This is a genomic window from Lysobacter capsici (assembly GCF_018732085.1).
GTDB lineage: Bacteria > Pseudomonadota > Gammaproteobacteria > Xanthomonadales > Xanthomonadaceae > Lysobacter > Lysobacter capsici_A.
Genome location: NZ_CP076103.1, coordinates 1,724,545 through 1,838,083, shown reverse-complemented (window position 1 = coordinate 1,838,083; position 113,539 = coordinate 1,724,545). Strand labels below are relative to the sequence as shown.

Below are 113,539 nucleotides of genomic sequence, written 5' to 3'. Positions count from 1 at the left end.
CTGCTTGGACTAACGGTTTCCTCGGCTACAACTTCATTTCTCCTTGGCAGTCCGATGGATGGACGCCTACCGGCGTAGCGCTTCGGCACCTTGGCTACGTCGAGATGTTTACGCCCGAAGGTGACCACTTCCGCATCCCGCACAAAAACCCATTTGAGGCCTAAGCCATGATCAAGTTGCAGATTCTTTCCGCTCAAGTCGAAGAGCGCGGCGGCACCATCCAGCGCGGTGAGCGCAAGGGCGAGCCGTACCACATCAAGAATCAGGAAGGCTACGTCCACAACGGCCATGCGTTCCCGGAGCGCTTCAAAATCAGCTTGGGCGAGCTCCCTCCGCTGCAGCCGGCGATGTACTACCTCGACCCGGCCAGCATCGAAATCGGTGAGTACGGCGATCTGCGCATTGCGCGTTCGCTCAAGCTGCTGACCGAAGACGAAGCCATCGCGTACCTGCGCGAACAGCTGCCCGTCTCGATGCTCGCCAAGCTTGCTGCCGACCCTTCGCCGCTTAACGCAAGCAAGCCTTCCAAGCCCGCGCAGGCGGCCTAACCCATGCGCGCCTGTCTGGAATGCCAAGAGGAGATGGACACCGATTTCTGCCCCGACTGCGGCGAGGAGACGGATGAGCTGATCGACTGCCCGCAATGCGGATACATGCAGGCAGATCTGCACACCAACTGCCTCGAATGCGACGCAGAGCTGTGAGAGCTTAAACCATGTCTGAGTGCGTAGTCCTCAACGCAGACGGCACCCTTTCGCCCACTGGGCAACCGGTGTCCGAATGCGCGGGTTACGTACTCGTGGACGCAACACAACACGCGCAGATGTCTTTCCTCGCCGATCTCTTTAAGTGGCCTGATGCAGACATAGCTGCGAGCTGGATCGTCGGTGCCTTCGGTTTTGTCCTCGTGTGCAACGTCGCGGGGTCGATGGTGGGTTCCGTCGTAAAGGCCGTTTCCTCTGATCGCGACTAGCGGCCGGTCGCCCTTCCCCATGAAAAAAGGAGCAACACAATGGATTTCTCCGCTGTTCTCACCGGTCTCGCTTCCGCCACCGTCGTCGCCGCGATCATCGCGGCTGGTGCCATCAAGGCCGCTCCGGGCTTCGCCGCCTGGGCCACCAACAAGCTGGCGAACTTCTTCCGCGGCTAATTGAGCGGAAGCGTGGGGCCGGGATTTCCCGGCCCTTTTTCGTTAAAGGAGGCGTGACATGCTCGTCTGTCTGTTCTTCGGATTTCTCGGCGCGCTGGGTGCTGCGGCTGCGTCGCTCGGGTTTGCGGAGGGTCGCGCATGAACTGGCTCGCTCGCATCTTCGTTAGCGCGGTCGTTCGGCGCATTGCGTTCGTCCTGGTTGCGTTTCTCTTATCCATCGCCGGCATCAGTGCCTCACGCGCTCAAGGCACCGACAGCACTTGTTCGCGTAGTGGTGATGTTGACCCCAGCATCGGGTGCAAGGACCAAGGTATGGCGTCTGCTGCTGCACTTGCGTCGCTTGCCGATAGCATCAAACGTAGCCCCAGTCCGAGCTACCCGGACATGGTTCCTTGCGGTTTTGATCCCGACAACACGATTTCTAGTGCTGTCCGCGTTATTGCGTGTATCTCGCCTACTAACTCTTACCCCGTTCGCTCTCGCACTCGGTACTACGATAAGCCGTGCAGTGAGCGGCAGTCCCTTCCTGTTTCAAAGCCTATCGATATCACTTTCGGCGATGTGGTTTGCGGTGGTGGTTGCGAATACAAGATGCAGCCGCTTGAAAGGAAAACTTTCGAGACCGTTGGGCGCGACGACATAATTACCGCGAAGGGTAACCACGTCCCTACGGGCAAGGCGTGCTTAAGTCCTCCTACTCCGCCAAAAAAACCGCCCCCGGACAAGGTGTGTAGCGAGACACTGGGTGGTCATCTTTTCTGCACAAAGGACAATGGTGATATTTGCGTTACCAGCGCCAATACCGGGCGCACTTATTGCGGCCCGCCTACTGACGGCACGAATGCCACCAATCCTGAGCGGACTGAAAACGTAACCATCGGGCCAGCATCCCCTACGCCTACGCCGCCGGCGCCGCCGACTCCTCGACCTGGAGAGGATTGGAAACCCGGCGAGCGCGCTTCGATTACGAATAACACCAGCAATAACAGCAATAGCATCACGATCAATAACAACGCTGGCACTCCGAATACAGGCTCGGGGAACGGCAATCCTGGCGATGGATCTGGCAACCCTGGAACGCCTGGGAGTGGCACCGGCACAGGGCAGGGCGACAGTGAGCCATCCGGTAGCGCTGGCTCTGGCGTTGGCACTCTTTATAGCCAAGAGCCAATGACCGCTTCTGAGGCGTTGGGTGCGTATGCGACTGCTGCGCTCAATTCGCCTATTGCGCAAACGGCCCGCGATTTTTTCGGTAACTGCGCATACAGCGGCTCGTGTCCGGTCTGGTCATACGACGGCGGGCCGATGCTCGGTGTGCTTACCTTTGATGGCTTCTGCAGTCCTGCGTTGAACGAATTGCTTACGTGGGCGGGTTACATCGTCATGGCGACCGCGGCATTCGCTGCGTTCCGCATTGCCTTTTACTAGGGGATTACCATGGGCTGGCTTAGCAAACTCACAGACTGGTTTCGCGAACAGTTCATTGCGTTGTTCGCTGCGCTTCAACACCTGCTTGAAGCGATTTTTATGTTCTGGCTGCATCAGTCGGCCACGGCTTGGCTGTTCCTTATCCAGCTTATTCCTGCGCCCGATTTCCTCGCGCCATATTCGCTTTGCTCGTTGTTGTCTCAGGCGGGTCCCACCGTTGGTTGGGCACTCAACACGTTTCGTATCGGCGAGGGTCTTGGTTTGATCGGCGCGGCCTACGGATTTCGCTTTACCCGCAAGCTCCTAACGTTTTTCCAGTGGTGATCATATGATCGTTTGCCAGGAAGGCTTGCCTCGGTCGGGCAAGAGTTACGACACGATACTCACGCACGTTTTGCCGGCGCTTGCCGCAGGTCGGCACGTGTATGCGCGCATCAACGGCTTGCATTACGAAAACATCGCGAAGCACCTGTCGCTGCCAGTCGAGCGTATACGCCAGCTGCTTATCTCGGTCGCACCCGATGAGGTTAAGGCGCTATTCGTTGCGCATGGTGACGATCCGCCGTCGTTCAAGATCGAGCCGAATTCGCTTGTGGTCATCGATGAGTGCCACGACTTTTACGTTTCGTCACGGAACCCGCTGCCTACCGAGCAAGAGAAGTTTTTTGCTATGCATGGACATCTCGGCATCGATATCGTTCTCATGACGCAAGCGTTTAAGCGTGTCCATACCGCGCTGGTGCTCCGGGTCGAGCGCAAGTGTGTTTTTACAAAGCTCACTGCAATAGGCCAGGAAGGTCGCTATGTCGTGCGCTTTTACGGAGTGACGGTTCCCGGCAGGTTTGAAAAGATCAGCTCACAAACCCTCGCTTACAACCCGGCTATTTTCCCGTTGTATAAGGGCTTCCAGCCCAGTGCGACTAATACCGGTGCATACACAGCCGGATCGAAAACCGTTTGGCAGGCTGTCCGTGTTCCGGTGTTTATCGCGGTGGTGGTGTTGGCAATCGCGGTCGGCCTGCTCTATTCCTTTTTCAGCGGCGGCATGTCGATTGTTGATACACCCGCTGCCGCGCAGACGAACGAGTACCCGCTCGTTGGCGAGCCTGCGCCTCGTCCTGCTCCGGTCGCCCCTGCGCCTCTGGCTACGGCCGCAAAGCCTCCTGGTCCGCCGCCGCCCAAGGTCGATGAGCTGGCGAAATACCCCGCGATCGCTCGCCACCTACTGGAAATGACCAAAGCCGGTCGACCGCGCCTGTCTGGCGATATTGGTGGCCGCTACCTCTTGGAGTGGCGCACGCCGCAAGGGAACGCGATAGAGCGGCTCACAAGCGATCAGATCGAGGCCATGGGCTGGCGGGTCGTTCACGAGTCTTACGGCGTGGTAGCTACCTTTGCGGATCGCACGATCCTGTTTACTTCTTGGCCGGTAGACCCGCTCTATTCGCAGTCCAGCAACACCGCGCAGCGCATCCGCGAGGGCTACCCCGTCCAGGCCTCAGGTTCACCTCCAACGGCGTATGCAGCCCCATCTAGCGCGTTTGCCGGTGGCGCTACCATCCAGGCCCAGCAGCTCACTGGGTACGGCGGTATTGGCTACGGCGGCACGTCCTCGTCTGCAGATGCCGCGCCTGCAGCTGCTCCTGCTGCCAGTCGCGATTAGCTCCACGTAGTCCAGGCCATTACCCTGCAGGGCATTCCAGCCAAACGCCTTACCCGCGCCTGCGCCTGGTCCGAACAGGTACTAGGCCAGGTCTCCTGGCAGAGGTCGACCGACTGGGCCGCCCCTCTCCCGCTGACCCGTTTTTTAGATACGCCGTCAGCCGAGTGCCGGCGTTATGCTGCGCGCAACAGGAAGCGCAGGGGGCGCTATGTTGCTAAGGACAGTTGTCGCAGCCATTTCCATTCTGGGTGCCACCCAGACTGCCGCGCAGGACGTATACAAGTGCGTGGCAGGCAAGGAAGTCAGTTACCAATCTGAGCCGTGTGCCGGTAATCAGCAGCTCAAACAGGTCTGGACAACCTGGGAAAGCACAGCCGAAGCCAATCGCCGGCCGCCGCCTAGAAATCCGTCCACCGTCGACCCCGGCTATTTGGCACGCCAAGCGCAGCGTGCTCGTGGTGGTGCCGGGCCCGGCACCGTTATTGGGCCTAACACCGGCTACAGCGCCTGTGCGGATATGAAGCGGGCGAGGGATGAGTATTTGGAAAGCGAGCATGGCCGCCATACCAGCTATGACGGCCGTCGAGCCTGGAACGATCGCGTATTCGACGCCTGCAGATAAAAAAGGCCCCCAGGTTGGGGCCTTTTTTATTTCCGTACTTGGTGGATCTTAATCGGTATGGTCGGCCGACGCCTGACTTGCGCCTCACTTGCGCAACCCTTCCCCCTTGGCCAATTTTTGAAAGCCCGATAACGCAACTGATAGTTGCGCTCTTTCGTTCTGAATCGCTATTGTTTTTCGACCGGGGGGCATCACCGCAAGGAGCAGTAATGCATACATGGGATGAGGCTGCGTCACGCTGGCTCGATGAGACTCGCGATAAGGCAGACCACGCACGCGACGTACAGAAGTTGTCCTGGGTCTCTCGATACCTATCGGGAAAATTATTGTCAGAAATCACTGGTGATCACATTGCACAAATCGCAAGCGCGAAACGGCTTGAGAGTGCTACCGCCACAGTGAATCGGTATCTCGCCGTTGTGCGTGCCGTCCTCCGCCGAGCTCAGCTTGTTTGGCAGTGGGTCGACCGAATACCTAAGGTGCAGCTACAGCGAGAGCTGCACCGACGTATTCGATGGCTCACCGCTCCGCAAGCACAACGTTTGCTCTCCGAACTGCCCGAGCATCAACGCGATGCGGCACTCCTCGCGCTATCGACTGGCCTGCGCCACGGTAATGTCGTTGGACTTGAATGGTCACAGATCGACTTGCCGACTCGGCGGCTTTGGATTCACCCCGATCAGTCGAAGTCACGCAAGCCGATTACTGTTCCGCTCAACGATGCTGCTGCGGTAGTGCTTGAGCGATGGCGAGGCAGACACGCGCTATACGTCTTCGTTTACAGGGGAAAACGCATAGGCCGGCTCAACACGGCGGCATGGAAGAAAGCGCAGCGACGCGCAGGCATTGAGAACTTTCGCTGGCACGACTTGCGGCATACGTGGGCAAGCTGGCATGCCCAGATGGGCACGCCGCTGTATGCGCTGCAAGATTTAGGAGGCTGGAACTCGGAGGCTATGGTGCGCCGATACGCCCATCTAGCCCCAAGCCAATTCGCGGCGTATGCGCAATGCCTGCTGCCGCTTCTGCCACCACAAGGCTAGACGCCTGAAAATGGTGGCCGGGGAGGGAATTGAACCCCCGACACGGGGATTTTCAATCCCCTGCTCTACCAACTGAGCTACCCGGCCATTTCACGGCAACCCGTGAGAGAGGCGGCATGATACGGACGGCAGGCGGGGATGGCAAGCCTCATGCGCGCTGAACGATGCTCGGCCGCATCGACGCCGCCTTTCGCGGGCGGGCGCATCATGCCTGCGAACGCCCGCAACGGCGGCTGCGCCGCCCGGAGAATCGATCATGAAACGGCTTATTTCGCTGGCTCCCGCGCTGCTTTCGGCCGTGCTCGCCGCGCTGGCGCTGGCCGGCTGCGCGACTGGCCCGAAGATGGACGACAACCAGCGCCTGGCCCTGTACCGCGCGCACGCCGGCGCGCCGGTCGACAGCTTCCAGTACTTCGGCAGCATCAACGGCTGGACGCCGCTGGGCGACAGCGCGCTCGCGCTGTGGACCAAGCCCAACCAGGCCTATCTGCTCGAACTCAACGGCCGCTGCCCGGACCTGGACTTTGCCCAGGCGATCACGGTCAGCAACCAGATGGGGCGCGTGCATCAACGCTTCGACAAGGTCCTGGTGCTCGGCCGGCAGTCGATCAAGATGCCGTGCTTCATCAGCCGCATCCTTCCGCTCGACGTCAAGGCGATCAAGCAGGCGCAGCAGGACATGCGCGCCGCCGGGACGATGCCGGAAGACGCCAAGCCCTGAGGTTCGGGATTCGCGGGTTCGAAGCGAACCGAGCGTCGGGTCAGCGAAGTGCGTCGAGTGCGGGCCCGGCGTGCGCTGCGACGATGCGATCGCCGCCGCCACGCTTCGGCGCGATGCTCGGCGCGGCGCATCACGCCAGGCCGCATTGACGGGCCGGCGTATTTATTCGGACCCACGCCGTAACCGGGGGTCAGAAAATTCCTACACACCGCCGCGCCGTCGGCCTACTGCTTTCGCGGCGGGTGCGGCTCAATCTACGCGGGCCCCGGCAGCACGGTCGATGCGATGACACGGATGCCGCTCAGCAATGGAGAACAGGCCGTCACCCTTGAGCAGGTGAGCCAGCGGAGCCGGGGTTACTGATTGCAGAGGTTGGAGTAGTGGTATGCACGGCAAAAAGGAACTTGCGCCGACGGCCAGGATGGCCGCTCGGTTTGTCTCGCTGGGACGATGCGGGACGCGTGCATGAAGGCAGCGAATTGGGTCCAGGATTCGGTCCGCGCGCTGCCCCGCTACCTCCTCGTACTGGCCGCTGTCTCGGCGCTGGCGCTGTTGGCCCGAGCAGCGGCTCCTTCTGCTTCGGCCCGTTCTGCTTCGGCGCTTCCTGCTTCGGCCCTTTCTGCTTCACCCCTTTTTGCCTCACCTGCGCCTGTTTGGCCCGAGTTTGCTTCGGGCATTTGCGTTGCGCCCGCGTACGTTTCGGGTGCGGCCGTCTCGACACTGCACGCTGTGTCTGGACCTGCAGACGCCGCCTTCGCCGGACGCCTCGCCGCTCGCACACCGGCCGTCTCGCGCGCAGCCGCCTATTCCCACGAGCACGACGCGCTGGTCGCGGCGCTGTCGCAGCGCGCGTCGTCGCTACCTGGCGGCCTGGGCGTTTTGCGTCGTGACGAAGTGTCACCGTCCGCGGCGGCGCGGTTCAACATCGCGCCGGGCGATCCTCGCGCTCCTGCAGCGGCGCGCTGACGGATTGCGGACGCGGGACTTGCCGGCGTCGTTAGCTGACTCGTGAGTCTCGTGCGCGACATCCCGGCACTCATTCGTCGCGTCGCCTTGCTACCGCGCCGCGTCGAACCGAATCATCCGATTCATCACGCCGACCCGAAGTCTCTGCGCAAGGGGCTATCGCCCCGACGCCCTTCGATCAGGTCGTAACTAGAGATTCGAAGCGATCGGAACGAGGAGCGTCAGGGCTGAAGCCCCTCCCACAAAAGATTTCCAGGCGACACGGCAAGCCAATACAGGCGCGCCGTATCGCACTCATCCGAACCATTCGTCTCACCACGCCGATCCGAAGTCCCTGTGGGAGGGGCTTCAGCCCCGACGCCTTTCGATCAGGTCGTAACTGGAGACTCGGAGCGATCGGAACCAGGAGCGTCGGGGCTGAAGCCCCTCCCACAAAAGATTTCCGGGCAACGCGGCAAGCCAATACAGGCGCGCCGTATCGCACTCATCCGAACCATTCGTCTCACCACGCCGATCCGAAGTCTCTGTGGGAGGGGCTTCAGCCCCGACGCCTTTCGATCAGGTCGTAACTAGAGATTCGGCGCGATCGGAACCAGGAGCGTCGGGGCTGAAGCCCCTCCCACAAAAGATTTCCGGGCGATGCGGCGAGCGAGCGCAGGCGCGCCGTATTGCACTCATGTGAACCCGTCGTGTCACGACGCCGACTTGAAGTCTCTGCGAGAAAGGCTCTCTCCGACGCATTCCGATCAGGTCGCCCCAACGTTCCAAGCGCCTCGCTGCGCCAGTCGAAGCCAACCAATCGCAACCTATCGCAGCCGGCGACCGCCCGCCGCGCGACTCGGCTCCTGCCCCCGCAACCGCAAGCACAAAAAAACGGGTATCCGCACCCAACCGGATACCCGTTCATGACAACAGTTGCCGCGTTCGGAGAGACGCCCGCGGCATCGGGCACGCGAGGCCGCGGACGGGGTGCGGACCGGTACGACCAGAGCGGCCGGTCCAGACTCGGTGGATCAGTAGGCGTTCGCGACCCCGACCGCCTCGTAGGCGTCGACGTGGCCGCTGCCGACTTCGAAACGCTGCCGGCCCGCCATCGGGTTGGCGGTCTGGCTGAGGATCTGCTTGACCTCCAGCGGCTTGAGCGAGGGCTTGGCCTCGAACAGCAGCGCGACGATGCCGGCCACGTGCGGGGTCGCCATCGAGGTGCCGCTCATGTGGGTGTAGAACGGCAGCCGCGCGCCGAGCGAGGCGTCCTGCTGGATCGCCAGCAGCGGCAACGCGCCGGTCAGGGCGCGGGTCGAGACGATGTCGACGCCGGTCGCGACCAGGGTCGGTTCGTTGACATAGGTCCAGCGCTGGCCGTCGGGCATGGTGAAGCTGCCGGTCTCGCCCGGATTGCCGCGCGAGGAGAAGTCGGCCAGGGTGCCGTCCTTGTTGCCGGCGCCGACCGAAATCACCCACGGCGCCTGCGCGTAGGGATTGTGGGTATTGGCGCCGGGGCCGTCGTTGCCGGCGGCGAACACGCTGACGATGCCGTTCTTGTAAGCCTCGTAGGTCGCCAGGCTGACCGGATCGGTCGGGTCGAAGGTGCCCGAGGAACCCCAGGAATTGGAGATCACCTTGATCGGCGAGGCGAAGCTGTTCTTGTGCGAGATCGCGTAGTCGAAACCGCCGACCGCATCGAGGATCGAGATCACCGCGCCCGAGCCGTAACCGACCAGATCCGCGCCGGTGGCGACGCCGCGGTACAGCCCGGCGGACTGCGCGCCGCTGCCGCCGACGGTGCCGGCGCAATGGGTGCCGTGACCGGAGCTGATGTCGGTGTTGAGCTGGTTTTCCAGCACCGTCACCGGCAGGAAGTCGACGACCGAATGCAGATTGGTCAGCGCCTGCACGTTCTGGACCACGCGCTGGCCGTACTTGAGATCGGCGTGGGTGGCGTCGATGCCCGAGTCGTTGATCATCACCGCCACGCCCTTGCCGGTGAACGGCGTGGTGCGGCCGAAGTCGCCCGGATTGGCCTGCACGCGGTTGACCCCGGACAGCTCGCGCGCTTCCTGGTTGTAATAGGTCAGCGGCTTGTTGAGATGGATCGACAGCACGTCGCCGCGCTGGGCCAGGGCGCGGATCTGCGCCGGGGTGGCCAGGGCGCCGGCGATCGGCAGCGCGCGCATGCTCACGCCGGTGTCGATGCCCAACAGCTTGAGCGCCTGCAGTTGGCTCGCGCGCAGCGGGCCGTTCTGGTTGTAGGAGACGATCACTTCCAGCGGCTTGGCGGCCTGCGCGGTGCTCAGCGCGGTTTCCAGCGCGGCGCCGAGGCGGGCTTCGGCGAAGCTCATGCCGCTGGCCATCATGCCGACGGCCAGAGCGGAGAATTTGAGGAGGGTGCGGCGGCTGAGTTGCATGTTCGGCGAAACTCCCTGGTAGGCCCCCACAGCTGGGGTGACCTACCTTGGCGCGCATGGCGGTTGCGGCGACATCCGGGAGACCGCCCAGCCGGCATAGGGAAAAACCCCTACAGACCGGCCGGGAAACCCGCAGTAGGCTGTGCAAACCCGGACCGGCAGCGCAGGATCGCTGCGACGGGGAACCCGGATTGCGACCAAACCGGGCTTGGCAGTCACGCCGGCGCGCAAGCCCGGTACGCAACAGGGGGTAAGGACCATGAGACACACGTTCGCGCCGTCGCCGGCTCCGCGCCGGGGCGCCGCCTGGCTCGCCTGGACACTCACCGCCCTGTGGCTGTTCGCCGCCAGCGCACAGGCGCAGACCCTGCCGATCAGCGTCAGCGCCAGCGGCAACCACGCCGAGGCGAGCATCACCCTGCCCGGCCTGCCCGGTTCGCCGCTGGCCGAAGTGCTGCTCGATTTCGAGGACGCCAGCGGGCTGAGCGCCTACAGCCTGGGGATCAGCGCGCGCGCGGTCAGCCTCAGCGAGGCCGACCTGCTCGCGCGCCTGCCCGATGCCGACACCACCTTGCAATCGGCGCTGCCGGTGATGGTCACCATCGAACCGCCGCGCTACGGCGGCCTGCGCTTCAACGGCACCGGCCGGGTCGAGTTGCACACCCACCTGCTGCCCTACGCCGCCGGCAGCCGGCTGCGCCTGTTCAAGGCGCCGGTCGGCGGCGCGTTCCGCGACATCACCGACGAAATCGCCGCCGGCAGCGTGCGCGCGCGCGGCACCTACGGCGGCTTCTCGCAGTTCCTGATCCTGGCCGACCTGCGCCCGACCGGCACGGTCATCGCCAACAAGATCCAGCGCCTGCGCAACCGGGTCGACCTGCTGCCGCTGGCCGAACGCGCGGCCTTCGACGACCTGCTCGACGATGTCGAAAGCGCCCTGGCGGTGTCCGACTACGCCGCCGCCCTGGCCGCGACCGACGACGTCCGCGGCCGCGCGCAGACCCGCGCCGGCGCGTACATCGCCAACACCTGGCGCGCGACCCGCACCCACCGCAACCATGCCGGCGAGCTCGCCGCCGGCGCCGCGACCCTGCGCTTCAGCATCGCCTTCCTGCGCGACTACGGCCCGTAGTACGGCCGCCGATACGGCCGACCGAAACGCGACGGCGAGCAGGCGCGGGACGTCGCGGCCGCGCGCTAAGATGCGGCCATGCCGGCTCGCCTGATCGCTTACCCGCCCGAAGCCGCCGCCATCAGCCGATGGATACCCGACGGCTCGCGCGTGCAGATCGGCCGCGACAGCGACTGCGGGCTGCGCATCGACCACCCGACCGTGTCGCGCAGCCACGCCGAATTGCTGCACGACGAAAACGGCTGGCAGTTGCTCGACCTGGGCAGCAAGAACGGCTCGCACGTCGACGGCATCGAGATCAGCCGCGCGCGGCTCGACCCGGGCGAGTGCTGGCTGCGGTTCGGCGATGTGCTGTGCGAATTTTCGGTGATCGACGAAGTGCGCGCGCACGATCAGCAACAACGCCAGCGCGCGCAGCGCGACCTGTCGGCGGCGTGGACGCGCCGGATCGAGGTCGAACGGCTCGGCATCGGCGCGACCGCGATCGCGGTGGCCGAAACCCGTCCCGAAGCCGCCGCGCCCGCGCCCGTCAATGCCGCGCCCGCACACCCCGAACCCGACCGCCGCGATCCCGGCGCCAGCCTCGCCGACGACATCCTGCGCGGCGTGGTCGAACTGGCCGGCTGCAGCCGCGGCTTCCTGCTGCTGGCGCAGGACGGCGACTTCATCGTCCGCGCCAGCCTGATGCTCGATCGCGACGCGCTGCAGCAGCGCGCGTTCTCCGGCAGCGTCGGCGCGGTCCAGCGCTGTCTGGCCGAACGCCGGCCGATCGTGGTCAACTGGATCGCCGACGAACTGTGGCTGGCGCGCCGCGCCTCGGTCCTCGCCGGCGGCCTCAAGAGCCTGGTCTGCCTGCCGCTGCTGCACGCCGGGCGGGTGCTCGGCGCGGTCTATGCCGACCGCCGCGGCGCCGGCGAGGCGATCAGCGAATTCGACCTGGAACTGCTGTGCGCCTTCGCCGACAGCGCCGCACTGTGGCTGCTCGCGCAGCGCGCGTTCGACGCACTGGCGCCCGATCCGGCCGGGTCGGCGCAACGCTGGGGCCGGATCGTCGACGCGCAGGTCACCACGCCGTGAGCGAACCGACCGCGACCGGCATCTACACCCAGCACAGCCTCAAGCCTGGCGCGATGCTGGCCGGCCGCTTCCGCATCGAAGCGCTGCTCGGCGTCGGCGGCATGGGCGTGGTCTACCGCGCCCGCGACACCGCGCTCGACGTCGAGGTGGCGCTGAAACTGCTGCGTCCGGAGCTGGCCGCGCGCGGCGACGCGTTCGAACGTTTCCGCCAGGAACTGCTGACCGCGCGTCAGGTGTCCAGCCCGCGGGTGGTGCGCATCCACGACCTGATCCGGCACGAGCAGCAGTGGCTGATCGGCATGGACCTGATCGACGGCGAGGCCCTGGACAAGCGCCTGGACCGCGACGGCGCACTGCCGCTCGACGATGCGATCGCGATCGCGCGGCAGATCGCCGAGGGCCTGGCGGCGGCGCATGCGCGCGGGGTGATCCATCGCGATCTCAAACCGGCCAACGTCCTGATCGACCGCGCCGGCGACGCCTACATCAGCGATTTCGGCGTGGCCCGCTCGCTGGCCGGCAGCGGCCTGACCCAGACCGGCGCGATCGTCGGCACGCCCGACTACCTCTCGCCCGAACAGGCGCGCGGCGAACCCAGCGACGGGCGCAGCGATCTATACGCCCTCGGCCTGATCCTGCACGAAATGCTGACCGGCAAGATGCCGTTCGACGGCGGCACGATCAGCGAAATCCTGGCCCAGCGCATGCTGCGCACACCGCCGCCGGTCAGCCGCCTGCGCGCCGACACGCCGGTGTGGCTGGTGCGTTTGGTCGACCGGCTGCTGCGTTCGCAACCCGCGCATCGGCTGCAAAGCGCGCAGGCAGTGATGCAGGCGATCGATACCCGCCACGTCGCGCGCGACTGGCGGCCGGATAAGAAGTTATGGATCGCCGCGGTGAGCGCTGCGTTGCTTGCTGCGTTGGCTGCGGGCATGTGGCTGTGGCGCTCTCCATCGCCTACGACGGCATCGGCCGTATCGGCGACACCGGTGGCGGCGACGCTGCATCGGATCGTGGTGTCGCCGTTGCAGGCGCCGGCCGGCGCGGTCGACGCCGCACAGGCGCGCGCCTTCACCGCTTTACTGCGAGAAGCGCTCGCCACCCTGCCCGGCCTGGCCGTGGTCGACGACGAACGCAGCCAGCAGGCGATCCGTCAGCTCGATCCCAGCGGCGCCGCGCCGCCGAGCGCCGCCGACCTGGCCCGGATCGCGCGCGCCGATCGCATCGTGTCGCTGCAACTGAGCCGGCACGAAGGACAGTGGCGAATGCAGGCGCAGTTGCACGACGGCGCCGCCGCGCCGCGCATCGTCGCGACCGGCGACGGCGCCACCGCGTTGCGCGCGTTCAACGAGTTGATCGCCTCGCAGCGCTTGACCGATCTGCCCGGCGTGCGGGCTTCGCCGCCGCCGTTGCCGCTGCCTTCGTCCGATGCGGCCTTGCGGGCTTACGGTGCGGGCCTGATCGCGCGCCAGAACAGCGACATCGCCGCGGCGATCGCGGGTTTCTCCGAGGCCACCGCGCAGGCACCGAACTTCGTTTCGGCATGGCTGGCGCTGGCCGATGCGAACCAGGCCGCCGGCGATCTCGACGCCGCCTATGCCGCGCTGGAAAACAGCCCGCAGCCCGGCCAGGGCAACGCGCCGATGCAGGCCTACGTGTCGGCGCAACGCGCGCAACTCGATGGCGACGCGCAGGCCGCGACGAACTACTGGCGCCAGCGTGTGCGCACGACGCCCGACGACACCTACGCCGCGCTCGGCCTGGCGCGCGCGCTCGGCGCAGGCGGCGACCCAGCCGGCGCGATCGCGCAGTCGCGCACGCTCAGCGAACGCGATCCCGACGACCCGCGCGCCTGGTTCGAACGCGGCAAGTTCTCGATCCTGCACGGCCAGGCGCAGCAGGCGGTCGACGACTATCTGGTGCGCGCGCTGGTGCTGTACAAGCGCAGCGGCAATCGCTACGGCGAAGGCGAAACCGTCAACGCGCTCGGCATCGGCTATGCGCGGCTGGGCCAGAACGATCACGCCCAAGCGCAGTACCGGCAGGCGGTGGAACTGCGCCGCGCGGTCGGCAACCGGCGCGGGCTGGCGACCAGCCTGCGCAATCTCGGCAATGTGCTGGTGCTGACCGGCCAGTTCGACGAAGCCCAGCGCAGCCTGCAGCAAGCGCGCGAACTGCACGCCGCGCTCGACGATCGCCACGGCCTGGCCGCGGTCGAAAACGAACTGGGCCTGCTCGCCGAGGAACGCGGCGACTACCCCGGCGCGCTGGCCGCGTTCCGGCGCGCCCTGTCGGCGTGGCAACAGGCCGGCGATGCCGGCGGCACCGCGCAGGCGCTCAACGACATCGGCTTCGCCCACTACCAACTCGGCGCCTACGACGACGCCGAAGCCTATCTGCAGCAATCGCAGGCGGCCTACGCCAAGCTCGATGACGAAACCGGGCGCATCCGCACCGCGCAGAACCTCGGCCAGCTCGCCACCGCGCGCGGGCAATGGCCGCTCGCGCGCGAACGCCTGCACTCCTCGCTGCGCGATGCGCTGGCCAAGCAGATGATGGAAGAGGCCGCGGTGAGCCGGCGCAATCTGGCCGAACTGGAACTGATGCAGGGCCATCTCGGCGCGGCGCTGGAGCAGGCCGCGCAGGCCGACGCCTTGTTCCGCCAGCGCAGCGATGCGCGCGGCCAGGTCGATGTCGGTCTGCTGCGCACGCAAGCGCTGCTACGCGCCGATGCCGACCATCAGGCGCGCAAGCGCCTGGCCGAACTGACTGCGCAGATCGCCGCGGCTTCGTCCGAGCAGCGCGGCATCGCCGCGCTGTTGCAGGCCGAACTGGCGCGGCGCGCGAACGATCGCGACGGCGCGCGGCGCGCGCTGGCCGAGGCGCAGCGCGACGCGCAGGCCTCGGGCGTGCGTCTGCTGCAATTGCAGGTGGCGTTGCAGGCGGCCGGCGATGCTCGCCTGCCCGCGGCCGTGGACGCGCAGATCGCCGCGCTCGGCCACGCCGGCCTGCGCCTGCAATGGACCCAGGCGCGCATGCGCGACGCGCTGGCGCGACACGACCCAACCGCCGCGCTGCGCATCTATCGCGACATCCAACCCGTGCTGCGCCGTGGCGACAACCTCGAAGCCGCCGCACTGCACACGCTGGCCGCGGGCGCCGCGCGCGCGGCCGGCGACAAGACGCTCGCAGCGACCGCCGAGAACGACGCCGCGACCGCGCGGCAACGCCTGCGCGAACAATTGCCGCCGGCCTTGCGCGCCGGCGCGGAGCGCGCGGCGCTGGCGCAAACTCCGCCCCACGCACCGCCGCAAGCCGAACCCGACATCGCAACACCACGCCCATGAACGACGCCGCCGAACTGCGCGAGTTGTACCAGCAACTGCTCGAGCGCCTGGAGCGCAACGAGCGCGAGTTCCGCCGGCTCGGCCGCGCGGTGTGGAAAGTGCAGGAGGACGAACGTCGCCGGATCGCGCGCGACCTGCACGACGGGGTCGGCCAGAACCTCACCGTGCTCAAGCATCGCCTGCACGAACTCGACGCGGCCTTGCCGACGCAGCCGGCCGGCTTGCGCGACACCGTCGCCGCCGCGCTGGCGCTGTGCGGCGACACCCTGGAAGACACGCGCGAACTGTCGCGCCTGCTGCGGCCGCCGATCCTCGACGACCTCGGCCTGGAAGCGGCATTGCGCTGGCTGGTGCGCAGCCAGAGCCAGGCCAGCGGCGCGCGGGTCGACCTGCAGATCGATGCCCTGCCCGAGCTCGACGGCGAACTGCAGACCCTGCTGTTCCGCGTCACCCAGGAAGCGCTGACCAATGCCGCCAAGCACGCCGCCGCGAGCCACGTGCAGGTGCGTCTGCAACGCCAGGGCGCGGCGCTGTCGCTGGAGATCGAAGACGACGGCCGCGGCTGCGATCCCGCGCTCGCGCTCGGCAGCGGCGGCACCGGCCTGGGCGGCATGCGCGAACGCCTGCGCCTGTACGGCGGTCGCCTGCACATGCGCGGCGCGCCCGGCGCGGGCTTGCGCGTGAGCGCGCAGGTGCCGCTGGATTACACATGAAATGCACTTGATCGACACGTCCGTTTCGCCTGCACCGATGGTCGCGCTTGACGCCCGCCGCGACCCTGCTCACCCTGCGACGATGCCGTCTGTGCCCGTACGCGTCCTGATCGCCGACGACCACACCATGGTCCGCGAAAGCCTGGTCCAGTTGCTGCGCGGCGGCGGCATCGACGTCGTCGCCCAGGCCGCCGACGGCCTGGACACGCTCAGGCAGGCCGAGGCCACGCGCCCGGACGTGGTCGTCACCGACCTGTCGATGCCGCGCCTGAGCGGGCTGGAAGTGATCCGCCGCCTGTACGAAACCCTGCCCGACACACGCGTGCTGGTGCTGACCATGCACCAGGAGGACGAGTACATCCTGCAGGCGGTGCGGGCCGGCGCGACCGGCTACATGGTCAAGGACAGCCCGGCCGCCGAACTGCTCGCCGCCGTTCACAGCGTGCATGCCGGCAAGGGCTATTTCGGCCCGCAGGCGGCACGCGCGCTGGCCGAGCAACTGCGTCATCCCGAACGCGACCTGGGCGATCCCTACGGCCGCCTGACCGCGCGCGAACGCGAGGTGTTCCACCTGATCGCCGAGGGCCTGACCACCAAGGAGATCGCGCGCCAGCTCAGCATCAGCGTGAAGACCGCGGAGAATCATCGGGCGCGGGTGCTGGACAAGCTCGGGGCGCGCAATACCGTGGAGTTGGTGCGGTATGCGTTGCGCAAGCGGTTGCTGGACTGAGCTGGGGGCGGTGGCTTGCGGGGTGAAGCGAATCCCCCGCGCTGTTGGCTATGACCTGATCGCGGTCTGGCGCCGGGCGCTTGCCCCCTGTTCCAAAGTGGGCACCGATCCACGCGCCGCCCCAGATCGCTGCGAACCCGGCCGGAAACTTCCCCCCTTTGAAAAAGGGGGGCCAGGGGGATTTGCTCCACCCGCCGACGCACCCGCCACAAGCCGCCCACCCCGTCCCTGCCGGCCCCACCATGCGCCGTAGTATCCTCGCCTGCCAATCTGGCGATAGCGACGGAGCAGCGGCATGAAAGCAGGGGCCTGGGTGCGGATAGTCGGTCTGACGATGATGGTGGCGCTGCTGACCAGTTGCGGCACCGGGCCGGTCCGCCGCGTCTCCGAGCCGGCCGCGCGCATTCAGCAGCTGACCGTGCATGCCAACGGCAGTTGGGCGGTGGAAGTGCGGATCGAGAACTTCAGCAGCATCCCGATGCGCTTTGACCGCTTCGACCTGCAGCTCAAGCTCGGCGAGGACGCCGCCGGCCAGTTGCAGGCCCAGCCGGGCCTGTCGATCGGCCCCGAATCGGCCGACGTGATCAAGGTCGAGCTGACCCCGAGCAGCGCAGCCAAGCTCGCCATCGCCGACGCCCTGTCCGGCGGCCGCAGCCTCAACTACAGCCTCAAGGGCGACATCTTCGCCACCCCCGACGAAGCCAAGCAGCGCACCTACACCATCGAGCGCAGCAGCGCGCTGAGCCCGGCGCCTGGGTTGCCTGGGGTGATGCGGTAAGGCCGGGAATTGGGAATCGGGAGTCGGGAATCGGAAAAGCAAAAAGCCCGACGCCCCGCTCTCGTTGCGTTCCCACCCGTCCCTCGCAGCTTCGCTTTTCCGATTCCCGATTCCCCATTCCCCATTCCCGGACAACCATGAGCACCTACAAAGCCCCCCTCACCGACATGCGTTTCGTGCTGTTCGACCTGCTCGGCGCCGAAGCGCAGTTCCAGCGCCTGGGTTACGCCGACGCGACCCGCGACACGCTCGATGCCGTGCTCGAAGAAGGCGCGCGCTTCAACGAAACCGTGCTCGCGCCGCTCAACAGCATCGGCGACCAGATCGGCTGCAGCCACGACAAGGCCACCGGCGCGGTCACCACGCCGCCGGGCTTCAAGCAGGCCTACACCCAGTTCGTCGAAGGCGGCTGGTCGGGTCTCACCGCCGAAGTGAAGTTCGGCGGCCAGGGCCTGCCGCACGCGGCCGGCGTGCCGCTCAAGGAAATGATCGACGCGGCCAACCTGGCCTGGGGCAACTTCCCGCTGCTCTCGCACGGCGCCACCGAAGCGCTGCTACATCACGGCGAGGAATGGCAGCAGGACGTGTTCCTCAAGCCGCTGGTCGAAGGCCGCTGGACCGGCACCATGTGCCTCACCGAACCGCATTGCGGCACTGACCTGGGCCTGCTCAAGACCCGCGCCGAACCGCAGGCCGACGGCTCGTATTCGATCAGCGGCACGAAGATCTTCATCACCGCCGGCGAGCACGATCTCACCGACAACATCATCCATCTGGTGCTCGCGCGCCTGCCCGACGCACCGAGCGGCAGCAAGGGCATTTCCTTGTTCATCGTGCCGAAGATCAAGGTCGCGCGCGACGGCAGCGTCGGCGAGGCCAACGCGGTGCGCTGCGGCAGCCTCGAACACAAGATGGGCATCCACGGCTCGGCCACGTGCGTTATGAATTTCGACGGCGCGCAGGGCTATCTGATCGGCCAGCCGAACAAGGGCCTGATGGCCATGTTTACGATGATGAATACCGCCCGCCTCGCGGTCGGTCTGCAAGGGCTTGGCCTGTCCGATCGCGCGCTGCAGAACGCGCTGCGCTATTCGCGCGATCGCCTGCAGATGCGTTCGCTGTCGGGCACCAAGTTCCCGGACCTGCCGGCCGACCCGATCATCGTCCACCCCGACGTGCGGCGCATGCTGCTGACCTGCAAGGCGCTGGTCGAAGGCGGCCGCGCGATGGGTTACGACGCCGCGCTGCAGGTCGACATCGCCCACGCCGCGCCGGACGAAAAGGAACGCATTGAGGCCGACGCGCTGATCGGTTTCATGACCCCTATCGTCAAGGCGTGTCTGACCGAATGGGGCGTGGAGTGCACGTATCACGCGCTGCAATGCTTCGGTGGCCACGGCTACATCGCCGAGCACGGCATGGAGCAGCTCGCCCGCGACGCGCGCATCACCACCTTGTACGAAGGCACCACCGGCATCCAGGCGCTCGACCTGCTCGGCCGCAAGGTCATGCAGCTGCAGGGCGCGGGCCTGCAGGTGATGCTGGCGAAGATCGAGGCGTTCTGTGCCGAAAACGAAGGCAACGCCGCGGTCGCCGAATTCGTCGCGCCGCTGCGCAAGATCGCGGCCGAATGGATGCAACTGACCATGAGCATCGGCAAGCGCGCGGCGGCCAATGCCGACGAAGTCGGCGCGGCGGCGTACGACTACCTGTTCTATTCGGGCTACGTGTCGCTGGCCTACTGGTGGGCGCGCAGCGTCGCCGCCGCCGAGGCCTCGAAACAGTCGCAGGGATTCAAGGACAGCAAGCGCGAAACCGCGCGTTTCTACTTCAGCCGCATCCTGCCGCGCACCCAGGCGCACAAGGCCGCGATCGACAGCGGCGTCGCGCCGCTGATGGACCTGTCGGCCGAAGGCTTCGGCGACTGAGTTCGTCGAATGCGAGAGCGTCGATGCCTGGAGTCTGTTTACCGCAGGCTCTCAGGCTCGGCGCTGCTGGTCGCGCGGCGGTGCAGTTTCGATGCGATCGGAGCGAACAGCATCGGGGCTGAAGCCCCTCCCACAAGAGCCAAAGCCCTGCGCCAGAAGTCGTCGTCAGGAGCAGGTGCGGCCAGAAGCAGGCGCAAGCCACGAGGTCTTTTGTGGGAGGGGCTTCAGCCCCGATGCTTTCCGCTCAGCCACAACGCCACTCCATCGCAAGCGGCCTGAAACCCAGCGCATCGAGAGCCCCTCCTCGACCACCGCAGCACTGCGCCACGCACCTGACAACGGCCCACCGACACCCAAGCCCATCCCCAACCGCCGGTCGGTCGACCACAGGTCGCCGCCGTCTACACAAAATGTAATCCAGAGGGTATAAGCTGGATCCCCGATGGAGACCGATAGAGCGAAGATCCGCCTGGTCCGAACCGGAACCCACGCTGAAATGCTTCAGCGTGAGCCGGATGCCTCGGGTGTCCCCGATCCTTACTCGCCGTGGCTCGGCCCACGCGCGGTTCCGCGCAACGCCCTGGAACGACTCAACTCGGTGCGGCTGCTGTCGCTCGACGCGCACGGGCGGGTGCTGGACTGGATGAACTGGCAGGAAGCCAGCTGCCTGTACGCACGCGGCGCGGTCGCCTGGACCCTCGGCGAACCCTGCCTGGAAGTGCATGGCGGCATCAACCGCTTCACCGGCGAGCGCAGCGTGCTCGAACTGCATCCCATCGTCGCCGCGCGCGGCCATGCGCGCCCCGGCGCGCTCGATCCCACGCCCACCCTGACCAACGCCGCGCTGTTCGCGCGCGACGGCCATCTGTGCATGTACTGCGGCCACGACTTCCACCGCCCGCACCTGACCCGCGACCACGTCGTGCCGGTGTCCAAGGGCGGCCGCGACCTGTGGGAGAACGTGGTCGCCGCCTGCTTCGCCTGCAATTCGCGCAAGGGCAACCGCACCCCGCAGCAGGCGAGCATGCCGCTGCTGGCGGTGCCGTACCGTCCCAGCTGGGTCGAGCATCTGATCCTGTCCAACAGGAACATCCTGGCCGACCAGATGGCGTTCTTGAAAAACCAGCTGCCGAAGAAAGCGCGCCTCAACGGCTGAAGTCGTGAAGCGCGTCGCAGTATTCGCAAAACAGCCGCACCGAATGTGCCAATCAGTGCGCATATGCGACGTCAAGCGCGCGTTGACGACAATCCAGTCGTCCCGGACACTCGTCGCCATCGACTTACGGATGTAACCAAGATGCCTTTGACCCTCGGTCTGACCGGTATGGACCCGGCGACGGAGTCTGCTTTGCAGACGGCCTTCAAGGTCGCCAACGCGCAACTCGGCGGTCACTGGGATCTCGTGCCCGAGCAACAGGCCGATTTCGTCGTGGTCGACATGGACAGCATGTACGGCCCGATGAGCTGGCTGCGCCTGCACGCCTCGGGCAAGTCGGTGATCGCGCTGACCGCCGCGCAGCGCACCCAGGCCGACTATCTGCTGGCGCATCCGTTCAGTGCCGACTCGATGTCGACCCTGCTCGGCGAGATCGCGACCCTCAGCGGCCACGCGATCGCCAAGCCCGCGCCCGCCGCGGCGCCGACCGCGGTCGAGATTCCCAAGCAGCCGCGCACCGATCCGACCGCGGCGCTGCCCGACGTGGTGGTCGACCTGCTCGAAACCGACCTGGCCCAGGCCAAGGCGGCCGCGCAGCAAGCCGCGCCGGCGCCGGTGGTTACGACTCCCGCAGCACCTGCTCCCGCCGCGCCTGCGCCGGCTGCGCCCGCTCCGGTTGCTTCCGCTCCGGTCGCCGCAGCGCCTGCCGCACCCGCGCCGACGCCGATCGCAGCCGCTACCCCACCGGCAGCCGCTACGCCCGTCGCCGCGAACCCGGCCGTCCCCAGCATCACCGCGCGCGGCGATGGCCTGCTCGACTGGCTGGTCGCCGGCCGCCTGCGCGGCCTGCTGCGCGTGGGCAGCGGCGAAGAACGCCTGCTGATCGACGCCGATCAGCGCAAATACCACGGCCCGGCCGCGCTCAAGCCGCTGGCGGCGCTGTTCGACCGCGGCTTCGCCCCGTCCGAATTCGAACTGCTGCCCGCCGCGCAGTGGGACAGCGCCGCCGCCCAGCTCGGCGCGGCGATGCCGCTGGCGCGGCTGGTGTGGTTCGGCAACCTGCTGGCCGGCCACGGCCGCCTCGCCCCGGGCTACGACCCGCAGCGCCGCTACCGCATGACCAAGTGGCCGCAGACCGAGCGCGAATACCCCAAGCATTTCCGCATCGCCACGGTGATGATGAAGGCGCCGTCGACGGTGGCCGAGATCGCCGAGGCCAGTGGCGTGACCGAGGCCGAAGTCGCCGATTTCATCAACGCCAACCTCGCCACCGGCTTCGCCGAGGCCGAGGGCGATCCGACCCCGGCCGAGCCGGCCAAGTCCGGCGGCCTGTTCGGGCGCCTGCGCGGTCGCTGAGTCGGCTGCGACGAATCGTCGCGGCCGCATCACCTCCGCATCGTCGCGGCCAACGCCGCGACGGTCGCAAAACCGCGATTCCGCCCGCTTAGGCACGCTTTTGCGGTCACGCGGCTGAACATCAAACCGTCACACTTCTTGCTCGCCTCACGCGGGGGCGGGACAATGCCCGACTAGCAGAACGCCAGATGGTCGGAATGATCGATTCGCAGCGCTACCCGCGTCTTTCCCGCATCCAGGTCCCCGCCGATCTGCGCCGCTTTCCTGAAGAGGAACTGCCGGCCATCGCCGAGGAGCTGCGCGCCTATTTGATCGAACAGGTCGCGCTGGTCGGCGGCCACTTCGGCGCCGGCCTGGGCGTGATCGAACTCACCGTCGCCCTGCACTGGCTGTACGAGACTCCGGTCGATCGCCTGGTCTGGGACGTGGGCCATCAGTGCTACCCGCACAAGATCCTGACCGGCCGCCGCGACGAGATTCACACCGTCAAGCAGCAAGGCGGCGTCGCGCCGTTCCCCAAGCGCGACGAGTCGCAATACGACACCTTCGGCGTCGGCCACAGCTCGACCTCGATCTCGGCCGCGCTCGGCATGGCGATCGCCGCGCAGCGCAAGAACGACGAGCGCAAGATCGTCGCGGTGATCGGCGACGGCGCGATGACCGCCGGCATGGCGTTCGAAGCGCTCGCCCACGCCGGCGGCATGACCGATCCGGAACCGAACCTGCTGGTGATCCTCAACGACAACCAGATGTCGATTTCCGAGAACGTCGGCGGCGTCACCAAGATGCTCGGCCGGCTCACCGGCAGCCGCACGCTCAACGCCATCCGCGAAGGCGGCAAGAAGCTGCTCGGCGACAAGCGCAAGCCGGCGGCCAAGTTCGTGCGCCGCTGGGAAGAACACTGGAAGGGCATGTTCGTGCCGTCCACGTTCTTCGAGGAAGTCGGTTTCCATTACACCGGTCCGATCGACGGCCACGACCTGCCCGCCCTGCTCGGCGCGATGAAGACGCTCAAGGGCCTCAAGGGTCCGCAGCTGCTGCACATCATCACCACCAAGGGCAAAGGCTACGAACTCGCCGAAGGCGACCAGATCGGCTATCACGCGGTCGGCCCGTTCGATCCCGAGAAGGGCCTGATCAGCAAGCCCGGCGCGAAGAAGCCGACCTACACCGACATCTTCAGCGAATGGCTGTGCGACATGGCCGCCGCCGACGAACGCCTGATGGGCATCACCCCGGCGATGCGCGAAGGCTCGGGTCTGGTGCGTTTCAGCAAGGACTACCCGCAGCGCTATTTCGACGTCGCCATCGCCGAGCAGCACGCGGTGACGCTCGCGGCCGGCATGGCCTGCGAAGGTGCGAAGCCTGTCGTTGCGATCTACTCGACTTTCCTGCAGCGCGGCTACGATCAGTTGGTGCACGACGTCGCGATCCAGAACCTCGATGTGCTGTTCGCGATCGATCGCGGCGGCGTGGTCGGGCCGGACGGCGCCACGCATGCCGGCAATCTGGATCTGTCCTACCTGCGCTGCGTGCCGAACATGGTGGTGATGGCGCCGGCCGACGAAGACGAATGCCGCAAGATGCTCAGCACCGGCCATCGTTACGAAGGCCCGGCCGCGGTGCGTTATCCGCGCGGCACCGGTCCCGGCACGACGATCCAGCCCGGCCTGGACACCTTGCCGATCGGAAAGGCCGAACTGCGCCGTCAGGGCTCGCGCATCGCCCTGCTCGCCTTCGGCGCGATCGTGCCCGCGGCCGAACAGGTCGCCGCCGAGTTGGGGCTGACCGTGGTCAACATGCGCTTCGTCAAGCCGCTGGACCGTTCGCTGATTCTTGAATTGGCCAAGAGCCACGAAGGCTTCGTCACCCTGGAAGACAACGTCGTCGCCGGCGGCGCCGGCAGCGGCGTGGCCGAATTGCTGGCCGCCGAAGGCATCGTGCTGCCGGTGTTGCACCTGGGCCTGCCCGACGAATTTCAGCACCACGCCAGCCGCGAACAGCTGTTGGCCGAAGCGGGACTGGATGCGGCGTCGATTCGCGCGTCGGTGCTCAAGCGCTGGCCGCAAGTGCTGGCGGTGCCGCCGCAGACCGCGATCAGGTGAGCGAGTCGATCGGATGAGCGAACCGGCCGCATCGTCGATGGCGATGAAGCGGCTGCTCGCCCTGCTCGGATCGATCGCCGCGTACAACGACAAAGGCTGGCAGTGGTCCGGCCACGATGCCGCGCACAGCGAAGCCTTGCGCGCCGGTTGGTCGCTGGAGATACGCGATTTGCTCGACACGATCGAAACCGATGCGCTGCCGGCGCCGCTCAGGCAGGAATTGCTGACCCGCGCGCCGGTGCAGGACGGCGATGGCGTCTACGTCGAGAAATTGAAGCGCTGGATCGTTTGAGGCGCAGCGCCAGCGACGATCGCGTCGTCGCGATGGATGATCGTTTCAACCGGCCCAGAACGGAATCAGCACCACGGCGCTGAGCAGCGCGACCGCGGCGATCTTCGTGCTCGCGCGCGGCAGCATCGTCATCAGCACACTCCAGGCCAACGCCGAAATGATCAACGCGGCGGTCCAGAAGATCGGCCCCTGCGCCCAGCCCCAGCCGTAGACGAACAAGCCGAAATCCACCGCCAACAGCAGCCATCCGGCCGCGCGCAACAGGCGCGCGCGCGAGGCGTCGAAGGCGCTGGCGAACACCTGCCGATGGTGCTTTTCCAGCCCCAGGCTCAACAGGCACCACGCGGCGATTCCCAGGCACAGACCCAACCAAAGCATGCGCACGCCTCCTCAGCGATCCGCGAGCGCGGGCTGGTTGCCCGACTCGTTGCCGCGCTCGGCGCGACGCGGCTTGCGCTCGACGATCGGCTGACGCGCCTTGACGAAACTGTTGCGCGCCAGCAGCGCGAATCCCGCGCCCAGCGCGAACGCGGTCAGGTCAACCGCGGCCAGCGACCAGTCGCCGCGCGCGATCGTCGCGAGCAGGTGACTGTTCGGCGAAGTCGCCAGATTCACCAGCGGAATCAGCGCGAACGCCACCGCGTTGATCGCGAAGAACTGGCCCCAGCCGCGCTTGTGCACCGCCGGGATCGCCGCGTACAGCGTGGCCGCGATCCAGACCGCGCAGAACACGGTGATCTCGGCGTTGGCGCGTTGCGCGATCTCGGCCGGCATCAGCCGGTTGGCGATCACCATCGCCGCGCTCGCCAGCGGTAAACCGCCGACCACGCCGAGGTTGAGCGCCTGCACCAGGCCGTAACCCGATGCGCTGCCGGCCTCGGCGATCTTCTTCGCGCGCTTGCTGACCCACACCTGCATGCCGCTGGCGATCATCACGCAGCCGGCCAGGCCCATCACGAAATACAGCCAGCGCAGCGCGCTGCCGCCCCACTGCGCCATGTGCATGCCGCCGAGGAAGGTGTAGGTCTTGTAGCCGGCCTGCGGCGCGCCCGACTGATGCAGGAACTTGCCGTCGTTGGCGTCGTAGAACACCGAGTCGAAGTTCCAGGCCACGTTGCGGCTGTGATCGCCGCCGAAGGAAATCGTAGCGCTGGTGTCGTCGGGGTGATGCACGCTGACCCAGGTGATCGGCTGGCCCAGGCGCTGACGCGCATCGGCGACCAATTTGTCGACCGGATAGATCGTCTTCAGCGCCTTGCCGGTTTCCGGCCGCTCGTAACTGTCCGCGGCCTCGACGAAGAATTTCTCGACATCGCCGTTGTAGGCCGCGTTCAACCCGGCCGGCATGTAGTTGGCGACGAAGATCGCCACGCCGGTGTAGGCGATCATCAGATGGAACGGCAGACCGAGCACGCCGGTCAGGTTGTGGCCGTCCAGCCACGCGCGCTGGCCGCCGGTCTTCGGCCGGAAGGTGAAGAAGTCCTTGAAGATGCGCTTGTGGATCACGATGCCGGTCAGGATCGCGATCAGCATGAACATGCCGGCGATGCCGACGATGTACATGCCCCACAGCGGCGAATGCAGGTTGAAATGCAGAGTGAAGAAGAACTCGCCGCCGGCGGTTTCGGGAATCTTCTTGCCGGTGGCCGGGTCGAGACTGAGCAGGTCCGGATCGCCGGCGTCGTAGTACACGCCGCCTTCCAGTGACTTGCTGCGTTCGCTCGGCAAGGTCACGTAGTACGCGTGCGGATGCGGCTTGGACACGTTCTGCAACTGGACGATGGCCTGGTCCAGGTCGACGCTTTCGCCGCTGCGCTCATGGCCGTGCAGCGCCGGCTGCATCCAGTGAGTGAGTTCCTTGTCGAAGCAGGCGATCGTGCCGCCTACGAAGATCACGAACAGCAACCAGCCGATCACCAGCCCGGCCCAGGTATGCAGCCAGGCCATCGCCTGGGAGAAGGAATTCTTCATGCGCTCGCCCTCATGCTGCAGTCGTTCACGGCCGCGCCGCCGCTTCGGGGAACAGCAACGCCACCGCGTACATCGCGCCCGCCCACAGCGCCAGCACCCAGCACGCGCGCCAGGCGCTGCGCGCAGCGAAGGCGTACATCGCCGCCGCGCACCACACGAAGAAGCAGAGCAGACTCGCCGCAACCACCCGGTCATTGCGCGCGAACGGCAACACCACCGTGCCGAACGCGGTGAATCCATACGCGACCAGGTACCCGATCACGATCGCGGCGAGCGAGCGCAACGCGACTCCACCGCGATACTCCCACGACAGGGTCGGACGCGGCTTGCGCGAGGCAACGGAGGCGGAGGCCGTGGGGGCGAGCGTGTCGGTCATGCGCAGTTCGTAGGCGGACGGGGGCCGGGCCAGCTTCCTGCCGCGCGGTCGGACGCCCGCAGCGGCGGGCCAGCGATCAGTCTAATTGGCAATGGTTCTCATTTGCAAACCATTAGCGGTCGCGGATCGCACCGAACCGGTGACGCAAACCCGCCTTGTCGGACCGGTCCGGTTACATATGAGTACACAGCGGCGACCGGGGAACGGCTACGATCCGGCTTCCGCCGAGCCCTCATCCCCCGCTCAGGAGCGTTACGGATGCGTCGTGCCCTCATCGTCCTCGCCTTGCTGGCGCTGCTGCCCGGCGCCACCGCCGCGCAGACCGCGCCGACCCCGTCCGCCGCCGCCCCGCCGAGCGGCGACATCCGCGATTTCGACACCCTGGTGGTCACCGGCGAACAGCCCGGACCCGGGCTGTGGAAAGTCATGCGCGGCGGTCACGTGCTGTGGATCCTCGGCACCCTGAGCCCATTGCCGAAGGACATGACCTGGCTGTCGCGCCAGGTCGAGGCGACCATCGCCGAATCGCAGGAAGTCATCGCCCCGCCCTCGGTCAGCTTCGGCACCGAACTGGGCGTGGTGCGCACCATGATGCTGATCCCGACCGCGCTCAAGGCGCGCAAGAACCCCGACGGCAAGACCCTGCAGGAAGTGGTCCCGGCCGACCTCTACGCGCGCTGGACCACGCTCAAGGCGCGCTACATCGGCCGCGACGGCGGGGTCGAGAAATGGCGCCCGATCTTCGCCGCGCAGGAGTTGTACGAAGCGGCGATCAAACAGTCCGGAATGTCGCTCAAGGGCGTGGTGCAGCCGGTGGTCGACAAGGCCGCCAAGCAGCACGACGTGCCGATCACCGAAGCGCGCGTGACCCTGAAGATCGACGACCCCAAGGCCACCTTGAAGGAATTCTCGGCCAGCGCGCTCGACGACCGCGAATGCTTCGCCAAGACCTTGTCGCGGATCGAAAGCGACCTCGAATCGATGCGCGCGCGCGGCAACGCCTGGGCGATCGGCGACATCGCCACCCTGCGCACCCTGCCGCAGGGCGACCAATACCGCACCTGTCTGGAAGCGCTTGCCGCGACCGGCGTGGCCAAGCGCCTCAACCTCGGCGACCTGCGCCAGCGCGTCACCGCGCAATGGCTGGAGCGCGCCGAAGACGCGATCGCGAAGAACAACAGCACCTTCGCGACCTTGCCGGTGGCCGACCTGCTGGAAACCGGCGGACTGCTCGATAAGCTGCGCGCGGCGGGGTATACGGTCGAGGACCCGTAGGGCGTGATTCGTGATTCGTGATTTTCGAACGAGCATCGATTCGCGGCGTAGGCCACGCAATCTCTGTGGGAGGGGCTTGAGCCCCGACGCTTTCCGGTCCGACGACGAAATCAACCGACATCGGGTACGGGCCGTTCGAACTGTCACGCGATCCCGCATAACCAGGCCTCGTCGCGCGACATCGGCATCGGCGGTCGCGATCTACGCTGACAGAACTCTAAACCACGAAGCCCCGGCTTTCGCCAGGGGCTGCGCCTGCAACTCGATCAATGACCAGAACCGCGGATTAGAACCGACGACGCTCGGTGTTCAGACCGGAGCAACGGCGGCGACATGCGACCGACACGAAGCGAACTACGTGATGCGAACCGCCAAGAAGACGTTCACCCGCGCTGTGCAAACACCGCTTTGCGTTTACGGCCTTAGAAAACCTCGCTGATCGCCACCACGTGCCCATCACGAACCGTGATCAGCACTGTCTTGTTGCCCACGTAATACTCGAAGCGTTCGCCGTTGTTGGCGCCGAACTTGTTCTGCAGCTGCACGACGCGGTCGGGCTTGCCCGCGACTTGGTAAACCTTGCCGGCGCTGTCGCCGACGGTGACCAGTTTGCTGCCGAAGGCCACCGACTGGGCCCAGGCGGGGACTGCCAGCAGCAGCGAAAGGACGATTGCGGCCAGGTAGCGCATAGGAACTCCTTTCCACATTGGGGGAGCGCCGAGCATACCGCCGCGATTTTGGGCATGTCTTCGACCAATGGTCGGAATCGGCCAGCCCACGGAGCTTCATCTGCGCGCGATTCAGCGCCGGTGCGCGACGGCCGGCTGCGCGCCGGCGCTTCTGGCGGGAAGCCTCGCATAGCCTCGTCTCGCCGCATCGGCATCGCCGCGTGGCTGGAAGGGAGGCCGCCGATCCCCCAGAAACACGAAACCCCGGCTTTCGCCAGGGCTGCGTTTACGGCTCGATCAGTGGTCGGGACGGCCGGATTTGAACCGACGACCCTCTGCCCCCCAGGCAGATGCGCTACCAGGCTGCGCTACGCCCCGACATGATGCTGATCCGCTCTTGCGAACGGGCGGCAAGTATAGCCGCTTGTTACGGGAATCGGGAATGGAGAATCGGGAATCGTCGCAGGCGGACCGCCGATTCCCGATTCTCCATTCCCGATTCCCGGCCTTTCAGCGCCGCAACAACTGCAGCACTTCTTCCAGTTCCATCCGCACCTGCTTGACGATCTGCGAGCTCAGCGCCGATTCGTCCTTCGCCGACTCGCCTTCCAGGCGCAGGCGCGCGCCGCCGATGGTGTAGCCCTGTTCGTACAGCAGGCCGCGGATCTGCCGCACCATCAGCACTTCATGGCGCTGGTAGTAGCGGCGGTTGCCGCGGCGCTTGACCGGATTGAGGGTCGGAAATTCGGTTTCCCAGTAGCGCAGCACATGCGGTTTGACGTCGCACAGCTCGCTGACTTCACCGATGGTGAAGTAGCGCTTGGCCGGGATCGGCGGTAGTTCGCGGTTACTGCCCGGATCCAGCATGCTCGCCTCCGCTGTAAGCCTCGACGCGTTCCTTCAGCTTCTGGCCCGGACGGAAGGTGACCACCGTGCGCGCCGAGATCGGGATTTCCTCGCCGGTCTTGGGATTGCGGCCGGGCCGCTGGTTCTTGCGGCGCAGGTCGAAGTTGCCGAAGCCCGACAGCTTGACCTGCCGGCCCTGCTCCAATGCCTCGCGCAGCGCATCGAAGAACGCGTCGACGAACTCCTTGGCCTCGCGCTTGTTCAGCCCGACTTCGTCGAACAACCGCTCCGCCATTTCCGCTTTCGTTAGTGCCATGTTGTCCTCTGCTCGACGCCCGGGCTGGGTCCGTCCAGTGATGCCGGACCGGGTTCAGGCGCGCAGTTTCGCGCCGTGTTCCCGTTCCACCGCGGCGGTTACTTCAGCCACGACCGCATCCACATCCCGGTCAGTCAGGGTGCGCGATTCATCCTGCACAATCAAGCCCATAGCGAGACTCTTGAATCCGGTTTCCACGCCCTTGCCCTGGTAGCGGTCGAACAGCACCAGTTCGCGCAGGATCGGGCCGGCGGCGGCCTTCACTGTGGCCTGAATGGCCGCCCACGGCACCGAATCGGCGACGATGAACGCGCGATCGCGCCGCACCGACGGGTACTTGGACTGCGCTCCGGCCTTCGGGATGGCGCGCTCGACCAGCGGCGCGAGATCCAGCTCGAACGCGATCACGTCCTGGTCCAGGTCCAGCGCGCGCTGCAGGCGCGGATGCAGCTGGCCGATCCAGCCCAGCCGCTGCTCGCGGCCGCCGTCGATCCGGTACACGTCGGCCGAACGGCCCGGATGCGCCCAGGCCGGCTGCGACGGCCGGTACTCCAGCTGCGCGCCGGCGCTGATCGCCAGGCTGTCGAGATCGCCGCGCAGGTCGTGGAACCCGACCGGCGCCGACGCGACCGCCCACTGCTCCGCCCGCGCCGCGCCGCACACCGCCGCGGCGACGCGCTGGGTTTCAAGCGGCGCCAGGCTGTGCTCTTTCGAATCCCCAATCCCCAATCCCGAATCCCGGCCCACAAACACATTGCCCAGCTCGAACAAACGCACCCGGTCCTGCTGGCGCGAGGCATTGCGGCCCAGCGCCGCGACCAGGCCCGGCAGCAGCATCGTGCGCATGACCCCCAGTTCGGCGCTGAGCGGATTGGCCAGCGGCACCGCGCCGGCCTGCGCCTGCCACAGTTGCAGCCAGGCCGCGTCGACGAAGGCGTAGTTGATCGCTTCCAGATAGTCGCGCGCGGCCAGCTGGCGGCGCACCGTGGCGCTGTCGACGCGGGTCTCGGTCGGCGCGATCAGGCGCGCGGCGCCGCCGGGCAAGGTGGTCGGGATCGCGTCGTAGCCGTGGATGCGGGCGATTTCCTCGATCAGGTCTTCCTCGATCGCGATATCGAAACGACGGCTCGGCGGGGTCACCCGCCAGCCTTCGTCGCTGCGCTCGACCGTCAGGCCCAGCGCTTGCAGGATGCGCTCGACATCGGCGTCGGCGACGCTCAGGCCGAGCACGCGCGCCAGCCGCGCGCGGCGCAGCACGACCGGAAGCGGATGCGGCAGATGGTCGGGCAGCGCCGATTCGACCACCGGGCCGGGCGTGCCGCCGGCGATGTCGAGGATCAGACGGGTCGCGTATTCGATCGCGGTGCGCGGCAGCTCCGGATCGACGCCGCGCTCGAAGCGGTGGCCGGCGTCGGTGTGCAGGCCGAGCTTGCGGCCGCGGCCGATGATCGCGGCGGGCGCGAAATGCGCCGCTTCCAGGAACACGTTGCGGGTCGCGTCGGTCACCCGGCTGTCGAAGCCGCCCATGATCCCGCCGAGCGCGATCACCCGTTGCGCGGCGCCTTCGCCGTCGGTGATCGCGATGAACTGCTCGTCCAGGCTCGCGTCCTGGCCGTTGAGCAGCTTGGTGACCTCGCCCGCGCGCGCATGGCGCACGCCGACCGGGCCGCTCAGGGTGTCGCGGTCGAAGGCGTGCATGGGCTGGCCGAGGTCGAGCATCACGTACTGGGTGACGTCGACCAACAGCGACACCGGACGCACGCCGCTGCGGCGCAGGCGCTCGGCCATCCACACCGGGGTCGGCGCGGTCGCGTCGACGCCTTCGATCACCCGGCCGCAGTAGCGCGGCACGTCCGCGCCGGCGCTGAGTTCGACGTGCAACGCCGAGTCGGTCACCGCCGGCACCGGCGCGATATCCAGCGCGGCCACCGTGCTGCCGGTCGCCGCGGCGACATCGAAGGCGATGCCGCGCACGCTGAAGCAGTCGGCGCGATTGGGCGTGAGCTTGATCTCGATGCTGGCGTCGGGCAGGCCGAGGTATTGCGCCAGCGCGGTGCCGGCGACGGCATCGGCCGGCAGTTCCAGCAGGCCCGAAGCGTCGGCGTCGATGCCCAGTTCCTTGGCCGAGCACAGCATGCCGAACGACTCCACGCCGCGCAGCTTGGCCGCCTTGATCGCGATCCCGCCGGGCAGGTTCGCGCCGACCGTGGCGAGCGGCGCGACCAGACCGGCGCGCGCGTTCGGCGCGCCGCAGACGATCTGGACCATGCCGGCGCCGGTATCGACCTGGCAAACCTGCAGGCGATCGGCTTCCGGGTGCTTTTCGGTGCTGACGATGCGCGCGACGATCACGCCGTCGAGCGCCGCGCCGAGCGCGGTGACTTCTTCGACTTCCAATCCGATCGCGGTCAGGGTCGCGGCGAGCTGCTCGCGCGTGGCGGCGGTCGGGACGTGCTGGCGGAGCCAGTTTTCGCTGAATTTCATGGGGTCAGGCCGGGAATCGGGAATGGGGAATCGAGAATCGGAAAGCGCTGCGCGAGATCGGGAAGAGTCATCGGAGCCGTAGTGGAGGCAGAGCCGCTCCTACGATTCCCGATGCCCCATTCCCGATTCCCGTTCCTCAAGCAAATTGCCTGAGAAACCGCACATCGTTCTCGAAGAAACTGCGCAGATCGTCGACGCCGTAACGCAGCATGGTCAGTCGCTCCACGCCCATGCCGAAGGCATAGCCGGTGTAGCGCTCCGGATCGATGCCGACGTTGCGCAGCACGTTCGGATGGACCATGCCGCAGCCCAGCACTTCCAGCCAGCGGGTGCTGCCGTCGGGCTGTTGCCAGGCGATGTCGACTTCGGCGGACGGTTCGGTGAACGGGAAATAGCTCGGCCGGAAGCGCATTTCGAAATCGCGCTCGAAGAACGCGCGCACGAATTCGGCCAGGGTGCCCTTGAGGTCGGCGAAGCTGGAATGCTCGTCGATCAGCAGGCCTTCGCACTGGTGGAACATCGGCGTGTGGGTCTGGTCGCTGTCGCTGCGGTACACCTTGCCCAGCGCGATCATGCGCAGCGGCGGCTTGTGCTCGAGCATGTAGCGCACCTGCATGCCCGAGGTGTGGGTCCGCAGCAGGCGAGCGACGCCGGCGCTGTCGGGCGCGAAGTAGAAGGTGTCGTGCATCGCCCGCGCCGGATGGTGCGGCGGGAAGTTCAGCGCTTCGAAGTTGTGCCAGTCGTCTTCGATCTCCGGGCCGTCGGCCAGTTCGAAACCGAGCCGGCCGAAGATGTCGGCCATGCGCTCCATCGTACGGCTGACCGGATGCAGGCCGCCGCGCACCGCATCGACGCCGGGCAAGGTTACATCGATGGTTTCCGAGGCCAGGCGCGCGTCGAGCGCGGCATCGTCGAGCGCGCTCTTGCGTTCGGCCAGCGCCGCGGTCAGCGCGTCGCGGGTCTTGTTGATCGCCTCGCCCGCGGCCTTGCGCTCGTCGGCGGGCAAGGCGCCGAGCTGCTTGAGCTGGGCGGTGACGCTGCCGGACTTGCCGAGCAGCGAAACGCGCAGCGCTTCGATGGCATCGGGAGAGTCGGCCGCAGCGATGTCGGCCAGCGCGCGCTGCGTCAGTTGCTCGATCTCAGCCATGTCCTGGGGTTTCCTTCACTGTGCTGTGCGTTATGTGTTCCGCGATCGAACCGGACGGATTTCGTTTGCCCAGTCCCTCGCCTGTTCGCTGGCCGCCTCGACGGCCTGCCGGGTCGCTTCGTCGCAGCCCGCGGCCTGCTCCGGCGCGGCGGTCGCGACCGAAGCGTTGATGACCACCCCGAGCAGCTTCTCGCCGGACACCTGGCGCTCGAGCTTGCGGGTGATCGTGGCCACGTCGTCGGAATACTGCTTGCTGCGCGCTTCGTCCAGCACCTTGCACTGTTCGTTGCGCGCCATCCCACCCATCACCTCACCGAACCGCTTGAGCGCATCGGCTTCGCGCTGCTGGCGCGCGCTCGGTTCCTGCGCCGATACCGACATCGAGGCCAGCGCCAGACCCAGCAGCGCCAGCCGACCATGGTTCGAGAGTCCCTTCATCGCACATTCCCTGGAGTTGATGCCGTGCCGGGCAGCTTGTTTGCCTGGCCCAGAAACGACAATGGGGAAGGACTCGCGCCCTTCCCCATGCCTAAGCTCCTCATTGAAAACCCGCACACGACGGTGCGGGCTCTCGCGGAGGGATCCGCATTAAGCCGCGAGCGCGCTCTTCGCCTTTTCGGCCAGCGCCGCAAAACCCACCGCGTCATGCACGGCGATGTCCGCCAGCACCTTGCGGTCGAGGGTGATGCCGGACTTCAGCAGGCCGTTCATGAAACGGCTGTAGCTCAGACCGTTGATGCGGGCCGCCGCGTTGATACGCGTGATCCACAGCGAACGGAAATTGCGCTTCTTCTGCTTGCGGCCGATGTAGGCGTACTGCAGCGCCTTCGTGACCGCCTGCTTGGCGACGCGGAAGACCTTGCGACGGGCGTTGTAGTAGCCCTTGGCCTGCTTCAGGATTTTCTTGTGACGGGCGCGTGCCGTTACACCACGTTTAACTCGTGCCATTGTTCAGTCTCCTCACAAATACGGAAGCATGCGGTCCAGACGGCCAGCGTCCTCGGCACGAACATGGTTCGTCTGCCGCAGGTTGCGCTTCCGCTTGGTCGCTTTCTTGGTGAGGATGTGGCTCTTGTTGGCGTGGCCGCACTTGTACTTGCCGGAAGCGGTCTTCCGGAAGCGTTTGGCTGCCGCCCGATTGGTCTTGATCTTGGGCATTGCGATGTCCTTTCGGAGGTTTATGTCACTGGCCTGGGCGGTGGCACTGGTGCGCGGTGAAGCGCGGCCACTCTTTCCGTCCTGCCCTTGCCGGCTTGTAAGTCGTTGATTCGAAAAGAATCTACAACAGGTCCGTGATGCAACTAACAACAAACCCGGAGAACCGGGCCGCACATTATGCCTACCGGGCTATCCCCTTGCAAATCAGGGGCTTGATGCGCGGGTGAATCGCGCAAGGCCGGCGGTGACGGCGCCCGCCGCGCCCGGCCGTCCGGGTCGGCCGGCAGCGAAAGTGCGCGAAAGATTCGGCCGGCCGGCCGGCCGGTCGGGTCGGGTCGGGCGGTGCCGGTGCCAGTGCCGTGCGCGAGCTTGCGCGGTTGCGACGGTCGTCGGCGCAACCGGTCCGCGCGCCGGCGAGGCTGCATCGGCCGCCCACAACGAAACAGCCCCCGGGGTTGCCGGGGGCTGTCGTAGTCGAACTTCAGATCTTCTTCTTCGGCGCGATCATCATGACCATCTGCCGCCCTTCCAGGCGCGGACGCGATTCGACCACGATGTCCTCGCCGAGGTCGGCTTCGATCCGGGCCGCCATCTCGCGACCGAGTTCCTGGTGGCTCATCTCGCGGCCACGGAAACGGATGTTGACCTTGACCTTGTCGCCTTCTTCCAGGAAGCGGCGCATGTTGCGCAGCTTGATCTGGTAGTCGCCCTCGTCGGTGACCGGACGGAACTTGAGTTCCTTGATCTCGACCTGTTTCTGCTTCTTTTTGGCCTCGTTGGCCTTCTTCTGCTGCTCGAAGCGGAACTTGCCGAAGTCCATGATCTTGCAGACCGGCGGATCGGCGTTGGGCTGAATTTCGACCAGATCCAGTTCTTCCTCTTCGGCCATGCGCAGCGCTTCGTCGCGCGTGAGCACGCCGATCATTTCGCCATCGCTGCCGATCACGCGCACGCGCGGTACACGGATTTCCTGGTTCTTACGATTCGGCTTCTCGGGGGTACTGATTGTTGAATCTCCAAAGTGGTTCACGCCGTCCCGGACTGCCGCCGGGACGGGATCTTTTGCACGCTGTGCGCGGTTAGAAGGCTGACTCAGCGTTCAAACGCGAGGCGAACTCGGCGACGGTCATCGTCCCCAGGTCTTCCCCTGCCCGCGTACGCACTGCAATCATGCCATTGTCCTTCTCGCGGTCGCCGGCCACAAGCAGGTACGGCACGCGATCGAGCGTGTGCTCGCGGATCTTACGGCCGATCTTTTCGTTGCGCAAATCGGCCTCGACCCGGAACCCTTGATTTGCAAGGATTTTCCGGACATCCGCCACATAATCGGCCTGGGCGTCGGTGATATTCATGACCGTGGCCTGGACCGGGGCCAGCCAGGCCGGGAACTGGCCGGCGTGGTGCTCGATCAGGATGCCGATGAAGCGCTCCATCGAGCCGACGATGGCCCGGTGCAGCATGACCGGGGTCTGGCGCTGGCTGTTTTCGTCGACGTATTCCGCGCCCAGGCGGCCGGGCATCATGAAATCGACCTGCATCGTGCCCAACTGCCAGGTGCGGCCGATCGCGTCCTTGAGGTGGTATTCGATCTTCGGACCGTAGAACGCGCCCTCGCCCGGCAGCTCCTGCCACTCCACCCCGCAGGCCGACAGCGCGCTGCGCAGGGCGCCTTCGGCCTTGTCCCAGGTGGCATCGTCGCCCAGGCGCGAGTCCGGGCGCAGCGCGATCTTGATCTGGATCTCGTCGAAGCCGAAGTGCTGGTAGACCGCCAGCGCCTGCTGGTGGAACGCGGTCACCTCGGACTCGATCTGGTTTTCCAGGCAGAAGATGTGGCCGTCGTCCTGGGTGAAGCCGCGCACGCGCAGGATGCCGTGCAGCGCGCCGGACGGCTCGTTGCGATGGCACGAACCGAACTCGCCGTAGCGGATCGGCAGGTCGCGGTAGCTGTGCAGGCCCTGGTTGAACACCTGGATGTGGCCCGGGCAGTTCATCGGCTTGAGCGCGTAGGTGCGCTTTTCCGACTCGGTGAAGAACATGTTCTCCTTGTAGTTGTCCCAGTGGCCGGACTTCTGCCACAGCGACACGTCGAGGATCTGCGGGCAGCGCACTTCGCCGTAGCCGCTGTCGCGGTAGACCTTGCGCATGTACTGCTCGACCACCTGCCACACCGACCAGCCCTTGGGATGCCAGAAGATCAGGCCCGGGGCTTCTTCCTGCAGGTGGAACAGGTCCTGCTGCTTGGCGATCTTGCGGTGGTCGCGCTTCTCGGCTTCCTCGACCCGCTCGATGTACGCCGCGAGCTGCTTCTTGTCGGCCCAGGCGGTGCCGTAGATGCGCTGCAGCTGCTCGTTCTTGGAGTCGCCGCGCCAGTACGCGCCGGAAATGCGCGTGAGCTTGAACGCCTTGAGGAAGCGCGTGTTCGGCACGTGCGGGCCGCGGCACATGTCGACGTATTCCTCGTGGTAGTACAGGCCCATCGACTTTTCTTCGGGCATGTCCTCGACCAGGCGCAGCTTGTAGTCCTCGCCGCGCGAGGCGAACACCTCGATGACCTCGGCGCGCGGCGTGACCTTCTTGATCACGTCGTAGTCCTTGTCGATCAGCTGGGTCATGCGCGCTTCGATCGCGGCCATGTCCTCGGGCGTGAACGGGCGCTCGAACCAGATGTCGTAGTAGAAGCCTTCCTCGATGACCGGGCCGATCACCATCTTCGCGGTCGGGTACAGCTGCTTGACCGCGTGGCCGACCAGGTGGGCGCAGGAGTGGCGGATGATCTCGACGCCCTCCGGGTCCTTGGGCGTGATGATGCGCAGCTTGGCGTCGTGGTCGATGCGGTCGCTGGCGTCGACCAGCTTGCCGTCGACTTCGCCGGCGACGGTGGCCTTGGCCAGGCCGGCGCCGATCGAGGCGGCGACGTCCATCACGGACACGGGGTTTTCGAATTCGCGGCGGCTGCCGTCGGGAAGGGTAATGGCGATCATGGCGTTGAGGTCTTGATTGGGCAGGCGTGGCGATAAGGTGGCCGCATCGGCCGGCGGCGGCCTTAGACGGCTGCGCGGCGGGTGCGACGACCCGGGATCGGGCAGTCGAAACGGTGGCACGAGGATGGAGCAGGCCGTTTACGGACCGGCCGACGGATAGAGTCGGACGAAGGCTCGCAAACGAATCGGCGGACAAGAAAAAAGCGCCGCGAGGGCGCCTGCGCTTGCGGGAGCCTGCGGCGGTTCAACAATGGGCGCGGGTAGTGTCCATGTCGCACGCTCGGCCGGCGATCGGTCGCGGGCCACCTCGATTCGGGACGCGGCCGGATGCCGTGTCGCAGACGTCAATAGTTGGGGACGCCGCCGGGCAAGTCAACCGCCGGCGCGATCACGGGCAGTGTGATGCCCGTGCAGTTTCGGCCCAGGCCGGTGATACGCAGCCAATAGGCAATAACCACGCCTTCCGGTACCGTAAACCGCACAGGGAAGCCATCTGCTTGGGGTGTGATGGGACATAGGGAAGCCAGCCGCGGCGGACGCGGCCATTGCCACGACACGCGCGCGACGCCCATGCAGCCGGGCCAGGGATGAGCGCGGACGACATTCCTCCCCACTCAGCGCCGGACCCCGCAGCGCCCTCCCCGGCCCTGGCCCCGTCCGGCGGTCGCGCCGGCACGATGACGCTGATTCGCCGGCTGTGGCCGACGATCTGGTTCTACCGCGGCCGGGTCCTGCTCGGCCTGGGCCTGGTGCTGGCGACCAAGCTGGCGATCACCGGCGTGCCGCTGCTGCTCAAGCAGTTGATCGACGCGCTGGACCACAAACCCACCCCGCTGACCGTGCCGATGCTGCTGCTATGCACCTACGGCGCGCTGCGGCTGGCGTCCTCGGTGTTCCAGGAACTGCGCGGGATCGTGTTCGCGCGCGTGCTCGCGCGCACCTCGCGCGAGGTCGCGCTGCGGGTGTTCGCGCACGTCCACATGCTGAGCCTGCGCTTCCACATGGACCGGCGCACCGGCGCGGTCATCCGCGACCTCGAACGCGGCATGTCGTCGGTGTCGGAACTGCTCGACACCGCGCTGTACACCGTGGTGCCGACGCTGATCGAGATCGCGCTGGTCACCGCGATCCTGGTCGGCCGCTACGACATGAGCTTCGCCGCGATCACCCTGGGCACGCTGGCGGCCTATCTGCTGTTCACCGTGCGCATGACCGAGTGGCGCCAGCGCTACTACAAGGCCATGAACGAGGCCGACACCGAGGCCAACGCCAGCGCGGTGGATTCGCTGCTGAACTACGAAACGGTCAAGTACTTCAACAACGAAGGCTTCGAAGCCCGGCGCTTCGACCAACGCCTGCGCAACCTGGAGGACACCGGGGTCAAGAGCCTCAAGGCCGCGTCGCTGCTCGGCATCGGCCAGGCCGCGATCATCACCGTCGGCCTGACCTTGCTGCTGTGGCGCGCGACCGAAGGCGTGGTCGCCGGGCGCATGAGCCTGGGCGACCTGGTGCTGGTCAACGCGTTCCTGCTGCAACTGGCCGCGCCGCTGAGTTACCTGGGCATGATCTACCGCGAGACCAAGCAGACCCTGGCCAATCTGGAGCGGATGTTCGCCCTGCTCGACGAACCGGTCGAGGTGCGCGATCGCGACAACGCGCCGGAACTGGCCGTGTCCGGCGGCGAAGTGCGCTTCGAGCAGGTGTCGTTCAACTACGGCGAACGCGAAGTGCTGGCGGCGATCGATTTCGTCGTTCCGGCCGGCCGCACCGTGGCCGTGGTCGGCAGCACCGGCGCCGGCAAATCGACCCTGGCGCGGCTGCTGTACCGCTCCTACGACGTCGCCGGCGGCCGCATCACCGTAGACGGCCAGGACCTGCGCGAGGTCACCCAGGATTCGCTGCGACGACAGATCGGCGTGGTGCCGCAGGACACGGTGCTGTTCAACGATTCGCTGTACTACAACATCGCCTACGGACGTCCCGACGCCCGCCGCGAGGAAGTGTTCGACGCCGCCCGCGCCGCGCACATCCACGAGTTCATCCAGACCCTGCCGCAAGGCTACGACACCAACGTCGGCGAACGCGGGCTGAAACTGTCGGGCGGCGAGAAACAACGCATCGCGATCGCGCGCACCTTGCTCAAGCGGCCGGCGATCCTGATCTTCGACGAAGCGACCTCGGCGCTGGACACGCATACCGAGCACGGCATCCAGCGCGAACTCGATCAGGCCGCGCGGGGCCGCACCACCCTGGTGATCGCGCACCGGTTGTCGACCGTGGTCGGCGCCGACGAAATCCTGGTGCTCGAACGCGGCCGCATCGTCGAACGCGGCAACCACGCCTTCCTGCTGGCCGCGCAAGGCCGCTACGCCGCGTTGTGGGCGATGCAGCAACGCGGACACGACACCGCCGCGCCGTCGCAAACCAGCCCAACGGCCGCTCCCGGCGAATCCGAATCACACACCCCTGCATCCTCCACCGTTACGACACAGGACCTGTCATGACGACATTGATAGTCAGCGATCCCTGGGACATCCACGCGCGCGCCGTGGCCTGGGCACTGGAACACGAAGGCGAGAACGTCCACCTGTGGTACACCCACGATTTCCCGCAGAAACACGGCGCCAGCCTGCGCGTGGACAGCGCCGGCGCGGGCGCTGATCCGGCCCAGGTGACGCTGCATTGCGCTCGCCACCATCGCGACTTCGGCTCGCACGACATCGACACCGTGTGGCTGCGCCGCTGGTATCAGCCGCAGGCGTCGCCCGACCTGCATCCGGCCGACACCCGTTTCGCCCAGACCGAGGCCAACGAGTTCATCCGCGCGACCATCGGCCTGCTCGACGAAAGCCCGCGTTTCTGGATCAACCCGGTCGCGGCCAAGGCGCGCGCCGACCGCAAGGCGGCGCAGTTGAAAGTCGCCGCCGCCGTCGGCCTGACGGTGCCGAGCACCTTGATCTCCAACGACCCGGCCACGATCCGCGCGTTTTTCCACGAGCACGGCGGCAAGCTGATCTACAAGCCGATGACCGGCGCATCGTGGGTGTCGGACGAAAAGGCGCTGGCCACCTACACCGCGGCGATCGGCGAAGAACTGCTCGGCAACGACGCCTCGCTGTCCAATGCGCCGGGCATCTACCAGCCCTTGCTCGACAAGAGCTACGAGCTGCGGGTCACGGTCATGGGCCGCACGGTCGTCACCGCGCAGATCAAGTCGCAGAATTCAGGCGGTTACCTGGTCGACTGGCGCGCGAACGATTTCGACGAGGCCATGGGCTATGCGCGTTATGCGTTGCCCGAGGCGATCGAGCAACGCTGCCTGGCGTTGATGGAACGCATGGGCCTGGTGTTCGGCTGCATCGACTTCGTGGTCACGACCCAGGGCGAGTACATGTTCCTGGAAGTCAACGAAATGGGCCAGTTCCTGTGGCTGGAAGGGGTGAACCCCGAACTGCAGTTGCTCGACTGCTTCGTGCAGTTCAGCCAAAGCCGCGACCGGAACTTCGTCTACGACTGGCGCCGGCCGGTGTACCGCTATCGCGAGTACTGGGACTCGATGGAACAACGCGGCGATGTCGATCCGCCCGCGCATCTGCACCTCGCACTGCCGCGCACGTTCGAAATGCGCGAGTGAGCGCGCCTGAGGCGGCGTTGTTCGCGCCGCCCGCACCGCCCCGCATCGGCCGCGACCTCGCGACGGGGCGAGCGCTTCGGCGAACGCTACGCCGGATCCGGTGGCGCCTGCGGCTCCAACGATGCCGCAAGCAAATAGAGCCGGGAGGCGTGCCTCCCGGCTCTATCGTCTTGATAATCCGGGGTGCGCGGATTACGGGATCTGGTCACCGTTGTCGGTGCGATCGATCTCGTTGAACGGCTTGGTGCGGACAAACGTCGAAGCGGCGGCGAAGGAAACTTCGTTACCAGCGTCTTCGGACATCGAAACCTCGATGGCGACCATGCGGCCGATCAAGCGGGTCTGTTCGTTCTGCGACATTGCCTACTCCTTAGCTATGCGCGGCGGGATGGCCGCACCTTGAGCATAGAAAGCACAGCCACGGCTTAACAAGACATCGCGTGCGGTTTCGGCACCTGATCTGTGTGACCGCACTCAAAAAACTCACAAACAATCCGTGTCTTAGCGAATACTTGACCACAATTTGCGCACATCGAATTCGGCAAACGAGGCCAGTTAAGCGCTGCTATCGGGTCATGGCGGGCAACGCGTCGGTCACCTCGACCAGCGGCGTCAGTGAGGGAACACAACGTTCCGCGCGATCGGCCGCGGCGTCTCAATTGCCGAGAATATGAGGGAAATCGCGCTTGCCGGCCGGTTTCGCGCCGATCCGGCATCGCCCCGTCCCGCCGATTCCACGACGCCTCGCAGCGGTCGCTCTCGCCGCCCGGCGCAAGCTCGGACGATCCACGACGGACCACGCACGAAGCGTCCGCACGCCCGCACAAGCCGAGCCGCCGCATCCTTCGACGCAGCATTGCGATGCTAGGCCCGCGGCCGCCCGGATCGCATCGACTCATCGAGCAGCGCCGCGGTTTTCTTCAGCGCATCGCTCCTTGCGCTCGAATCGGTCAGCACGTATCCGAGCAATCGCGGCGCAGCCGCCGTCGCGAGCGGCTGCAGATCCGAACCGAACGCGCCGTCGAGCGCGCGCAAATGACGGGCGAACTCGGCGGCGGCCAGCGGCGGCACGGCGTTGCCGATCTGCCGCGCGACGTCGGCGGCGCCGCCATGAAATCGATAGCGGTCCGGGAAGGTCTGGATGCGGGCGCATTCGCGACGAGTGAGAGGACGATCGGCCTGGGGATGGATCAGCTCGCGCGCGGACGCGCCGGTGATGGTCAGGCTTTGCAGGTCGCCGTGCAGCCGCTTGAGACCCGATGGCGCGCCGCCGCGCCGTTCGGTCGGGGTGCCGTCCATGACCCGGCGGAACGCGCGCCGCTTGAAGCTGGCATGCCACAGCGCTTCGGGCAGGTCCTTCATGCTCTGCCCGGCCGCGAGCAGGCGGTAGCGATCGGCGTCGGCGGCAAGCGTGGCGTCGACATGATCGGACACCGTGCCGCCGACATTGCCGCTGCGCATCGAGGCGTCGTAGTCGTTGCTCGGCTGCGCCGCGGCGTACGCCACGGCCTGCTCGCGGGTTCTCGCCGGCGCGCCCAGGCCGGCGATCGCCTGCATCAGGCTGGGCGCGAACGGCCGACCGTTGGATTTTTTCGCCTTGCCCGAGTCGTAGGAGAAACGCTCGGCGGGAAAACGAAAATCCGCGCCCATCCGATTGCCGACGATCAACACCCGCTTTCGCGTCTGCGGAACGCCGTAACCGGCGAGATTCACTTTTTCCAAGCGGACGCTGTAGCCGATGCGCAGGAATTCGCCGACCAGCGCGGTCACGTCGCGCCCTTCGCCGCAGGTCAGCAGGCCCTCGACGTTTTCGAAAACGAACCAGCGCGGCTTGAGCGCTTCGACGATGCGCAGGTAGTTGAGGACGAGGCGATTGCGCGGGTCGCCGGCGTTGCGCGGGCCGGCGGTGCTGAAACCCTGGCACGGCGGCCCGCCGATGAGCGCGAACGGTCGCGCGCCGCCGAGCAATCGGGTGAAGAAGTCCGGCGAAGCCACGCTCAGATCGAGGCGGTGGCAGGGGCTGGCGACGTTGTCTTCGTAGGTCCGGCAGGCCGCTTCGCTCAACTCCGCGCCGAACGCGGGCTTGAGCCCCACCGAGGAAAATCCGTGGGAAAACCCGCCAGCTCCCGAGAACACAGAGACCACGTGGTCGGATTGCTTGCTCATGCCGGCATCGTAGCGCGCGAGGCTCGCGCGGGTGCCGGCTCGGCGGACGCGTCGCGAGCGATCGGGGCTGGGAACCCAAACGAAAAACCGCCGCTTCTGGGCGACGGTTTTCTGGATGCTTCGTCTTGTTCCAACCTTTCCCGGCGCGAACGGCCCGGAGATCGGTTGGTGGGCGGTACAGGGTTCGAACCTGTGACCCCTACCATGTCAAGGTAGTGCTCTACCGCTGAGCTAACCGCCCGCATCGCCGTATTGCTGCAATTCCCCGGCGAAGGGGGCGCAGTTTAGCCCAGCGCGCGGCGAGCGACAAGCCTTTTTGTCGTCGCCTTCCGGGCCATGCCTGGCCGGGCCGCTCGGCTCAGGCGCTCAGTCCGGCGTCCTTGAGTTTGCGCAGTTGATCGCGCACCGCCGCGGCCTGTTCGAATTCCAGATCGCGGGCGTGCTGGTACATCTGCTGCTCCAGCGCCTTGATCCGGGCGGCGAACTGGGCCGGGCTGAGGCTCGCAACGTCGGTCGCGTCCTCGGCCGCGCGACGGCCCTTGCCGCGCGCCTTGAGCGCTTCGGGATCGACCCGGGCGCCTTCCATGATGTCGACCACCGCCTTGTCGACCGACTTGGGTGTAATGCCGTGGGCTTCGTTGTACTCGACCTGCTTCTGCCGGCGACGGTCGGTTTCCTCGATCGCGCGCTGCATCGAGTTGGTGATGCGGTCGGCGTACAGGATCGCCTTGCCGCGCAGGTTGCGCGCGGCGCGGCCGATGGTCTGGATCAACGAGCCGGTCGAACGCAGGAAGCCTTCCTTGTCGGCATCGAGGATCGCCACCAGCGACACCTCGGGCATGTCCAGGCCCTCGCGCAGCAGGTTGATGCCAACCAGCACGTCGAACTTGCCCAGGCGCAGGTCGCGGATGATCTCGACCCGTTCCACCGTCTCGATGTCCGAGTGCAGGTAGCGCACCTTGACCCCGTGTTCGCCGAGGTATTCGGTGAGGTTTTCCGACATGCGCTTAGTCAACGTCGTGATCAGCACGCGATCGCCCATCGCCACGCGCTCGCGGATTTCGCCGAGCACGTCGTCGACCTGGGTCGCGACCGGGCGGATCTCCACCACCGGATCGATCAGGCCGGTCGGGCGCACCACCAGTTCGGTGATCTGCCCTTCGGATTTCTTCAGCTCATACGGACCCGGCGTGGCCGAGACATAGATCGCACGCGGCGAACGCCCTTCCCACTCCTCGAACCGCAACGGCCGGTTGTCCAGCGCCGAGGGCATGCGGAAACCGAATTCGACCAGGGTTTCCTTGCGCGAACGGTCGCCTTTGTACATCGCGCCGATCTGCGGAATGGTGACGTGCGATTCGTCGACCACCAGCAACGCGTCGGGCGGCAGGTAGTCGAACAGGCACGGCGGCGGCTCGCCGGGCATGTGCCCGCTCAGGTGCCGCGAGTAGTTCTCGATGCCGTTGCAGTAGCCGACCTCGGCCAGCATCTCCAGGTCGAACTGGGTGCGCTGGGCCAGGCGCTGCGCCTCGACCAATTTATTGTTGGCGTACAGATACTCCAGGCGCTCGCGCAGCTCTTCCTTGATCGTCTCGATCGCGTCGAGCACGGTGCGCCGGGTGGTGACGTAGTGCGAACCGGGGTAGATGGTGAAACGCGGCACCCGCTCCAGGGTTTCGCCGGTCAGCGGATCGAACAGAGTCAGGTTCTCGATCTCGCCGTCGAACAGCTCCACGCGCAGCGCCTGCGAATCGCTTTCGGCCGGATGCACGTCGATGACTTCGCCGCGCACGCGATAGGTCGCGCGGCGCAGTTCGGTGTCGTTGCGGGTGTACTGCATCTCGGTCAGGCGGCGGATCAGCTCGCGCTGGTCGATGCGCTCGCCGCGGACCATGTGCAGGACCATGCGGAAGTATTCGTTCGGATCGCCCAGGCCGTAGATCGCCGAGACCGTGCAGACGATCAGCGCGTCGCGACGCTCGAGCAGGGCCTTGGTCGCCGACAGCCGCATCTGCTCGATGTGCTCGTTGACCGAGCTGTCCTTCTCGATGAAGGTGTCGCTCGACGGCACGTAGGCCTCGGGCTGGTAGTAGTCGTAGTAGCTGACGAAGTATTCGACCGCGTTGTGCGGGAAGAACGCCTTGAACTCGCCGTACAGCTGCGCGGCCAGGGTTTTGTTCGGCGCCATCACCAGGGTCGGCTTCTGCACCGCCTGGACCACGTTGGCGATGGTGTAGGTCTTGCCCGAACCGGTCACGCCGAGCAGGGTCTGCTGGGCCAAGCCGCCTTCGAAACCGGCGACCAGCTTGTCGATCGCCTGCGGCTGATCGCCGGCCGGCGAATACGGCGAAACCAGCTGGAAACCGGCGGACTGCTGACTGTCGTCCATCGTGCTACCCGAGCGATGCGAATCGGGCAGTTTAGCCAACTCGGTCTCAGGCGGTGAGAACGGCGGCTGTCTGGCGGCGTGGCGGACGCGCTTGCCGGGCCTTGCAAATGCAACGGCCCGCCCCAGTGAAGGAGCGGGCCGCCGCAGGCTGAATCGGTCAGGTTACTGGAGGTTCCAGCATTCGGGCATGGTCGCCCTGTCCGGCGTTTTCGCGCCGGTATTGCTCAGGGTCAAGGTGCCGCATTTGTCGCCGACCTGCCCGCCCGTCGGCTGCGCCCGCAGCACGAAGGTGCTCGCGGTCGTGGCGCCGGAGAAGGAGATCGTGTATCGCGGATCGCCGACCTTCGGTGACTGAGTCATGGCGATGTCTGCAAGATTGGCGCCGACATAAGTGTTGTTGACCGTGTAGTAGCGCTCCATCGCCTGCGCGACCTCGGCCAGATCGGCCTTGGCCTGACCGCGGCGGCTCTTGCGCACGCTGTCCTGATAGGTCGGCACCGCGATGCCGACCAGGATGCCGATGATGGCCACCACGACCATGAGTTCGATCAGGGTGAAACCCCGGATCGATCGTGCGCCCCTGTAGTGAAACTGCTTCATGTCGCTTCCTCGTTATCGGATCTGGCGCCAGGACTGGCGACCGCAGGGACGTGGCAGGTAAAGCGGTTGCGAACCGGAGGTCTGGACCATGATCGAGCACTTCGACGCCACCGCCTGCGCGATCTGCTCCTCGGTCGCGGTCGCCGGCAGGATGTCGCTCTTGGGCGTCGCCACCACGACCACGTCCTTGACCGGCGCCGAACCGCCGTTGAGCTTGGCCGCGCCGACGCCGGCGCCGAGATTGTTGCCGAGCGCCGAATTGACCTTGGCGTTGGCCAGCGCCGAACCGCCGCTGAGCGCATCCAGGCCGTACAGCCAGTTGTTGCCGTCGGTCGAACAGCCGTCGGTGCTGGTCGGGTCGTAGGTCGGGAAGAACAGGATGCCGTTCTGCAACCGCAGGTTGCCGACCGAGCGCTCGCCGGTGCTGACCGGATTGCCGGTGCGTCCGGCGTCCACGCCCAGATCGAGGTACCAGCCCTTCTTGGTCGCATCCAGGCGCTCGCCGGTGATCATGCGCACCTGCAGGCCCTGCGAGGTGGTCTGCTCGAGGATGTACTGGCGCTGCAGTTCGCTGCGACCGACCACCTGCGAACCGCGGTCCATCACGCCGTAGATGGTCTGCATGGTGCGATCGCTGGGATCGCCGGTGAACGAGAACGCGCCGGTGCCGAAGAACACCATCACGTTGTCGCCGGCCATGGTGGCTTCCAGGCCGCCGATGATGGGCTGGCGCTCGTTGAAGTTGTCCTTGTTGCGGGCGATGAACAAAGGCTTGTTGCCGTTGGCCACGGTGTTGTTGCGCAGATCGAACTTCCACACCGCGCCGTTGAGATCGGCCGCGTAGGCCGTGTCGGCGTAGCCGTCGCGGCCGACGACCGTGCCGGTGCCGTCGAAACGGTCGATCACCACCAGGTTGCCCAAACCGTTCTTGGTACGGGTCGGCAGCGGCGCATCGGTTTCCTGCGCCTGGATCCGGTCCACCGCGCCGGTGGCGATATCGACCAGGAACAGCACGGCCTTGCCGTTCACGCTCTCGTAGCCGTTGCCGAACACCGCTTTCCACTTGACCACGCCGCTGCTGAGCTTGACCGGCACGATCGCGATCTTGCCCAGCACGCTGCCGATGTCCTTGCCGCCGTTGGCGTCGGACACCTTGTCGTTGATTTCCCAAAGCACCTGCAAGTTGTTCTGGTTGGTCACGTCGAGCGCGAATACGCCGCGGCCGCCCGCGCCGACGCTGGCCGCGACGACGGTCTTCCAGGTGCTGCCGTCGTGCGCATCGGACACCGTGGCCAGGCCATCGACGTAATAGCGGTGCTGGAACACCTGGTCGTTACGATCCTCGGCGCGGTACGGGAACAGCAGATTGCCCATGTGGCCGACCGAGGTCGCCGGGATGTAGGCGAACGCTTCGCGGCCGGTGTCGCCGTTGAAGGCGTGGAACATGCCGTCGTTGGCGCCGACATAGACGAACGCGCTGCGGGTGTTCTGCTTGGTCCGCAGGTAGTTGCCGTAGTTGAGCGCGTCGGCGGTGCCCGAACTGGTGCGCAGACCGCGATAGCCGTAGTCGTCGCCCTTGGCCGAAACCAGCGGGGTCGAGTTGACGATGTCGCCGAGCAGCGTGGTGCGCTTGCGCAGCTTGCCGCCGTTGTTGCCGTCGTTGGCGCGCGAACCGCGCAGGTAACCGACCGCTTCTGCCGCGGTGACGCCACCGGGGATGCGGTTGAACTTGCCGGCGCAATTCTGCAAGGCGTCGCTGCACAAAGCGGCGAGCACGGCCGTATCGTTGCCGCCGAGCGCGGCGACGGTGAAGTCGCTCACCAGAGGCACCACGTTGCCCGACAGGGTCTTGCCGAAGTTGATCGTACGGCCGCCCGCTTCCAGGCCCGAAGACGCTTCCCACAAATTGGTGAAGGTGATCGTGCCGGTAACCGGGTTGTTGGTGGCCTTGGATGCGTTGAGGCGGCTGAACCAGTCGGTGCCGTTGTTGGCCGACTGGTACGTCGGCTCGACCGACAAGGTGTTGCTGCCGATGCGCGAACCGGTCAGGCCGATCGTGCCCGACGGCGTGTTCGCCGCGCCCACCGAAGCCAGGATCTCGCGCATCGCCGAGGTGATGTCGGCCGGCGTGGTGGCGTTGATGAACTTGCCGCGCGCGTTCATGGTCGCGTGCCAGATTTCATCGACCGTGCTCGGCGCATCGTTCTGATAGGCGCGCCACGCCGGCGCGTTACCGGCGGTGTAGGGATCGGGCGTGTTGGTGAACGGATCGTAGGTGCGGCCGTAGATGTCGCCCTTGGCGCCGAGGGTCACGCCATAGAAGTTCATGTGCGGATCGGCGCGGCAATCGAGCTTGGGATCGTTCGGCGTGGTCTTGCACTGCTCCGGTACCGGCACCTTGCCCAGACCCAGGTCGGTACGCAGCGTGTCCTTGTAGTAGAGCGCCGCGGTATCGGCCATGGTGTTCGGGAACCCGTCGGCCAACGGCGGCGGCATATCGGCGTCCTGCGAGCCGACCGCGGGACCGTCGGTATTGCTGTAGCCGTCGGTGAACAGCATGCCGGCGTTGATTTGGCAGGCGAACTTGACCGGCGCGCCGGCGTCGGTGCGCTTGAACTGGCGACCGATGTGCTGCACCGCCCAACGATTGGGCGTGCCGCCGCTGGCGCCGATCTGCAGCAACTGGTTGTTGTACAACGCCGCCTTGTCGGTGGCGACCGACATGTCGCGCATCGTCACGTTGGCGTAGTTGTAGCTGCCGCCGCCGCTGTTGATGGTGAACATGCCCACGCGCATCTTCTCGGTCTTTTCCAGCGACAGCGTCAGCGCGGCGCGCATCGCGCGCACGCGGTTGCCGTAGAAGCTGAACCAGTTGGCGAAATTCTGGATCGCCTTGTTGTACTGGTCCGAGCTGCTGAAATTGCCGGGACGGATTTCGTAGCGGTACAGATTGCAGCCGTCGCCGCAGGCGTTGGTGGCGGTGACCGGCGTGGCGGAATAGCCGAACAGGTCGGCGGCCGGCGTTCCCGCCGGCTGCACCACGGTCGCCGTCTTGAGATAGAACGTGGCCGGGTAGTAACGAATGGCCACGTTGCAATTCGCGTTCAGAGTCACCGCGTTGGCGAGCGTGCGCCAATTGTTCGAAGCGCTCAGCCCGCCGCAGTTCTGATCGGTCCAGTACACGGTGTTGCGCGGCAAGGTCGCGCCGTTGGGCACGTAGAAGCGTTCATCGCCGTTGTTGGCCGACCAGTCCGAAGCCAGGCCGATGGTGGGCGTGGCCGAATCGGGATTGACCCGGGTCGCGCCGATATCGGCTTGCGGGTAGTCGACGATCTCGTTCGCCGCGTTGGGCCGCTTCCACGGCGAGTACGTCACCAGCGGACTGAAGTAGGCCGGGTTGTAATCGGGCGAACGGGCGAAGCCGAAGTTGTCGATCGGCGCGATCGCCACGCGGCCGGTATCGATGCGGTAGCCGACCGAGGGAATGGTGTGGTGATAGTTGCGCGAATCGAAGCTGTCGGCCTGGGTGCGCAGGCGCGCATTTGCGCCGCTGCCAGTGAAGTAGCCGTTGGTCGCGCGCGCGTCGTACTCCCAGAACGCGGCGCCGTCGGCGCCCGGGAACAGGGTCTGGAAGGTCATCGAGCCCGAGTCGTCGACCGCCATGACGAAGGCCGGCGGGATGGTGACGCTCGAATTCAAAGGCGCCTGCGCCAAGGTGCCGTCGGCTTGCAGGGCGTTGGCGTTGTACAGCCAGTACCCGGCGCCGGCGGCGGCCAGCATCAGCGGGATCGCGAGATAAACGCGGGGGGATGCCATGGCGGAACCCTCAGGGTACGAAGATGGTGTCGATGACGGCGTCCGAACCGGGGTTCGTGCCGCGGTCCACGGCATAGGCCGTGACCTGGAAGATCAGATTGGTGTTCTCGCTGATCGGAACGGTGCCCATGCCGATGCCGGTGCCGCCGGAAACGCATTCGTCGATGCGGCGGGTATGGCTCAGCTTCGCCGGCAACGGATCGGAGTACTTCATCGTGTGCGCCCAGCCGCTGGGATCGAAGCCGGCCACGCAGAAAGGCTCGTCGATGTCGATCACTTCGGTGCCGCCGCTTTGCACCTGACGCTGCAGATCGGCTTCGTTGCCGCGCGCGCGGCCTTCGGCGTTCTGGAAGGCGTTGTTGGTCGAGCGATAACTCGAGGTCATGCGTTCCTGCAGACCGGTGACCTGCAGCGCGGTGATGCCGATCAGGGCCAGCAGCACCAGCATCATCAAGGCGACGTAGAGCACCGCGCCGCGCTGCCTGCGCGGCGGATTGTTGAACGCGGAACGACGGCTACGGACGATAGTCATGGCGGGCCTCAATTTCCGTACAGCCGGTTACGCAGGGCGATATTGGTTTCGTAGACGCTGCGATAGCGTCCGTCCGCGGGCAGTTGCAGCTGGGTTCCCAGCGAGCGGGTCGGCGCGGTCTTCTGGTCCGCCGCCGCGCGGTCGTTGCCGCGCACCAGCAAACCCACCTGGACGCCGCCGACGCGCTGCCAGCCGGCTTGGCTGTTGCTGTCGGGCAACAAACCGGCCGCGGTGCGGATGCCGTTGATCACGCCGGTGGGCGGCTGCGCCGGGTTGGTGACGATGTCCTGGGCGAACAACAACTGCATGTTCTCCACGCCTTCGACCACTTCCTCGGCCAGACCGGTGTCGAGCACGACGCCGGCCGAACCGGGCGGCACGTTGAATCGCGCGCGGTACAGCGAGGGTTCGCCCGCCGGGTTGAGCGCGATGTAGTAGACGAAGCTTTCGGCGCGGTACAGGCGCGCCTGGCCCGAAGCGAAGGTATCGGAACCGTCGAACGCGATCTGATTGACGCCGGTGTTGCGCGCGGTGATCTGCACCGTGCCCGACCCGACCGTGACCGCGCTGGCCTGGAACATCACCACCGAACGGCAGTCGGCGATGCCGAATATGCCCGGCGTGGGCATGGCGGCGGTCAACACCGGCCACTGCGCGGCGTTGACCGAGATGGTGGCGGGATTGCCGGTCGCAAAGCCGGTGACCTCGGCGCTTTCCGGCGACAGGAACCGCAGCATCAGGATGTCGCTGCCGCGAATCGGCGCGGGTTGCAGACGCTGGGTCCCGGTCAGGAACGCATCAGGCAACGCAGGCACCCAGTCGGCCGCGGCACCCGTGGTCGGCGTGGCGCTGATGGTCACGCTGTCGTTGGGCGCGGTGGCGCGCGCTTCGTAGCCGCGGATCGAATAATCGAAACGCAGGGCCTCGCGCGCGGCCGGGATGGTGGTGAAGTCGGCGCGGTTGGACAGGAACAGTTCGCCGAATGCGCCGTTGCCGGCGTAGAAGTGCGCCTGATCGGACACGCAACCGAAGTGGCCGCTCATGCGCACGTCGCGCTGCAGCGAATCGATCGCGAAACGCGAACTTTCCTGCGCGCGCGACAGGCCCTGCGCCATCAGGTACGAGGCGCGCGAGGCCGAGAAGATTTCGATCAACCCCAGCACCAGCACGGTGCTCAGCAGCAACGCCACCATGAGCTCGATCAAGGACAAGCCTGCTTGCAGACGACGGTTCATAGCGCGCTGTCCATTTGGAACTCGGTGACTGGCTTGGTCGGATCCCAGCGTTGGGCATCGCCCCATCGGATTCTGATGTTGACCGTCTTGTCGGCGCGCACCAGCACCGTCGCCACCCCGGTTTCACCCAATGCCTCGCGCATGCGGCAGGTGAACGCCGTCTTGCGCTGATCCGGGGTGACCGTGTTCAACATCGCGCACGAGGTATTCGCCGCGACCGACGAAGCGTTGTAGGTGCCGGTGTACTGCGCCGCGAGCAAGCGGTTGGAACGAATGTCGTCGAGCAGGTCGCTCGACAGATTGGTCGCGATCGTGCGCTGGTTCGAACTCTGCGCCAGGCGCAGATTGGTCGCCTGCAACATGGCCAGGCCGAGCAGGCCCAGGCCGAGCACGAGCACGGCCACCAGCACTTCGATCAGGCTCAAGCCGCGCATCCGGCCGGAGGTTCGCGGCGCGCGCCGCCGCACGGCCCAGGCATTCACTGGCAAGTCTCCTTGGTCACCGCGACCCGGCCGATCCGGTTGATCGCGAACGAGCGCCGGTTGAACACGCCGGGCTTGCACTCATGCGCCTGCAGCGCGAAGGAATACGTGGCCCGGTCCAGGGTGCGGCCGCGCTCGTCGAAACTGATCTGGGTCACGCCGGTCGGCGCGGTGAAATCGATGCTGTCCTGCGGGTCGATCACCCGCTTGATCTCGTTCGCGGTCAACGCGCCGTCGCCGTTCTCGTCGGTCCAGATCAACAGCCCGGCGTTCCAGTTGCTGCCGCAGCCGGTTCCGTTGTTGTTCGGGCAGATCCGCGCGCTGCTCTTGCTGCGCACCGCTTCGGAGCGGGCGAAGTTTAGCGTCGCCAGCATCTGGTTGGTCGCCGTGGAAACGCGGTTGGCGCGGATGGACTCGGTGAAGGTAGGAAGTGCCAGGGCGAGCAGGATCGCGGCAATCGCGATCGTCACCAGCAGTTCGATCAGTGTGAAGCCGGCGGACCGACGCAGAGCCATGAGCGCTTCTCTTCCCCAGAGGACGGTCTGGATGCTAACAGTCGGAATTACCTAGAAAAGGTGCCACACCGACGAGCGGTCGGGCGGAGTTGGTCAAAGGTTTTGTGCCTAGGAATAGTCCGACACCCGTCACGCCTGAGCCCCTACCCAAGACTGCGGCGGCGCCTGCTTTCGATCACAGTCTGCGCCGGCGATCCTGAAAACCCCGCAATTGCCAAGGAATGGCCATGCGAATCAAAGGCTTCGCCCTGCTCGAGTTCGTCTTCGCAATAGTCTGCACCGGCTTGTTGACGCTGGTCGCCAGCTCCGTTTTCGGCGCGCTGGCGGGCACCTCCCGCGTCGCCGCGGTGCGCAGCGGCCTGGTCAGCAGCGTCGAGCAGGCCAGCCGCTATGCCGCCGAGCACGCGAGCACGGTCTGGCTGTGCCCTTCCGGCGATGGCTTATATTGCGAAGACGGCAACGACTGGAGCCATGGCTGGCTGGGCTTCGCCGATCGCAACGGCAACGCCCGCTTCGACGAGGGCGACGAACTGCTGTACAAGTCCCCGCCCCTGCACGACGGCCTGCGCCTGTGCAGCGCCCGCCGCCAGACCCGGATCCGGTTCCGGCCTCATGACGGCCGGCCGGACTCGGCGGTCGGCTTCACCTTGTGCGACCTGCGCTGCCCGCAGGAGGCGGTCGCCCTGGCGTTGACCGACGACGGCCGGATCAGTGAGCGCTCCGCGAGCCTGCGCGCGGCGCAGGATTGCCAGCTCGAATGATGCCGCCGGGCCGCAGGCTCGGGCCGGGCGGAAATCGCTCGCGAACGATCGGCGGGAGTCGGATTTGGCGTGTCCAGCGCACTGCGCGCCAGCGGCTCGAAGCGGTCGCCGCCGCGAGCGCCGCGGCAAGGACGCAAGCAATCGACAAGCGTCGCGGCCAATAAAAAAGGCCGCGATTGCTCGCGGCCTTTCTCGTATTTGGCGCCCGAAGTTGGACTCGAACCAACGACCCCCTGATTAACAGTCAAGTGCTCTAACCGGCTGAGCTATTCGGGCGGGGCTGCATATGATGCTTACTGAGTCGGCCGACGTCAACACTCTTGTGCAAAAAAGTGAAAAACCCCGGCTTTTCAGCGGCCGCGGCTCAGGTCACCACGCGGTAGCACGGGCGGTATTCGCCGGCGATCTTCATCCGGCGCTGCTCGACGAAGGCGCGCAGCAGTTCGTCCAGCGACTGCATCATGTCCGGGTCGCCGTGGATCTCGAACGGGCCGAATTCCTCGATCCGACGCATGCCGTCTTCCTTGACGTTGCCGGCGACGATGCCCGAGAACGCGCGGCGCAGGTCGGCGGCCAGTTCGTGCGGCTTGCGGCCGTGGTGCAGGTCCAGCGCGGCCATCGCCTCGTGGGTCGGGACGAACGGGCGCTGGAAGGTCAGCGGGATGTCGATCGACCAGTTGAAGAAGAACGAATCCTTCTGCTCGATGCGGTACTCGCGCACCTTGCGGATGCCGTGGCTCATGCGCTTGGCGACCTGCTCGGGGTCGCCGACGATGATCTCGTAGCGCGAGGTCGCCGCGTCGCCCAGGGTCAGGCGGATGAACTTGTCGATCTGCTCGAAATACGGCGCCGACGCGGTCGGGCCGGTCAGGATCAGCGGGAACGGCAGGCCGGCGTTCTCTTCGCGCAGCAGGATGCCGAGCAGGTACAAGATCTCCTCGGCGGTGCCGACGCCGCCGGGGAACACGATGATGCCGTGGCCCATGCGGACGAAGGCCTCCAGGCGCTTCTCGATGTCCGGCATGATCACCAGGTGGTTGACGATCGGGTTCGGCGATTCGGCGGCGATGATGCCCGGCTCGGTGATGCCGATGTAGCGCATGTTGCGCTTGCGCTGCTTGGCGTGGGCGATGGTCGCGCCCTTCATCGGGCCCTTCATCGCGCCCGGGCCGCAGCCGGTGCAGATGTCCAGCCCGCGCAGGCCCAGCTCGTAGCCGACCTGCTTGGTGTAGATGTATTCGTCGCGCGAGATCGAGTGGCCGCCCCAGCACACCACCAGGTTCGGGTCGGCCGGATGCAGGATGCGCGCGTTGCGCAGCAGTCCGAACACCGAGTCGGTCAGGCCGTCGCTGCTGTCGAGATCGCGGCCGCCGCCCTTGCCCAGTTCGATCGCGGTATAGGCCAGGTCGCGGACCACCGCGAACAGCAGTTCGGCGACGCCGCGGATGATGTCGCCGTCGACGAAGGCCATCGCCGGCGCCTTGACCAGGTCGATGCGCATGCCGCGGTCTTGCTGATGCACTTCGATATCGAAATCGGGATACAGCTCACGCGCCGCGCGCGGGTCGTCGGAGGCGCTGCCGCTGGTCAGCACCGCCAGGGCGCAGCGACGCAGCAGGTCGTGCATGCCGGTGGACGCGTCGCGCAGGCGCGCGACCTCGTCGCGGGACAGAACGTCGAGCCCGCCCTTGGGGTAGATGCGGGCGTTGACCGTCGGCAGGACGGCCGGAATGGAAGGTGCGGTCATTGCGTTTTTCTCTGTTTTCTTCATCGATTAGTGGGAAGGACTCTAGCAGTTTGCTATGCGACTGCGGCGGCCCTGGCGCCCGCCGGACCGGTCCGCGGCCGTGCCGCCCCACCCTGTCCGGCCGCGAAACCCATGGCCCCGTAAAAAGAAAAACGGCCGGGGTTGCCCCCGGCCGTTTCTCGTTTTCAACGATAGCGCAAAATCAGAAGCGGTAGTGGAAGCTCAGCTGAGCCGCCCAGCGCGAGATGCCCTTTTCGTCGTAGATCTGCTCGGCATCCGGGGTGTTGAAGCGATAGATGTACTTGCCGGTGCCCGGATCGATACCGCCGTACTCAACCACGCCGCGCATGCCCGGGAACGGGGTTTCTTCGATCTGCCCCCAGTCCTTGTTGATCATGTTGCCGATGTTGAGGATGTCCAGCGACAGCTCGGCCTTGTGGCCTTCCATGAAGCCCGGCAGTTCCTGCGAGATATGCACGTCGAACTGGTTGACCCACTTGCCGCGCACGGCGTTGCGCTGGGCGACCTGGCCGGCATGGCTCTGCAGGTAGGCGTTGCTGTTGAAGTAAGCCCAGAACGCAGCTTCTTCGGCGGCGCTGCCGAACTTGACGTCGCCCGGACCCTTCGGGATGTACAGCAGGTCGTTCAGACGGCCGTCGCCATTGGCGTCGTTGTCGAACGCATAGCTGTACGGACGGCCCGAGCGGCCTTCGTAGAACAGCGACACGCTGGTGTTGTTGTCGCCGAAGAAGGCGTGCTTCCAGTTCACCGCGGCGGTGAAACGGTCGCGGATCTCGTAGCTGGAGCGCGCGCTGACTTCTTCGTTGGCCTGGAACACGCCGACGTTGCCGAGGTTCGAGCTCGAGGTCGAGCTGGTCAGCGGGCTGACTTCGGTGGCGTGGGTGTAGGTGTAGGCCAGATTCCAGGACCAGTCGCTGTTGTTGAACGGCTTGCTCAGCGACAGGGTCATCTGCTCGCTGCCGCCCTTGCTGGTGCTACGCGCGATGATGGCATCGTTGTAGCGGCCGTCGCGACGGAAGCGCGCGTCGTTGGTGCCGCTCAGCGTGCCCTGCTGATTCCACGCGGAACCACGCTGGCCGTTGGGACCCCAGTAAATGGAGCGGCCATCCTGACCGACCCTCTGCACCGCGCCGAGGTTGAGCTGCTGGTAGTAGATCGCGTCGTTGACCTGGGTGACCACGCCCTCGACCGCGGCAACCATGCCGTACCACGGCAACTCGGTATCGAACGCCAGGTTGGCCTTCCACACCGACGGAAGCTGCAGGTCCTTCTCGATGAAATCGATCGACTGGGTCGCGCCGGTGCCCGGGGTGAATTGGGCGAGCTGGTTGTCGGGATTCGGGCTGAAGCGGGTGATGCCGCTGTTGAACACGTAGTCGGTGTAGGACGTGCCGTTGTTCGAATACGGGTTGGCCAGCCACACCGTCGGGCTGCTGCCGCGGAACAGGCCGACGCCGCCGCGCAACTGGGTCGGACGCTCGCTGTCGAAGGTGTAGTTGAAGCCGAAGCGCGGCGCCAGCAGGTCGGTGCCGTCGATCGTGTTGTCGTTGCGGACGCCGAACGCGTTGGACGCGGTCGGGTTGTAAACCGGGTCTTCATCGACGATGGCGCGGTCGTAGCGCAGACCGAAGGTCAGGCTCAACTTGTCATTGACCGCCCAGGTGTCCTGCAGGAACACGCCCACGTTCTTCTGGGTGAAGCCCGCCGCCATGTTGTCCAGGTTGCCGCCGGCCGGGTAGAACAGCTGGTAACGGCTGGAACGGCCGGCGCGGTAATCGGCGATCGAGTTGAAGGTGTAGACGCCGTTGATACGACGGCCGAACAGGTTGTAGACCTCGTTGGACTCGTAGTCGGCGCCGAACTTGACGGTGTGATCGCCCAGGAACAGGTTGCCGGCGAAGAAGCCGTTCCAGGTCTTGGTCTCGAGGATGTTGGCCTGGGTGTTTTCTTCAGTACCGAAGTTCAGGGTGTTGTTGCCCACGCGCACGCCGATCGCCGGCAGGTCGAACTGCGGGTTGCGGACGGCCGAGTAATCGCGGTACGAGACCTTGGCTTCGGTGGAGAAGTTGTCGGTCCAGTCGCTGAACAACTGACCGGTGTAGGTCTTGAACTCGAAGTCCTGGACGTAGTGGTACGAGCTCAGCGCCAGCGAGCTGGTGCCGAAGCCCTGCAGGAACGCGGTGCTCTGCTTGCTCTGCGCGTAGCGGAAGTTGGCGCGGTGCTGGTCGTTGATGTTCCAGTCCAGCTTGATGCCGTATTCCTCGCTCTTGGTGTCGAGCGACGGCAGCGCCAGCGTGCCCGGATCAAAGCCCCAAACGTTCTTGGAGATGTCGATGATCTGGTTGATGTCGTTCTGGCTGATGTTGACGATGTTGTTGGCGCCCGAGCCCGGAGGACCGAAGCTGGAGTTGCCGGTGAACACCTCCTTGCCGGTGTACTTCTCGTAGTTCACGAAGAAGAACAGCTTGTCCTTGACCAGCGGGCCGCCGAAGGTGGCGCCGTAGGTGCTTTCGTTGTCGAACAGCTGCGGACGCACGTCGGCGGAGTTCTTGCCCGACCAGTCGTTGTCGCGGTACACGCCGTACAGCGAACCGTGGAAATCGTTGGTGCCCGACTTGGTGACCGCGTTGATCACGCCGCCGGTGCCGCCGGAGATGGTGACGTCGTAGTTGGCGACGTCGATCGAGACTTCGTCGATCACGTCCATCGAGAACGGCTGCTTCGGGGTCGGCAGGCCGTTGCCGCCCAGGCCGAAGGAGTCGTTGGTGCTGATGCCGTCGACGCGGATCACGTTGTAGCGCGGGTTCTGGCCGCCGACCGAGATCTCGTTGCGGGCCTTGTCGGTCTGGACCACGCGCGGGTCGAGGCGGACGAAGTCCTGCAGGTTGCGGTTGATCGTCGGCATCGACTCCAACTGCTCGCGGGTCACGATCGAGCCGGCGCCCATCTTGTTGGACGAGAACACTTCCGAGCCGACCGACGCGACGGCCTGCACCGCGCCCAGGGTGGTGACCTGGTTGTTGAGCGAGACGTCGACTTCGTTGACCTTGTCCAGGTTCAGGTACACGCCGTCCTGACTCGCGGTGCCTGCGCCTTCCTTATTGATCACGACGGTGTACGGACCACCGACGCGCAGACCGCGCGCGTTGTAGCGGCCGTCGGCACCGGTGCTGGCGCGGCTGACCGTGCCCGACTCGGTGTGGGTGATCGTCACTTCGGCGTTCGCGACCGGCTGGCCATCGGCGCCGACGACGCGGCCGGCGATGCCGGCGGAGGTGGACTGCGCGAAGACAGGAGCGGTGGCGAGTACGGCGAGCAGACCAAGCGTGAGCTTGGACATGCGGACGCGGTTCGGATGGGTCATTACGGTGGCCTCAGGACGTGAAATGCGTGGCGGATTATCGGCAGGCGCAGCTTTGCGCCGCGGCCTTGCACGAAGATTTGGATTGGCTAGCCCCTACCCGCGCGACCAGTGGCCCGCCGGGTTAACAGCAGTTTAACAGGCTAGGGACGCTGTGTGACAGAGACGTGACCGGCATCAAGCCTTGTCACACGGTGATGGCGGCCACAACTGAACCGGCACGCACGGCAAAGTTGTATAAGGCGGCGCCCTCGGGGTGCCTGGTTATGTGCCGGGGCGTATGGGGCGCCGCCCGGGAATCGGGAATCGGGAATCGGGAATCGGGAATCGGGAATCGGGAATCGGGAATCGGGAATCGGGAATCGTATGAAAGCCTGAGCCTTCGGCTTGGCAAATAAAACAAGGCCCACCTTGCGGCGGGCCTTCGGCTGTTGCTCTTACGATTCCCGACTCCCCATTCCCGATTCCCGGGCCGCCGCCTTACGGCGGCCCCGGCAAGAACGCCGCGAACCCGTCCAGGATCATCTGCACCGAAATCGCCACCAGCAGCATGCCCATCAGCCGCTCGATCGCGATCAGCGCGCGGCGGCCGAGCAGCTTGTACAACAAGGTCGCCGAGAACAGGATCGCCGCGGTCGCGCCCCAGGCGATCATCAGCGCCAGGCTCCAGTCGCCCAGGCGCGCGGGGTCGTTGCTGCCCATCAGCATCACCGCGGCCATGCCCGAGGGGCCGGCGACCAGCGGGATCGCCATCGGCACGATGAACGGCTCGCCGTCCGGGATCTCGCCCATCAGGCCTTCCGGCGGCGGGAAGATCATGCGGATGCCGATCAGGAACAGCACGATGCCGCCGGCGATCGAGACCGACTCCTGGCGCAGGTGCATCAGCTCCAGGGCGTACTTGCCGCCCCACAGGAACAACATCAGCACGCCCAGCGCAATCAATAGCTCGCGCGCGAGCACGATGCGCTGGCGCTTGGGCGGCAGCCCGCGCAGCAGGCTCAGGAACACCGGGATGTTCCCGAGCGGATCGAGAATGATGAACAGCAGCAGCGCCGCCGAGGCGATGGTCATGGCGGCGCAGCCATCACGGAACCGGCGACCAGACCTGGCCGCGATGCACCGCGCCGTCGGCCGACAACAGGCTCACGCAGGCCAGCGCGTACGCGGACGGGTCGCGCGCGGCGCGGTCGCTGTCTTCCACGTAGGCGCGCGCGCGCAGCGGGGTGCGCATCGGGCCCGGCCGCAGTCCGGCCACGCGGATGCTGGAATTGGCCAGTTCGGCGTGCAGCATGCCGACCAGCGCGGCAAGCCCATGCTGGGCGGCGCCATAGCCGCCCCAGTACGCTTGACCGACCCGTTGCGGGTCGTCCAGCGCGAACACCAGCGCCGCATCGGGCGCCTTCGCCAGCAACGGCAGGCAGGCCTGCGACAGCCACCACGGCGCGGTCAGGTTGACGTGGACGGCGCGCGCGAACGCGGCCGGGTCGGTCTGCGCCAGCGGCGTCAGGCCGGGAAAGTCGGCGGCGCAGTGCAGCACGCCGTCGAGCCGGCCCAGTTCGCTGTCGATGCGCGCGACCATTTCGGCGTAGTCGTCGGGCTGCGCGCCTTCCAGGTCGAGCGGGTACAGCAGCGGCTCCGGGCCGCGCTTGGCCACCGCGTCGTAGACCTTGTTCAACTTGGGCAGCTTGCGGCCGAGCAGCACCACCGTCGCGCCCGCATCCGCGCAGGCGCCGGCCGCGGCCGAGCCCAGCCCGCCGTTGGCGCCGGTGACCAGCACCACCCGCCCGGCCAGGGTCTGCGGCGCGCGCTCGTCGCCCGCGGCGTTGGCGGCGGTCGAACTCACTGCGTCTGGGTCTCGCTGATCATGCGCGCCAGTTCGCCGGACTCGAACAACTCCAGGGTGATGTCGCAACCGCCGATCAGCTCGCCGTGGATGAACAACTGCGGGAAGGTCGGCCAATTGGAGTAACGCGGCAGATTGGCGCGCACTTCGGCGTCTTCGAGCACGTTGACCGTGTGCAGCTTGGTCGCGCCAGCGGACTTGAGCGCCTGCACAGCGCGGCTGGAAAAGCCGCACATCGGGAACTGCGCGGTGCCCTTCATGAAAAGGACGATCGGATGGGCTTCGACTTCGGCCTGGATCCGTTCCATAACGGACATGGGTATTGCTCCTGACGAGGTTTGTTGCCGGCCTTGACGGTCAGGCAACGAAACGTGGGGATAGAATATGAATTGTAAGCCTTCATGGCGTCGCCGACGCGTCGGCCCCGGAACTCCATCGTCCCGGCGGCGGAACAGCGGCCGCGGCGCCCCTCCGCTAGCCAGCCCCCTCTCGAATCTAGGAGCCCGCCAATGGCCATCGAATTGCCTGCCCTGCCCTACGACCGCACTGCGCTCGAACCCACCATCTCCGGCGAGACTATCGACTACCACTACGGCAAGCACCACAAGGCCTACGTCGACAATCTCAACAAGATGATCGAAGGCACCGAGTTCGCCTCGCTGTCGCTGGAAGAGATCATCAAGAAGTCGCAGGGCGGCATGTTCAACAACGCCGCGCAGATCTGGAACCACACCTTCTACTGGAACTGCCTGTCGCCCAAGGGCGGCGGCGAGCCGACCGGCAAGCTGGCCGAGCTGATCAACAAGGCCTTCGGCGACTTCGCCAAGTTCAAGGAAGAGTTCACCAAGACCGCGGTGGGCACCTTCGGCTCGGGCTGGGGCTGGCTGGTGCAGCGCCCGGACGGCTCGCTGGCCCTGGTCAGCACCCCGAACGCGGCCACCCCGCTGACCGGCGAAGACACCGCGCTGCTGACCTGCGACGTGTGGGAACACGCTTATTACATCGACTACCGCAACGCCCGTCCGAAGTACGTCGAGGCGTTCTGGAATCTGGTCAACTGGGATTTCGTGGCTGCGAACCTGAAGTAAACGGCCCGCGTCATTGCAACACCGAAACGGCCGGGGCAACCCGGCCGTTTTTGTTTTGGGCGGCCCCACTCGGCCACATGGGCTCCCTGTAGGAGCGGCGCAAGCCGCGACCGCGAACCCTCGATAACGACGCCCGCCTCCGGCCTGCGACGCAACCGGCAGCCCCGCGGTCGCGGCTCGCGCCGCTCCTACAGGGGGCGATCGAAGATGCGTGAGCATTCGGGGGCGCTTCCATCGAAGAGGCGTGAGCGATCGGGCCGCGGGATAATGCAGGAACGCACTTGCGGCCTTGGCCCGCCGCGCTCAAGCTCGCTCGCACTTTTGGCAGCTCTAACCTCGCTCATGGCCTCCGCATTCGCTTCCACCGCTCCGTACTGGGTCCCGGCGCTGTCGGCGCTGATGGTCTACCGTCGCATCCGCCGCACCTTCGGCGTACAGCCCTGGCGACCGGTGCGCAGCGGCATCCGGCTCGGGATCCTGGCGCTGGTCGCCTGCATGCTGACCGTCCTGGCGGCGGTGCAACCGCAGCTTGCGCCGGCGATGGCCGTCGGCGCCGTGCTCGGCGTCGGGATCGGCCTGCTCGCGCTCAAGCACACCCATGTCGCCTTGCGCGACGGACGCCGCGTCTACACGCCCAATCCCTGGATCGGCGGCGCGCTGACCGTGCTGCTGCTCGGCCGCCTCGCCTGGCGCTGGACCCACGACGGCATCGCCGCCGCGCAAACGCCCAGCGCGCTGACCCTGGGGATGGCCGCGGTGCTGATCGTGTATTCGCTGGTGTATCTGATCGGCTTGATGCGGCAGATGCGCAAGCTCGCCTCAGCGCAGGCATCACAGCCGCAAGCGACGGTCGATCAGACCCGTTTTTGAGGCTCGACGACGCAAGCCTGGCGATCCACCGCTCCGGTCCCACGTCTCGGTCAGGCGCTCACGACTCCACCCTTTCGCAGGCCGGGCCGGAATCGGCGCGGCGCCAGCGAAACCCGATCCGCAACATGCCGATGCGATAACGGCACTGCATGATCTGGCCGATGCGGGCGCGCTCGTAATCCGCCGGCGCCAGCGCGACCGACAGTTCGCCGCGTCCGCCGGTATCGCGAACCGTCACGACCGACGCGCGCGAACGCCCGCCGGTGATGTGTTTGTCGATCACCGGCCCGCGATAGACCGCCCAGCCATGGTCGGCGAACGAATTGATCAGCAGCAGATACGGCGCCGATGCCAGCATCAACATCGGCCACATGACCACGGCCAGCAGCGGGCCTCTCCAACCCGGCCGGCTCGAGCGCAACCACGCCCAGTAGCGGGCGGTGAACGCCGCCACGACGAGCAGACACGGCGCCCACAGCCAAGCCAACGCCTCGTGGTAACCGGCGTTCATCGGCGTGTCGTACACGAACAACACGCCGATGCCGCCGATCAGCAGGGTCGCGAACAACGCCGCCCCGTATTTCGCCAGCCACCACGGCCTGCGCGGCGGACGGTGAAACCAACCCGCGGCCGTCATCCCAGCCGTGCGATGACCGGCGCGACCTGTTCCCGGCGATCGAGCGAATCGCCAACGCGTTGCAGCGCCTGGGCGAGTTCCACCGTCGAGTCCGCGCGCACGGTCGCATGCCCGACCTTGCGCCCTTCGCGCGGCTGCTTGCCGTAATCGTGCCAATGCCCGCCGGCCTCGCTCAGCACCGCGTTCGCCTCGGGCATCGCGCCGATCCAGTTGAGCATGCAGGCCTGACCGAGCACGCGGGTGTCGCCCAGCGGCAGGCCGAGCACGGCGCGCAAGTGGTTCTGGAACTGCGAAGTCTCGCTGCCTTCGATCGTCCAGTGGCCGGAGTTGTGCACGCGCGGCGCGAGTTCGTTGGCCAGCAGCACGCCGTCGCGGCAAAACAGTTCCAGCGCGAACACGCCGACGTAGTCCAGCGCTTCGGCGAGTTTGCTCGCGTAGCCGATCGCGGTCGCGCTGAGCGCGTCGTCGACGCGCGCCGGGGCCAGGCTCGCCGACAGCACGCCGTCGACATGCCAGTTCTCGGTGATCGGCCAGGCGCGGAATTCGCCGTCGCGGCCGCGCACGGCGACCACCGACAGTTCGCGTTCGAACGCGACGAAACCTTCCAGGATCAGCCCGACCTTGTCGGCCTGCGGGCCCAACGCGGCCCAGGCCGCGTCGGCGTCGGCCGGGGTCTTGATCCGGAACTGGCCCTTGCCGTCGTAACCCAGGCGACGGGTCTTGAGGATGCACGGCGTGCCGATCTTGAGCAGCGCGGCGTCGAGCGACTCGCGCGTGCCGATCGCGGAGAAATCCGGCACCGGGATGCCCAGGTCGAGGAACAGGGTCTTCTCGGCCAGCCGGTCCTGCGCCACCGCCAGCGCGCGCGGGCTCGGGAACACCGGCCGGCGTTCGGCCAGCCAGTGCGCGGATTCGGCCGGCACGTTTTCGAAATCGAAGGTGGCCACGTCGATGTTCGAGGCGAACTGGTCGAGCGCGGCCTGATCGGTGTAATCGCCGACCACCATCGGCGCGAACTGGCCGGCGCAGGCGTCTTGCGCGCTGTCGAGCACCAGGAAACGCAAGCCCAGCGGCGCGCCGGACAGCGCGAGCATGCGGGCCAGCTGCCCGCCTCCGAGAATGCCGACGGTGGTCATTGGCGCGGGTCGTCGTGGGCGAGCACGTCGTCGGTCTGGCGCGCGCGGAACGCGCTCAGCGCCGCGCCGATCGCGGGGTGTTCCGGCGCCAGCAGCGCCGCGGCGAACAAGGCCGCGTTGGCCGCGCCGGCATTGCCGATGGCGAAGGTCGCGACCGGGATGCCGGCCGGCATCTGCACGATCGACAGCAGCGAGTCCATGCCGTTGAGCGCCTTGGACTGCACCGGCACGCCGAGCACCGGCACCGCGGTCTTGGCCGCGAGCATGCCCGGCAGATGCGCCGCGCCGCCGGCGCCGGCGATGATCGCGCGCAGGCCGCGCGCGGCCGCCGTATCGGCGTATTCGAACAACACGTCCGGGGTGCGATGCGCCGAAACCACCCGCACTTCGTGCGGCACGCCCAGCGCCTCGAGCTTGGCCGCGGCGTGCTGCATGGTGTCCCAGTCCGAGCGCGAGCCCATGACGATGCCGACCAGCGGCGGCGGCGCGTTGGACGAAGCGTCTGACGAAGAAGCGGAAGACTGGGCTGGGGACATGGGGCGTGCCTTGGCGCAAAGACGTATTCTAACGCCCTGTCCCGTCGTACCGGCACCGCACCGTATGGATCGCAAACTGCTCGACCTGCTCGTCTGCCCCACCACCCGCCAACCGCTGTTCCCGCTGGAAAGCCGCGGTCTGCAGGCGCTCAACGCCGCGATCGCGGCCGGCGGCCTGGTCCGCGGCAGCGGCGAGGCCCAATCCGAGGCGCTGCGCGAAGCGCTGGTCACCCGCGACCGCAAGATCGTCTACATCGTCGACGACGGCATCCCGCTGCTGGATTCGGAAAACGCCATCGCCACCGCCCAAGTCAGCGACTTCCCGAGCGCATGAGCGCCCCCGCCCGCGACCTGACCCCGCCGCCTTCGGCCGAAATCGAGGCCGACGTGGCCGACGCGCTGGCCGAAGACCTCGGCGGCGGCGACGTCACCGCCGACCTGCTGCCCGATTCGCCCGACATCGCCTACCTGTTGTGCAAGGAAGACGCGGTGGTGTGCGGGCGGCCGTGGTTCGACGCCTGCCATCGCGCGCTCGATCCGAACGTGCGGATCGACTGGCGGGTCGAGGAAGGCGACCGGGTCGCCAAGGGCACGGTGCTGGCGACCCTGCAGGGGCGCTCGCGCGCCCTGGTCAGCGCCGAACGCGCCTCGCTGAATTTCCTGCAGACCCTGTCGGGCACCGCCACGACCACCGCGGCCCATGTCGCGGCCGTGGAAGGCACCGGCACCCGCATCCTCGACACCCGCAAGACCCTGCCCGGCCTGCGCCTGGCGCAGAAGTACGCGGTCCGGGTCGGCGGCGGGGTCAACCATCGCATCGGCTTGTATGACGCGGTGATGCTCAAGGAAAACCACGTGCGCGCGGCCGGCTCGCTGACCGCGGCGATCCGCGGCGCGCGCGCGAAGCATCCGCAGCTGCCGCTGATCGTCGAAGTCGAATCGCTGGATCAGCTACGCGAAGCATTGACCGAGGGCTGCGATCGCATCCTGATCGACGACTTCGATGCGCCGACCCGGCGCGAGGCGGTGCGGATCGCGCGCGCCGCGCCGTTCGACGGTCGGATTCCGCTGGAAGTCTCCGGCGGCGTGGACCTGGCCGGGCTGCGCGCCATCGCCGAAGACGGGGTCGACTGCATTTCGATCGGCGGCCTGACCAAACATGTGCGGGCGATCGATCTTTCGTTGAAACTCGGTCCACCGCCGGGCTGAAGCCCCTTGGCTTTGCCCCTCGCCGCCGCCAGACATTCGCCATGCCCAGCCTGATCTTCCTGATGATATTCGGCGCCGCCGCGTTCTCGTTCTGGAGCGCGGGCCGCGCCGCCGCCGAGCGCGCCGAAGCGGTCGGCCGCGACGCCTGCCGCGCCGCCGGGGTGCAGTGGCTCGATCAGAGCGTGCATGCGATCGGGCTGAAGGTGATCCGGCGCGAGAGCGGCTGGCTCGGGTTCGAGCGCACGTTCCGCTTCGACTATTCGATCGACGGCGAAGACCGGCATGTCGGCCGGCTGGTGTTGCGTGGGGATCGGCTGATCGCGTTCAGTGGACCGATCGCGCGGGCGCCGTCGCAGTTGCACTAGGCGCTCGCTTGCCCTCATCCGCCCTTCGGGCACCTTCTCCCGCAAAGCGGGAGAAGGGAAAGCCGGGACGATTCGCTTATTTCCCTCCTACCTCACTCCCTCTCCCGCTTGCGGCAGAGCGCTGGGGTGAGGGCGCGCGGAATCGATCAAGCAAGACAGCCCGGCTCTCGGCCGCAACGCCGCGCTCCCGCCGTCGTGGCGAAAGATCCCAGAAGCACCTTTGCGGCTCCGCGTTTCCTTCAGTCATTCGCCATAAGCGAGGGAAGGAAACCGCGCGGCCTACTTCACGATCCGCAGATGCCCGCCGCGACGCGGCGACGGCGAAGGCGGCTGCGGGCCGTCGTCGTCGCCCTCGGGCGCCGGATCGTTCGGCACCGCGCTCAACACCGGCGGCGAACCCGACTCGGCTTCGTCCTGCCCTTCGTCCAGCCCCGACTCGTCCAGGCTGCTGTCTTCCGGCAGGGCCATGCCCTGCCCGGTTTCGCGCGCATAGATCGCCAGCACCGCGCCCACCGGCACCGAGACCGCATGGCTGACGCCGCCGAAGCGGGCGCTGAAGCGGATCAGGTCGTTGCCCATTTCCAGGTGCGAGACCGCGCGCGCGGCGACGTTGAGGACGATCTTGCCGTCCTTGACCGCATGCGCCGGCACCTGCACCGCCGGGCGCGTGGCGTCGACCAGCAGGTGCGGGGTCATGCCGTTGTCGGCGATCCATTCGTACAGTGCCCGCAACAGGTAGGGGCGGTGGCTGGTCATCGGCGTGCTGCTTTCGGTCATGGACGCATTTTAAGCTAAAGCGCCGGCCGGCAGGCGGCCGCGCCTGGATTCGGGCGATGCCGCGCGTCGTTGCAAGGCCCGTGAATACCGGCAGCGCCGTCGACCCACGGCGATCTTTTGTGGGAGGGGCTTCAGCCCCGACGCTCTTCGCTCAGGCGATGACGGAACTGCACGGCGATCGGGACGAAAAGCGTCGGGGCTGAAGCCCTCCCACAAAAGAACTCGCCGCTACGACGCCGCCGTGAGCCTGCTGTGTCTTGCCTTGCGCGCTACTCGCTTCGCCAATCCCCAATCCCGGCTTCACCCCGGCAAATCGCGCAGCTTGCGCTCCTGCTCGGTCAGGCTGCGGGTGAAACCGGGGTTGCGGAAGATCCGGTTGCCGTAGTCCTCGATCGCCTTGCCGTCCTTCGGCAGCGGCACGTCCAACGACGGCAGGCGCCAGATGATCGGCGCCATGGCGCAGTCGGCCAGGCTCATTTCCGGATTCAGGAAGAACTTGCTGGCCTTGAACAGCGGCACCGACGCGGTCAGCAGTTCCTTGAGCCGCTTGCGCGCGGCCTCGGCCTGGGCCTTGTTGCCCATCTGGATGGCCTGCACCTGCGGCACCCAGTCGTGTTCGAGGCGCAGCATCGCCAGGCGCAAACGCGCGCGCGACAGCGGATCGACCGGCATCAACGGCGGATGCGGGTAGCGCTCGTCCAGGTATTCGCAGACCACGCTGGCCGCGTACAGCACCAGATCGCGCTCGACCAGGGTCGGCACCGAGTGATAGGGATTGAGGTCGACCAGGTCTTCGGGCGGATTCTGCGGGTCGACCGGGATCAGGTCGTAGGTGACGCCCTTGGCCGCCAGTACCAGCCGGACGCGATGACACAGCACGCAATCGGTGGACGAAAACAGAGTCAGTGCATTACGCATACGGGGGCTCGCCGCCATCATCGACCTCTCCAACGACCGGAATCCGCCAGTCGCAAGACGCCCCCCACCCGCTGTGGGAGGTCATCACGGCCTCGAGCCTGCATTGGACTTTGCCAAGGCTGTCGACTCGGTGGAGCCGACACCCTAGCGGAAAACCCACGCGTGTGGCGTGGGTTTTCCAGTCGAACGACGTCAGTGCTCCACGTCGCGCCAGTACTCGGTCTTCAACAGATACGCGATGAAGGTGAACAACGCCAGGAACAGGATCACCCAAACGCCGAGACTCTGGCGCTTCAGGGCGGCCGGTTCGCCGGCGTACTCGAGGAATGTGGTGATGTCGCGCGTGGCCGTCTTGAAGCCTTCGGCGTCGAGCTTGCCGGGCTGGGTCACCTTGAGCGCATGGACCGGGCGTTCGCCCGTGGCCTTGTCGACTTCGCCGTACTCCGCGTGCTGCAGGCCCTGCAGTTCCCACAGCGGGTTGGGCATCGAGGCGTTCGGGAACAGCTTGTTGTTCCAGCCCAGCGGACGGGTCTCGTCGAGATAGAACTCGTTGAGGTAGGTGTAGATCCAGTCGCTGCCGCGCACGCGCGCGATCACGCTCAGGTCCGGCGGCATCTTGCCGAACCACTGGCTGGCGTGCTCGGCGGTCATGTTGACCTGGACCTGCTCGCCGAACTTGGCGCCGGTGAAGTTGAGGTTGTTCATCACCTCGTCTTCGGTCAGCCCCAGGTCCTCGGCCATGCGCGAGTAACGCAGGTACTTGAGCGAGTGGCAGCCCGAGCAGTAGTTCATGTACAGCTGCGCGCCGCGCTGCAGCGAGGCGCGGTTGCTCAGGTCGGTCTCCGACTGCATCAGGTTGCCGCCGCCGGAAGCGAAGGCGGTGGCCGACACGAGCAGTCCGGCGACGAAGGTGGCGAGCTTCTTCACGATGCGATTCTTCTGCAGAGGCTGGCTGTTTGGAAAGTCGGCGGCGACCGCCGCGGACTCTTGCAGACGGACCTGGGTGCTGGTGTTAGTCATGCATCGTCACCCGTTCCGGCACCGGCTTGGTCTTGTCGAGCTTGGTCCACAGCGGCATGGTGATGAAGAAGGCGAAGTACAGGAAGGTCAGCACGCGACCAACGATGGTCTCGACCGGGTCGGTACCCGGGCCGGCGCCGATCTTGCCCAGCCAGATGAAGCACACCGCCAGCAGCATCAGCATGAACTTGCTGATCCAGCCGCGGTAACGCACCGACTTGACCTTGCAACGGTCCAGCCACGGTACGAAGAACAGCACCGCGATCGCCGCGAACATGACCAGCACGCCCGACAGCTTGTGCGGAATCACCCGCAACATCGCGTAGTACGGGGTGTAGTACCACACCGGCTTGATGTGCTCCGGCGTCACCAGGCGGTTGGCCTCGGTGAAGTTGTCGTGCTCGAGGAACCAGCCGCCCATCGCCGGCGCGAAGAAGATGATGAACGCGGCGATGATCAGGAAGAAGCCGACGCCGACCAGGTCCTTGACCGTGTAGTACGGGTGGAACGGAATGCCGTCGAGCGGCTTGTTCGCGTCCCAGCGGTTGCCCTTCGGGCCCTTCTTGATGTCGACGCCGTCGGGGTTGTTGGAACCCACTTCGTGCAGCGCGCCCAGGTGCAGCACCACCAGCAGCAACAGCACCAGCGGCAGCGCGATCACGTGCAGGGCGAAGAAGCGGTTGAGGGTGGCGTCGCCGGGCAGGTAGTCGCCCATGATCCACTCGGTCAGGCCGTTGCCGATCACCGGGATCGCGCCGAACAGCGAGATGATGACCTTCGCGCCCCAGAACGACATCTGGCCCCACGGCAGCACGTAGCCCATGAAGGCTTCGGCCATCAGCACCAGGTAGATCAGCATGCCCAGGATCCACACCAGCTCGCGCGGCTTCTGGTACGAGCCGTACAGCAGGCCGCGGAACATGTGCAGGTAGACGACGATGAAGAACAGCGATGCGCCGGTGGAGTGCATGTAGCGGATCAGCCAGCCCCACTCCACGTCGCGCATGATGTATTCGACCGACGAGAACGCATCGGCCGCGGACGGCTTGAAGTGCATCGTCAGGAAGATGCCGGTGACGATCTGGTTGACCAGCACCAGCAGCGCGAGCGAACCGAAGTAGTACCAGACGTTGAAGTTCTTCGGCGCGTAGTACTCGGTCATGTGCTTGCGATAGACCGGCATCATGCCGGGCGCGCGAGCGGTGACCCAATCGAAGACGTTGTTGGCGGTTCGGGTAAGGATGTTGGACATGACTTACGCCGCTCCCTTCGGATCAACGCCGATGATGATGGTGTTGTCGTCTGCGTAGTAGTGCGGAGGCACCAGCAGGTTGATCGGCGCCGGCACGCCCTGGAACACCCGGCCGGCCATGTCGAAGCGCGACTTGTGGCAGGGGCAGAAGTAGCCGCCCTTCCACTCGGGGTCGAAGGCTTCGGGCCGGATCTCGGCCTTCATTTCCGGCGAACAGCCCAGGTGGGTGCACAGGCCGACCAGCACCGAGATGCTGGGCTTGATCGAACGCAGCTCCGGATTGGCGGCGCGCACGTAGGCCGGCTGCTGATCCAGGTTTTCGGACTTCGGATCGCGCAGATGCCCGTCCAGGGTCGGCAGCGCCTTGAGGATCGCCTCGGAGCGCTTGACGATCCAGATCGGCTGGCCGCGCCATTCCAGGACCAGGCGCTGGCCTTCGGCCAGGGCGCTGATGTCCGCGGTCACCGGCGCACCGGCGAGCTTGGCGCGCGCGCTGGGGTTCCAGGACTTGATGAAGGGTACCGCCGCAAAACCGGCCCCGACCGCACCGACCACTGCCGTGGTCGCCGTCAGGAACCGACGTCGGCCCGTGTTAATAGGATCGTGGACCCCTTGGTTGGCCATCCGGCACTCCGCGAAAGCTGCAATTCGAAGTTACGCCGCACCGACCGGGCACCATGGGGAACTACTTAACCACTGGCGAAAGGCTGGCGGCACAAAAGACGGGGAAGTGTAGCGGAAGCGTTAAGGGCGCGACAATCGGCGGTATTGCAAAACCACGACGCGGTGGCTCGCGGCGGCGGCGATATCCCAGGTCGAGCCCGCAAAAGGCGGCTTATTCGCGCTTAATCGGTCAGCGACGGGGAACCGCAGCGGGCGAACGGCATCGCGCCCGGCATGGGGTGCATGGGCATCGCGCCCCCGCGGGGTGCGCGATCGGCCGTATCGCCGGGATTTCAGCGTCGAAGAGACGGCCTTGCGCTCGATCGCGACCGTATCGGCCGGAGCGCGACAGCCTGGATCAGCCGAGCCGAAACCGCATTCAGCGCGCGACCACCGCCGAACGATAGCGCTGCGCCAGTACCGCCACCCGCTGCACGTAGCGCTGGGTCTCGGCATACGGCGGCACGCCGCGGTACTTGTCGACCGCGCCCTCGCCGGCGTTGTAGCCGGCCGCGGCCAGGGTCAGGTCGCCGTTGAAGCGCTTGAGCAGCCAGGCCAGGTACTGCACCCCGCCCTGGATGTTCTGGTTGGCGTCGAAGGCATTGCCGACACCGAACCGGCGCGCGGTGGCCGGCATCAGCTGCATCAGCCCCTGCGCGCCGACCCGCGACATCGCATTGGGGTTGTAGGCCGATTCGGCGTGGATGATCGCGCGCACGATCGCTTCCTCGACCCCGTGCTGGCGCGCGGCCGCGGCGATCTCGGCCGAGAACGCCGCCGTGTTCAGGCGCAGCGTGCCGAAGTTGACCCCGGGCTGGCTGGCACAGGCGAAGCAGGTCTCGATGAAGCTGTAGCGGATGGTCCGCACCGCGCTGGCGTTGGCCAGCCCCTGCGGCCGCTTGCTGGTGTAGTGGCGCACGCCGTCCTTGATAAAGGAATAGACCTGGCCCTGGACCAGCCGGGTCGGCGCTTGCTGCGGCTTCGGGATCTGCACCGGTGCGCTGACCGGGGCGATCGCGGCGGCATTGGAAGCGGCGTCCGCGGTCGTCGGGGCCATCGCGCCGGGCCGCAGCCCGGCCGCGGCCATGGTCGCGGCCGCGCCGTTGAAGGTGGCCGGCGGATTGTTGTGCGCCGACACCGGCACCCCGCCCGTCCCCGCGCTGGCGGTGACCGCGCCCATCGCCGGCGCCGGCGGCGCGTACGACACCGGGGTCGGATTGCGCGGCCGGCTGGCGCGTTCGGTGTAGGAACTGGCGACCGTGCAGGTCGTGCCCTTGACCTTCTTGCTGACGTAGCTGCGCTCGCCGGCGGCGGTCTCGCAACGCCAAATGGTGCCCGCCCCCGCCGGCGCGAACGCCAGCAGGCAGACCAGTCCCAACAGCAGCGAGCTCCCCCTCATTCGGCGGAGTGTCCCCTGCCCGGCCGAACCTGCCAAGCCCTTGATCCGAAAACGTGACCGCCGGCGCGTCCTGGACCCACCCGCGCCGGCGAGCGGCTACACTGACGCCCCGCTGCACCCAGCCACTCCGGCGCGGATTAACCGCCGCCCTTCCCGGACCCGGACCGCCATGACCGACCTGCATCCCCTGCCCACGGCGCCCGCCGCGGGCACCGCCCGCCCTTCCGTGCCGGGCGCGAAAAAACTCTTCATCGAAACCCACGGCTGCCAGATGAACGAGTACGACTCGGCCAAGATGGCCGACGTGCTCGCCGCCAGCGACGGCCTGGAGCTCACCACCGACGCCAGCGAAGCCGACGTCATCCTGATCAACACCTGCTCGATCCGCGAGAAGGCCCAGGAAAAGGTGTTCAGCCAGCTCGGCCGCTGGAAGCAGCACAAGCAGGGCGAGCGCCAGGTCATCATCGGCGTCGGCGGCTGCGTCGCCTCGCAGGAAGGCGCGGCCATCGTCAAGCGCGCGCCGTATGTGGACCTGGTGTTCGGCCCGCAGACCCTGCACCGCCTGCCCGAGCTGATCCGCGCCAAGCGCGAAACCGGCCTGCCGCAGGTCGACATCAGCTTCCCGGAGATCGAAAAGTTCGACCGCCTGCCTGAGCCGCGCGCCGAAGGCCCGAGCGCGTTCGTCTCGATCATGGAAGGCTGCAGCAAGTACTGCTCGTTCTGCGTGGTGCCCTACACCCGCGGCGAAGAGGTCAGCCGTCCGTTCGAGGACGTGCTGGTCGAGGTCGCGCAACTGGCCGCGCAAGGCGTGCGTGAGATCAATCTGCTCGGCCAGAACGTCAATGCGTATCGCGGGCCGTACGGCGAAGACGGCGAGATCGCCGACCTGGGCTTGTTGATCCGCACCATCGCCGAAATCGACGGCGTCGACCGCATCCGTTTCACCACCTCGCATCCGCTGGAATTCAGCGACTCGCTGGTCGAGGCCTACCGCGACGTACCGCAACTGGCCAACTACCTGCATCTGCCGGTCCAGGCCGGCAGCGACCGCATCCTGTCGGCGATGAAGCGCGGCTACACCGCGCTGGAGTTCAAGCAGAAGATCCGCAAGCTGCGCGCGGTGCGCCCGGACATCTCGATCAGCTCGGATTTCATCGTCGGCTTCCCCGGCGAGACCGACGCGGATTTCGAAAAGACCATGAAGCTGATCGAGGACGTGGGCTTCGACCAATCGTTCTCCTTCATCTACTCGCGCCGCCCCGGCACCCCGGCCGCGGACCTGGAAGACAGCGTGACCGACGCCGAAAAGCACGCGCGCCTGTCGCGCCTGCAGGCGACGATCAACGCCAATTCGTTGCGCATCTCGCAAAGTATGGTCGGCAGCGTCCAGCGCGTACTGATCGAAGGCCCCTCGCGCAAGGACCCGAACGAACTCACCGGCAAGACCGAAAACATGCGTTCGGTGAATTTCCCGGCCCCGCCGCGTTTGATCGGCCAGTTCGTGGATGTGCTGATCACGCAGGCGCTGTCGAATTCGCTGCGTGGGCGGATCCAGTTGAGCGGCGATCAATCCGCGGATTGAGGCGCAGGTGGGTGCGGGCGCCGTCATTCACGGGACGGGGGCGCGCGCCCTCATTCCCGCCAACGCAGCAATCCTGCGACTTTACGCGTCTCTACACGAAGGTCCGTAAAGCCTCACCTTGTGGACCGACGCGGCACGCGAATCGTCGAGCTGAAGCCACTGGATTCCCGCATTCGCGGGAATGACGGCTTGGAGTGCAACCTGGCGCGATCCAATGCCGCAGGTGCAAGCACCTAAACCATTGGCCATTCGCCATCCGCCAAGATCTTCCGAAACCCACCTACCGTCATTCCCGCGAAGGCGGGAATCCAGTGACTTTAGCTTGCACATCCGTCTACTGCTTCAGCTAACGAAGCGAGGATGCGCAAACCTTCGTGAGAAACGTTCGAAGTCTCTGGATTCCCACCTTCGCGGGAATGCCGGCCTGGAGTCCAACCAGGAATGCGGCCGAGTGACGCGATCCACTCAAGCCATAAACCCAATATCGCGCATCGCGAAATTCTCGAGGTTCGGAAAGATCAAATCCAGATCCGCATCCGCCACCCCGAACCACTTCGCCAGCGTCGCCGCGTACTGATCCACCGCGGTGGTCGGAATGATCTGCCCCCAGCCCGCATCGTCGTCGCCGCCGTTGACCAGGGTCGGCATCGTGCCGAAGAACCGCCCCCCGCGCACCGCGCCGCCGACGGCGAAGTGATGCCCGCCCCAACCATGATCGGAGCCGTCGCCGTTCGACGACAAGGTGCGGCCGAAATCCGAAGCGGTGAACGCGGTGACCTGGTCGGCCACGCCCAGTTCGACGGTCGCGGCGTGAAACGCCGTCAGCGCCTGCGAGAGCCGCGACAGCAACGCCGGTTGCTCGCTGAGCAGCCGGTCGTGATGATCGAAGCCGCCCATCGAGACGAAGTACACCTGCCGCTTCAAGCCCAGCACCTCGCGCACCTTGATCATGCGCGCGACCAGCTTGAGCTGCTCGGCCAGATCGTTGTTCGGAAACACGGTCTGCAGGTCCGAGGAGGAATCCAGCGCCGTGCCGACCGCATCGGCGTTTTCCCGCGCGCGCCGGAACGAGTTGGCGTAACTGCGACCGAACGCATGCGGCTGCGCGTTCGGCGCCATCAGCGCCAGGAACGCGCGCCGGCTGTCGCCGTCCCATTCGAACCGGCTGAAATAGCGCGGCCCGCCGTTGCCGATCACATACTGGCTGCCGTTGCCGGCGCGTTGCAGGATGCTTTCGAAATTCAGCGACACCGACATTGGAATGAACGCATCGGGATTGGCGTCGTGGAGCAGATCGGCGATGCGACCGCCCCAACCCAGGTTGCGCCCGTCGCCGGTGCGCGACACCTGCCAGTACTGCTGCTGATCGTTGTGCGAGAACAACTGCGGCGGCAACTCGACCGCATGATTGAGGTAATCGATCTTGCGGGTCGGCCGGATCAGCGTACCGACATTGCCCAGCACCGCCGCATGGCCGCTGTTGAACAGGCCCTGCAGGCCGCTCATGCCGACCGTATCTTCGCCGCCGATCGACGCTTGCAGGCCGTAGTCGGCTCCGTCGGACGCACCACCTCCGGTTTGCGGCAGCAACGGCAGCAATTGATCCTGTTCGACCGCCAAGGTCGCGCGAGCGCTGCGGTACTGCGCGTAGTGGCTGCTGTCGCGCGGGATCACCATGTTCAACGAATCGTTGCCGCCGAACAGGAACACGCACACCAGCGCCTTGTAGTCGTCGAAGCTGGCCGGCCCGTAGGCGCGCGTCGCCGCCTCGACCAGGCGCAGATTGCCGAGCGCCGAGTACAGGCCGGCGCCGCCGAGCGAGGTCACGATCGCATTGCGCAGGAATTCACGACGTTTCATCACGATGTTCTCCAGGGACGCGTCACTTCTGCACCACGTATTCGGGCGAGTTGACGATCAGGTACAAGGCTTCCTGCACCCGCTCGCGCTTGGCCGCGGCGGTGTTGGCCGGCATGCCGTTGAGCCGCTCCAGCAGCACCTGGCGCATCGACGCGCTCATCTGCCCGGACAGAAACAAAATGTTGTAGCGATCGATCAACGCACCCGGGTTGCTTGCCAGCGCCACGTCGCGACTGAGATTGATCGCGATCTCGTCGTCGCCGATGCCGCCGGGATTGCCGACATAGGCGTCGAAGATCTTGCGCATCAAATAGCCCTCGTTCGCCGGCAGCATGTAGTCGGTGGCCAGCTGCAATTCCGGCGCGGCCAACTGCAGTTGCGAAAGCTCGCCGATCGGGCTGTAGCGCGGGCTGAAGAAATTGAACACCGAGGAGGCGTACATCGGCGATTGGCCGAGGTTGCCGTCCAGGGTCCAGAACTCGTCGAGAAAGCCCGACTTCGATTTCGCATTCAGCGCGCGCCACAGATGGGTCAGGCGCAGGATCGGCTCGCGCACCTTGCCGAAATGCTCGGGTTGCGAGGCCGGATCGCGCGCCTCCACGTCCATCAGCACCGCGGTCACTACCGCGCGCAGATCGCCGCGCACGCCCTGGCCGTTGTCGTTGAACGCGGCGGCGACACGGCCAACGTAGGCCGGGCTCGGATTGCTGGTGACCAGACGCTGGATCAACTGCCGCCCGATGAACGGCCCGACATTCGGATGCTGGAAGATATTGTCGAGCGCCGCGTCCAGATCGCTGCGCCCGCTGCCGCCGGCCGCGAGCACGCCGCCGGGCAGCGATACGCCGGTGTAGTTCAACAATTGCTTCGCCTGCGTCGAGGCGTGGTACGCGGCCTGGTTTTCCATCGGCGTGACCCAGGCCGGCGCGCTGGAGTCGTAGTAATAGCAATCGAAATACCCCTGCGCCTGGCAGCCGTTGAAGGTCCAGCCGGTGAACACGTGAGCGAAACCCTTGACCGTGTCCTGGTCGTAGGCGGGGATCGGTTGCTGATTCGCGTCCAGCAGCGGCGTGCCGTCGGCATTGAGCCGCACCAGTCCGACACTGAACAACTGCAACACTTCGCGCGCGTAGTTTTCGTCGGGGCGGATGTTGTTGACCGGGTCGGGTTTCTGGTTCTGCATCATCGACAGGTAGATGCCCATCACCGGATGCAAGGTCACGTCTTCCAGAAGGGTGCGGAAATTGCCGAAGGCGTCGCGCGACAGCGTGTCGTAGTAATGGGTCATGCCGTGCGGCGTGTTGCCGAGCAGGTCCGAGGTCGCATCCGACACCACGAAGATTTCGCTGAGCGCGAACGCCACCCGCTGACGCAATTGATCGCGATGCAGCACGGTCGGCTTGATCGGGTCCTTGCCGCCGAGCGCGTTGACGAACCACGCGTCCAGCCGCCAGTCGCGGCGCACGCTGTCGCCGGTGCCGGCGCGCTGCGCGGCGTTCTTCATGAAGGTCAGCTGCGACGACACCGGGAAACCGACCTGCTCGTTGATCCAGGCCGAATAACCGATCTGCCGCAGTCGCGCGATGTCTTCCAGGGTCGGGCCGAAGGTCGCCTGCGACAAGAAGCGCGCCGCTTCGGCGTCGCTGGCTACCGTGTCCGATACCGCGCGCGGCGCGGGCGCCACGCCGAACGCGCCTGCCGAATCGTTCGCGTTGGCTCGGTCCAATGCGCCCGGATAAGGACCGACGTAATCCGGTGTCGGCGTCACCGTGCGCAACGCGAGGACGAGGCCCAGCACCAGCAGCACGCGCGGCATGCCCATCCACGCCGAGCGCAGAAGTATCGAGTTCATTGCGGGCCCCCAAAGGCTGGCAGTTCGCGCTCGATGCTAGGCGTGCGCGCGCGGCCGAAGCTTGATAGTCGACACACTCGCTGTCATGCCGCAGCCGGTAATCCGGATCGGAAATCACGGATTCCGCTGCCGGTGACAATCGTCATCGCCGGCGAGTGATCGCTACGGCCGGCTCACAGCACTTCGCGTTTCGCGCCGGGATAGCGATCGGGATTTAGCACCACATCGCCGACACCCAGATAGTCGTTCACTTCGACCGCTTTTCCGTTGCGGATCAGTTCGATCTCGGTCTCAGCCACGCAGTAACGCCAATCCGGAAAGTACATCGGATGCGGGGTCTTGAAACAGTACAAGCCGTGGTCGCGATGGTAGATCAGCCAGTACCCATAGGAATTACCGACGGACGGTTTGAGCACGCGCCTGAACTCATCGCCGCTGAGGTGGTACTCGCGCAGCATCGACCATGCGATCAGCGCGACCACGGCCACGAATGCCAGCACCACAGGCAATGCGCGCTTCGACGCGCGCATCGGGTTCGCATTGAAACGCGAGCCCGCAACCTTGGGTGAATTCGTTTCCATCGCGCTGTCCTGTGCTTTCGATGCAATCCGTTTTAGGCCGCCGCACCGCCGCGTTCGGCGCTGCGTGAACGCGGCCTGTCCGCGCAATTAACTTCAAGTTAACAATTTATTTCGGTAGGTCTTGCTGCACCGGTCGCGGGTGATAGAACACGTCCACCCCACCCACTGCAGTTTTAAGGAAAAAACGCCATGAGCAAGAACGCACTGCTTTGCATCGGTTTGTTGTTGGCGATCGCCACCGGTCCGGCCTGGGCGAAGGAAGGCACCGCGGTTCACAACCCCGATGGCAGCTGGGGTTGCGTCGGCGAGGACGGCAAGCCGATTCCGCCGGGCGCCAACGACCGCTGGGAAGGCAAGCCGGTGGTGGGCTCGCCGTGCAAGCCGGCCTCCATGGCAGTCGCCGGCCACATCGGTGTGGATCCCGGCCGCACCTCGAGCGGCTTGCGGCCGACGCGTTCGGTGCAGGCCGGCGCCGCGACCACGGCGAAGGTTGGCGACGTTCAAGCCGCGCCGGCCAGGGCCGCCGACGTCGCGACGGCTTCGTTCGACGCCAAGGGCAGCCTCGGACTGATTGCCGAACCCGCCGGCAAGAGCATCAGAGAGAAAGGCGTCAGTTCGACCAAGTCGCGCTGAGGCGCCGGCGGCGTGAATCCTTCCGGACGCCGCATGCGCGGCGTCCGGATTAAATGCGAGGCGAATTTCCCGCGATCAATCCAGGCGCTTGCTGAAACGCGCCACCGCCGCGCTCATCATCACCGCGATGAAGGCCGCCAGATACAACACGTCCTGCCACAGTTCCCACAGACTCGCGCCGCGCAGCATCACCCCGCGGATCAAGCGCAGGAAATGGGTCATCGGCAACACCTCGGCCAACCATTGCGCGGCCACCGGCATGCCGGCGTAGGGGAACATGAAACCCGACAGCAGGATCGACGGCAGCAGGATGAACACCGTCATCTGCATCGCCTGGAACTGCGAGGCGGCCTTGGTCGAAATCATCAGGCCCAACGCAAGGTTGGCGAGGATCAACAGCACCGCGGCGAGATAGACGTCGAGCACGCTGCCCTTGATCGGCACCGCGAACAGCCAGGTGCCCAGCAACAACACCACCGTGGTCTGGATCAGGCCGATCACCGCATACGGCAGCACCTTGCCGATCATCAATTCGGTGCGGCTGACCGGGGTGGTGATCAACAGCTCCATGTTGCCGCGTTCGCGTTCGCGCACGATCGCGACCGAGGTGAACATCACCATGGTCATGGTCAATATCACTCCGATCAAGCCGGGCACGATATTGACCGGCGAACGCCGCTGCGGGTTGTAGAAGGCGACCACGCCGATCGGCGCGACTTTGCGCGGCGCGACCACCGAGCTGTCGATCGGCAGCTGCGCCAGTTGCGCGGCCGCGCTCTGCACCACCGTGTCGCTGCCGTCGACCATGACCTGGGCGACTTCGCGGCCGTCGATGCGACGGCGTTCGAAATCCGGCGGCACATGCACGCCGACGCTGATCCGGCCCTGGCGCAGCATTTCGACCAGTTGCTGCGGGGTCTGCGCCTGCGCGACCGGCTTGATCACGCCGGTGGCGACCATGTCCATGATCAGCGCGCGCGACGCGGCGGTGTTGGACTGGTCGGCGATCGCGGCATTGAGGCCGCGCGGATTGAGGTTGATCGCGTAGCCGAACAACACCAGTTGCCCGACCGGGATCATCACGATCATCGCCAGGGTGATGCGGTCGCGACGCAACTGGCGGATTTCCTTGAGCACGATCGCCCACAGACGGCGCAGTTTCATGGCGTGGCCTGCTGTGCGGTCGCTGCCGGCGGTTCGTGGCCGCGGGTGGCGGAGACGAACACGTCTTCGAGATTGGGCTTGGCCTTGTCGACCTCGGCGGGCAATCCCGCTTCGCGCAATGCCTGTTCCAGACTCTGCTCGGCGGTATGCGCATCGGCCAGCAACACGCGCAGGCTGTTGCCGACCTGGGCGACGCTGAGCACGCCGGGCAAGCCGACCAGCACCCGCTGCGCCTTGCGCGGTTGCGCGGCGCGCACTTCGATCGCGCGATCGGCGAGCGCGCCGGTCAGTTCGGCCGGGGTGCCGTCGGCGACGAGCTTGCCTTGATCGAGGATCGCCAGGCGATGGCAGCGTTCGGCTTCGTCCATGTAGTGCGTCGACACCAGCAAGGTGGTGCCGGCGTCGGCGAGTTCGAACAGCTTCTCCCAGAAATCGCGGCGCGACTCGGGATCGACCGCGCTGGTCGGCTCGTCCAGGAACAACAGTTCGGGCCCGTGGATCACCGCGCCGGCCAGGGCCAGACGCTGCTTCTGGCCGCCGCTCATGGTGCCGGCGAGCTGTTTCTGGCGATCGGCGAAATGGTATTGCTCGACCAGTTCGTCGATGCGCAGGCGCGCTTTCGCCTTCGGGATGTCCTGCACGGCGGCGAGGAATTCCAGGTTCTCGCGCACGGTGAGGTCTTCGAACAGCGAGAACTTCTGGGTCATGTAGCCGATCCGCCGGCGCAGCGCTTCGGCCTGTTCGGGAATTTTCAGGTCGAGCACTTCGATCTCGCCCGCGCTCGGCGTCAGCAGGCCGCACAGCATGCGGATCGTGGTCGACTTGCCCGAACCGTTCGGGCCGAGGAAGCCGTACACGCAGGCGCGCGGCACGGTCAGATCGACAGCGTCGACCGCGCGCAGTTCGCCGAACTGCTTGCTCATGCCGCGCGCCTTGATCGCGGGCGCTTGGTCGGCGGCTTGCGTGGTGTCGGGCGCGGCGAGCGCGGTGTCGCTCATGGCGCGAACTCGACCCGCACCGGCAATCCGGCCGGCAGATCGGCCGACTTCGCGTCGCTCAGTTCGACTTCGGCCAGATAGCTCAGGCGCGCGGCGTCTTCGCCGGTCAGCGCGTAGTACGGGGTGAAACTGGACTCGCTGCGGATCATCCGCACGCGGCCGTTCCAAGCCTGCTCGCGGCCTTCGATGTAGACCCGCGCCTGGCTGCCCACGCGCACGTCCTGGCGGATCGGCTCGGGCACGTACACCCGCGCATACGGGCGCGCGCCGACCAGCATCACCGCCAGCGGCGAACCGACCGGCGCCTGATCGCCGAGCTTGTACGGCAGGCTGTCGACCACGCCGTCGCGCGGCGCGAGCACGTCGAGTTTGCCGAACGTCACTGCCTGCACTTGCGCTTGCGCCTGTGCGGCGGCGAGCGCGGCCTGGCCTTGGGCGATGTCCTCGCGGCGGCTGCCGTGTTCGAGTTCCAGCAACGCGGCCTGCGCGGCGCGCACCTGCGCCTGCGCGTTGCCGGCGGCGGCGCGGGCGCGGTCGACGTCGGCCGCGGCGATCAACTGCCGCTGGCCGAGCGGCTGCACGCGCGCGTAGTACGCGCTGGCGTCGCGCTGCTGCGCCTGCGCGGCGGCGAGGTTGGCGCGCGCCTGGGCGATGGTTTCGCTGCGCGGGCCGGCTTCGAGTTCGGCCAGGGCATCGGCCGATTGGCGCGCCTGCGCCTGGGCCGCGTTCAATTGCGAACGAGTGCGGTCGAGTTCGAGTTGCAGCACGCGCGTGCCGGCTTTGACGCGTTGGCCTTCACGTACGTCGATGCGGACGATTTTTTCCGCGGCCGGCGCGGGCAAGGTCACGCGGTCCCATTCCAGCGTGCCTAACGCTTGCGGTTGGTGTTTGGCGCAGGCGGCGAGCAGGCTGGCGCTGAGCGAAGCGAGCAGAAAAATCTTTGTCGCTGCACTGAAGCGGGAACCCGCTCGCAGCGACTGCATCGAGAGGTCTTTTGTGGGAGGGGCTTCAGCCCCGACGCTGTTCGATCCGAAACGGCGATCTGACAGGAAAGCATCGGGGCTAAAGCCCCTCCCACAAAAGACTTCGCGCTTTTGCGGCGATCGGGTTGCAGCGAATTCAGCAGGCACGCAAGCACCGCGAACCCGACCCTCAACGCCACGCTCAGCCGCAGATTTGGTTTTCATGTGATCGCCCTCGCCTGTCATGGCATCAACCCCCGGTCGAGCAAAGCCAGCGCATGCCGGCGCTGGGTGTCCAGATCGAGATCGTCCGCGTCGAACATATGCCGCCAGATCGGCGCGCTCGCGGCCGGAAACAGGGTCAATCCGATCAGGCTGACCATCAGCAGGCGCGGGTCGAGGTCGGCATTGATCCGGCCCTCGGCCTGGGCCTGGGCGAAGCGCTTGGCCATCATCTGCGGCAGCACCGGACCGATCTGCTGGAACAGCACGCTTTCGCGCAGCGCGCCGCCCTCGCACAGCACCTCGCGCACCCACAGCGACGGCAGCCACGGATGCTGCGCGACGATGCGGCCGATCCCGGCGACGAAACCGCCGATCAGGTCGAACACGTCCTTGCCCTCGCCCATCAAGCCATCGCGCAGGCTCAGGAACACCGGCACCAGCCGCTCGCTGCTGACCGCTTCCTGTAACTGCTGTTTATCGCCGAAGTAGTAGTGCAGCAGGGCCGGGTTGACCCCGGCCTCGGTGGCGATCGCGCGCAGCGAGGTCGCGGCGATGCCGTGGCGGACATAGCAGGCGATCGCGGCATCGAGCAGGCGCGCGCGCAGGTCGGGATTGTCGGCGGCGACCGGGCGGCCGGGCGCGCGCCTGGGCGCGACGGTCTTGCGCGGGCGGCCGCGCTTGGCGGGGCTGGGAGCATCCATGCGCCATATTTAATTCAATGATTAATTAGTTCGCAAGCGGTAACCGATAAGCGGTGGGGGGGCCCGCTGTTCAATCAATCGAATGCCGGGCTGCGGCGACCTTGCCGCCCCGCGGCGACTTCAGCTGACCACGGCCTCTTGCGCCGGGACATCGTCCTCACCCGCAACCTGATCCAGCACCGCCGACGGATGCCGCTGCCGCCACGCGGCCAGGGTGTCGGCGCAATGCGAGGGAATCACCCAGGCGCCGGGGTGGCTGTCGCGGAACCGGGCAAGCCGGCGCACGGTGTCGAGGTAAGCCGCTGCGTCGTCCATCGCCAGGCGCTGGGTCAGCCACGGCAACGGCCGATCGCGGTCGAGCTGCTCGCGCCGCCAGAACGCATCGGCGGCGAGCACGACGCGCTCGCCGTCGCCGATGCGCACGGCCAGACCGATCTGGCCGCGCGCATGTCCGGGCAACGCGATCGCATGCAGACTGCCGTCGCCGAACAGGTCCCAGCCCTCGCCCAGCCCGCTCCAATCCACCGGCAGCGGACGGCGGCCGTGTTCGTCGAGCAATTGCAGGCGCGCGGCAAAATCCTCCGGCAGCAGTTCCTTCCATATCTGCGCGTGCAGCAGGCCGAACCAGCTCAGTTCGCGCAAATGATTCCAGGCGTCGGCGTGGGCGACGAAACGCGCGCGGCGGAATTGATCGAGCCCGCCGATATGGTCGGGATGGAAATGGCTGATCACCACCAGCCGCACTTGCTCGGCCTCGATGCCGCGCTGGCGCAGCAACTGCCCGGCATCGGTATGCGAGGACGAACAGGCGTGGATCGCGCGTCGGTAAATCCAGCGCAGGCCGCCGCGCATCGCGGCGCGCGCGCTCGGGCCGTAGCCGCAATCGAACAGGATCGCGCCCTGCACCGGATGTTCGATCAGCGCCCAGCCGGCGGGAAACCGCATCGCCGGCCCGGCCTCGAAACCCAGATGACGCGGGTCGGCGCAACTGTGGCCGGAGGCGGCCAGGGTGAGCGCGACCTCGCCGGTCACCGGCGTGCCTCGGCGCGCGCCAGTTCGCTCAGGGTCTTGTCGAGGGCCTCGTCCATGCTCACGCGCGGACGATAACCCAGCTCGTCGCGCGCGCGGGTGATGTCCAGGGTCATGTCGACGCTCAGCAATTCGATGCCGTAACGCAGCAGCGGCGGCTCATTATCAGGTTTGAAGCGGCGGTAGAACGCTTCGACCGTGCTGGCCAGCGCCAGCGCGACCGGCTTGGGCATGCGCTTGCGCGGACGCGGCAGCGACAGCGCATCGGCGAGCCGGTCGATCACGCTCCAGATCGCGACCGGTTCGCCGTTGCTGATGTTGTAGACGCGGCCGTTCAAGCGCCACGATGCGTCCATCGCCAGCACGATCGCATCGACCACGTTGTCGATATAGCTCAGGTCGACCTTGCAATCGTCCGCGCCGATCCGGCGCAAACGGCCGCTGCGCAATGCCTGGGCGATGCGCGGCAGGATCGCGCTGTCGCCGGGGCCGAAGATCGCGCGCGGCCGCAACGCCAGCGCCGACACGCCGCCGGCGGCGCAGCGTTCGAACAAACGGCGTTCGGCGATCAGCTTGGTCGCGGCGTAGTCGTTGACCGAACGCGCCGGCAGCGGATGGTCTTCGCCGATGCCGTGATGCGGTTGGCCGTCGTGGTAGATGCCGGGCGTGGAGATATGCACCAGGCGCCGCACTTGCCGCGCGATGCAGGCGGTGACGACATGGTCGGTGGCGTCGATGTTCGCCGCGACGAAGGCCTCGCGCCGGCCCCACGGGCTCGACAACGCGGCCGAATGCACCACGGTGTCGGCGCCGCGCAGGGCGCGATGCACGGCGCCTTCGTCGGTGAGGTCGACGGCGAGGAATTCGACGCCCTGCGCCTGCAGCGCGCGCCCGCGCACCAGGTCGCGGCCGAGGCCGACCACCTGGGTCCACGGCCGCGTGGCGAGCAGATGGCGGGCGAGCGCGCCGCCGAGGAAACCGGTCGCGCCGGTGATGACGATGCGCTGGGTGGTCATGCGCGATCGCCTGCGCTGTCGCGAGATTCCGGATTTTTTGCGGGCCGCGCTGCGAGCGCGAGCGCATGACCACGGCGACGAAGCAACACGTGGTTCGACCAGGCCTCGGTCGGGGCTAAAGTCCCTCCCGCAAAAGACTTCACGGCTGCGCGGAAGAAGTTGGGATGCCGATGCGACGCGCGACCCGAGCGGGGTCGCCGTGCGATGCCGCGAGCGCTGGCTTTCGAATCGGACGCGCATCCGGCATCGCCGCGCGAATCCACCGCCGCAGGCATCGACCGCATCGCAGCGCCGATCGTCATGGCGTCAGTACGTCATCGTCAGGCCGACGCCGGACAGGCCGGCGCCGGTACCGAGCAACACGCCGGGTTCGCCGCGGCGGATCGAGCCTTCGCGCACGCCCTGTTCCAGTGCCAGCGGAATCGACGCGGCGATGCAGTTGCCGGTGTGTTCGAGCGTATTGACCATGCGTGCGTGTTCGAAACCGATCTGCGCGATCACGTCGAGCGCGGCGCGGCTGGCCTGATGCGCGGCGACCCAGCGCACGGCGTCGCGCGCGGCGCGATCGTCCAGGCCGAGCTGGCGCATCACGTACGGCACCAGGCGGATGCCGCTGCGCAGCGCGGCCTGGCCCTGCATCGAGAACAGCGCGTCGGCCGGGGTGGTCAGCGGTCCCAACGGCGGACGCCAACTGCCGCCGCCGCGCAGAGTGGTGATCTCGACGCCCTCGCCCATCGTGCGCCAGGCGATGCGATGGATGCGACTGGAGCTGTCGTCGGGCGCGCGTTCGAGCACGGCCGCGGCGGCGCCGTCGCCGAACAAGGTGCAGACCTCGGGGCTATCGAAATCCAGGCCGACCGAAGCGATTTCGCTGCTGACGATCAACGCGCGCGCGATCCGGCCGTGATGGATCCGTTCGGCCGCCAGTTCCAGCGCGGCGACGAAACTCAGGCAGGTGGCATGCACCGACAAGGCCGGAATGCCGGAGCGGCCGAGGCCGAGTTCGCGTTGCAGCAGCGGCCCGCCGTCGGGAATCGCGCGCTCGGCCGAACCTGAAGCATTAACGATCAGATCGACCTCGCCGACTTCGATGCCGGCTTGCTCGCAGGCCATGCGCGCGGCGTGCGCGCCCATCCAACTGGCGCGTTCGCGTTCGGGCTCGGCCCAGTGGCGAAAGGCGACGCCGCTGTTCTGCAGCGCCCAGCCCGCGGGCAGGCCGACGCGCTGCTCGATTTCGGCGCTGGCGACGCGGCGCTGCGGCAGATAACGGCCCAGGCCGGCGATGCGCACGCGCCAATCCAGGTCGGGGCCTGCGCCGTGTCCTGAGCCGTGCCTGCGCTGCGCGCTGAGTCCTTGATCGGCGCGCGCGCGCGCCGTGTCCTTCGATTCGGTATCCATGTGCGCCGGCAGTATGAGCCAGTGCGCGGCATTTGCCGATATGCGGCGGGGATCCTGGGCTTTTCCGGCCGTGGAGGCGGGACTTGGCTGGACGAAGGGCTGAGAGAGACGGCGAAGCGCGGAGAGACACGGCGAGACGCGATGAGGCGTAGCGTGGCGAAGTATGGCGAAGCGAGGCCCTGAAACCCTTGGCAGCCACGAAGTCCATTGTGGGAGGGCCTTCAGGCCCGACGCCTTTCGTTCCGCTCGCGCGGAGGCTTCATCGCTGCTGAGCGAAAAGCGTCGGGCTTAAAAGCCCTCCCACAACAGCGAATGCCGCCGCCGCGAATGGGCGGCCAAGAGCGTCGCTGTCGGGCTGTGGAGGCATGACTGGCCTGAAAATCTTGACGATGCGCGACGAAGCGCGGCCCGACGCGTGGCGCGGCGAAACGCGGCGTAGCGAGACCATGAAGCCCCTGGCACCCGCGAAGTCTAGTGTGGGAGGGCCTTCAGGCCCGACGCTTTTCGTTCCGCTCGCGCCGAAGCTTCATCGCTGCTCAGCGAAAAGCGTCGGGCTTGAAAGCCCTCCCACAAAAGCGAATGCGATCGCCGCGGTTGCATGGCCTAAAGCACCGCCGCAGCGCTCGGTGGAACGGCTGCGCTGGTCGAAGCCTGCCGCGGCATGGCGAAGCGAGGCGGCGAATAGCCGGGTAGCCCGAAAGTCCATTGTGGGAGGGCCTTCAGGCCCGACGCCCTTTGTTCCGCTCGCGTCGAAGCTTCATCGTTGCTGAGAGAAGAGTGTCGGGCTTGAAAGCCCTCCCACCAAAGCAAGCTTCACAAACGACGGGATCAGCGTGCGGCAAAGCGCCAGCGACACTGGCGTCGCCCTGCCCGCATCGACCATGCTGAGCGAATCAATCGCCGCCGGACCCACCCCTGCAGATGCTCGCCGCCGATGCCCGCCCCCGCGCCGCCGCCGGCACCGATACGGTCGCGCTGTCGCGGCGTATCGCCATCGTGTTGATCGCGATGGCGATCAACACCGGGCTGTACCTGGGCATCAACGCCTATCCGCTGAGCGAGCCGCGGCTGTTGCCGTACACCGCGCTCGACCACGCACTGGGCCGGCATGCATGGACGATCTGGCCGTACTGGCTATTGCTGCTGGCCAGCCCGGCGCTGGTCCTGGCGATTCGCGAACGCCGCTATCTGCTGGCGACGCTGTACGCCTACGTCGTCGCGATCGGGCTCGACGCCGCGATCTGGCTGCTGTGGCCGACCCGCATCGTGCGTCCGCCGTTGCCGCAGGGCCTGGACCCGCTGACCGAAGCCGCCTGGCGTTGCCTGCACGCGCTCGACGGGGTCAACAATTGCTTCCCGTCGGGCCATATCACCATTCCGGTCGTGGCCGCGGCCGGGTTCGCCGCGCAGCATCCGCGGGCACGGCCGTGGGTCTGGTCGGCGCTGATCGTGCTGACCCCCAGCGTGATCACCACCGGCCAACACTACGTGTGGGACATCGCCGGCGGCCTGGCGACTGCGACGCTCGGCCTCTTGCTCGCCGGCACACCGCTGTGGCGAACTGGGCGCCCCTGAGCTTCATCCGATCCGCGCGATCGATTCGCGCCCATGGATAGCCTGATCGTGGCCCCGACAGTGGCCCCATGCCCGCCGCTCACCGAAGAATCCCTCATGCCCGACACCCCCGCCCCCTCGAATCCGCCCGGCCTGTTTTCCCGCGGCGCGATCGGCTTCTGGTTCCTCGGCCTGGGCCTGCTCGGCTTGGTGCGCTCGTGGATGCGCGCCACCCGCCACGGCCCGTTCGACGCCGATGCGATCACCCTGCTGTGGCTGATCGGCTCGCTCCTGCTGACCCTGATGGGCGCGCTGCGGGTCTGGCGGGCTTGGCGCGAAGGCCGCCCGCCTCGCGGCTGACGCGAACGCGTCGCCGCCCGGCATCGCGCCGGCCGCCGCGCGTCGCATCCGACTCGGTCCGGCCGCGACGGCCCGCGCGGCTTTGCGAAAACCTCCCGACAGGCGCAAGCTGTGACGCCCCGGCGCGCATTGCGTGCTCGAATCTGCTTACGCTTTAGTCTATGTCTGCCCGAACCGTTTCCGAATTCACTCTCGATCCCGCCGACAGCGAACGTCTGGCCAACCTCAGCGGACCGTTCGACGCGCACCTGCGCATGATCGAACTGCGCCTGGGCGTGGAAATCGCCAATCGCGGCAACATCTTCCGCATCGACGGCCCCGAGCGCGTGGTCGGCGAAGCCGAGAAGCTGCTGCGCCGGCTGTGGAAGGACGCCGCCGAGGAAACCCTCGACGAGGGCGCGATCCACCTGGCCCTGACCGAAACCGGCGCCGAGCAACTGGTGGCGCAGGACATCGAACCGCAGGAAGTCGCGATCCGGGTCAAGCGCGGCACCATCCGCGGCCGCGGGGTCAATCAGGCCAAGTACCTGCATGCGATCGCCACCCACGACATCAATTTCGGCATCGGCCCGGCCGGCACCGGCAAGACCTTTCTCGCCGTCGCCAGCGCGGTCGAAGCGCTGAACGAATCGCGGGTGCAGCGCCTGATCCTGGTGCGCCCCGCGGTCGAGGCCGGCGAAAAGCTCGGCTTCCTGCCGGGCGACCTGACCCAGAAAGTCGACCCCTACCTGCGCCCGCTGTACGACGCGCTGTACGAGATGCTCGGGGTCGAGAAGGTGGTCAAGCTGCTCGAACGCAACGTCATCGAGATCGCGCCGCTGGCCTACATGCGCGGGCGCACGCTCAACGATGCCTATGTGATCCTCGACGAAGCGCAGAACACCACCATCGAACAGATGAAGATGTTCCTGACCCGCATCGGCTACGGCAGCACCGCGGTGGTCACCGGCGACATGACCCAGGGCGACCTGCCCAAGCACATCAAGTCGGGACTGAAAGACGCCCTCGAGGTGTTGCGCAACGTCAACGGAATCAGCTTCACCTTCTTCGAAGCCAAGGATGTGGTGCGCCATCCGCTGGTCGCGCGCATCGTGAGCGCCTACGACGCGCGCGATGCGAAGGACGCGCAGAGCGGGCCGGCCGCCTGATCGGCGCGGTGCCGGCGTGCGGCGACGCAGGCCCGGACTCGTGCCGGTGTTGCGTGCCGGCGACGCGTGCCGATACTCGCGCCGGTGCGGTCCGTAGCGCCGGCGCGCGAGCGCCGCGCGGCCATCGCGGGCCGGCACCGCAACCGCGATCGGCCCGCCATGCCGTGCAATACCGATGAACCTTTAGCGTTGCGCCTCTCCCATCAGCCCGCACCGCAGTGAGTACCACGATGACCCAAGGTCCCGTCCGTCTCGATGTCGCCGTCAGTTACGCCCTGCCGCGCAAGGGCCTGCCGGCGGCGAACAGTTTCCGCAAGTGGGTCGCCGCCGCGTTGAAAGGCCGCATCCGCGAAGCCGACCTGGCGATCCGCATCGTCGGCACCAAGGAAGGCCGATCGCTCAACCGCCACTACCGCGACCGCGACTACGCCACCAACGTGCTGAGCTTCCCCGCCGACCTGCCCGAAGGCCTGCCGAAGGGAGTCAAGCTTCCGTTGCTCGGCGATCTGGTGATCTGCGCGCCGGTGGTCGTACGCGAAGCGCGCGAGCAGAAGAAACCGCTCAACGATCACTACGCGCACCTGACCGTGCATGGCACCCTGCACCTGCTCGGCTGGGATCACGAGGACGAGCGCGAAGCCGAATGCATGGAGCAACTGGAGCGGGAAATCCTGGCTTCGCTGGGGATCGCGGATCCTTATCTGGAAGAGTGATCGTCAGCTGGCGGATCGACTGGTTCTGCGAGACGGCTCGGCGAACGGATCGTGTTCTTCTCCGGCTCGCGCAGGCGGCTTCGAATCGCCGGAAGCCCCGACAGGCGAAGTCGATGACGCGATGATTCACTTAAACCATCGCCCAAAATAATTACAGCAGCGCCTGCCCCGGTCGCTCCGCCACAGGCCGAACCGCGGCTCGACAGCAAGAACACCGCGCCTTCGATGATGTCTCGCCGACGGGGCAGCATTCACAGTCGGCCGCGTCAGCCGCGGCGATCGACCACCGCAATCACAAGCAGTCGATCAGCCCGTCGTAAATGGACACCGACGTCCCCGGCAACTTCGCATACAAAGGCTGCTCGCCGGACAACGCGCCCAGCAGGGCCGATACGGTGGTCTTCGGCGCCAGCGGGCTACGGCAGCGCCAGACCTTCGGCGTCACCTGGATCTTGCCGGTGGCCGCATCGACCTCCTCGTTGCTCGCCGCGAACACCCACACGCAACGCCCGATCACGCCGCTGGACTGCTCGACCGAGCACCTGAACCGCAACGCGTAGATGTTGCTGTAATCGCCCTCGCAGAAGGTGTCGCCGCAGATTTCGTCGAAGTTTTCGCGCAGGTGGTACTGCATTTCGTACCAGGCATTGATCTGGGCGTCGTCAATCAGATAGCTGCCCACTTCTACGTATTCAGTTGCCTGCGCCACATTGCCGGCCGCAGCCACCGAAGGTGCGGCAATCGACATCGTGAGCATCATGGTTGCGTGCAAAAGAACATTTGACTTGCGCATGCGCATCCTCATCCTCATCCTTGAATGATAGTTATCGATCGTATTGGCCGACATCTATCGGCGCTTAGAAATATTAGATCCAGCTGCGCGCGGCGGAAATCGGATTTCTGCCGCACGCCTTGTAGGAATTAGCGAAGTCGTCGTCGACGGCATCCGCTCCAGCCACGCACTCACCAGCAGTCGAGCACATTCGCAGCTGTTCCGGACTTGGCCTTAACTCCCTTGTCGTTGATCGACATCGTCATGCATTTTCCGTCGCCACTGGCCTGCGCCCCTGCCGGGATCGCGGTCAAGGTGTAAGACGTCGCGGCGATGGCGCTGCCGAACGTGTAGAAGCCATTGAGCTCGGTAACGCAGCCACCGGCCGGCACCGTCGCGCCGGTGTAGGTGAATCTGGTCGTGTAATACCGCTCCATGTACTGCACCTGCCCCATCAAGCACGCCGTGGCGGTAGCGCGGCGCGACTTGATGACCTGGGCCTGATAAGACGAGTAAGCGAGTCCTGCGAGAATCGCCACTATCGCAACGACGATCATCAATTCGATGAGCGTAAAACCCGAGCATTTACGATTTGACACGGCAGCTCCCCTGGAAGACGACAACTTCATGCAGATCGATGCGGCAGGTCGCTATCCATCCCGCAGGATTTCTCGCCACGCGACTCGTTTGGCGCCCAACCCCGTGACCGGTGTCGGCACACCTTCGATCTTGTCGTCTTGATTGGAACCCTCGATCAAGTTGCCGTTCTTGCCGGGAATGATGATGACCGGGTTCAACGAGCCGTCGGTACGTTTTCCGGACGGATACCTCGATGGATCATTCCCGGTTCCCGCCACAGCGTCATTACCATCTATTTTTCCATCGCCGTTGATGTCGAAAATCCCGGAGTCGATCCGCCCACCGGTGAACGGGTCGATTTCCATCAACCAACCGTTGCCGCCGACGTTGCATGGATCGCTGTTGTTCGGAATCCGACTGATGCCCAGCAGGCGATTGCCATCGAACAGGTTGGGAACCACCATTCGCTCACCCATCGCGGTTCCCGAGGGCGTGACCAGGTCGAGTTTCCAGCCCAATTTTCCGGCCATATCGCCCTCCTTCGAAGCCGATATCACGCGGACTTCGACATCCTTGCCATCCTTACCCTTGAGCGCCCCCTCGTACTCGATCTTGCGAGTGGCGAGGTTCGCGGCGGCCACCTCGGTTCCGGTATCCCTGATTCCGTACCAGGTCTGTACCGACTTGTCGCTCAGGTCGGCGCCACCCAGAAACCGCCCGGTGCCGAAGAACACCCAGGTTTCCAGGGAGTCCGGTTTGCGACCGACCAACGGAGTGGCCGTGATTGCCTGCGCGTTCCCGCCCGAATCCACCGCGTGGAAGAGGCGAGTCACGCCGGCCGTGCCGGTGCCGATGTTGCTGAACTTCCACAGATTGCCCTTGAAGTCACCGGCGTAGGCGCTGTCGATGAAACCGTCTGCGTTGGAATCCCAGGTCCGCACACCGGACAAGCCGTTATCCGAACCAACTGCGGTATCGATCGTGCTCACTGCCCCCGTAGCCACATCCAAGCTCACCAATTGCGCCTTTCCGTCCGTGCTGTTGGGACCGTTGCCCAGCAGGACCCGCCAGACCCCATTGGCCGTCTGCGCGATCACCGGCTTGCCCAGGTTGTTGCCCAGGCTCGGGACCTGCGCGCCGTACTTTTCCCACAGGAACTTGATGTCGCCCGGATCGGTGATGTCGAGTGCGAAAACCCCCTTCCCGCCACGCCCCATGGTCCCTACGAGCACGGTCTTCCAGGCGCCGCCGAGGTAGACGTCGGCCACGGTGAGCTCACCGTCCACGAAATAGCGATGCGGATAACCGGGTGTCGCGTACCCGGCCAGACCACCCGGGATACTGAGGGCCGCAGCGGGCACGAAGGCATACGCCTCCACACCCGTGGCCGCATTGAACCCATGCAACATGCCGTCATTGCCGCCGACATACACGAGCGGCGTGCGCGCTGCCTTGGCCGCGGCGAAGTCGTTATACGCCTTGCCACCGCCGGCAAACGTCGCATAGCTGTACTGGTTCGGCGAGGGCTTGCCGACATAAACCGGCGACGAGTTGACGAAATCACCCAGCACGCCGCCGCGATTGCGCAAGGGGCCGCCATTGGAGACTTCTTTGGTTCGCACTCCTCGCAGGTAGTCCACAACGTCGGCCGCGGTCGCACCCGAGAAGTTGCCGCTCCCGAGGTTCGTCTTGTCGGTAGCCGACAACAGGTCGTACAGGAATTCGCGATAGCCGTCGCTGTTGGCGAATATCTTCCGAGCAGCCGGCGCCGGGACGACCGCGCCTGCCGTCCAGACCGGAATGTTCGCCTTGGTGACCGGATCGATCCGGTACGACGTCAAATCGCCGTGCCAGTCATTGAAGTAGGTCGGCGAATAGATCGTCGCACCCTGCTCCAATGTCGCGCCATTGGTACCGAGACCCGCAGCCGCGCCACGGCGATCGGCGCCGGCACTTTCAAAGGCCCGGGTCAGGCCGGACACCATCTGTTCGGCTTGGTAGGCCACGTAGAAATTGCGCGGGCGCTTCTCATTCACCTGATTGTCGAGCCCGACCTTGTCGCCATCTGTCCACAAAGCATCCGGGAGTGGATCGACGCGCGTATCCGGATCAAATCCCGCCGGCACATCGAAGCCGCCGTATTTAGTTGCGAGGTAGTACTGATTGTCTTCGCGTTTCACCACCACCTTAAAGGGAAGAACATCGACCCAATAAGTACTCAAGGTCTGCATTCCGGGCATGTTCGGCTGCATGTCCTTGGTATGCGAGTAATACGCGAGCCCGGCTATGAAACCAGAGTTGGCATTGCCACCAGGATTGAAAGTGACCGCGGGCGATTTACCAATACCCTCCAGCCTGAACAAATTTCCAAGCGCGGTCTCGACATTGACCATCGTATCGGCCGCCAACTTCGGCGGCATGGCCGGGGCTGAATCCTTCTTCGTCGACCCGGGCAGATTTCTATCCAGATGGGTATAGGTATCGCCGATGCCGACCGCCACGTTGCGCTGGCACTGATACTGGACCGGATTGACCCAGTCGGTGATCACCGGAAACAGGTCGGTCTGTTTGGCCGCCTGTCCGGCCGGAATAGCGGTGTATTCGGGAACATTGTCCTGCCCCCTGAAGTACCGCACCGCCGCATAGTAAAGCTCGCTGACGTTATCCGCCCCCTTGGCGTCGTTGGTGGTGGTCTGCGCGAACTTGTTGAGATAATTGATAACACCGCTATTGACTACGACGCTGGTGTTGTTGCGAGTATTGGTCGCCGTTGCGTCAACCGGATCCGGATTATTATAAGCGCCAAGCTGTATACCGGTGACGGGATCCCACTCTTTATTGGGGTTGTCCTTCGGCCCCGCCACGGGATCGTAGCTGTACGGCCCAACGTACTTCTGTCTGGCCCGAAGGACGCCGCCGTCGCGATCTGGGCTGGAGTCGTTCAAATAACCGAATATGCCGAAACGCAATTTGTCGTTATATTTCTGAATCAGGCCTTCCGGCTTCCACGCGTTACCGTATTGCTTGCAATTCGCCTCGGGCTTTACCGCGCCCGAATTGACACAGACAGCGACCCGCACGCTTACCTCATATATGGTCGTGTCGTTGGCCGAACCGGCCTTTCCGCTGAGGGTATGTGTAGCTGGGTTATAAGAAACCGCATTAGTGCCGTCGACGTTGCCAGAACCATCCCGAGTGAAGCGCATCTTGTTGCCCAGGTTACGCACCTTCATACGCAACGGCCATTGAGCGCTGGCAGGAAACACGCTCTGAATCTCGGCAGCCGGAATCCCTACATCCGGGAAGAAATCCTTGCCGTAGTCGTTATTATCATGCCTCGCCTTTTCCAACCATACCTGCGTCGCATCGTCGCGAACGCGATAGCCACCTGTCAGCGCCTTACGGAACGGATCGATGGTCTGGGTGACGGCCCAGTTCAAGAAGTTTCCGCTCCATTGCTTCTGCGCCCCGGAGCATTGGTGATTGGCTGTTACACCAATCGGCTCGAAAAAACGATCTTTCTCGTTGGCAGCAAAATTGTATTTGTAACACTTGGCGGAATCGAAATAACCCACATACGTTATGCCTGTATTGTAAACGTCCACGTCGCCGACCATGGTGAAGTTGGCCTTGGCGTTGACAGTGGGATACTCGACCGAGGGCACCAATACAAGATTGTTGGGCACATCGTTACCCAGCGCCAACGGCCTGGATTGGATCGGCACCTCCGACACTGCTGGCGTCGCGCTGAGCGCGGCCAACACGCCAATGAGGACGACCGCCAGTCGCGGCGCCAGATCGCGAACACGCCCGATGCAACGCTTACCGAAAGATCTCATGCTGTTGCTCCCGAGCGGACGCGTGTTGGTTTCAGATATTTCGCCGAGTAGTCGCAGTCTCATGTCAGTAGCTCATCAAGGTGGACTGCAGCACCACGACAGCGCGATCGGAAGCTTTGGACGGATCGTGGCTTCGCGCGGTTACGCGATAAAAGGCGGCTGTGGCCTGCGGCACGCTTCCTGGCTCGTATGGGTTGCCGTTGACATCGCCCATGTCGTCGGCACTGGTACGCCGCCCCATGAATTCGACGTAGTACTGCGGCGTACCCGCGGCGGGCACTTTGGAATCACCGACGCTGGCGTTGGCCCAGCAGCCGACTCCAGAAGCGTCCGCGCACGCGCTGCCGCCACCGGTATAGGTATCGGCCGGGACCGTGGGACAGGCCGTTGTCGGCACGGAGCAGTCTCTGCCGATCAGGCTGCCGTTTTTCACCGCGGCATCCACGGACAACTCGGCTTCACGCAATGCGCGCTCGGCCGACTCGAACGCGATGCCGCGGTCGTACATGCCGGCACTCATTCGCTCTTCAAGCATGGTGCTGCGCAATATGGCGAGCCCGAGCAGCATCATGACCAGGAGCATGATCATGATGACGGCCAAGGCCGCGCCTTTCTGACTGGAACGAACGGCGAACGAAGATCGGCGTGATGACATGGCGATGTTCCTTACAGGTTTCGATTGCGCATGGCCAGCACCGCGGTGACGCTGCGGCTGATGCTTTCGTTGCCGACACCGCTTTTGCGCTCGCTTTCGAGCGTCAACACCACGCGCGCGGCCTTGACCTTGACCCAGTCGGCGGCGGCGATCGACGCGGCCGGCTGATAATCGGTCCGACCATTCACGAGATAAGTCAGGTCCATTTGATTCACACCCTCGGCCACTTCATCCGGCGTCGATTGAATCCCCTTGGAATCGACCAACGCGCGGTACAGCGATCTGCCCCCGCTGTCGTTGTTGCCGACGAACCAGCGCACCAGATGAGGCCTGACGACGATGGCGCTGGCGCCGTATCTATGCCAGGACGCGTCGGGAATCGCGGAATCGTCCTTGCACAGCAGCGCGGTTTCGCGACTGAAGCCGGCGCTGCAGTTGCCGCCGCTCCCATGCGCGATCGCATTCGCGCCCACGCTGGTCGCCTTGAACACAGAGGCGAGGCGGAAATCGCAGACCATCAGCACGTCGTTGGCTTTGACATCCCCGGGAACGGCGCTGACGGTCAGATCGGAGTCCTTGGCCGTCATCGGCGCGGTGAGATACAAGCCGAGATCTTCGGTGGAGTGAATTTCCAGACCGTCCGTTCCGGATGCCCTGCTGCCAGCGGCGCTGCCGAATCCGAACGCGGGCGTGGCGAATGCGGTTGAACCTCCAACGCCGGTCAGACTGTTGTTCCAGTTCGTCCAGAATGCGTTGTCGCGCTCCGTTACCACGTTGCCGAGACGAATCGTGGACGCACAGTGGTTTGCGCCGGCTTCGCGCACGTCTCTGGCCATCAACTCGAAGGCGATGCGCCCGGCTTCCTGCACACGAGACAAATCTTCAGTCGTACGAAACGCGGCCCGCCCGGACAGGAAGATCGACAGCGCCCCCATGGTCAACAGCAATCCGAGCACCAGGGCGATCATCAGTTCGATCACACTGAAACCCGATGCTCGGCGCGCCGCGCTCGGGCGATACCAGGGGGCGCTCATAGCCGTACCTGCAAGGTGTAAGTCAATTTGTCCGCATTCGATTCGCCGCCGGCGGTCCCGCCACGCGTATCGTCCCAGCGCACGTTGACCGTACAGACGCCGGCGCTGTCGCAAGTCACCTGACCGCAGGTCGAATCGCGCGCGCCCAAACTCGCGGCAAGGCCCTGCATCCATGCCGCCTGGTCGGCGACGGCCAGGGTCGCGGTCGAGTCGGGCTTGGGTATCACGCCATTCGCGCAGCGCGGCGCGGCCATGTTGTAGGCGCCCTTCTTGGCCTCTGCGGCGTTGGCGCGCATCGAATCGACGATGGCATAGGCCTGCACGACGGCCTGGGTGCGCTGCATGGAACTCTGGCTGTTCCTCAACGCAAGGCTCTGCATCGCGGCCACGCCCAGTAGGCCGAAACCCAGCACCAGCACCGCGACCAGAATTTCGACCAGACCGACGCCGGCCTGCAGGCGCCGCGAGGGCTTAGCCATCGCAGGCTTCGCCGATCGGAGTTTTTTCGATTCTCGTGTATGCATGTCAACTGCACCGTCCATTGCCGTCGAGGGAATCGGTCGCGACGCGTCCGCCGGAAACCAGCCGCACGCGGCGCAGGTTCTGCGCCGGATACCTGGTCGCGATGCAAATATCGAAACTGGTGTTCAGGAAAGCGCCGCGAGGCGCATCGCTGGCACGCGCGAATCCGTCCGGCCGATAGGTGAATTTGCCGTTGCCGACTGCGCTGCGGACTTCGACCGGCGATTTCACCTGGAAGGACTGAAGCACTCGCGAATCATTGGCCGTGCCGTTACCGTCGCCGTCGGGGACGACCACGATCCAGGCGGCCCAAGGCCCGGAGCCGCTGCTGCACGTGCTTTGATCGGCGCTTCGGCAGACTTCGACGCTGGCGTTGCGCTTGATGGCCTCCAAGCGCGCGTACTGCAACGAAGCGACCAGTTCGTTGGCGGTTCCGCTGAGTCGGTTGCGGTTGATGGTGGAAACCAGGCTGGGCACCGCCATGGCCAACATGATGGCGGCCACGGTCACCGCGACTATCAACTCGAGCAGCGTGAATCCGGCGGAACGCTTCGATTTCATGGCGAGCCCCTGACTAACTTCGCGTGGAAGTTAACGACGACTCAACGCTGATCACTATCTTTCGAGGGACGAACGGTTCAAGCGTTCGGGTAAACGGCGAACGATACACAATTGATGTGATAACAATCAGCAATAAACATTTGATATCACCACATACCGCTTTTTTGATCGCCAAGCGGCATCAACGCGATGGATCTGCATCAAGTTTGTCTCTAAGTGCCAGGGAACACAGCAAGCACGTAACCGGCACGGAAAGGCACTCGAATACTGCCGAATGACGCCGCTGGCAATCGATTCATTCGCTCGCTTCTTTAGCAGCGGGCGAATTCCCAACATCGCGCGGGCGTACTCCGACACCGGTTCGAGACAATCTCCGGTTCACGCGTCCGATCCGGACTGCCAAGCTGCAGATCTCTACATGCAAAGGAATGCATATGCGGCGGATGCGAGGATTGTCTCTTGTCGAAGTGGTGGTGGCGCTGATGATCGCCACGCTGTTGCTGGGGGTCGCACTGCCCGCACTGGGCCGGATCGTCGATCGCGCCCATGTCGCCCACACGCAAACCCTGCTGGGCGAAAGTTTTCTGACCGCGACGCGCCAGGCGGTGGCCAGTGGAAGCGTCACCATCATCTGCCCTGTGAATGAGACAGGCGATTGCAAGGAAACGATGGACTGGAGCGGAGGTTGGCTGATCTTCGCCGACATCGACAACGATCGACGAGCCGGCCGCCATGACATCGTGATCCGGCGCTTCGCACCGGTCGCTGGCGGCTTGCGGCTGTACAGCACTGAAGGCCGCAAGCGCATCGTCTTTCAACCACAAGGCGACAGCGCGGGAACCAATGTCACGTTCACTCTCTGCTCGCGCCGGCCCAATGCGATCGGGTCGCTTGCACTTTCGAACGCGGGACGATTCCGTGTCGCCGAGGTCACCGCCGATAACGATCGGCTATGTATCTAGCCGAAAGGAGGCAGGCTTCGGCATCGAATTTCATCGCGTGATCCGTCGGTGCGTGGAACCGGGAACGGTGAGATCGAGCAATGGCCCGGGATCGTGAGCTCATTCAATCCGGTGGACCCATTCGCCAGATCAACATCGATCGTCACGGCGCTTATTCGCGGCGCCGGGTTTCGCGTCGGCCAGCTCAAACGCAGACGTCACGATCCAGCTGGACACGTCCGCTTCTGCTCACCACGATCCTGCGGACGATTACGGCGCCGGGAGTGCATGTCATCGGTGTGAGGGTAAAGCGGGGTGACGCCGCTCCCACGAGGCGGCCGCGCTCGTCGAATGAGAGCACGTTGCCGCGACCGGGCAGACCGGTCGCGATGATTTCGATTCGACCCGGGGCCGATACCTGACGCAGTACCTCGGCCGAGGAAGGCGTCCCATCGCCGTCGCGATCGGTCCATACGATCCAGCCGTCGCTCCAATCGTCGCTGCAACTCGTTCCGTCGACACTGGCGCAGGCATGGCCACCGTGCGAGTTACGGAACCCCACATTGCGAGCGAGGCTGACCGCGGCGACCAGTTCATTGGCCGATACGGCGACACGGTTGGAATTCCAGGCATCGCGCATGCTCGGCACCGCGAACGCGGCCAGAATTCCGATGAGCGCGACGGCAACCAACAGTTCGATCACGGTAAAGCCGCCGGTATGACGAGTGTGCATTTCCGCTTCCACGTTCTCCTGAGACATACATCTCCGCGGAGCCGGGTTAGAGGACAGCCACGCCGATAAGCGGTATATCGACGAGAGCAAGCGGAAGACCGGGCTTGTATCTGACGTAAAAACGTCACATGAAAGCACTCAAAATCAGATTTCATGTGCTGTCCTTCGAAAATGCAGGAGGACCCTGAGAACGTATGGATTCATCATTTCGTGCCATGCAGGGCGATGAACTCGATCCTCCATCCAAAACTCGATATTCGCCTCACATCCGAAACGTGACGCCGGCGATGGTGCCGGTATCGAGTGCGAACTCCATACGCTGCCCGGAAGCAGCCTGCTATCGGCCGATATAGGGATCTGCGCCCGCCCTCGCTCCAGCCTCCCCAAAACCGCGTCCACCCGCGCGGAGCGTGCTGTGATTGCCTATTCAGGATGTAGCCCCCTGCCCTGGCGGAACCATTCGTTCCACCACCTGAACCGGGTCCGGGTTAAACTGCGGCCCATACGCCCTCCCCCCGAGGGTCGCAGCCAAGAACCGAATGTCCGAGGACGACAGTAGTAGCACCCACCCGCCGGAACACCACGAGAAACGGCGCTCCTGGCTCGACCGCATCAGCTCCGCGCTGTCGGGCGAACCCAGTTCCCGCGAAGATCTGGTCGAGTTGTTGCGCGACGCGCAATCCGACGGGCTGATCGCTGCCGACACCTTGCGCATGATGGAAGGCGCGATCGCGGTGTCCGACCTCACCGTCGGCGATGTGATGATCCCGCGCTCGCAGATGATCGCGCTGCCGGCCGATGCCAAGTTCCTCGACCTGATGAAGATGGTGGTCGAGTCCGGCCATTCGCGCTTCCCGGTGCATGGCGAGGACAAGGACGAGATTCTCGGCATCCTGCTGGCCAAGGACCTGCTGCGCGGCGTGGTCGCCGACAACGGTCCGGGCAGCATCCACGAGCTGCTGCGCCCGGCGGTGCTGATTCCCGAATCCAAGCGCCTGGACGTGCTGCTGCGCGAGTTCCGCCAGTCGCGCAATCACATGGCGATCGTGATCGACGAGCACGGCGGCGTCGCCGGCCTGCTCACGATCGAGGACGTGCTGGAACAGATCGTCGGCGAGATCGACGACGAGCACGACGAAGCCGAGAACCCCGACGCCTTGATCGCGGCCCAGGCCGACGGTCAGTACGTGGTCGATGCGCTGACCCCGATCGACGATTTCAACGAACGCTTCGGCGCGCATTTCGACGACGACGAGTACGACACGATCGGCGGCCTGGTGACCGCGGCGATCGGGCATCTGCCCGAGGCCGGCGAGGAACTGACCCTGGACCGTTTCGTGTTCCGCGTGGCCAGCGCCGATGCGCGGCGGGTGCATGCGTTTCATGTCGGGGTGTTGGGCAGTCTGTGAGGCGATGCCGCGGCGCGGGTCGCGGTTATCGCGCCGGCGCGGGTGCGGCTTGAGTCCTGTGCGTTGAAATCGACGCCTTTAAGCCCGTTGAGTTGAAGCCCGATGCGTCGAAGCCGGCGCGCACTTGCATCAAGGTTGGCGGGACGGCTTGGCGGCTAGTCGCATGGCGCGCCCTCATCCGGCCCTTCGGGCCACCTTCTCCCGCTTGCGGGAGAAGGGCATGTCGAATGATCGCACCTTGGGTCTCGTTCCCGGCGTTCGCGCTGCGTGGTTGTCGGCGCCGCTGAAGCCGGCTCGCCTATGGCGACCGCAGGCCGCGCAAAGCCGTGTGGGCCTGCTCGAGTAGACGGAGTGCCGCCGGTGCGGGGTCGCCTGTACGCCACCCACGTCGTCCAGCAAGTGGAGACGAATCGACGCGATTCGTCGCGTCGGGTCGCTGCGAAGGAGCCGATGACCACGATGGCCGGCCTGTGTCGCCGGCCTTGCTCGACATGACCGCCTCACTGAGCCGACCCAGCCAGACGGGCGATGCCCAGGCCGGATAGCGCATTGCGATTCGTCGCGTCGGAGTCGCCGCGAAGAAGTCGATAGCCACCACGGCCGGCCTGTGTCGCCGACCGTGCTCGACATGAGCGCCCTACTGAGCGCCGATCCAACCAGACAGGCGATGCCCGGGCCGGATAGCGCACCTGCCTGCGGTGCAGAAGATCGTCACACGCGACGGCACTCCAAATCCCCACTCCAGCCACGGCATACCTCGGCCGGCTGTTTACAATGGCCGCCACCCGCCCAGCCGGACCCAGCCCCTCGTGACCTTCCTGCCCCGTTTCGTCCGGCTGTTCGCCCTGGCCAGTTTGCTGTCGCTGTCCGCCGCGGTCTTCGCCGCTCCCGCTGATGCGCCGCCGGATGCGCCAAGACCCGCCGAGTCAAAACCGGCCGACCCAAAGCCCGCCGACTCGAAACCCGCCGCACCCGCCCCCGCCGCACCGGCCCCGACCGGCCCGCAGCCGCCGCGCGTGGGCATGGTCACCATGCAACCGGGCCAGGAGTTCTGGTCGCGCTTCGGCCACGACGCGCTCGTGGTGCTCGACCCGAACACCGACAAGGCGATCTCCTATAACTTCGGCTACTTCGACCCGAGCGAGCCCGACTTCGTCCCGCGCTTCATCCGCAACGACATGCGCTACCGCCTGCTCGCGCTGCCGTTCGAGGCCGACATCGGCCAGTACGGGCTGGAAGGCCGCGGCGTGTCGGTACAGTGGCTCGACCTCACCCCGGCGCAGGCGCGCGAGATCGCCGAGGCGCTGCGGGTCAACGCGCTGCCGGAGAATTCCCACTACCGCTACCAGTACTTCGACGACAACTGCGCCACCCGCGTGCGCGACGCGATCGACACCGCGCTCGGCGGCGGGCTGCGGCGCCAGATCGAAGGCCGCTCGCACGGCAACACCCTGCGTAGCGAGGCGCTGCGCCTGTCCAAGCCCGAGCCGTGGATGTGGCTGGTGCTGGACGTGATGATGGGCCCGGAAGCCGACAAGCCGGTGCCGGTGTGGGCCGAGTCCTACGTGCCCGGCCGCCTCGCCGCGGCCCTGCGCGAGGTCAAGAACAACGAAGGCCGGCCGCTGGTGGCCGAGGAACGCCAGTTGCTGCCGCACCAGATTTCGCCCGACCCCGAGGCCACCCCGCTGCCGTGGTGGCCGTGGGCGCTGACCGGCCTGGTGCTGGGCGCGGCATTGGCCTGGATCGGCGACCGCAGCCCGCGCGTGCTCGCCGTCGTCGCGCTGCCGCTGTGGGGCGTGCTCGGGCTGATCGGCGCGGTCTTGGTCTATGCCTGGGTCGACACCAACCACAACTACATCTGGGCCAACCGCAACCTGCTGCTGTTCAACCCGCTGTGCCTGCTGCTGTGGTTCGGCGGGTTCCGCGCGCTGCGCGGGCGCGAGACCGGGCCGGTGTTCGTGTGGCTGACCGCGCTGGTCGCGCTGAGCAGCGTGGCGGCGTTGTTCATGTATTGGCTGCCGGTGTACCCGCAGCGCAACGCTCACTGGATCGCCCTGTGGCTGCCGATCCACACGGGCCTGTGGCTGGGCTTCCGCAACGCCGCCCGATTGCGACTGGCCTGACGGCTTGCCGCTGCCGCCGCGCGCGGGCACGATTCGGGGATGAAAGATCCCGCCCTGCCCCAATGCGTCATCAACTGCGCGGCCTACGGCCGCGACGGTACCCGCCGCGACATCACCCTGGACGCGATCAGCGACGTGCTCGCGGTCGACGACGGCAGCTTCGTCTGGGTCGGCCTGTACGAACCCGACGAAGGCATCCTGGAAAAACTGCAGGAGGAGTTCTGCCTGCACGACCTCGCGGTCGAGGACGCGCACAACGCGCATCAGCGGCCGAAGATCGAGTCCTACGGCAACTCGCTGTTCGTCGCCATCCACACCGCGCAGAAGATCGACAACCGCATCCGCTTCGGCGAGACGCATATGTTCGTCGGCCCGCGCTATCTGGTCACCGTGCGCCACGGCGCCTCGATCAGCTACAAGGCCGCGCGCGCGCGCATGGAGCGCGAGCCGGACTTGCTCGAACACGGACCGGGCGCGGCGCTGTACGCGGTGTTCGACAGCGTGGTCGACAATTTCATGCCGATCGTCGAGGGCTTCACCCAAGAGCTCAACGAGCTGGAAAAGGACATCTTCGCCGAGGATTTCAGCAAGGAGACCGTGCAGGAACTGTACGACCTCAAGCGCGAACTGACCCGGCTGCGGATGGCGGTGGCGCCGCTGCAGGACATCCTCGGCCAGCTCGCGCGTTCGCGCGGCGGGCTGATCGACGAAGAGATCCAGCTGTATTTCCGCGACGTGCTCGATCACGCCGTGCGCATCAACGAAACCACCGACACCTTGCGCGAGATGCTGACCGCCGCGGTCAGCGTGAACCTGTCGCTGGTCACCGTTCGCCAGGGCGAGACGGTCAAGCGCCTGGGCGCCTGGGCCGCGCTGCTGGCCGCGCCGACCTTGATCACCAGTTGGTACGGCATGAACTTCAAGTACATGCCCGAGCTGGAAGGCCAGTGGAGCTACGGGATTCTGGTCGGGGTGATCGCGCTGACTTGCGTGGTGCTGTATGTCGGGTTCAAGCGGGCTAAGTGGCTTTGAGTTGGGATTTGGGATTTGGGATTCGAGATTCGGAATTTGGGAATCGGGAATCGGGAATCGGCTTGAAGCTTGAGGCTTCGGTCGCTTTTTTATGCGTCAGGTTGATGCGCATCGTTGAGTAGATCGCTCCTCGACAATTTGCCCCCTTTGCAAAAGGGGGCTGGCGCCTGCGTCGTCATGACCGCCAAAAGGGATCCAATGCGCCGGGGGATTCGCTTTTCGATCAGGCGACGCAGTTATCCAGCTAAAAAGCGAATCCCCCCTGCCCCCCTTTTCCAAAGGGGGGAACAGCACAGGCGGAACAGCGAAAACGCGAACAGTAAAAGCGACCGGCCTGATCCGTGCGAGTACATGGACGCGCCCGAACCGGCCACCTAAGACCAAAGTATCAGCCCAATTAGTGCCGCTTTGCCGCACTGCGCATTGACCCGCCCGGACGCAGGGGCGACGCTTCGGTAGTTGAAAAACCGGGAGGGTCGTCATGAAAGGTGGCATCGGCAAGGTGGGCTGGGCGGCCCTGGCAGTTCTCGGGGCGTTCTGCCTCGGCACGATCGCGCTGCGGCGCGGCGAACACATCAACGCGCTGTGGATCGTGGTCGCGGCGGTGTCGATCTATCTGGTCGCGTATCGCTACTACTCCCTGTTCATCGCCAACAAGGTGATGCAGATCGACCCGACCCGGGCCACCCCCGCGGTCCTCAACAACGACGGCCTGGACTACGTCCCGACCAACAAGCACGTGCTGTTCGGCCACCACTTCGCCGCGATCGCCGGCGCCGGGCCGCTGGTCGGGCCGGTGCTCGCCGCGCAGATGGGCTACCTGCCCGGGCTGTTGTGGCTGATCGTCGGCGTGGTGCTGGCCGGCGCGGTGCAGGACTTCATGGTCCTGTTCGTCTCCAGCCGCCGCAACGGCCGTTCGCTCGGCGACCTGGTGCGCGAGGAGATGGGCCGCATCCCCGGCACCATCGCCCTGTTCGGCGCGTTCCTGATCATGATCATCATCCTCGCGGTGCTGGCGATGATCGTGGTCAAGGCGCTCGCGGAAAGTCCGTGGGGCATGTTCACGGTGATGGCGACCCTGCCAATCGCGGTGATGATGGGCGTGTACATGCGCTACATCCGCCCGGGCAAGATCGGCGAAATCTCGGTGGTCGGTTTGATCCTGCTGCTCGCGGCGATCTGGTACGGCGGGGTGATCGCGGCCGATCCGGTGTGGGGCCCGCGCTTCACCTTCACCGGCACCCAGATCACCTGGATGCTGATCGGCTACGGCTTCGTCGCCGCGGTGCTGCCGGTGTGGCTGGTGCTGGCGCCGCGCGACTACCTGTCCACGTTCCTGAAGATCGGCACCATCATCGCCCTGGCGATCGGCATCGTGATCGTGATGCCCGACCTGCGCATGCCGGCGCTGACCCAGTTCACCGACGGCACCGGCCCGGTGTGGAAAGGCGGGCTGTTCCCGTTCTTGTTCATCACCATCGCCTGCGGCGCGGTGTCGGGTTTCCATGCGCTGATTTCCTCGGGCACCACGCCCAAGCTGCTCGCCAACGAAGGCCACATGCGCTACATCGGCTACGGCGGCATGCTGATGGAATCCTTCGTCGCGATCATGGCGCTGGTGGCCGCCTCGGTGATCGAGCCGGGCGTGTACTTCGCGATGAACAGTCCCGCCGCCCTGGTCGGCACCGACGTGCATGCGGTCGCGCAGACAATCAGCGGCTGGGGCTTCAGCGTCACGCCGGAAATGCTCGAGACCACGGCCAAGGACATCGGCGAACACACCATCCTCGCCCGCGCCGGCGGCGCGCCCACGCTCGCGGTCGGCATCGCCCAGATCCTGCACAACGTGTTGCCGGGCGAGAACACGATGGCGTTCTGGTATCACTTCGCGATCCTGTTCGAAGCCTTGTTCATCCTGACCGCGGTCGATGCCGGCACCCGCGCCGGCCGCTTCATGCTGCAGGACCTGCTCGGCAGCTTCGTGCCGGCGCTGCGCCGCACCGAAGCCTGGGGCCCGAACCTGCTCGCCACCGGCGGCTGCGTCGCGTTGTGGGGCTACTTCCTGTATCAGGGCGTGGTCGATCCGCTCGGCGGCATCAACACCTTGTGGCCGTTGTTCGGCATCGCCAACCAGATGCTCGCCGGCATCGCGTTGATGCTGTGCACGGTGGTGCTGTTCAAGATGAAGCGCGACCGCTACGCCTGGGTCACCATGGTGCCGACGGCGTGGCTGCTGATCTGCACCACCGCCGCGGGTTTCATCAAGATCTTCGACAGCAACCCGGCGGTCGGCTTCCTGGCGCAGGCGCACAAGTACCAGGACGCGATCGCCAAGGGCACCGTGGTGGCGCCGGCCAAGAGCATCGATCAGATGCAGCAGATCATGGTCAACAGCTACGTCAACACCGGCCTGACCCTGCTGTTCCTGTTCGTGGTGTTCTCGGTGCTGGTGTACGCGATCGGCGCGATCCTCAAGGCGCGCGCCAATCCTGAGCGCAGCGATCGCGAATCGCCGTACGTGGCGTTGACACCCGCGCAGATGGCGGACCACTGACATGGGCACTGCACTCGTACCGGCCAGTCAATACCAGTTGTACAAGCGCACCTGGCGCCGCCTGGTGCAGACCGCACGGCTGTGCTGCGGGGTGCCGGACTATGACAACTACGTCCGCCACCTGATGGAGAAACATCCCGAGCGGCCGATTCCGGATTACGCGACGTTCTTTCGCCAGCGGCAAGAGGCGCGATATGGCGGGGGGCGGATCGGGTGTTGTTGAACACGTAGCCACGTGGATGAAGCAAGGCCGCCCAAGGGCGGCCTTTGTTTTGCGCGCGATCATCGATGCACGCGATGGCCGCTGCCATCATGACCTGCGACGATCAACCGTCAACGCACTGCGCATCAGCGCTCATTGCACTGCCAGCGCGGCACCACCGCAAAGCGCTCGCGCTCGAACGGCGGCGATACGCTCAAGGCCGCCTCGGCCACGGCCGACGAAATCATGCCGCCGTCGTTTTCCTCGTCCAGCGACTGCGGCGAGATCATGTCTTCCAGTGCAAGGTTCAAGTTCGCGGGCAAATACGCCGCGGCGACGCTTACGTTGGCGCGGACGCAGTCTCGCGCGTGCTCCGGCGAGAAATCGTCCAGCAAGTGCTCGAAATCGGCGGCGCTCTCCACCAAGGTCTCGAATACGAAATTGTCGAAACTGGCCGACTCTATCGCGCTGGTGTCGCGATCGTGCCAGATCAGACCCACACCGACATCGCCCGCGGCCGTCTTCATCAGGCAATAGGCATCGCCCGCGCCGGATATCGCAAACGGCAAGAACGCGCGCGCGTTCTGAAACCCCGGATTGAGCCAATGCTCGACGATCTCGCCGGCCTGCTCCGGGCCGATCCATTCCAGATCGTAGGCGCACGAAAGCAGCGGTTGCGCGCGCACGGTGTAGTCGCACCAGTTAGCCTTCCAGTCGGCGAGGTCGTCGCCGTAGCGGGTTTTGCCGTCGGCCAGCAGACGGACGAAGGTCGGCGGCAAAGGGATGCCGGTGCGTGCGGCTAACGACTCGTAGGTCATGGCTGTCGGTCAGAAGGAATGATGTTGCGGACAAGCGAGCGTAGGAGCGGCGCAAGCCGCGACCGCGACATCTCGCTTGCGACGCAACTGGGATGTCGCGGTCGCGGCTCGCGCCGCTCCTACCGTCGGGCTTCAAGCCGGCGCAGCGCCTGCGAGCGAACGCAAGGTGATGCCGACGATATACGCCAAGCCCGTCCCGGTCGCGTAGCCCAGGGTCCCCAGCAAGGCGCCGACCGGCGCCAGCGAGGGATGGAACGCCGAGGCGACGACCGGCGCCGAGGCCGGGCCGCCGATGTTGCTCTGCGAGCCGATCGCGAAATAGAAGAACGGCACCCGCAGCAATCGGCCGACGCCCCACAGGATCGCGATATGCACGCTGATCCAGATCAGCCCCAGCGCGAACAGCCACGGCTTGTCGAGCAAGGCCAGGATGTCCATCTGCAAACCGATGCAGGCGATCAGGAAGTACAGCAGCAGGCTGCCGATCTTCGAGGCGCCCGCGCCTTCGAGTTCGCGCGCGCGGGTGAAGCTCAGCGCCAGGCCGGCGAAGGTCGACACCGCGACCACCCAGAAGAACGGCTCGTGCAGGCTCACCGTGCGCGCCCACGACACGTTCGCGGCAAACCAGCCCGACAGCGGCGTGGCGATCGCATGGGCCAGGCCGACCACGCCGAAGGCGATGCCGATGATCATCGCCAGGTCGGTCAGGCTGGCGATGCGCTGGTGCTGGGCCTGGAAACTTTCGATGCGCTGCTTGAGCTCTTCGATGCCACGGGTGTCGGCGCCGCTGCGTTCATCGATCTGTTTCGCGCGGCTGGCCAGGAAGATCAACACCGCCATCCACACATAGCCCACGCCGACATCGACCACGGCGAACTGGCCGAAGGTGGTTGCATCGACCTGGAAGATCTCCTTCATCGCGAGCATGTTGGCGCCGCCGCCGATCCAGCTGCCGGCCAGGGCCGCCATGCCGCCCCAGGTGTCGCCGGAGACGGTTTCGGGATGGAACGCGCGCATCGCGACGAAGGCGACGATCGCGCCGAGCATCACGCTGAGCGAGGACACCGCGTACATCAGCAGCAGCTTGGGGCCGAGCTTGAGCACGCCCTTGAGGTCGATGGTCAGGGTCAGCAGCACCAGCGCCGCCGGCAGCAGCACGCGGCTGGCGACCGGGTTGTAGAGCTTGGTGTTTTCGCCGTCGACCAGGCCGACGGTGTTGTAGATGCCCGGGATGAAATAGCACAGCAGCAGCGCCGGCACGAAGGTGTAGAACTTTTTCCAGAAGCCGGTCTGCTTCGACGAGGTCCAGAACACCAGGCCCAGGGTGGCGGCGATCAGGCCGAGGACGACGATGTCGTTGCTGATGAGCGCCGTGTGGGCGGTTTCGGGCATGCCGGGTGTCTCGTGCGTTGGTGTCACCGCTTTTACTTCGTATCGCCCGGACCGGGCAAGGGCCGGTGGTGCGGGGGCGCGAGTTCAGGTGGCGAAACCGCCGCCTCATATCGTTGCCACGACCGCGCCCTGTAGGAGCGGCGCGAGCCGCGACCGCGACATCGCGCATTCGACGCATGTGAGGTTTCGCGGTCGCGGCTTGCGCCGCTCCTACAGTCTGGATCGAACCCACGCACATGCCTGATACAACGAAGGCCGCCCACAGGCGGCCTTCGCAGAAACGGCGCGATGCGGGCGCTTACTGCCCGATATGCTGCTTCAACCAACCGTTGACCGTGTCGTGCCACAGCACGCTGTTCTGCGGCTTGAGCACCCAGTGGTTCTCGTCCGGGAAGTACAGGAACTTGGACTCGATGCCCTGACGCTGCAACGCGGTGAACACGCCCAGGCCCTGCTCGACCGGGATGCGGTAATCGAGCTGGCCGTGGATCACCAACATCGGCACCTTCCAATCCTTGACGTGATTGACCGGGTTGAACTTCTCGTAGTTCGCGGGCTTGTCGAACGGCGTGCCGCCCTGCTCCCACTCGGTGAACCACAGCTCTTCGGTCGCGTAACCCATCATGCGCTGGTCGAACACGCCGTCGTGGCTGACCAGGCACTTCCACGGCTGCTGCCAGTTGCCGGCGATCCAGTTGACCATGAAGCCGCCGTACGACGCGCCCAGCGCGCAGGCCTTGTCGCCGTTGAGGAAGGAATACTTCTTCTGCGCCGCGGCCCAGCCCTTCTGCAGGTCTTCCAGCGGACGATCGCCCCAATGCTGGCTGATCGCGTCGGTGAAGGCCTGGCCGTAACCGGTGGAGCCGTGGAAGTCGATCATGACCACCGCATAGCCCTGGCCGGTGTAGGTCTGCGGGTTCCAGCGATAGCTCCAGCCATCGCCGAAGCTGCCCTGCGGGCCGCCGTGGATCAGGAACGCGACCGGATATTTCTGGCCTTCCTGGTAATTCCACGGCTTGACCACGTAGCCGTGCACGGTGTCGCCGTTCCAGCCCTTGAAATCGAACTGTTCGGCCTCGCCGAACTTCACGCCCGGCAACAGTTCGCTCGCGCTCGGGGTGATCGCGCGCTGCGGCGCGCCGTCGAGGCCGCCGACGAAGATCTGGTCGCCGCTCTTGAGGCTGTTGCGGGTGAACGCAAACGTCTTGCCGGCCAACACCGGCGAACCGACGGTGCCGTCGGCGATCAGTTCGCTCGTCTTGCCGCTGGCGATGTCGACGCCGAACAGCGGCTGCCGGCCCATGTCCTCGGCGGTGGTGTAGATGGTCTTGCCGTCGTCGGACAACACGATGCCGGTGGCCGAGCGGTCCCACTTCGGCGCGATCTCGCGCGCCTTGCCGCTGGCCAGATCGAGTTCGAACAGGCCGAAGCGGTCGGCTTCGAAACCCGGGCGCTTCATCGCGCGGTAGTACAAGGTCTTGCCGTCCTTGCCGAACACCGCGCCGGTGTCCCAGGCTGGGTTCGACGCGGTCAGGTTCTTGGCCGCGCCGCCGTCGGCGCCGACCAGGTACAGGTCGAAATTGGTCGACCACGGTTCCTTCGCATCGGCCGCGCGCGCGCTGAACACCAGCGACTGGCTGTCGGGCGACCAGGTGTATTCGCTGCTGTCGCCGAACGGACGCGAAGGCACGTCGCCGATCACTTCGCCGCTGACCAGCTTGGCGCTGTTGACGGTCTTGCCGGCCGCCGGCAGATCGGTCACGAACAGGCGGTTAAGGCGGCCGTCGTTCCAGGTATCCCAGTGGCGCACGAACATGCGGTCGAACACCTTGCCGCTGACCTTGCTCTTCTCGGCCGCGTCGAGCTTCTTCTTGCTGCAGGCCAGGTCGGCCGCGCAATCGACATAGGCCTCGGCGTTGAACGCCACGCGCTTGCCGTCGGGCGACAACTGGAAACCGCCGACGTCGCCGTCGAACGCGGTGACCTGCTTGGGCGTGCCGCCGCTCAGCGGCAGCGAATACAGCTGCGAGCTGCCGCCCTTGCTGCTGAGGAAGTACACGGTCTTGCCGTCGGCGGAAAACGCTGGCGAGTTGACGTTCCATCCGTCCGGGGTCAGGCGCTTGGGCGGGGCCGCGTCGCGCGCGAACAGGTCTTCGATCCACAGCGAGGTCGAGGACTTGTTGGCGCCGAAATCGACCACGCGCTTGGCGAACACCAGTTGGCGGCCGTCGGGCGACAGGGTCGGCGAGGAGAACCGGTCCATCGCGGCCAGGTCGCGCACTTCCAGGCCGCGCGCGAGCGGCGGCGTGAGGGACAGGGCCGGCGCGGATGCGCAGGCCAGCAGCAGGGCCATCGGCAGGAGTGCGTGGCGTGGCGTCATGGCGAAACCTCTAGCGTTATCGAGAGCGTGCGCGAGCACGCGACACAAACACGAACGGCCCGGCATCGCGCCGGGCCGTCGCAGGGATCAGGCGCTCGGCGCGGGCACCGGTGCGTTGCGGCTGCTGCGGTAGAACAGCCACACCACCGCGGCGAGCACCAGCAGGCCGATGCCGGCGCCGAAGTGGAACTGCTCGGGCAGCGCCAGCACGTCGGCGCGGGTGGAGATCACGATCGGGAACGCGATGGCGATGCCCATCAGCGCCTCGCCGGTGATCAGGCCGGCCGCAAACAAGGTGCCCGGACGATGCACGCGATCGACCTCGGCTTCGTCGCTGTGCTTGGTCAGGCCGCGACGGCGGCCGACGATGTGCGACAGCAGGCCGCCGAGGAAGATCGGCACCATCAGTTCCAGCGGCAGGTAGATGCCGATCGCCGCGGCCAGCACCGGCACGCGGAACTTGAACTTGCGCGACTTGAGCCATTCGTCGAAGGCGATGATGACCACGCCGATGCCGGCGCCGATGCCGATCATCGTCCACGGCAGTTCGCCGCCGAACATGCCCTTGGCGACCGACGCCATCAGCGTGGCCTGCGGCGCGGCCAGCGAGTTCGGATGCTCCGGGGTCGGCGCGCCGATGCCGTAGGCGGCGGCGAGCAGGTTGAGGATCGGCGCCATGATCAGCGCGCACGAGAACGTGCCGATGCCGAGCATGAGCTGCTGCTTCCACGGGGTCGCGCCGACGATGTAGCCGGCCTTGAGGTCCTGCAGGTTGTCGCCGCCGACCGCCGCCGCGCAGCACACCACCGCGCCGATCATGATCGCGGCGACGGCGCCGATCGGCGAGTCGCGGCCGAGCATCAGCACCAGCACCGCCGAGGCGAACAGGATGGTCGAGATGGTGATGCCCGAGACCGGGTTGTTGGACGAGCCGATCAGGCCGGCCAGGTACGCCGACACCGATACGAACAGGAAGCCGGCGACGATCATGATGATGGTCATCGGCACGCTGACGAACCAGTTGCCGACGATGGCCTGGTACAGCAGCAGCAGCGGCATCACGAACGCGACCAGCGCGATCAGCATCCACTTCATCGGCAGGTCGCGATCGGTTTCGGCGACCACGCCGCTGGTGCCCTTGCGCGCCGCGGCCAGGCCGCTCTTGACGCCCGACAGCAGCGACTTGCGCAGCGAGAACAAGGTCCACACGCCGCCGATCAGCATCGTGCCCACGCCCAGGTAACGCACCTTGGCCGACCAGATCGCGCGGCCGATCTGCTCGGCGCTGCCGTCGACGATGCGCGCGGCCAGGTCCGGATCGGAATTGAGGAAGAAGGCGTGATAGATCGGAATCGCGAACTGCCACGACAGCACGCTGCCCGACAGCACCACGATGCCGACGTTGAGG

At 66.0% G+C, this 113,539-nt stretch carries 103 protein-coding genes and 4 tRNA genes (2 of these 107 running past the window's edge); 44 read left to right on the top strand and 63 right to left on the bottom strand.

Going from position 1 to position 113,539, the window contains the following annotated elements; all coding sequences use genetic code 11:
• The 8 genes from KME82_RS07515 to KME82_RS07480 all read left to right on the top strand — a co-directional run.
• A protein-coding gene (locus KME82_RS07515; RefSeq protein WP_215497962.1) for an inovirus Gp2 family protein crosses the window boundary here: on the top strand, window positions 1-164 show its end. It extends 775 nt beyond the left edge of the window; the window shows 164 of its 939 coding nt (coding positions 776-939); its start codon lies off the left edge, out of view; it ends in the stop codon at window positions 162-164.
• A gap of 3 nt (window positions 165-167) precedes the next feature.
• Entirely contained in the window at window positions 168-548 is a 381-nt protein-coding gene (locus tag KME82_RS07510; protein WP_215497961.1) for a single-stranded DNA-binding protein, read from the top strand.
• Between the two features lie 3 nt (window positions 549-551).
• Window positions 552-704 (top strand): hypothetical protein, encoded by a 153-nt coding sequence (locus KME82_RS07505; protein WP_215497960.1) that lies wholly within the window; start codon window positions 552-554, stop codon window positions 702-704.
• A 308-nt stretch (window positions 705-1,012) separates the two neighbouring features.
• On the top strand, window positions 1,013-1,150 hold the full coding sequence (locus tag KME82_RS07500; RefSeq protein ID WP_215497959.1) for a hypothetical protein: 138 nt from the start codon (window positions 1,013-1,015) through the stop codon (window positions 1,148-1,150).
• A gap of 138 nt (window positions 1,151-1,288) precedes the next feature.
• Window positions 1,289-2,578, top strand: a complete 1,290-nt coding sequence (locus KME82_RS07495; protein ID WP_215497958.1) for a hypothetical protein — start codon at window positions 1,289-1,291, stop codon at window positions 2,576-2,578.
• 9 nt (window positions 2,579-2,587) lie between these two features.
• Window positions 2,588-2,902: a hypothetical protein gene (locus tag KME82_RS07490; RefSeq protein WP_215497957.1), complete on the top strand. Its 315-nt coding sequence runs from the start codon at window positions 2,588-2,590 to the stop codon at window positions 2,900-2,902.
• Window positions 2,903-2,906: 4 nt separating this feature from the next.
• Entirely contained in the window at window positions 2,907-4,241 is a 1,335-nt protein-coding gene (locus KME82_RS07485) for a zonular occludens toxin domain-containing protein (RefSeq protein ID WP_215497956.1), read from the top strand.
• Window positions 4,242-5,072: 831 nt separating this feature from the next.
• Window positions 5,073-5,906 carry a tyrosine-type recombinase/integrase gene (locus KME82_RS07480; RefSeq protein WP_215497955.1) on the top strand — a complete coding sequence of 278 codons (834 nt, stop codon included), beginning with the start codon at window positions 5,073-5,075 and terminating at the stop codon, window positions 5,904-5,906.
• An 11-nt stretch (window positions 5,907-5,917) separates the two neighbouring features.
• Here KME82_RS07480 and KME82_RS07475 read toward each other — a convergent pair.
• Window positions 5,918-5,993: transfer RNA gene (locus tag KME82_RS07475), tRNA-Phe, on the bottom strand.
• Window positions 5,994-6,162: 169 nt separating this feature from the next.
• On the opposite strand from KME82_RS07475, the gene KME82_RS07470 reads away from it, so the two are divergent.
• Window positions 6,163-6,627 carry a DUF6491 family protein gene (locus KME82_RS07470; protein WP_215497954.1) on the top strand — a complete coding sequence of 155 codons (465 nt, stop codon included), beginning with the start codon at window positions 6,163-6,165 and terminating at the stop codon, window positions 6,625-6,627.
• A gap of 465 nt (window positions 6,628-7,092) precedes the next feature.
• On the top strand, window positions 7,093-7,593 hold the full coding sequence (locus tag KME82_RS07465) for a hypothetical protein (RefSeq protein ID WP_215497953.1): 501 nt from the start codon (window positions 7,093-7,095) through the stop codon (window positions 7,591-7,593).
• Window positions 7,594-8,606: 1,013 nt separating this feature from the next.
• Here the strand turns inward: KME82_RS07465 and KME82_RS07460 are convergent.
• Complete coding sequence (locus KME82_RS07460; protein WP_252255656.1) at window positions 8,607-9,998, bottom strand: S8 family peptidase; 1,392 nt, start codon at window positions 9,996-9,998, stop codon at window positions 8,607-8,609.
• A 259-nt stretch (window positions 9,999-10,257) separates the two neighbouring features.
• On the opposite strand from KME82_RS07460, the gene KME82_RS07455 reads away from it, so the two are divergent.
• From KME82_RS07455 to KME82_RS07405, 12 genes are all read left to right on the top strand, one after another.
• A complete protein-coding gene (locus tag KME82_RS07455) occupies window positions 10,258-11,130 on the top strand; it encodes a DUF6689 family protein (RefSeq protein ID WP_215497952.1) in 873 nt (290 codons plus the stop codon).
• A gap of 78 nt (window positions 11,131-11,208) precedes the next feature.
• A complete protein-coding gene (locus KME82_RS07450) occupies window positions 11,209-12,207 on the top strand; it encodes a GAF domain-containing protein (RefSeq protein ID WP_252255655.1) in 999 nt (332 codons plus the stop codon).
• Window positions 12,204-15,554: a serine/threonine-protein kinase gene (locus KME82_RS07445; RefSeq protein ID WP_252255654.1), complete on the top strand. Its 3,351-nt coding sequence runs from the start codon at window positions 12,204-12,206 to the stop codon at window positions 15,552-15,554. Before KME82_RS07450 ends, KME82_RS07445 begins: the two co-directional genes overlap by 4 nt.
• Window positions 15,551-16,267: a sensor histidine kinase gene (locus tag KME82_RS07440; protein WP_215497951.1), complete on the top strand. Its 717-nt coding sequence runs from the start codon at window positions 15,551-15,553 to the stop codon at window positions 16,265-16,267. The genes KME82_RS07445 and KME82_RS07440 overlap by 4 nt, the downstream gene beginning before the upstream one ends.
• Before the next feature lie 82 nt (window positions 16,268-16,349).
• Entirely contained in the window at window positions 16,350-16,997 is a 648-nt protein-coding gene (locus KME82_RS07435; RefSeq protein ID WP_215497950.1) for a response regulator, read from the top strand.
• A 295-nt stretch (window positions 16,998-17,292) separates the two neighbouring features.
• Window positions 17,293-17,775, top strand: a complete 483-nt coding sequence (locus tag KME82_RS07430; RefSeq protein WP_215497949.1) for an LEA type 2 family protein — start codon at window positions 17,293-17,295, stop codon at window positions 17,773-17,775.
• Between the two features lie 137 nt (window positions 17,776-17,912).
• On the top strand, window positions 17,913-19,703 hold the full coding sequence (locus KME82_RS07425; RefSeq protein WP_215497948.1) for an acyl-CoA dehydrogenase C-terminal domain-containing protein: 1,791 nt from the start codon (window positions 17,913-17,915) through the stop codon (window positions 19,701-19,703).
• Window positions 19,704-19,712: 9 nt separating this feature from the next.
• A complete protein-coding gene (locus tag KME82_RS27060) occupies window positions 19,713-19,982 on the top strand; it encodes a DUF6053 domain-containing protein (protein WP_430538802.1) in 270 nt (89 codons plus the stop codon).
• Window positions 19,983-20,346: 364 nt separating this feature from the next.
• Complete coding sequence (locus tag KME82_RS07420; protein WP_343123614.1) at window positions 20,347-20,859, top strand: HNH endonuclease; 513 nt, start codon at window positions 20,347-20,349, stop codon at window positions 20,857-20,859.
• 141 nt (window positions 20,860-21,000) lie between these two features.
• Window positions 21,001-22,215, top strand: a complete 1,215-nt coding sequence (locus KME82_RS07415; RefSeq protein ID WP_215497947.1) for a hypothetical protein — start codon at window positions 21,001-21,003, stop codon at window positions 22,213-22,215.
• A gap of 197 nt (window positions 22,216-22,412) precedes the next feature.
• A complete protein-coding gene (gene dxs / locus KME82_RS07410; protein ID WP_215497946.1) occupies window positions 22,413-24,320 on the top strand; it encodes a 1-deoxy-D-xylulose-5-phosphate synthase in 1,908 nt (635 codons plus the stop codon).
• 13 nt (window positions 24,321-24,333) lie between these two features.
• Window positions 24,334-24,612 carry a hypothetical protein gene (locus KME82_RS07405; protein WP_215497945.1) on the top strand — a complete coding sequence of 93 codons (279 nt, stop codon included), beginning with the start codon at window positions 24,334-24,336 and terminating at the stop codon, window positions 24,610-24,612.
• Window positions 24,613-24,657: 45 nt separating this feature from the next.
• Here KME82_RS07405 and KME82_RS07400 read toward each other — a convergent pair whose 3' ends face one another.
• Genes KME82_RS07400 through KME82_RS07390 form a run of 3 tightly spaced genes read right to left on the bottom strand, consistent with a single transcriptional unit; the run spans window position 24,658 to window position 26,959 of the window.
• Entirely contained in the window at window positions 24,658-24,990 is a 333-nt protein-coding gene (locus tag KME82_RS07400; protein WP_215497944.1) for a DUF3325 domain-containing protein, read from the bottom strand.
• A gap of 12 nt (window positions 24,991-25,002) precedes the next feature.
• Window positions 25,003-26,583 (bottom strand): PepSY-associated TM helix domain-containing protein, encoded by a 1,581-nt coding sequence (locus KME82_RS07395; RefSeq protein ID WP_215497943.1) that lies wholly within the window; start codon window positions 26,581-26,583, stop codon window positions 25,003-25,005.
• A gap of 25 nt (window positions 26,584-26,608) precedes the next feature.
• Window positions 26,609-26,959: a hypothetical protein gene (locus KME82_RS07390; RefSeq protein ID WP_215497942.1), complete on the bottom strand. Its 351-nt coding sequence runs from the start codon at window positions 26,957-26,959 to the stop codon at window positions 26,609-26,611.
• A 258-nt stretch (window positions 26,960-27,217) separates the two neighbouring features.
• On the opposite strand from KME82_RS07390, the gene KME82_RS07385 reads away from it, so the two are divergent.
• Window positions 27,218-28,234, top strand: coding sequence for a TraB/GumN family protein (locus tag KME82_RS07385; RefSeq protein ID WP_215497941.1), 1,017 nt, complete (start codon window positions 27,218-27,220; stop codon window positions 28,232-28,234).
• Between the two features lie 422 nt (window positions 28,235-28,656).
• Here the strand turns inward: KME82_RS07385 and KME82_RS07380 are convergent, their stop codons facing one another.
• From KME82_RS07380 to thrS, 11 genes are all read right to left on the bottom strand, one after another.
• Window positions 28,657-28,923, bottom strand: coding sequence for a DUF2845 domain-containing protein (locus KME82_RS07380; RefSeq protein ID WP_215497940.1), 267 nt, complete (start codon window positions 28,921-28,923; stop codon window positions 28,657-28,659).
• A gap of 280 nt (window positions 28,924-29,203) precedes the next feature.
• Window positions 29,204-29,280, bottom strand: a tRNA-Pro gene (locus KME82_RS07375).
• Between the two features lie 132 nt (window positions 29,281-29,412).
• Window positions 29,413-29,769, bottom strand: coding sequence for a MerR family transcriptional regulator (locus tag KME82_RS07370; RefSeq protein ID WP_036101932.1), 357 nt, complete (start codon window positions 29,767-29,769; stop codon window positions 29,413-29,415).
• Window positions 29,750-30,064 (bottom strand): integration host factor subunit alpha, encoded by a 315-nt coding sequence (locus KME82_RS07365; protein WP_036101930.1) that lies wholly within the window; start codon window positions 30,062-30,064, stop codon window positions 29,750-29,752. The genes KME82_RS07370 and KME82_RS07365 overlap by 20 nt, the downstream gene beginning before the upstream one ends.
• Before the next feature lie 54 nt (window positions 30,065-30,118).
• Window positions 30,119-32,548, bottom strand: a complete 2,430-nt coding sequence (gene pheT / locus KME82_RS07360) for a phenylalanine--tRNA ligase subunit beta (protein ID WP_215497939.1) — start codon at window positions 32,546-32,548, stop codon at window positions 30,119-30,121.
• Between the two features lie 136 nt (window positions 32,549-32,684).
• Entirely contained in the window at window positions 32,685-33,695 is a 1,011-nt protein-coding gene (gene pheS, locus KME82_RS07355) for a phenylalanine--tRNA ligase subunit alpha (RefSeq protein WP_215497938.1), read from the bottom strand.
• A 30-nt stretch (window positions 33,696-33,725) separates the two neighbouring features.
• Window positions 33,726-34,133, bottom strand: a complete 408-nt coding sequence (locus KME82_RS07350) for a hypothetical protein (protein ID WP_215497937.1) — start codon at window positions 34,131-34,133, stop codon at window positions 33,726-33,728.
• A 150-nt stretch (window positions 34,134-34,283) separates the two neighbouring features.
• Window positions 34,284-34,643 carry a 50S ribosomal protein L20 gene (gene rplT / locus KME82_RS07345; protein ID WP_215497936.1) on the bottom strand — a complete coding sequence of 120 codons (360 nt, stop codon included), beginning with the start codon at window positions 34,641-34,643 and terminating at the stop codon, window positions 34,284-34,286.
• Window positions 34,644-34,655: 12 nt separating this feature from the next.
• Complete coding sequence (gene rpmI / locus KME82_RS07340; protein ID WP_027083463.1) at window positions 34,656-34,853, bottom strand: 50S ribosomal protein L35; 198 nt, start codon at window positions 34,851-34,853, stop codon at window positions 34,656-34,658.
• 481 nt (window positions 34,854-35,334) lie between these two features.
• Window positions 35,335-35,859 carry a translation initiation factor IF-3 gene (gene infC, locus KME82_RS07335; protein ID WP_198339052.1) on the bottom strand — a complete coding sequence of 175 codons (525 nt, stop codon included), beginning with the start codon at window positions 35,857-35,859 and terminating at the stop codon, window positions 35,335-35,337.
• 73 nt (window positions 35,860-35,932) lie between these two features.
• On the bottom strand, window positions 35,933-37,834 hold the full coding sequence (gene thrS / locus KME82_RS07330; protein ID WP_215497935.1) for a threonine--tRNA ligase: 1,902 nt from the start codon (window positions 37,832-37,834) through the stop codon (window positions 35,933-35,935).
• Window positions 37,835-38,511: 677 nt separating this feature from the next.
• On the opposite strand from thrS, the gene KME82_RS07325 reads away from it, so the two are divergent.
• Together KME82_RS07325 and KME82_RS07320 are read left to right on the top strand one after the other, a co-directional pair.
• Window positions 38,512-40,338 (top strand): ABCB family ABC transporter ATP-binding protein/permease, encoded by a 1,827-nt coding sequence (locus tag KME82_RS07325; RefSeq protein WP_252255653.1) that lies wholly within the window; start codon window positions 38,512-38,514, stop codon window positions 40,336-40,338.
• Window positions 40,335-41,468, top strand: coding sequence for a hypothetical protein (locus tag KME82_RS07320; protein ID WP_215497933.1), 1,134 nt, complete (start codon window positions 40,335-40,337; stop codon window positions 41,466-41,468). The genes KME82_RS07325 and KME82_RS07320 overlap by 4 nt, the downstream gene beginning before the upstream one ends.
• Before the next feature lie 192 nt (window positions 41,469-41,660).
• On the opposite strand, the gene KME82_RS07315 is transcribed toward KME82_RS07320, so the two are convergent.
• The 10 genes from KME82_RS07315 to KME82_RS07270 all read right to left on the bottom strand — a co-directional run bounded on the left by KME82_RS07315 (window position 41,661) and on the right by KME82_RS07270 (window position 53,203).
• Window positions 41,661-41,828, bottom strand: coding sequence for a hypothetical protein (locus tag KME82_RS07315; protein WP_215497932.1), 168 nt, complete (start codon window positions 41,826-41,828; stop codon window positions 41,661-41,663).
• 504 nt (window positions 41,829-42,332) lie between these two features.
• Window positions 42,333-43,634, bottom strand: coding sequence for a DNA cytosine methyltransferase (locus KME82_RS07310; protein WP_215497931.1), 1,302 nt, complete (start codon window positions 43,632-43,634; stop codon window positions 42,333-42,335).
• Window positions 43,635-43,800: 166 nt separating this feature from the next.
• A tRNA-Val gene (locus KME82_RS07305) sits at window positions 43,801-43,875 on the bottom strand.
• Window positions 43,876-43,992: 117 nt separating this feature from the next.
• Window positions 43,993-46,023 carry an excinuclease ABC subunit UvrB gene (gene uvrB / locus KME82_RS07300; RefSeq protein ID WP_215499004.1) on the bottom strand — a complete coding sequence of 677 codons (2,031 nt, stop codon included), beginning with the start codon at window positions 46,021-46,023 and terminating at the stop codon, window positions 43,993-43,995.
• Window positions 46,024-46,185: 162 nt separating this feature from the next.
• A complete protein-coding gene (locus KME82_RS07295; protein ID WP_215497930.1) occupies window positions 46,186-46,623 on the bottom strand; it encodes a type IV pilin protein in 438 nt (145 codons plus the stop codon).
• A 12-nt stretch (window positions 46,624-46,635) separates the two neighbouring features.
• On the bottom strand, window positions 46,636-50,439 hold the full coding sequence (locus tag KME82_RS07290; RefSeq protein ID WP_215497929.1) for a pilus assembly protein: 3,804 nt from the start codon (window positions 50,437-50,439) through the stop codon (window positions 46,636-46,638).
• A gap of 10 nt (window positions 50,440-50,449) precedes the next feature.
• Window positions 50,450-50,971 (bottom strand): pilus assembly PilX family protein, encoded by a 522-nt coding sequence (locus KME82_RS07285; protein ID WP_252255652.1) that lies wholly within the window; start codon window positions 50,969-50,971, stop codon window positions 50,450-50,452.
• A gap of 8 nt (window positions 50,972-50,979) precedes the next feature.
• Window positions 50,980-52,206 carry a PilW family protein gene (locus tag KME82_RS07280; RefSeq protein ID WP_215497928.1) on the bottom strand — a complete coding sequence of 409 codons (1,227 nt, stop codon included), beginning with the start codon at window positions 52,204-52,206 and terminating at the stop codon, window positions 50,980-50,982.
• The gene (gene pilV / locus KME82_RS07275) at window positions 52,203-52,688 is read right to left on the bottom strand and encodes a type IV pilus modification protein PilV (RefSeq protein ID WP_252255651.1); all 486 of its coding nucleotides are present in this window, start codon (window positions 52,686-52,688) and stop codon (window positions 52,203-52,205) included. Before pilV (KME82_RS07275) ends, KME82_RS07280 begins: the two co-directional genes overlap by 4 nt.
• Entirely contained in the window at window positions 52,685-53,203 is a 519-nt protein-coding gene (locus KME82_RS07270; protein WP_215497927.1) for a GspH/FimT family pseudopilin, read from the bottom strand. Before KME82_RS07270 ends, pilV (KME82_RS07275) begins: the two co-directional genes overlap by 4 nt.
• 227 nt (window positions 53,204-53,430) lie before the next feature.
• Here KME82_RS07270 and KME82_RS07265 point away from each other — a divergent pair, with 227 nt between their 5' ends.
• Window positions 53,431-53,964: a GspH/FimT family pseudopilin gene (locus KME82_RS07265; RefSeq protein WP_215497926.1), complete on the top strand. Its 534-nt coding sequence runs from the start codon at window positions 53,431-53,433 to the stop codon at window positions 53,962-53,964.
• 199 nt (window positions 53,965-54,163) lie between these two features.
• Here KME82_RS07265 and KME82_RS07260 read toward each other — a convergent pair.
• The 6 genes from KME82_RS07260 to grxD form a co-directional block, all read right to left on the bottom strand.
• Window positions 54,164-54,240, bottom strand: a tRNA-Asn gene (locus KME82_RS07260).
• 88 nt (window positions 54,241-54,328) lie between these two features.
• The gene (gene ppnN, locus KME82_RS07255) at window positions 54,329-55,711 is read right to left on the bottom strand and encodes a nucleotide 5'-monophosphate nucleosidase PpnN (protein WP_046655992.1); all 1,383 of its coding nucleotides are present in this window, start codon (window positions 55,709-55,711) and stop codon (window positions 54,329-54,331) included.
• A gap of 202 nt (window positions 55,712-55,913) precedes the next feature.
• Window positions 55,914-59,096, bottom strand: a complete 3,183-nt coding sequence (locus KME82_RS07250; RefSeq protein WP_215497925.1) for a TonB-dependent receptor — start codon at window positions 59,094-59,096, stop codon at window positions 55,914-55,916.
• A gap of 477 nt (window positions 59,097-59,573) precedes the next feature.
• Entirely contained in the window at window positions 59,574-60,167 is a 594-nt protein-coding gene (locus tag KME82_RS07245; RefSeq protein WP_036101900.1) for a MarC family protein, read from the bottom strand.
• Window positions 60,168-60,180: 13 nt separating this feature from the next.
• The gene (locus tag KME82_RS07240) at window positions 60,181-60,939 is read right to left on the bottom strand and encodes an SDR family NAD(P)-dependent oxidoreductase (RefSeq protein WP_252255650.1); all 759 of its coding nucleotides are present in this window, start codon (window positions 60,937-60,939) and stop codon (window positions 60,181-60,183) included.
• Window positions 60,936-61,256: a Grx4 family monothiol glutaredoxin gene (gene grxD, locus KME82_RS07235; RefSeq protein ID WP_036101896.1), complete on the bottom strand. Its 321-nt coding sequence runs from the start codon at window positions 61,254-61,256 to the stop codon at window positions 60,936-60,938. The genes KME82_RS07240 and grxD overlap by 4 nt, the downstream gene beginning before the upstream one ends.
• 192 nt (window positions 61,257-61,448) lie before the next feature.
• Here grxD and KME82_RS07230 point away from each other — a divergent pair, with 192 nt between their 5' ends.
• Window positions 61,449-62,027 carry a superoxide dismutase gene (locus KME82_RS07230; RefSeq protein ID WP_036101893.1) on the top strand — a complete coding sequence of 193 codons (579 nt, stop codon included), beginning with the start codon at window positions 61,449-61,451 and terminating at the stop codon, window positions 62,025-62,027.
• A gap of 342 nt (window positions 62,028-62,369) precedes the next feature.
• Window positions 62,370-62,897 (top strand): hypothetical protein, encoded by a 528-nt coding sequence (locus KME82_RS07225; protein WP_215497924.1) that lies wholly within the window; start codon window positions 62,370-62,372, stop codon window positions 62,895-62,897.
• 58 nt (window positions 62,898-62,955) lie between these two features.
• Here the strand turns inward: KME82_RS07225 and KME82_RS07220 are convergent, their stop codons facing one another.
• From KME82_RS07220 to purE, 3 genes are read right to left on the bottom strand one after another with little or no spacing between them, the layout of a single operon-like run.
• Window positions 62,956-63,534 (bottom strand): hypothetical protein, encoded by a 579-nt coding sequence (locus tag KME82_RS07220; protein ID WP_215497923.1) that lies wholly within the window; start codon window positions 63,532-63,534, stop codon window positions 62,956-62,958.
• On the bottom strand, window positions 63,531-64,670 hold the full coding sequence (locus tag KME82_RS07215) for a 5-(carboxyamino)imidazole ribonucleotide synthase (RefSeq protein ID WP_215497922.1): 1,140 nt from the start codon (window positions 64,668-64,670) through the stop codon (window positions 63,531-63,533). Before KME82_RS07215 ends, KME82_RS07220 begins: the two co-directional genes overlap by 4 nt.
• The gene (purE, locus tag KME82_RS07210; RefSeq protein WP_215497921.1) at window positions 64,667-65,206 is read right to left on the bottom strand and encodes a 5-(carboxyamino)imidazole ribonucleotide mutase; all 540 of its coding nucleotides are present in this window, start codon (window positions 65,204-65,206) and stop codon (window positions 64,667-64,669) included. The genes KME82_RS07215 and purE overlap by 4 nt, the downstream gene beginning before the upstream one ends.
• A gap of 64 nt (window positions 65,207-65,270) precedes the next feature.
• On the opposite strand from purE, the gene KME82_RS07205 reads away from it, so the two are divergent.
• From KME82_RS07205 to KME82_RS07195, 3 genes are read left to right on the top strand one after another with little or no spacing between them, the layout of a single operon-like run.
• Window positions 65,271-65,540 carry a Trm112 family protein gene (locus tag KME82_RS07205; RefSeq protein ID WP_215497920.1) on the top strand — a complete coding sequence of 90 codons (270 nt, stop codon included), beginning with the start codon at window positions 65,271-65,273 and terminating at the stop codon, window positions 65,538-65,540.
• On the top strand, window positions 65,537-66,415 hold the full coding sequence (gene nadC / locus KME82_RS07200; protein ID WP_215497919.1) for a carboxylating nicotinate-nucleotide diphosphorylase: 879 nt from the start codon (window positions 65,537-65,539) through the stop codon (window positions 66,413-66,415). The genes KME82_RS07205 and nadC overlap by 4 nt, the downstream gene beginning before the upstream one ends.
• A 41-nt stretch (window positions 66,416-66,456) precedes the next feature.
• Window positions 66,457-66,780, top strand: a complete 324-nt coding sequence (locus KME82_RS07195) for a DUF3301 domain-containing protein (RefSeq protein WP_215497918.1) — start codon at window positions 66,457-66,459, stop codon at window positions 66,778-66,780.
• Between the two features lie 279 nt (window positions 66,781-67,059).
• Here KME82_RS07195 and KME82_RS07190 read toward each other — a convergent pair whose 3' ends face one another.
• From KME82_RS07190 to KME82_RS07165, 6 genes are all read right to left on the bottom strand, one after another.
• Window positions 67,060-67,557: a ClpXP protease specificity-enhancing factor gene (locus KME82_RS07190; protein WP_215497917.1), complete on the bottom strand. Its 498-nt coding sequence runs from the start codon at window positions 67,555-67,557 to the stop codon at window positions 67,060-67,062.
• A 300-nt stretch (window positions 67,558-67,857) separates the two neighbouring features.
• Complete coding sequence (locus KME82_RS07185; RefSeq protein WP_036102142.1) at window positions 67,858-68,493, bottom strand: glutathione S-transferase N-terminal domain-containing protein; 636 nt, start codon at window positions 68,491-68,493, stop codon at window positions 67,858-67,860.
• A 174-nt stretch (window positions 68,494-68,667) separates the two neighbouring features.
• Entirely contained in the window at window positions 68,668-69,327 is a 660-nt protein-coding gene (locus tag KME82_RS07180; RefSeq protein ID WP_252255773.1) for a cytochrome c1, read from the bottom strand.
• Between the two features lie 160 nt (window positions 69,328-69,487).
• Window positions 69,488-70,747 (bottom strand): cytochrome b, encoded by a 1,260-nt coding sequence (locus KME82_RS07175; protein WP_215497915.1) that lies wholly within the window; start codon window positions 70,745-70,747, stop codon window positions 69,488-69,490.
• A gap of 3 nt (window positions 70,748-70,750) precedes the next feature.
• Window positions 70,751-71,371, bottom strand: coding sequence for a ubiquinol-cytochrome c reductase iron-sulfur subunit (gene petA, locus KME82_RS07170; RefSeq protein ID WP_215497914.1), 621 nt, complete (start codon window positions 71,369-71,371; stop codon window positions 70,751-70,753).
• A gap of 418 nt (window positions 71,372-71,789) precedes the next feature.
• Window positions 71,790-72,809, bottom strand: a complete 1,020-nt coding sequence (locus tag KME82_RS07165; protein ID WP_215497913.1) for a lytic transglycosylase domain-containing protein — start codon at window positions 72,807-72,809, stop codon at window positions 71,790-71,792.
• A 169-nt stretch (window positions 72,810-72,978) separates the two neighbouring features.
• Here KME82_RS07165 and miaB point away from each other — a divergent pair, with 169 nt between their 5' ends.
• Window positions 72,979-74,391: a tRNA (N6-isopentenyl adenosine(37)-C2)-methylthiotransferase MiaB gene (gene miaB, locus KME82_RS07160; protein WP_215497912.1), complete on the top strand. Its 1,413-nt coding sequence runs from the start codon at window positions 72,979-72,981 to the stop codon at window positions 74,389-74,391.
• A gap of 465 nt (window positions 74,392-74,856) precedes the next feature.
• Here the strand turns inward: miaB and KME82_RS07155 are convergent, their stop codons facing one another.
• The 3 genes from KME82_RS07155 to KME82_RS07145 all read right to left on the bottom strand — a co-directional run bounded on the left by KME82_RS07155 (window position 74,857) and on the right by KME82_RS07145 (window position 78,771).
• Window positions 74,857-76,251 (bottom strand): DUF1501 domain-containing protein, encoded by a 1,395-nt coding sequence (locus tag KME82_RS07155; protein WP_215497911.1) that lies wholly within the window; start codon window positions 76,249-76,251, stop codon window positions 74,857-74,859.
• 22 nt (window positions 76,252-76,273) lie between these two features.
• Window positions 76,274-78,103, bottom strand: coding sequence for a DUF1800 domain-containing protein (locus KME82_RS07150; RefSeq protein ID WP_215497910.1), 1,830 nt, complete (start codon window positions 78,101-78,103; stop codon window positions 76,274-76,276).
• A gap of 173 nt (window positions 78,104-78,276) precedes the next feature.
• A complete protein-coding gene (locus KME82_RS07145; RefSeq protein ID WP_215497909.1) occupies window positions 78,277-78,771 on the bottom strand; it encodes a hypothetical protein in 495 nt (164 codons plus the stop codon).
• 102 nt (window positions 78,772-78,873) lie between these two features.
• Between KME82_RS07145 and KME82_RS07140 the strand changes: the two genes are divergently transcribed.
• On the top strand, window positions 78,874-79,317 hold the full coding sequence (locus tag KME82_RS07140; protein WP_215497908.1) for a hypothetical protein: 444 nt from the start codon (window positions 78,874-78,876) through the stop codon (window positions 79,315-79,317).
• Window positions 79,318-79,392: 75 nt separating this feature from the next.
• On the opposite strand, the gene KME82_RS07135 is transcribed toward KME82_RS07140, so the two are convergent.
• The 7 genes from KME82_RS07135 to KME82_RS07105 all read right to left on the bottom strand — a co-directional run bounded on the left by KME82_RS07135 (window position 79,393) and on the right by KME82_RS07105 (window position 86,810).
• Window positions 79,393-80,481, bottom strand: a complete 1,089-nt coding sequence (locus tag KME82_RS07135) for an ABC transporter permease (protein ID WP_215497907.1) — start codon at window positions 80,479-80,481, stop codon at window positions 79,393-79,395.
• On the bottom strand, window positions 80,478-81,404 hold the full coding sequence (locus KME82_RS07130) for an ATP-binding cassette domain-containing protein (protein ID WP_430538833.1): 927 nt from the start codon (window positions 81,402-81,404) through the stop codon (window positions 80,478-80,480). Before KME82_RS07130 ends, KME82_RS07135 begins: the two co-directional genes overlap by 4 nt.
• Before the next feature lie 71 nt (window positions 81,405-81,475).
• Window positions 81,476-82,462 carry an HlyD family secretion protein gene (locus KME82_RS07125; protein ID WP_215497906.1) on the bottom strand — a complete coding sequence of 329 codons (987 nt, stop codon included), beginning with the start codon at window positions 82,460-82,462 and terminating at the stop codon, window positions 81,476-81,478.
• Between the two features lie 221 nt (window positions 82,463-82,683).
• Entirely contained in the window at window positions 82,684-83,367 is a 684-nt protein-coding gene (locus tag KME82_RS07120) for a TetR/AcrR family transcriptional regulator (protein ID WP_215497905.1), read from the bottom strand.
• A 120-nt stretch (window positions 83,368-83,487) separates the two neighbouring features.
• Entirely contained in the window at window positions 83,488-84,399 is a 912-nt protein-coding gene (locus KME82_RS07115) for an MBL fold metallo-hydrolase (protein WP_215497904.1), read from the bottom strand.
• Window positions 84,396-85,412 (bottom strand): NAD-dependent epimerase/dehydratase family protein, encoded by a 1,017-nt coding sequence (locus KME82_RS07110; protein WP_215497903.1) that lies wholly within the window; start codon window positions 85,410-85,412, stop codon window positions 84,396-84,398. Before KME82_RS07110 ends, KME82_RS07115 begins: the two co-directional genes overlap by 4 nt.
• A 306-nt stretch (window positions 85,413-85,718) precedes the next feature.
• Window positions 85,719-86,810, bottom strand: coding sequence for a 3-oxoacyl-[acyl-carrier-protein] synthase III C-terminal domain-containing protein (locus KME82_RS07105; RefSeq protein WP_215497902.1), 1,092 nt, complete (start codon window positions 86,808-86,810; stop codon window positions 85,719-85,721).
• A 365-nt stretch (window positions 86,811-87,175) separates the two neighbouring features.
• Between KME82_RS07105 and KME82_RS27055 the strand changes: the two genes are divergently transcribed.
• From KME82_RS27055 to ybeY, 5 genes are all read left to right on the top strand, one after another.
• Window positions 87,176-87,580 carry a DUF6053 domain-containing protein gene (locus KME82_RS27055; RefSeq protein WP_430538801.1) on the top strand — a complete coding sequence of 135 codons (405 nt, stop codon included), beginning with the start codon at window positions 87,176-87,178 and terminating at the stop codon, window positions 87,578-87,580.
• A 151-nt stretch (window positions 87,581-87,731) separates the two neighbouring features.
• Window positions 87,732-88,385 carry a phosphatase PAP2 family protein gene (locus tag KME82_RS07100; protein ID WP_215497901.1) on the top strand — a complete coding sequence of 218 codons (654 nt, stop codon included), beginning with the start codon at window positions 87,732-87,734 and terminating at the stop codon, window positions 88,383-88,385.
• A gap of 96 nt (window positions 88,386-88,481) precedes the next feature.
• Window positions 88,482-88,724: a hypothetical protein gene (locus KME82_RS07095; protein ID WP_215497900.1), complete on the top strand. Its 243-nt coding sequence runs from the start codon at window positions 88,482-88,484 to the stop codon at window positions 88,722-88,724.
• Between the two features lie 161 nt (window positions 88,725-88,885).
• Window positions 88,886-89,872, top strand: coding sequence for a PhoH family protein (locus KME82_RS07090; RefSeq protein WP_215497899.1), 987 nt, complete (start codon window positions 88,886-88,888; stop codon window positions 89,870-89,872).
• Between the two features lie 230 nt (window positions 89,873-90,102).
• Window positions 90,103-90,585: an rRNA maturation RNase YbeY gene (gene ybeY / locus KME82_RS07085; protein ID WP_036101849.1), complete on the top strand. Its 483-nt coding sequence runs from the start codon at window positions 90,103-90,105 to the stop codon at window positions 90,583-90,585.
• Window positions 90,586-90,877: 292 nt separating this feature from the next.
• Here the strand turns inward: ybeY and KME82_RS07080 are convergent, their stop codons facing one another.
• The 7 genes from KME82_RS07080 to KME82_RS07050 form a co-directional block, all read right to left on the bottom strand.
• Window positions 90,878-91,384, bottom strand: coding sequence for a hypothetical protein (locus KME82_RS07080; RefSeq protein WP_215497898.1), 507 nt, complete (start codon window positions 91,382-91,384; stop codon window positions 90,878-90,880).
• 164 nt (window positions 91,385-91,548) lie between these two features.
• On the bottom strand, window positions 91,549-91,986 hold the full coding sequence (locus KME82_RS07075) for a type IV pilin protein (RefSeq protein WP_215497897.1): 438 nt from the start codon (window positions 91,984-91,986) through the stop codon (window positions 91,549-91,551).
• Window positions 91,987-92,007: 21 nt separating this feature from the next.
• Window positions 92,008-95,775 carry a pilus assembly protein gene (locus KME82_RS07070; protein ID WP_215497896.1) on the bottom strand — a complete coding sequence of 1,256 codons (3,768 nt, stop codon included), beginning with the start codon at window positions 95,773-95,775 and terminating at the stop codon, window positions 92,008-92,010.
• 64 nt (window positions 95,776-95,839) lie between these two features.
• Window positions 95,840-96,430 (bottom strand): pilus assembly PilX family protein, encoded by a 591-nt coding sequence (locus tag KME82_RS07065; RefSeq protein WP_215497895.1) that lies wholly within the window; start codon window positions 96,428-96,430, stop codon window positions 95,840-95,842.
• 11 nt (window positions 96,431-96,441) lie between these two features.
• Window positions 96,442-97,464, bottom strand: coding sequence for a PilW family protein (locus tag KME82_RS07060; protein WP_215497894.1), 1,023 nt, complete (start codon window positions 97,462-97,464; stop codon window positions 96,442-96,444).
• A complete protein-coding gene (pilV, locus tag KME82_RS07055) occupies window positions 97,461-97,943 on the bottom strand; it encodes a type IV pilus modification protein PilV (RefSeq protein ID WP_215497893.1) in 483 nt (160 codons plus the stop codon). Before pilV (KME82_RS07055) ends, KME82_RS07060 begins: the two co-directional genes overlap by 4 nt.
• A 46-nt stretch (window positions 97,944-97,989) precedes the next feature.
• The gene (locus tag KME82_RS07050) at window positions 97,990-98,547 is read right to left on the bottom strand and encodes a GspH/FimT family pseudopilin (RefSeq protein ID WP_215497892.1); all 558 of its coding nucleotides are present in this window, start codon (window positions 98,545-98,547) and stop codon (window positions 97,990-97,992) included.
• A 428-nt stretch (window positions 98,548-98,975) separates the two neighbouring features.
• On the opposite strand from KME82_RS07050, the gene KME82_RS07045 reads away from it, so the two are divergent.
• On the top strand, window positions 98,976-99,509 hold the full coding sequence (locus KME82_RS07045; protein WP_345777974.1) for a GspH/FimT family pseudopilin: 534 nt from the start codon (window positions 98,976-98,978) through the stop codon (window positions 99,507-99,509).
• 184 nt (window positions 99,510-99,693) lie between these two features.
• Here KME82_RS07045 and KME82_RS07040 read toward each other — a convergent pair whose 3' ends face one another.
• Window positions 99,694-100,248: a GspH/FimT family pseudopilin gene (locus tag KME82_RS07040; protein ID WP_215497890.1), complete on the bottom strand. Its 555-nt coding sequence runs from the start codon at window positions 100,246-100,248 to the stop codon at window positions 99,694-99,696.
• 512 nt (window positions 100,249-100,760) lie between these two features.
• Here KME82_RS07040 and KME82_RS07035 point away from each other — a divergent pair.
• From KME82_RS07035 to KME82_RS07015, 5 genes are all read left to right on the top strand, one after another.
• Window positions 100,761-101,630, top strand: a complete 870-nt coding sequence (locus KME82_RS07035) for an HlyC/CorC family transporter (RefSeq protein WP_215497889.1) — start codon at window positions 100,761-100,763, stop codon at window positions 101,628-101,630.
• 809 nt (window positions 101,631-102,439) lie between these two features.
• Complete coding sequence (locus KME82_RS07030) at window positions 102,440-103,753, top strand: DUF4105 domain-containing protein (RefSeq protein WP_215497888.1); 1,314 nt, start codon at window positions 102,440-102,442, stop codon at window positions 103,751-103,753.
• 39 nt (window positions 103,754-103,792) lie between these two features.
• A complete protein-coding gene (gene corA / locus KME82_RS07025) occupies window positions 103,793-104,785 on the top strand; it encodes a magnesium/cobalt transporter CorA (RefSeq protein ID WP_215497887.1) in 993 nt (330 codons plus the stop codon).
• 481 nt (window positions 104,786-105,266) lie between these two features.
• Window positions 105,267-107,339 carry a carbon starvation CstA family protein gene (locus KME82_RS07020; protein WP_215497886.1) on the top strand — a complete coding sequence of 691 codons (2,073 nt, stop codon included), beginning with the start codon at window positions 105,267-105,269 and terminating at the stop codon, window positions 107,337-107,339.
• A 1-nt stretch (window position 107,340) separates the two neighbouring features.
• Window positions 107,341-107,562: a YbdD/YjiX family protein gene (locus tag KME82_RS07015; protein ID WP_056116819.1), complete on the top strand. Its 222-nt coding sequence runs from the start codon at window positions 107,341-107,343 to the stop codon at window positions 107,560-107,562.
• Between the two features lie 125 nt (window positions 107,563-107,687).
• Here KME82_RS07015 and KME82_RS07010 read toward each other — a convergent pair whose 3' ends face one another.
• From KME82_RS07010 to KME82_RS06995, 4 genes are all read right to left on the bottom strand, one after another.
• Complete coding sequence (locus KME82_RS07010) at window positions 107,688-108,359, bottom strand: hypothetical protein (protein ID WP_215497885.1); 672 nt, start codon at window positions 108,357-108,359, stop codon at window positions 107,688-107,690.
• Window positions 108,360-108,491: 132 nt separating this feature from the next.
• Window positions 108,492-109,751, bottom strand: a complete 1,260-nt coding sequence (locus KME82_RS07005; protein ID WP_215497884.1) for a DUF819 domain-containing protein — start codon at window positions 109,749-109,751, stop codon at window positions 108,492-108,494.
• 298 nt (window positions 109,752-110,049) lie between these two features.
• Window positions 110,050-112,131 (bottom strand): alpha/beta hydrolase family protein, encoded by a 2,082-nt coding sequence (locus KME82_RS07000; protein WP_215497883.1) that lies wholly within the window; start codon window positions 112,129-112,131, stop codon window positions 110,050-110,052.
• Window positions 112,132-112,218: 87 nt separating this feature from the next.
• Window positions 112,219-113,539, bottom strand: the 3' portion of a protein-coding gene (locus KME82_RS06995) for an OPT family oligopeptide transporter (RefSeq protein ID WP_215497882.1). 626 nt of this gene lie beyond the right edge of the window; the window shows 1,321 of its 1,947 coding nt (coding positions 627-1,947); the start codon falls outside the window, past its right edge; its stop codon occupies window positions 112,219-112,221.

What these genes read in the sequence shown, in the direction of transcription:
- KME82_RS07510 (WP_215497961.1), top strand. Translation starts at nt 168, where the DNA reads ATGATCAAGTTGCAGATTCTTTCCGCTCAAGTCGAAGAGCGCGGCGGC.
- KME82_RS07505 (WP_215497960.1), top strand. Translation starts at nt 552, where the DNA reads ATGCGCGCCTGTCTGGAATGCCAAGAGGAGATGGACACCGATTTCTGC.
- KME82_RS07500 (WP_215497959.1), top strand. Translation starts at nt 1,013, where the DNA reads ATGGATTTCTCCGCTGTTCTCACCGGTCTCGCTTCCGCCACCGTCGTC.
- KME82_RS07495 (WP_215497958.1), top strand. Translation starts at nt 1,289, where the DNA reads ATGAACTGGCTCGCTCGCATCTTCGTTAGCGCGGTCGTTCGGCGCATT.
- KME82_RS07490 (WP_215497957.1), top strand. Translation starts at nt 2,588, where the DNA reads ATGGGCTGGCTTAGCAAACTCACAGACTGGTTTCGCGAACAGTTCATT.
- KME82_RS07485 (WP_215497956.1), top strand. Translation starts at nt 2,907, where the DNA reads ATGATCGTTTGCCAGGAAGGCTTGCCTCGGTCGGGCAAGAGTTACGAC.
- KME82_RS07480 (WP_215497955.1), top strand. Translation starts at nt 5,073, where the DNA reads ATGCATACATGGGATGAGGCTGCGTCACGCTGGCTCGATGAGACTCGC.
- KME82_RS07470 (WP_215497954.1), top strand. Translation starts at nt 6,163, where the DNA reads ATGAAACGGCTTATTTCGCTGGCTCCCGCGCTGCTTTCGGCCGTGCTC.
- KME82_RS07465 (WP_215497953.1), top strand. Translation starts at nt 7,093, where the DNA reads ATGAAGGCAGCGAATTGGGTCCAGGATTCGGTCCGCGCGCTGCCCCGC.
- KME82_RS07460 (WP_252255656.1), bottom strand. Translation starts at nt 9,998, where the DNA reads ATGCAACTCAGCCGCCGCACCCTCCTCAAATTCTCCGCTCTGGCCGTC.
- KME82_RS07455 (WP_215497952.1), top strand. Translation starts at nt 10,258, where the DNA reads ATGAGACACACGTTCGCGCCGTCGCCGGCTCCGCGCCGGGGCGCCGCC.
- KME82_RS07450 (WP_252255655.1), top strand. Translation starts at nt 11,209, where the DNA reads ATGCCGGCTCGCCTGATCGCTTACCCGCCCGAAGCCGCCGCCATCAGC.
- KME82_RS07440 (WP_215497951.1), top strand. Translation starts at nt 15,551, where the DNA reads ATGAACGACGCCGCCGAACTGCGCGAGTTGTACCAGCAACTGCTCGAG.
- KME82_RS07435 (WP_215497950.1), top strand. Translation starts at nt 16,350, where the DNA reads ATGCCGTCTGTGCCCGTACGCGTCCTGATCGCCGACGACCACACCATG.
- KME82_RS07430 (WP_215497949.1), top strand. Translation starts at nt 17,293, where the DNA reads ATGAAAGCAGGGGCCTGGGTGCGGATAGTCGGTCTGACGATGATGGTG.
- KME82_RS07425 (WP_215497948.1), top strand. Translation starts at nt 17,913, where the DNA reads ATGAGCACCTACAAAGCCCCCCTCACCGACATGCGTTTCGTGCTGTTC.
- KME82_RS27060 (WP_430538802.1), top strand. Translation starts at nt 19,713, where the DNA reads ATGCGAGAGCGTCGATGCCTGGAGTCTGTTTACCGCAGGCTCTCAGGC.
- KME82_RS07420 (WP_343123614.1), top strand. Translation starts at nt 20,347, where the DNA reads ATGAACTGGCAGGAAGCCAGCTGCCTGTACGCACGCGGCGCGGTCGCC.
- KME82_RS07415 (WP_215497947.1), top strand. Translation starts at nt 21,001, where the DNA reads ATGCCTTTGACCCTCGGTCTGACCGGTATGGACCCGGCGACGGAGTCT.
- dxs (WP_215497946.1), top strand. Translation starts at nt 22,413, where the DNA reads ATGATCGATTCGCAGCGCTACCCGCGTCTTTCCCGCATCCAGGTCCCC.
- KME82_RS07405 (WP_215497945.1), top strand. Translation starts at nt 24,334, where the DNA reads ATGAGCGAACCGGCCGCATCGTCGATGGCGATGAAGCGGCTGCTCGCC.
- KME82_RS07400 (WP_215497944.1), bottom strand. Translation starts at nt 24,990, where the DNA reads ATGCTTTGGTTGGGTCTGTGCCTGGGAATCGCCGCGTGGTGCCTGTTG.
- KME82_RS07395 (WP_215497943.1), bottom strand. Translation starts at nt 26,583, where the DNA reads ATGAAGAATTCCTTCTCCCAGGCGATGGCCTGGCTGCATACCTGGGCC.
- KME82_RS07390 (WP_215497942.1), bottom strand. Translation starts at nt 26,959, where the DNA reads ATGACCGACACGCTCGCCCCCACGGCCTCCGCCTCCGTTGCCTCGCGC.
- KME82_RS07385 (WP_215497941.1), top strand. Translation starts at nt 27,218, where the DNA reads ATGCGTCGTGCCCTCATCGTCCTCGCCTTGCTGGCGCTGCTGCCCGGC.
- KME82_RS07380 (WP_215497940.1), bottom strand. Translation starts at nt 28,923, where the DNA reads ATGCGCTACCTGGCCGCAATCGTCCTTTCGCTGCTGCTGGCAGTCCCC.
- KME82_RS07370 (WP_036101932.1), bottom strand. Translation starts at nt 29,769, where the DNA reads ATGCTGGATCCGGGCAGTAACCGCGAACTACCGCCGATCCCGGCCAAG.
- KME82_RS07365 (WP_036101930.1), bottom strand. Translation starts at nt 30,064, where the DNA reads ATGGCACTAACGAAAGCGGAAATGGCGGAGCGGTTGTTCGACGAAGTC.
- pheT (WP_215497939.1), bottom strand. Translation starts at nt 32,548, where the DNA reads ATGAAATTCAGCGAAAACTGGCTCCGCCAGCACGTCCCGACCGCCGCC.
- pheS (WP_215497938.1), bottom strand. Translation starts at nt 33,695, where the DNA reads ATGGCTGAGATCGAGCAACTGACGCAGCGCGCGCTGGCCGACATCGCT.
- KME82_RS07350 (WP_215497937.1), bottom strand. Translation starts at nt 34,133, where the DNA reads ATGAAGGGACTCTCGAACCATGGTCGGCTGGCGCTGCTGGGTCTGGCG.
- rplT (WP_215497936.1), bottom strand. Translation starts at nt 34,643, where the DNA reads ATGGCACGAGTTAAACGTGGTGTAACGGCACGCGCCCGTCACAAGAAA.
- rpmI (WP_027083463.1), bottom strand. Translation starts at nt 34,853, where the DNA reads ATGCCCAAGATCAAGACCAATCGGGCGGCAGCCAAACGCTTCCGGAAG.
- thrS (WP_215497935.1), bottom strand. Translation starts at nt 37,834, where the DNA reads ATGATCGCCATTACCCTTCCCGACGGCAGCCGCCGCGAATTCGAAAAC.
- KME82_RS07325 (WP_252255653.1), top strand. Translation starts at nt 38,512, where the DNA reads ATGACGCTGATTCGCCGGCTGTGGCCGACGATCTGGTTCTACCGCGGC.
- KME82_RS07320 (WP_215497933.1), top strand. Translation starts at nt 40,335, where the DNA reads ATGACGACATTGATAGTCAGCGATCCCTGGGACATCCACGCGCGCGCC.
- KME82_RS07315 (WP_215497932.1), bottom strand. Translation starts at nt 41,828, where the DNA reads ATGTCGCAGAACGAACAGACCCGCTTGATCGGCCGCATGGTCGCCATC.
- KME82_RS07310 (WP_215497931.1), bottom strand. Translation starts at nt 43,634, where the DNA reads ATGAGCAAGCAATCCGACCACGTGGTCTCTGTGTTCTCGGGAGCTGGC.
- uvrB (WP_215499004.1), bottom strand. Translation starts at nt 46,023, where the DNA reads ATGGACGACAGTCAGCAGTCCGCCGGTTTCCAGCTGGTTTCGCCGTAT.
- KME82_RS07295 (WP_215497930.1), bottom strand. Translation starts at nt 46,623, where the DNA reads ATGAAGCAGTTTCACTACAGGGGCGCACGATCGATCCGGGGTTTCACC.
- KME82_RS07290 (WP_215497929.1), bottom strand. Translation starts at nt 50,439, where the DNA reads ATGGCATCCCCCCGCGTTTATCTCGCGATCCCGCTGATGCTGGCCGCC.
- KME82_RS07285 (WP_252255652.1), bottom strand. Translation starts at nt 50,971, where the DNA reads ATGACTATCGTCCGTAGCCGTCGTTCCGCGTTCAACAATCCGCCGCGC.
- KME82_RS07280 (WP_215497928.1), bottom strand. Translation starts at nt 52,206, where the DNA reads ATGAACCGTCGTCTGCAAGCAGGCTTGTCCTTGATCGAGCTCATGGTG.
- KME82_RS07270 (WP_215497927.1), bottom strand. Translation starts at nt 53,203, where the DNA reads ATGGCTCTGCGTCGGTCCGCCGGCTTCACACTGATCGAACTGCTGGTG.
- KME82_RS07265 (WP_215497926.1), top strand. Translation starts at nt 53,431, where the DNA reads ATGCGAATCAAAGGCTTCGCCCTGCTCGAGTTCGTCTTCGCAATAGTC.
- ppnN (WP_046655992.1), bottom strand. Translation starts at nt 55,711, where the DNA reads ATGACCGCACCTTCCATTCCGGCCGTCCTGCCGACGGTCAACGCCCGC.
- KME82_RS07250 (WP_215497925.1), bottom strand. Translation starts at nt 59,096, where the DNA reads ATGACCCATCCGAACCGCGTCCGCATGTCCAAGCTCACGCTTGGTCTG.
- KME82_RS07245 (WP_036101900.1), bottom strand. Translation starts at nt 60,167, where the DNA reads ATGACCATCGCCTCGGCGGCGCTGCTGCTGTTCATCATTCTCGATCCG.
- grxD (WP_036101896.1), bottom strand. Translation starts at nt 61,256, where the DNA reads ATGTCCGTTATGGAACGGATCCAGGCCGAAGTCGAAGCCCATCCGATC.
- KME82_RS07230 (WP_036101893.1), top strand. Translation starts at nt 61,449, where the DNA reads ATGGCCATCGAATTGCCTGCCCTGCCCTACGACCGCACTGCGCTCGAA.
- KME82_RS07225 (WP_215497924.1), top strand. Translation starts at nt 62,370, where the DNA reads ATGGCCTCCGCATTCGCTTCCACCGCTCCGTACTGGGTCCCGGCGCTG.
- KME82_RS07220 (WP_215497923.1), bottom strand. Translation starts at nt 63,534, where the DNA reads ATGACGGCCGCGGGTTGGTTTCACCGTCCGCCGCGCAGGCCGTGGTGG.
- KME82_RS07215 (WP_215497922.1), bottom strand. Translation starts at nt 64,670, where the DNA reads ATGACCACCGTCGGCATTCTCGGAGGCGGGCAGCTGGCCCGCATGCTC.
- purE (WP_215497921.1), bottom strand. Translation starts at nt 65,206, where the DNA reads ATGTCCCCAGCCCAGTCTTCCGCTTCTTCGTCAGACGCTTCGTCCAAC.
- KME82_RS07205 (WP_215497920.1), top strand. Translation starts at nt 65,271, where the DNA reads ATGGATCGCAAACTGCTCGACCTGCTCGTCTGCCCCACCACCCGCCAA.
- nadC (WP_215497919.1), top strand. Translation starts at nt 65,537, where the DNA reads ATGAGCGCCCCCGCCCGCGACCTGACCCCGCCGCCTTCGGCCGAAATC.
- KME82_RS07195 (WP_215497918.1), top strand. Translation starts at nt 66,457, where the DNA reads ATGCCCAGCCTGATCTTCCTGATGATATTCGGCGCCGCCGCGTTCTCG.
- KME82_RS07190 (WP_215497917.1), bottom strand. Translation starts at nt 67,557, where the DNA reads ATGACCGAAAGCAGCACGCCGATGACCAGCCACCGCCCCTACCTGTTG.
- KME82_RS07185 (WP_036102142.1), bottom strand. Translation starts at nt 68,493, where the DNA reads ATGGCGGCGAGCCCCCGTATGCGTAATGCACTGACTCTGTTTTCGTCC.
- KME82_RS07180 (WP_252255773.1), bottom strand. Translation starts at nt 69,327, where the DNA reads ATGCAGTCGGAGACCGACCTGAGCAACCGCGCCTCGCTGCAGCGCGGC.
- KME82_RS07175 (WP_215497915.1), bottom strand. Translation starts at nt 70,747, where the DNA reads ATGTCCAACATCCTTACCCGAACCGCCAACAACGTCTTCGATTGGGTC.
- petA (WP_215497914.1), bottom strand. Translation starts at nt 71,371, where the DNA reads ATGGCCAACCAAGGGGTCCACGATCCTATTAACACGGGCCGACGTCGG.
- KME82_RS07165 (WP_215497913.1), bottom strand. Translation starts at nt 72,809, where the DNA reads ATGAGGGGGAGCTCGCTGCTGTTGGGACTGGTCTGCCTGCTGGCGTTC.
- miaB (WP_215497912.1), top strand. Translation starts at nt 72,979, where the DNA reads ATGACCGACCTGCATCCCCTGCCCACGGCGCCCGCCGCGGGCACCGCC.
- KME82_RS07155 (WP_215497911.1), bottom strand. Translation starts at nt 76,251, where the DNA reads ATGAAACGTCGTGAATTCCTGCGCAATGCGATCGTGACCTCGCTCGGC.
- KME82_RS07150 (WP_215497910.1), bottom strand. Translation starts at nt 78,103, where the DNA reads ATGAACTCGATACTTCTGCGCTCGGCGTGGATGGGCATGCCGCGCGTG.
- KME82_RS07140 (WP_215497908.1), top strand. Translation starts at nt 78,874, where the DNA reads ATGAGCAAGAACGCACTGCTTTGCATCGGTTTGTTGTTGGCGATCGCC.
- KME82_RS07135 (WP_215497907.1), bottom strand. Translation starts at nt 80,481, where the DNA reads ATGAAACTGCGCCGTCTGTGGGCGATCGTGCTCAAGGAAATCCGCCAG.
- KME82_RS07130 (WP_430538833.1), bottom strand. Translation starts at nt 81,404, where the DNA reads ATGAGCAAGCAGTTCGGCGAACTGCGCGCGGTCGACGCTGTCGATCTG.
- KME82_RS07125 (WP_215497906.1), bottom strand. Translation starts at nt 82,462, where the DNA reads ATGCAGTCGCTGCGAGCGGGTTCCCGCTTCAGTGCAGCGACAAAGATT.
- KME82_RS07120 (WP_215497905.1), bottom strand. Translation starts at nt 83,367, where the DNA reads ATGGATGCTCCCAGCCCCGCCAAGCGCGGCCGCCCGCGCAAGACCGTC.
- KME82_RS07110 (WP_215497903.1), bottom strand. Translation starts at nt 85,412, where the DNA reads ATGACCACCCAGCGCATCGTCATCACCGGCGCGACCGGTTTCCTCGGC.
- KME82_RS07105 (WP_215497902.1), bottom strand. Translation starts at nt 86,810, where the DNA reads ATGGATACCGAATCGAAGGACACGGCGCGCGCGCGCGCCGATCAAGGA.
- KME82_RS27055 (WP_430538801.1), top strand. Translation starts at nt 87,176, where the DNA reads ATGACTGGCCTGAAAATCTTGACGATGCGCGACGAAGCGCGGCCCGAC.
- KME82_RS07100 (WP_215497901.1), top strand. Translation starts at nt 87,732, where the DNA reads ATGCTCGCCGCCGATGCCCGCCCCCGCGCCGCCGCCGGCACCGATACG.
- KME82_RS07095 (WP_215497900.1), top strand. Translation starts at nt 88,482, where the DNA reads ATGCCCGACACCCCCGCCCCCTCGAATCCGCCCGGCCTGTTTTCCCGC.
- KME82_RS07090 (WP_215497899.1), top strand. Translation starts at nt 88,886, where the DNA reads ATGTCTGCCCGAACCGTTTCCGAATTCACTCTCGATCCCGCCGACAGC.
- ybeY (WP_036101849.1), top strand. Translation starts at nt 90,103, where the DNA reads ATGACCCAAGGTCCCGTCCGTCTCGATGTCGCCGTCAGTTACGCCCTG.
- KME82_RS07080 (WP_215497898.1), bottom strand. Translation starts at nt 91,384, where the DNA reads ATGCGCATGCGCAAGTCAAATGTTCTTTTGCACGCAACCATGATGCTC.
- KME82_RS07075 (WP_215497897.1), bottom strand. Translation starts at nt 91,986, where the DNA reads ATGAAGTTGTCGTCTTCCAGGGGAGCTGCCGTGTCAAATCGTAAATGC.
- KME82_RS07070 (WP_215497896.1), bottom strand. Translation starts at nt 95,775, where the DNA reads ATGAGATCTTTCGGTAAGCGTTGCATCGGGCGTGTTCGCGATCTGGCG.
- KME82_RS07065 (WP_215497895.1), bottom strand. Translation starts at nt 96,430, where the DNA reads ATGTCATCACGCCGATCTTCGTTCGCCGTTCGTTCCAGTCAGAAAGGC.
- KME82_RS07060 (WP_215497894.1), bottom strand. Translation starts at nt 97,464, where the DNA reads ATGAGCGCCCCCTGGTATCGCCCGAGCGCGGCGCGCCGAGCATCGGGT.
- pilV (WP_215497893.1), bottom strand. Translation starts at nt 97,943, where the DNA reads ATGGCTAAGCCCTCGCGGCGCCTGCAGGCCGGCGTCGGTCTGGTCGAA.
- KME82_RS07050 (WP_215497892.1), bottom strand. Translation starts at nt 98,547, where the DNA reads ATGAAATCGAAGCGTTCCGCCGGATTCACGCTGCTCGAGTTGATAGTC.
- KME82_RS07045 (WP_345777974.1), top strand. Translation starts at nt 98,976, where the DNA reads ATGCATATGCGGCGGATGCGAGGATTGTCTCTTGTCGAAGTGGTGGTG.
- KME82_RS07040 (WP_215497890.1), bottom strand. Translation starts at nt 100,248, where the DNA reads ATGTCTCAGGAGAACGTGGAAGCGGAAATGCACACTCGTCATACCGGC.
- KME82_RS07035 (WP_215497889.1), top strand. Translation starts at nt 100,761, where the DNA reads ATGTCCGAGGACGACAGTAGTAGCACCCACCCGCCGGAACACCACGAG.
- corA (WP_215497887.1), top strand. Translation starts at nt 103,793, where the DNA reads ATGAAAGATCCCGCCCTGCCCCAATGCGTCATCAACTGCGCGGCCTAC.
- KME82_RS07020 (WP_215497886.1), top strand. Translation starts at nt 105,267, where the DNA reads ATGAAAGGTGGCATCGGCAAGGTGGGCTGGGCGGCCCTGGCAGTTCTC.
- KME82_RS07015 (WP_056116819.1), top strand. Translation starts at nt 107,341, where the DNA reads ATGGGCACTGCACTCGTACCGGCCAGTCAATACCAGTTGTACAAGCGC.
- KME82_RS07010 (WP_215497885.1), bottom strand. Translation starts at nt 108,359, where the DNA reads ATGACCTACGAGTCGTTAGCCGCACGCACCGGCATCCCTTTGCCGCCG.
- KME82_RS07005 (WP_215497884.1), bottom strand. Translation starts at nt 109,751, where the DNA reads ATGCCCGAAACCGCCCACACGGCGCTCATCAGCAACGACATCGTCGTC.
- KME82_RS07000 (WP_215497883.1), bottom strand. Translation starts at nt 112,131, where the DNA reads ATGACGCCACGCCACGCACTCCTGCCGATGGCCCTGCTGCTGGCCTGC.